Origin of the sequence: Mesorhizobium qingshengii (assembly GCF_900103325.1) — a bacterium.
GTDB classification, from domain to species: Bacteria; Pseudomonadota; Alphaproteobacteria; order Rhizobiales; family Rhizobiaceae; genus Mesorhizobium; species Mesorhizobium qingshengii.
The window spans coordinates 113,904-225,773 of the sequence record NZ_FMXM01000005.1 but is presented as its reverse complement, the minus strand read 5'-3'; the positions used below and the strand labels follow the sequence as shown (position 1 = coordinate 225,773).

The 111,870-nt window shown below is 63.1% G+C and carries 117 protein-coding genes (2 of these 117 running past the window's edge); 48 read left to right on the top strand and 69 right to left on the bottom strand.

Annotated features, from left to right (window positions below; translation table 11 throughout):
• On the top strand, positions 1-967 hold the 3' portion of the coding sequence (locus tag BLS48_RS10100) for a flavin-containing monooxygenase (RefSeq protein ID WP_167365021.1). 221 nt of this gene lie to the left of the window's left edge; 967 of the gene's 1,188 nt are visible here — the last part of the coding sequence; its start codon lies beyond the left edge, outside the window; its stop codon occupies positions 965-967.
• Positions 968-999: 32 nt separating this feature from the next.
• On the opposite strand, the gene BLS48_RS10095 is transcribed toward BLS48_RS10100, so the two are convergent.
• The 6 genes from BLS48_RS10095 to BLS48_RS35625 all read right to left on the bottom strand — a co-directional run bounded on the left by BLS48_RS10095 (position 1,000) and on the right by BLS48_RS35625 (position 7,992).
• Positions 1,000-3,108 carry a molybdopterin-containing oxidoreductase family protein gene (locus BLS48_RS10095; RefSeq protein WP_091577247.1) on the bottom strand — a complete coding sequence of 703 codons (2,109 nt, stop codon included), beginning with the start codon at positions 3,106-3,108 and terminating at the stop codon, positions 1,000-1,002.
• Between the two features lie 241 nt (positions 3,109-3,349).
• Positions 3,350-5,227 carry an ABC-F family ATP-binding cassette domain-containing protein gene (locus tag BLS48_RS10090; RefSeq protein WP_091577245.1) on the bottom strand — a complete coding sequence of 626 codons (1,878 nt, stop codon included), beginning with the start codon at positions 5,225-5,227 and terminating at the stop codon, positions 3,350-3,352.
• Positions 5,228-5,365: 138 nt separating this feature from the next.
• Entirely contained in the window at positions 5,366-5,809 is a 444-nt protein-coding gene (locus tag BLS48_RS10085) for a Ros/MucR family transcriptional regulator (protein ID WP_091577243.1), read from the bottom strand.
• A gap of 160 nt (positions 5,810-5,969) precedes the next feature.
• The gene (locus BLS48_RS10080) at positions 5,970-6,173 is read right to left on the bottom strand and encodes a hypothetical protein (RefSeq protein WP_091577242.1); all 204 of its coding nucleotides are present in this window, start codon (positions 6,171-6,173) and stop codon (positions 5,970-5,972) included.
• The gene (locus BLS48_RS10075) at positions 6,166-7,113 is read right to left on the bottom strand and encodes a DMT family transporter (protein ID WP_091577583.1); all 948 of its coding nucleotides are present in this window, start codon (positions 7,111-7,113) and stop codon (positions 6,166-6,168) included. The genes BLS48_RS10080 and BLS48_RS10075 overlap by 8 nt, the downstream gene beginning before the upstream one ends.
• A 45-nt stretch (positions 7,114-7,158) precedes the next feature.
• Complete coding sequence (locus tag BLS48_RS35625; protein ID WP_167365020.1) at positions 7,159-7,992, bottom strand: hypothetical protein; 834 nt, start codon at positions 7,990-7,992, stop codon at positions 7,159-7,161.
• A 110-nt stretch (positions 7,993-8,102) separates the two neighbouring features.
• On the opposite strand from BLS48_RS35625, the gene BLS48_RS10060 reads away from it, so the two are divergent.
• Positions 8,103-9,044, top strand: a complete 942-nt coding sequence (locus tag BLS48_RS10060; protein ID WP_091577240.1) for a LysR substrate-binding domain-containing protein — start codon at positions 8,103-8,105, stop codon at positions 9,042-9,044.
• 29 nt (positions 9,045-9,073) lie between these two features.
• Here BLS48_RS10060 and BLS48_RS10055 read toward each other — a convergent pair whose 3' ends face one another.
• A complete protein-coding gene (locus BLS48_RS10055; RefSeq protein ID WP_091577239.1) occupies positions 9,074-9,586 on the bottom strand; it encodes a DinB family protein in 513 nt (170 codons plus the stop codon).
• A gap of 59 nt (positions 9,587-9,645) precedes the next feature.
• Between BLS48_RS10055 and BLS48_RS10050 the strand changes: the two genes are divergently transcribed.
• Positions 9,646-10,338 carry a glutathione S-transferase family protein gene (locus tag BLS48_RS10050; RefSeq protein ID WP_091577237.1) on the top strand — a complete coding sequence of 231 codons (693 nt, stop codon included), beginning with the start codon at positions 9,646-9,648 and terminating at the stop codon, positions 10,336-10,338.
• A gap of 84 nt (positions 10,339-10,422) precedes the next feature.
• Here the strand turns inward: BLS48_RS10050 and BLS48_RS10045 are convergent, their stop codons facing one another.
• Positions 10,423-10,683 carry a DUF2934 domain-containing protein gene (locus BLS48_RS10045; RefSeq protein ID WP_091577580.1) on the bottom strand — a complete coding sequence of 87 codons (261 nt, stop codon included), beginning with the start codon at positions 10,681-10,683 and terminating at the stop codon, positions 10,423-10,425.
• A 294-nt stretch (positions 10,684-10,977) separates the two neighbouring features.
• Between BLS48_RS10045 and ndk the strand changes: the two genes are divergently transcribed.
• Positions 10,978-11,400, top strand: coding sequence for a nucleoside-diphosphate kinase (gene ndk, locus BLS48_RS10040; RefSeq protein ID WP_091577236.1), 423 nt, complete (start codon positions 10,978-10,980; stop codon positions 11,398-11,400).
• 219 nt (positions 11,401-11,619) lie between these two features.
• On the opposite strand, the gene BLS48_RS10035 is transcribed toward ndk, so the two are convergent.
• The 6 genes from BLS48_RS10035 to BLS48_RS10010 form a co-directional block, all read right to left on the bottom strand.
• Positions 11,620-12,384 (bottom strand): YbaY family lipoprotein, encoded by a 765-nt coding sequence (locus BLS48_RS10035; protein WP_091577578.1) that lies wholly within the window; start codon positions 12,382-12,384, stop codon positions 11,620-11,622.
• A gap of 97 nt (positions 12,385-12,481) precedes the next feature.
• A complete protein-coding gene (locus BLS48_RS10030) occupies positions 12,482-12,958 on the bottom strand; it encodes a molybdenum cofactor biosynthesis protein MoaE (protein ID WP_091577234.1) in 477 nt (158 codons plus the stop codon).
• 2 nt (positions 12,959-12,960) lie between these two features.
• Positions 12,961-13,218: a molybdopterin converting factor subunit 1 gene (moaD, locus tag BLS48_RS10025; RefSeq protein WP_091577233.1), complete on the bottom strand. Its 258-nt coding sequence runs from the start codon at positions 13,216-13,218 to the stop codon at positions 12,961-12,963.
• A 1-nt stretch (position 13,219) separates the two neighbouring features.
• Positions 13,220-13,816: a CDP-diacylglycerol--glycerol-3-phosphate 3-phosphatidyltransferase gene (pgsA, locus tag BLS48_RS10020; protein WP_091577231.1), complete on the bottom strand. Its 597-nt coding sequence runs from the start codon at positions 13,814-13,816 to the stop codon at positions 13,220-13,222.
• Between the two features lie 220 nt (positions 13,817-14,036).
• Positions 14,037-16,094 (bottom strand): excinuclease ABC subunit UvrC, encoded by a 2,058-nt coding sequence (uvrC, locus tag BLS48_RS10015; RefSeq protein ID WP_091577229.1) that lies wholly within the window; start codon positions 16,092-16,094, stop codon positions 14,037-14,039.
• The gene (locus BLS48_RS10010; RefSeq protein ID WP_091577227.1) at positions 16,091-16,855 is read right to left on the bottom strand and encodes an SDR family oxidoreductase; all 765 of its coding nucleotides are present in this window, start codon (positions 16,853-16,855) and stop codon (positions 16,091-16,093) included. The genes uvrC and BLS48_RS10010 overlap by 4 nt, the downstream gene beginning before the upstream one ends.
• Before the next feature lie 412 nt (positions 16,856-17,267).
• On the opposite strand from BLS48_RS10010, the gene BLS48_RS10005 reads away from it, so the two are divergent.
• Positions 17,268-17,927 carry an outer membrane protein gene (locus tag BLS48_RS10005; protein WP_091577225.1) on the top strand — a complete coding sequence of 220 codons (660 nt, stop codon included), beginning with the start codon at positions 17,268-17,270 and terminating at the stop codon, positions 17,925-17,927.
• A gap of 75 nt (positions 17,928-18,002) precedes the next feature.
• Here the strand turns inward: BLS48_RS10005 and BLS48_RS10000 are convergent, their stop codons facing one another.
• Together BLS48_RS10000 and BLS48_RS09995 are read right to left on the bottom strand one after the other, a co-directional pair.
• Positions 18,003-18,599, bottom strand: coding sequence for a glutathione S-transferase family protein (locus tag BLS48_RS10000; RefSeq protein ID WP_091577224.1), 597 nt, complete (start codon positions 18,597-18,599; stop codon positions 18,003-18,005).
• A gap of 437 nt (positions 18,600-19,036) precedes the next feature.
• The gene (locus BLS48_RS09995; protein WP_208604604.1) at positions 19,037-19,447 is read right to left on the bottom strand and encodes a hypothetical protein; all 411 of its coding nucleotides are present in this window, start codon (positions 19,445-19,447) and stop codon (positions 19,037-19,039) included.
• A 156-nt stretch (positions 19,448-19,603) separates the two neighbouring features.
• Here BLS48_RS09995 and BLS48_RS35930 point away from each other — a divergent pair, with 156 nt between their 5' ends.
• Together BLS48_RS35930 and BLS48_RS09985 are read left to right on the top strand one after the other, a co-directional pair.
• Positions 19,604-19,930 carry a hypothetical protein gene (locus BLS48_RS35930; protein ID WP_091577220.1) on the top strand — a complete coding sequence of 109 codons (327 nt, stop codon included), beginning with the start codon at positions 19,604-19,606 and terminating at the stop codon, positions 19,928-19,930.
• A 157-nt stretch (positions 19,931-20,087) separates the two neighbouring features.
• Entirely contained in the window at positions 20,088-20,399 is a 312-nt protein-coding gene (locus BLS48_RS09985) for a transcriptional regulator (RefSeq protein ID WP_091577219.1), read from the top strand.
• Between the two features lie 118 nt (positions 20,400-20,517).
• On the opposite strand, the gene BLS48_RS09980 is transcribed toward BLS48_RS09985, so the two are convergent.
• The 5 genes from BLS48_RS09980 to BLS48_RS09960 all read right to left on the bottom strand — a co-directional run bounded on the left by BLS48_RS09980 (position 20,518) and on the right by BLS48_RS09960 (position 24,842).
• On the bottom strand, positions 20,518-20,970 hold the full coding sequence (locus tag BLS48_RS09980; protein ID WP_091577218.1) for a hypothetical protein: 453 nt from the start codon (positions 20,968-20,970) through the stop codon (positions 20,518-20,520).
• A gap of 273 nt (positions 20,971-21,243) precedes the next feature.
• Positions 21,244-22,092, bottom strand: a complete 849-nt coding sequence (locus tag BLS48_RS09975; protein ID WP_091577216.1) for a 23S rRNA (adenine(2030)-N(6))-methyltransferase RlmJ — start codon at positions 22,090-22,092, stop codon at positions 21,244-21,246.
• Positions 22,089-22,703, bottom strand: a complete 615-nt coding sequence (locus BLS48_RS09970; RefSeq protein ID WP_091577215.1) for a hypothetical protein — start codon at positions 22,701-22,703, stop codon at positions 22,089-22,091. Before BLS48_RS09970 ends, BLS48_RS09975 begins: the two co-directional genes overlap by 4 nt.
• A 165-nt stretch (positions 22,704-22,868) precedes the next feature.
• Positions 22,869-23,318 carry a DNA polymerase III subunit chi gene (locus tag BLS48_RS09965; RefSeq protein WP_091577213.1) on the bottom strand — a complete coding sequence of 150 codons (450 nt, stop codon included), beginning with the start codon at positions 23,316-23,318 and terminating at the stop codon, positions 22,869-22,871.
• A gap of 27 nt (positions 23,319-23,345) precedes the next feature.
• Positions 23,346-24,842, bottom strand: a complete 1,497-nt coding sequence (locus BLS48_RS09960; protein ID WP_091577577.1) for a leucyl aminopeptidase — start codon at positions 24,840-24,842, stop codon at positions 23,346-23,348.
• A gap of 68 nt (positions 24,843-24,910) precedes the next feature.
• Here BLS48_RS09960 and BLS48_RS34880 point away from each other — a divergent pair, with 68 nt between their 5' ends.
• The 7 genes from BLS48_RS34880 (at position 24,911) to rsmA (ending at position 32,821) form a co-directional block, all read left to right on the top strand.
• Positions 24,911-25,225, top strand: coding sequence for a hypothetical protein (locus tag BLS48_RS34880; RefSeq protein WP_143019404.1), 315 nt, complete (start codon positions 24,911-24,913; stop codon positions 25,223-25,225).
• Positions 25,212-26,414: an LPS export ABC transporter permease LptF gene (lptF, locus tag BLS48_RS09955; RefSeq protein ID WP_091577212.1), complete on the top strand. Its 1,203-nt coding sequence runs from the start codon at positions 25,212-25,214 to the stop codon at positions 26,412-26,414. The genes BLS48_RS34880 and lptF overlap by 14 nt, the downstream gene beginning before the upstream one ends.
• Positions 26,411-27,496, top strand: a complete 1,086-nt coding sequence (gene lptG, locus BLS48_RS09950) for an LPS export ABC transporter permease LptG (protein ID WP_208604609.1) — start codon at positions 26,411-26,413, stop codon at positions 27,494-27,496. The genes lptF and lptG overlap by 4 nt, the downstream gene beginning before the upstream one ends.
• Complete coding sequence (locus BLS48_RS09945) at positions 27,496-29,916, top strand: LPS-assembly protein LptD (RefSeq protein ID WP_167365018.1); 2,421 nt, start codon at positions 27,496-27,498, stop codon at positions 29,914-29,916. The genes lptG and BLS48_RS09945 overlap by 1 nt, the downstream gene beginning before the upstream one ends.
• Positions 29,917-30,014: 98 nt before the next feature.
• Positions 30,015-30,941, top strand: coding sequence for a peptidylprolyl isomerase (locus BLS48_RS09940; protein ID WP_091577208.1), 927 nt, complete (start codon positions 30,015-30,017; stop codon positions 30,939-30,941).
• Position 30,942: 1 nt separating this feature from the next.
• Positions 30,943-31,971, top strand: a complete 1,029-nt coding sequence (gene pdxA / locus BLS48_RS09935) for a 4-hydroxythreonine-4-phosphate dehydrogenase PdxA (protein WP_091577207.1) — start codon at positions 30,943-30,945, stop codon at positions 31,969-31,971.
• Positions 31,972-31,981: 10 nt separating this feature from the next.
• On the top strand, positions 31,982-32,821 hold the full coding sequence (gene rsmA, locus BLS48_RS09930; RefSeq protein ID WP_091577574.1) for a 16S rRNA (adenine(1518)-N(6)/adenine(1519)-N(6))-dimethyltransferase RsmA: 840 nt from the start codon (positions 31,982-31,984) through the stop codon (positions 32,819-32,821).
• A 33-nt stretch (positions 32,822-32,854) separates the two neighbouring features.
• Here rsmA and gmk read toward each other — a convergent pair whose 3' ends face one another.
• The 7 genes from gmk to fabD form a co-directional block, all read right to left on the bottom strand.
• Entirely contained in the window at positions 32,855-33,511 is a 657-nt protein-coding gene (gmk, locus tag BLS48_RS09925; protein ID WP_091577205.1) for a guanylate kinase, read from the bottom strand.
• A 3-nt stretch (positions 33,512-33,514) separates the two neighbouring features.
• The gene (locus tag BLS48_RS09920) at positions 33,515-34,405 is read right to left on the bottom strand and encodes a YicC/YloC family endoribonuclease (RefSeq protein WP_091577572.1); all 891 of its coding nucleotides are present in this window, start codon (positions 34,403-34,405) and stop codon (positions 33,515-33,517) included.
• 156 nt (positions 34,406-34,561) lie between these two features.
• Positions 34,562-35,797 (bottom strand): endolytic transglycosylase MltG, encoded by a 1,236-nt coding sequence (gene mltG / locus BLS48_RS09915; protein ID WP_091577203.1) that lies wholly within the window; start codon positions 35,795-35,797, stop codon positions 34,562-34,564.
• A 102-nt stretch (positions 35,798-35,899) separates the two neighbouring features.
• Positions 35,900-37,162: a beta-ketoacyl-ACP synthase II gene (fabF, locus tag BLS48_RS09910; RefSeq protein ID WP_091577201.1), complete on the bottom strand. Its 1,263-nt coding sequence runs from the start codon at positions 37,160-37,162 to the stop codon at positions 35,900-35,902.
• 34 nt (positions 37,163-37,196) lie between these two features.
• Positions 37,197-37,433, bottom strand: a complete 237-nt coding sequence (locus BLS48_RS09905) for an acyl carrier protein (RefSeq protein ID WP_006203723.1) — start codon at positions 37,431-37,433, stop codon at positions 37,197-37,199.
• 212 nt (positions 37,434-37,645) lie between these two features.
• On the bottom strand, positions 37,646-38,383 hold the full coding sequence (fabG, locus tag BLS48_RS09900) for a 3-oxoacyl-[acyl-carrier-protein] reductase (RefSeq protein ID WP_091577200.1): 738 nt from the start codon (positions 38,381-38,383) through the stop codon (positions 37,646-37,648).
• 59 nt (positions 38,384-38,442) lie between these two features.
• Positions 38,443-39,384 (bottom strand): ACP S-malonyltransferase, encoded by a 942-nt coding sequence (fabD, locus tag BLS48_RS09895; RefSeq protein ID WP_091577198.1) that lies wholly within the window; start codon positions 39,382-39,384, stop codon positions 38,443-38,445.
• A gap of 276 nt (positions 39,385-39,660) precedes the next feature.
• Here fabD and BLS48_RS09890 point away from each other — a divergent pair, with 276 nt between their 5' ends.
• The 14 genes from BLS48_RS09890 (at position 39,661) to BLS48_RS09825 (ending at position 53,845) form a co-directional block, all read left to right on the top strand.
• Entirely contained in the window at positions 39,661-41,589 is a 1,929-nt protein-coding gene (locus BLS48_RS09890) for an LTA synthase family protein (protein WP_091577197.1), read from the top strand.
• Positions 41,590-41,939: 350 nt separating this feature from the next.
• Positions 41,940-42,440, top strand: a complete 501-nt coding sequence (gene rpsF / locus BLS48_RS09885) for a 30S ribosomal protein S6 (protein ID WP_091577195.1) — start codon at positions 41,940-41,942, stop codon at positions 42,438-42,440.
• Positions 42,440-42,688 carry a 30S ribosomal protein S18 gene (gene rpsR / locus BLS48_RS09880; RefSeq protein WP_006203718.1) on the top strand — a complete coding sequence of 83 codons (249 nt, stop codon included), beginning with the start codon at positions 42,440-42,442 and terminating at the stop codon, positions 42,686-42,688. Before rpsF ends, rpsR begins: the two co-directional genes overlap by 1 nt.
• Before the next feature lie 212 nt (positions 42,689-42,900).
• Positions 42,901-43,485 carry a 50S ribosomal protein L9 gene (rplI, locus tag BLS48_RS09875; RefSeq protein WP_091577570.1) on the top strand — a complete coding sequence of 195 codons (585 nt, stop codon included), beginning with the start codon at positions 42,901-42,903 and terminating at the stop codon, positions 43,483-43,485.
• A 188-nt stretch (positions 43,486-43,673) separates the two neighbouring features.
• Complete coding sequence (locus BLS48_RS09870) at positions 43,674-44,978, top strand: cyclopropane fatty acid synthase (RefSeq protein WP_091577193.1); 1,305 nt, start codon at positions 43,674-43,676, stop codon at positions 44,976-44,978.
• A gap of 64 nt (positions 44,979-45,042) precedes the next feature.
• Positions 45,043-45,366 carry a YnfA family protein gene (locus BLS48_RS09865; protein ID WP_091577192.1) on the top strand — a complete coding sequence of 108 codons (324 nt, stop codon included), beginning with the start codon at positions 45,043-45,045 and terminating at the stop codon, positions 45,364-45,366.
• Between the two features lies 1 nt (position 45,367).
• Positions 45,368-46,348, top strand: a complete 981-nt coding sequence (locus BLS48_RS09860) for a small ribosomal subunit Rsm22 family protein (protein WP_091577190.1) — start codon at positions 45,368-45,370, stop codon at positions 46,346-46,348.
• A gap of 263 nt (positions 46,349-46,611) precedes the next feature.
• Positions 46,612-48,102: a replicative DNA helicase gene (locus BLS48_RS09855; protein ID WP_091577188.1), complete on the top strand. Its 1,491-nt coding sequence runs from the start codon at positions 46,612-46,614 to the stop codon at positions 48,100-48,102.
• Between the two features lie 63 nt (positions 48,103-48,165).
• Positions 48,166-49,569 carry a DNA repair protein RadA gene (gene radA / locus BLS48_RS09850; protein WP_091577187.1) on the top strand — a complete coding sequence of 468 codons (1,404 nt, stop codon included), beginning with the start codon at positions 48,166-48,168 and terminating at the stop codon, positions 49,567-49,569.
• Between the two features lie 44 nt (positions 49,570-49,613).
• Positions 49,614-50,285, top strand: coding sequence for a CvpA family protein (locus BLS48_RS09845; RefSeq protein WP_091577185.1), 672 nt, complete (start codon positions 49,614-49,616; stop codon positions 50,283-50,285).
• A 93-nt stretch (positions 50,286-50,378) separates the two neighbouring features.
• Positions 50,379-51,848, top strand: coding sequence for an amidophosphoribosyltransferase (gene purF, locus BLS48_RS09840; RefSeq protein WP_091577183.1), 1,470 nt, complete (start codon positions 50,379-50,381; stop codon positions 51,846-51,848).
• 150 nt (positions 51,849-51,998) lie between these two features.
• Complete coding sequence (locus BLS48_RS09835) at positions 51,999-52,739, top strand: SDR family NAD(P)-dependent oxidoreductase (RefSeq protein ID WP_091577182.1); 741 nt, start codon at positions 51,999-52,001, stop codon at positions 52,737-52,739.
• Between the two features lie 82 nt (positions 52,740-52,821).
• On the top strand, positions 52,822-53,454 hold the full coding sequence (locus BLS48_RS09830; RefSeq protein WP_091577568.1) for a hypothetical protein: 633 nt from the start codon (positions 52,822-52,824) through the stop codon (positions 53,452-53,454).
• 172 nt (positions 53,455-53,626) lie between these two features.
• Positions 53,627-53,845: a hypothetical protein gene (locus tag BLS48_RS09825; RefSeq protein WP_091577180.1), complete on the top strand. Its 219-nt coding sequence runs from the start codon at positions 53,627-53,629 to the stop codon at positions 53,843-53,845.
• Positions 53,846-54,025: 180 nt separating this feature from the next.
• Here BLS48_RS09825 and BLS48_RS09820 read toward each other — a convergent pair whose 3' ends face one another.
• Positions 54,026-54,532, bottom strand: coding sequence for an OsmC family protein (locus BLS48_RS09820; RefSeq protein ID WP_091577179.1), 507 nt, complete (start codon positions 54,530-54,532; stop codon positions 54,026-54,028).
• 239 nt (positions 54,533-54,771) lie between these two features.
• Here BLS48_RS09820 and BLS48_RS09815 point away from each other — a divergent pair, with 239 nt between their 5' ends.
• Both BLS48_RS09815 and BLS48_RS09810 read left to right on the top strand, forming a co-directional pair.
• Positions 54,772-55,659 (top strand): DMT family transporter, encoded by an 888-nt coding sequence (locus BLS48_RS09815; protein ID WP_091577177.1) that lies wholly within the window; start codon positions 54,772-54,774, stop codon positions 55,657-55,659.
• A 60-nt stretch (positions 55,660-55,719) separates the two neighbouring features.
• The gene (locus BLS48_RS09810; RefSeq protein WP_091577175.1) at positions 55,720-56,625 is read left to right on the top strand and encodes a DMT family transporter; all 906 of its coding nucleotides are present in this window, start codon (positions 55,720-55,722) and stop codon (positions 56,623-56,625) included.
• Positions 56,626-56,785: 160 nt separating this feature from the next.
• Here BLS48_RS09810 and BLS48_RS09805 read toward each other — a convergent pair whose 3' ends face one another.
• Entirely contained in the window at positions 56,786-57,649 is an 864-nt protein-coding gene (locus BLS48_RS09805; protein ID WP_091577174.1) for a LysR substrate-binding domain-containing protein, read from the bottom strand.
• A 113-nt stretch (positions 57,650-57,762) separates the two neighbouring features.
• Between BLS48_RS09805 and BLS48_RS09800 the strand changes: the two genes are divergently transcribed.
• Together BLS48_RS09800 and BLS48_RS09795 are read left to right on the top strand one after the other, a co-directional pair.
• Positions 57,763-58,170 (top strand): tautomerase family protein, encoded by a 408-nt coding sequence (locus BLS48_RS09800; RefSeq protein ID WP_091577172.1) that lies wholly within the window; start codon positions 57,763-57,765, stop codon positions 58,168-58,170.
• A gap of 131 nt (positions 58,171-58,301) precedes the next feature.
• Positions 58,302-60,524, top strand: coding sequence for an AMP-binding protein (locus BLS48_RS09795; protein ID WP_091577171.1), 2,223 nt, complete (start codon positions 58,302-58,304; stop codon positions 60,522-60,524).
• Between the two features lie 27 nt (positions 60,525-60,551).
• Here the strand turns inward: BLS48_RS09795 and BLS48_RS09790 are convergent, their stop codons facing one another.
• A complete protein-coding gene (locus BLS48_RS09790) occupies positions 60,552-61,370 on the bottom strand; it encodes a CDP-alcohol phosphatidyltransferase family protein (protein ID WP_091577169.1) in 819 nt (272 codons plus the stop codon).
• Positions 61,371-61,373: 3 nt separating this feature from the next.
• Positions 61,374-62,072 (bottom strand): phosphatidylserine decarboxylase, encoded by a 699-nt coding sequence (locus tag BLS48_RS09785; RefSeq protein WP_091577167.1) that lies wholly within the window; start codon positions 62,070-62,072, stop codon positions 61,374-61,376.
• 337 nt (positions 62,073-62,409) lie between these two features.
• Between BLS48_RS09785 and BLS48_RS09780 the strand changes: the two genes are divergently transcribed.
• The gene (locus BLS48_RS09780; RefSeq protein WP_091577166.1) at positions 62,410-63,276 is read left to right on the top strand and encodes an SMP-30/gluconolactonase/LRE family protein; all 867 of its coding nucleotides are present in this window, start codon (positions 62,410-62,412) and stop codon (positions 63,274-63,276) included.
• On the opposite strand, the gene BLS48_RS09775 is transcribed toward BLS48_RS09780, so the two are convergent.
• From BLS48_RS09775 to BLS48_RS09760, 4 genes are all read right to left on the bottom strand, one after another.
• Positions 63,273-63,620, bottom strand: coding sequence for an antibiotic biosynthesis monooxygenase family protein (locus BLS48_RS09775; RefSeq protein ID WP_091577164.1), 348 nt, complete (start codon positions 63,618-63,620; stop codon positions 63,273-63,275). The genes BLS48_RS09780 and BLS48_RS09775 overlap by 4 nt on opposite strands.
• Positions 63,621-63,729: 109 nt before the next feature.
• Entirely contained in the window at positions 63,730-65,610 is a 1,881-nt protein-coding gene (locus BLS48_RS09770; protein ID WP_091577162.1) for an ABCB family ABC transporter ATP-binding protein/permease, read from the bottom strand.
• Positions 65,611-65,633: 23 nt separating this feature from the next.
• Positions 65,634-65,981, bottom strand: a complete 348-nt coding sequence (locus BLS48_RS09765; RefSeq protein ID WP_091577161.1) for an ArsR/SmtB family transcription factor — start codon at positions 65,979-65,981, stop codon at positions 65,634-65,636.
• Between the two features lie 142 nt (positions 65,982-66,123).
• Entirely contained in the window at positions 66,124-67,653 is a 1,530-nt protein-coding gene (locus BLS48_RS09760) for a LysM peptidoglycan-binding domain-containing protein (protein ID WP_091577159.1), read from the bottom strand.
• 114 nt (positions 67,654-67,767) lie between these two features.
• Here BLS48_RS09760 and BLS48_RS09755 point away from each other — a divergent pair, with 114 nt between their 5' ends.
• Positions 67,768-68,379 (top strand): LOG family protein, encoded by a 612-nt coding sequence (locus BLS48_RS09755; RefSeq protein WP_091577158.1) that lies wholly within the window; start codon positions 67,768-67,770, stop codon positions 68,377-68,379.
• Here the strand turns inward: BLS48_RS09755 and BLS48_RS09750 are convergent.
• Positions 68,376-69,287, bottom strand: a complete 912-nt coding sequence (locus BLS48_RS09750; RefSeq protein WP_091577157.1) for a LysR substrate-binding domain-containing protein — start codon at positions 69,285-69,287, stop codon at positions 68,376-68,378. The two genes, BLS48_RS09755 and BLS48_RS09750, sit on opposite strands and share 4 nt — an antisense overlap.
• Positions 69,288-69,397: 110 nt before the next feature.
• Here BLS48_RS09750 and BLS48_RS09745 point away from each other — a divergent pair, with 110 nt between their 5' ends.
• The gene (locus BLS48_RS09745) at positions 69,398-69,688 is read left to right on the top strand and encodes a hypothetical protein (protein WP_091577156.1); all 291 of its coding nucleotides are present in this window, start codon (positions 69,398-69,400) and stop codon (positions 69,686-69,688) included.
• Positions 69,689-69,861: 173 nt separating this feature from the next.
• A complete protein-coding gene (locus BLS48_RS09740; RefSeq protein WP_091577154.1) occupies positions 69,862-70,857 on the top strand; it encodes a transporter in 996 nt (331 codons plus the stop codon).
• 3 nt (positions 70,858-70,860) lie between these two features.
• On the opposite strand, the gene BLS48_RS09735 is transcribed toward BLS48_RS09740, so the two are convergent.
• The 8 genes from BLS48_RS09735 to cysS all read right to left on the bottom strand — a co-directional run bounded on the left by BLS48_RS09735 (position 70,861) and on the right by cysS (position 77,914).
• Positions 70,861-71,544 (bottom strand): glutathione S-transferase family protein, encoded by a 684-nt coding sequence (locus tag BLS48_RS09735; protein ID WP_091577152.1) that lies wholly within the window; start codon positions 71,542-71,544, stop codon positions 70,861-70,863.
• A 9-nt stretch (positions 71,545-71,553) separates the two neighbouring features.
• On the bottom strand, positions 71,554-72,471 hold the full coding sequence (rarD, locus tag BLS48_RS09730) for an EamA family transporter RarD (RefSeq protein ID WP_091577151.1): 918 nt from the start codon (positions 72,469-72,471) through the stop codon (positions 71,554-71,556).
• 83 nt (positions 72,472-72,554) lie between these two features.
• Positions 72,555-74,177: a citramalate synthase gene (gene cimA / locus BLS48_RS09725; protein WP_208604603.1), complete on the bottom strand. Its 1,623-nt coding sequence runs from the start codon at positions 74,175-74,177 to the stop codon at positions 72,555-72,557.
• Positions 74,174-75,130: a prolyl aminopeptidase gene (gene pip / locus BLS48_RS09720; RefSeq protein ID WP_091577147.1), complete on the bottom strand. Its 957-nt coding sequence runs from the start codon at positions 75,128-75,130 to the stop codon at positions 74,174-74,176. The genes cimA and pip overlap by 4 nt, the downstream gene beginning before the upstream one ends.
• Entirely contained in the window at positions 75,127-75,603 is a 477-nt protein-coding gene (locus BLS48_RS09715) for a GFA family protein (RefSeq protein WP_091577566.1), read from the bottom strand. Before BLS48_RS09715 ends, pip begins: the two co-directional genes overlap by 4 nt.
• Positions 75,600-76,091, bottom strand: a complete 492-nt coding sequence (locus BLS48_RS09710) for a GFA family protein (RefSeq protein ID WP_091577146.1) — start codon at positions 76,089-76,091, stop codon at positions 75,600-75,602. Before BLS48_RS09710 ends, BLS48_RS09715 begins: the two co-directional genes overlap by 4 nt.
• Positions 76,092-76,097: 6 nt before the next feature.
• The gene (locus tag BLS48_RS09705; protein WP_091577144.1) at positions 76,098-76,484 is read right to left on the bottom strand and encodes a VOC family protein; all 387 of its coding nucleotides are present in this window, start codon (positions 76,482-76,484) and stop codon (positions 76,098-76,100) included.
• Positions 76,481-77,914: a cysteine--tRNA ligase gene (gene cysS, locus BLS48_RS09700; protein WP_091577143.1), complete on the bottom strand. Its 1,434-nt coding sequence runs from the start codon at positions 77,912-77,914 to the stop codon at positions 76,481-76,483. The genes BLS48_RS09705 and cysS overlap by 4 nt, the downstream gene beginning before the upstream one ends.
• A gap of 408 nt (positions 77,915-78,322) precedes the next feature.
• Between cysS and BLS48_RS09695 the strand changes: the two genes are divergently transcribed.
• Positions 78,323-78,478, top strand: coding sequence for a hypothetical protein (locus BLS48_RS09695; RefSeq protein ID WP_091577141.1), 156 nt, complete (start codon positions 78,323-78,325; stop codon positions 78,476-78,478).
• A 71-nt stretch (positions 78,479-78,549) separates the two neighbouring features.
• On the opposite strand, the gene BLS48_RS09690 is transcribed toward BLS48_RS09695, so the two are convergent.
• Entirely contained in the window at positions 78,550-79,311 is a 762-nt protein-coding gene (locus BLS48_RS09690; protein WP_091577140.1) for an SOS response-associated peptidase, read from the bottom strand.
• A 130-nt stretch (positions 79,312-79,441) separates the two neighbouring features.
• Here BLS48_RS09690 and BLS48_RS09685 point away from each other — a divergent pair, with 130 nt between their 5' ends.
• From BLS48_RS09685 to BLS48_RS09670, 4 genes are all read left to right on the top strand, one after another.
• Positions 79,442-79,879: an NUDIX hydrolase gene (locus BLS48_RS09685; RefSeq protein WP_091577138.1), complete on the top strand. Its 438-nt coding sequence runs from the start codon at positions 79,442-79,444 to the stop codon at positions 79,877-79,879.
• 91 nt (positions 79,880-79,970) lie between these two features.
• Entirely contained in the window at positions 79,971-80,348 is a 378-nt protein-coding gene (locus BLS48_RS09680; protein WP_091577137.1) for a TIGR02301 family protein, read from the top strand.
• 361 nt (positions 80,349-80,709) lie between these two features.
• Positions 80,710-80,967, top strand: a complete 258-nt coding sequence (locus BLS48_RS09675; protein ID WP_008874920.1) for a hypothetical protein — start codon at positions 80,710-80,712, stop codon at positions 80,965-80,967.
• A 67-nt stretch (positions 80,968-81,034) separates the two neighbouring features.
• Positions 81,035-81,823, top strand: coding sequence for a flagellar basal body L-ring protein FlgH (locus tag BLS48_RS09670; protein ID WP_167365016.1), 789 nt, complete (start codon positions 81,035-81,037; stop codon positions 81,821-81,823).
• Between the two features lie 118 nt (positions 81,824-81,941).
• On the opposite strand, the gene BLS48_RS09665 is transcribed toward BLS48_RS09670, so the two are convergent.
• Positions 81,942-83,273 (bottom strand): dihydroorotase, encoded by a 1,332-nt coding sequence (locus tag BLS48_RS09665; protein WP_091577135.1) that lies wholly within the window; start codon positions 83,271-83,273, stop codon positions 81,942-81,944.
• A gap of 83 nt (positions 83,274-83,356) precedes the next feature.
• Here BLS48_RS09665 and ygfZ point away from each other — a divergent pair, with 83 nt between their 5' ends.
• From ygfZ to BLS48_RS09650, 3 genes are all read left to right on the top strand, one after another.
• Positions 83,357-84,217, top strand: a complete 861-nt coding sequence (gene ygfZ, locus BLS48_RS09660; RefSeq protein WP_091577134.1) for a CAF17-like 4Fe-4S cluster assembly/insertion protein YgfZ — start codon at positions 83,357-83,359, stop codon at positions 84,215-84,217.
• On the top strand, positions 84,217-84,852 hold the full coding sequence (locus BLS48_RS09655; RefSeq protein WP_091577132.1) for an HD domain-containing protein: 636 nt from the start codon (positions 84,217-84,219) through the stop codon (positions 84,850-84,852). The genes ygfZ and BLS48_RS09655 overlap by 1 nt, the downstream gene beginning before the upstream one ends.
• Positions 84,853-84,916: 64 nt before the next feature.
• Positions 84,917-87,058, top strand: a complete 2,142-nt coding sequence (locus BLS48_RS09650) for a putative bifunctional diguanylate cyclase/phosphodiesterase (protein ID WP_091577130.1) — start codon at positions 84,917-84,919, stop codon at positions 87,056-87,058.
• Between the two features lie 11 nt (positions 87,059-87,069).
• On the opposite strand, the gene BLS48_RS09645 is transcribed toward BLS48_RS09650, so the two are convergent.
• Positions 87,070-87,960, bottom strand: coding sequence for a fatty acid desaturase family protein (locus BLS48_RS09645; RefSeq protein ID WP_091577563.1), 891 nt, complete (start codon positions 87,958-87,960; stop codon positions 87,070-87,072).
• Between the two features lie 112 nt (positions 87,961-88,072).
• Here BLS48_RS09645 and BLS48_RS09640 point away from each other — a divergent pair, with 112 nt between their 5' ends.
• A complete protein-coding gene (locus BLS48_RS09640; protein ID WP_091577129.1) occupies positions 88,073-88,984 on the top strand; it encodes a LysR substrate-binding domain-containing protein in 912 nt (303 codons plus the stop codon).
• Positions 88,985-89,004: 20 nt separating this feature from the next.
• On the opposite strand, the gene BLS48_RS09635 is transcribed toward BLS48_RS09640, so the two are convergent.
• The 18 genes from BLS48_RS09635 to rpoZ all read right to left on the bottom strand — a co-directional run bounded on the left by BLS48_RS09635 (position 89,005) and on the right by rpoZ (position 106,895).
• Positions 89,005-89,277: a DUF3303 domain-containing protein gene (locus tag BLS48_RS09635; protein ID WP_091577127.1), complete on the bottom strand. Its 273-nt coding sequence runs from the start codon at positions 89,275-89,277 to the stop codon at positions 89,005-89,007.
• A 22-nt stretch (positions 89,278-89,299) separates the two neighbouring features.
• Complete coding sequence (locus BLS48_RS09630) at positions 89,300-90,763, bottom strand: RimK family protein (protein WP_091577125.1); 1,464 nt, start codon at positions 90,761-90,763, stop codon at positions 89,300-89,302.
• Positions 90,760-91,866, bottom strand: coding sequence for a peptidase C39 family protein (locus BLS48_RS09625; protein ID WP_091577124.1), 1,107 nt, complete (start codon positions 91,864-91,866; stop codon positions 90,760-90,762). Before BLS48_RS09625 ends, BLS48_RS09630 begins: the two co-directional genes overlap by 4 nt.
• Positions 91,867-92,072: 206 nt before the next feature.
• Positions 92,073-92,864, bottom strand: a complete 792-nt coding sequence (locus BLS48_RS09620) for an anti-sigma factor family protein (RefSeq protein ID WP_091577122.1) — start codon at positions 92,862-92,864, stop codon at positions 92,073-92,075.
• The gene (locus tag BLS48_RS09615; RefSeq protein ID WP_091577120.1) at positions 92,861-93,379 is read right to left on the bottom strand and encodes an RNA polymerase sigma factor; all 519 of its coding nucleotides are present in this window, start codon (positions 93,377-93,379) and stop codon (positions 92,861-92,863) included. The genes BLS48_RS09620 and BLS48_RS09615 overlap by 4 nt, the downstream gene beginning before the upstream one ends.
• Before the next feature lie 174 nt (positions 93,380-93,553).
• Positions 93,554-96,295 (bottom strand): DUF2339 domain-containing protein, encoded by a 2,742-nt coding sequence (locus BLS48_RS09610; RefSeq protein WP_091577118.1) that lies wholly within the window; start codon positions 96,293-96,295, stop codon positions 93,554-93,556.
• Positions 96,296-96,452: 157 nt separating this feature from the next.
• Positions 96,453-97,229: a DNA repair protein RecO gene (recO, locus tag BLS48_RS09605; RefSeq protein ID WP_091577117.1), complete on the bottom strand. Its 777-nt coding sequence runs from the start codon at positions 97,227-97,229 to the stop codon at positions 96,453-96,455.
• Positions 97,230-97,366: 137 nt separating this feature from the next.
• Positions 97,367-98,539 (bottom strand): porin, encoded by a 1,173-nt coding sequence (locus tag BLS48_RS09600; protein ID WP_091577114.1) that lies wholly within the window; start codon positions 98,537-98,539, stop codon positions 97,367-97,369.
• Positions 98,540-98,986: 447 nt separating this feature from the next.
• Complete coding sequence (locus BLS48_RS36555) at positions 98,987-99,283, bottom strand: substrate-binding domain-containing protein (RefSeq protein ID WP_280142524.1); 297 nt, start codon at positions 99,281-99,283, stop codon at positions 98,987-98,989.
• A 73-nt stretch (positions 99,284-99,356) separates the two neighbouring features.
• Positions 99,357-100,289, bottom strand: coding sequence for a GTPase Era (gene era, locus BLS48_RS09590; protein WP_091577111.1), 933 nt, complete (start codon positions 100,287-100,289; stop codon positions 99,357-99,359).
• Entirely contained in the window at positions 100,286-101,035 is a 750-nt protein-coding gene (gene rnc / locus BLS48_RS09585) for a ribonuclease III (RefSeq protein WP_091577109.1), read from the bottom strand. The genes era and rnc overlap by 4 nt, the downstream gene beginning before the upstream one ends.
• Positions 101,036-101,037: 2 nt before the next feature.
• Positions 101,038-101,787 carry a signal peptidase I gene (gene lepB / locus BLS48_RS09580; protein ID WP_091577561.1) on the bottom strand — a complete coding sequence of 250 codons (750 nt, stop codon included), beginning with the start codon at positions 101,785-101,787 and terminating at the stop codon, positions 101,038-101,040.
• 78 nt (positions 101,788-101,865) lie between these two features.
• A complete protein-coding gene (gene acpS, locus BLS48_RS09575) occupies positions 101,866-102,279 on the bottom strand; it encodes a holo-ACP synthase (protein ID WP_091577107.1) in 414 nt (137 codons plus the stop codon).
• Positions 102,276-102,875 (bottom strand): DUF2062 domain-containing protein, encoded by a 600-nt coding sequence (locus BLS48_RS09570; protein ID WP_091577106.1) that lies wholly within the window; start codon positions 102,873-102,875, stop codon positions 102,276-102,278. Before BLS48_RS09570 ends, acpS begins: the two co-directional genes overlap by 4 nt.
• Before the next feature lie 252 nt (positions 102,876-103,127).
• Positions 103,128-103,508, bottom strand: coding sequence for a VOC family protein (locus BLS48_RS09565; RefSeq protein WP_091577104.1), 381 nt, complete (start codon positions 103,506-103,508; stop codon positions 103,128-103,130).
• Between the two features lie 13 nt (positions 103,509-103,521).
• Positions 103,522-104,100, bottom strand: a complete 579-nt coding sequence (gene pyrE / locus BLS48_RS09560) for an orotate phosphoribosyltransferase (protein WP_091577103.1) — start codon at positions 104,098-104,100, stop codon at positions 103,522-103,524.
• Between the two features lie 30 nt (positions 104,101-104,130).
• Positions 104,131-106,359, bottom strand: coding sequence for a RelA/SpoT family protein (locus BLS48_RS09555; protein WP_091577101.1), 2,229 nt, complete (start codon positions 106,357-106,359; stop codon positions 104,131-104,133).
• Positions 106,360-106,493: 134 nt separating this feature from the next.
• Complete coding sequence (gene rpoZ / locus BLS48_RS09550) at positions 106,494-106,895, bottom strand: DNA-directed RNA polymerase subunit omega (RefSeq protein ID WP_091577099.1); 402 nt, start codon at positions 106,893-106,895, stop codon at positions 106,494-106,496.
• Positions 106,896-107,224: 329 nt separating this feature from the next.
• Here rpoZ and BLS48_RS09545 point away from each other — a divergent pair, with 329 nt between their 5' ends.
• Positions 107,225-107,806, top strand: a complete 582-nt coding sequence (locus tag BLS48_RS09545) for a LabA-like NYN domain-containing protein (RefSeq protein ID WP_091577098.1) — start codon at positions 107,225-107,227, stop codon at positions 107,804-107,806.
• Between the two features lie 11 nt (positions 107,807-107,817).
• A complete protein-coding gene (locus BLS48_RS09540) occupies positions 107,818-108,474 on the top strand; it encodes a uracil-DNA glycosylase (protein WP_091577096.1) in 657 nt (218 codons plus the stop codon).
• A gap of 21 nt (positions 108,475-108,495) precedes the next feature.
• Here BLS48_RS09540 and BLS48_RS09535 read toward each other — a convergent pair whose 3' ends face one another.
• From BLS48_RS09535 to dapA, 3 genes are read right to left on the bottom strand one after another with little or no spacing between them, the layout of a single operon-like run.
• Positions 108,496-109,185, bottom strand: a complete 690-nt coding sequence (locus tag BLS48_RS09535; protein WP_425284669.1) for a glycoside hydrolase family 25 protein — start codon at positions 109,183-109,185, stop codon at positions 108,496-108,498.
• 36 nt (positions 109,186-109,221) lie between these two features.
• Complete coding sequence (gene smpB, locus BLS48_RS09530; RefSeq protein WP_091577093.1) at positions 109,222-109,701, bottom strand: SsrA-binding protein SmpB; 480 nt, start codon at positions 109,699-109,701, stop codon at positions 109,222-109,224.
• Positions 109,702-109,726: 25 nt separating this feature from the next.
• A complete protein-coding gene (dapA, locus tag BLS48_RS09525) occupies positions 109,727-110,608 on the bottom strand; it encodes a 4-hydroxy-tetrahydrodipicolinate synthase (RefSeq protein WP_091577559.1) in 882 nt (293 codons plus the stop codon).
• A 290-nt stretch (positions 110,609-110,898) separates the two neighbouring features.
• On the opposite strand from dapA, the gene BLS48_RS09520 reads away from it, so the two are divergent.
• Positions 110,899-111,870, top strand: partial view of a lytic transglycosylase domain-containing protein gene (locus BLS48_RS09520; protein WP_091577091.1) — the 5' portion only. 1,059 nt of this gene lie beyond the right edge of the window; the window shows 972 of its 2,031 coding nt (coding positions 1-972); it begins with the start codon at positions 110,899-110,901; the stop codon falls past the right edge of the window.

Genomic DNA, 111,870 nt, shown 5'->3' with positions numbered 1-111,870 from the left:
GTCCCTGCCCTTTGTGCCCTTCCCGAAGCACTATCCACGTTATGTGCCGCGCGATCTCTTCGTCGAATATCTCGATGCCTATGCGCAACGCTTCGACCTCAAGCCCCGCTTCGGAGAAACAGTCAAAGCCGTCACCCGGGACGGTCGCGGCTGGCGTGTGGACGCGACATCCGGGCCGTTGCGGTCCAGGCATGTGGTGATCGCAGCAGGCTACAATGCCGAGCCCTTGCGGCCCGGATTTGCCGGCATAGACACCTTCACCGGCAAGACGCTGCACAGCGCCGACTATCGCAATGCCACGCCTTTTGCCGGTCAGTCGGTGCTGGTCGTCGGCATGGGCAACACCGGCGCGGAGATTGCGCTCGATCTGGCGGAAAACGGCGCAAAGCCGACGCTTTCCGTGCGCGGCGGCGTTCATATCGTGCCGCGCGAACTGTTAGGCGTTCCCATCCAGATGGTCGGCATGGCGGCGCGCCTGGGGCCGCAACGCTTCAATGACGTCCTCTTCCCCATCATCCTCGACCTGGTGCTGGGCAGGCTGGAAAAATATGGGCTTAAACGGCCGAGACAGGGACTGCTGGAACAGATTGCGATTGCATCGCGCATTCCGGTGATCGACGTGGGCACCATCGGCAAGATCCGCGAGGGCGCGATCAAGATTGCCCCCCATATCGCCGAGATCTCGGAACGCGGCGCCCGTTTTGCCAACGGCAAACACAGCGAATTCGACGCGATCATCTTCGCGACCGGTTTCCGGCCGGGCTATGCCAGATTTCTCGAGCCCGGCATCCAGCCGGACCGCAGTGGCGTTACCGCGCAAGCTTCGGATCTCGGCCTCTACCTCGTTGGCTTCCACAATGCAGTCACCGGATTGCTGCGCGAAATCGGGATCGAAGCCCAAGCGATCGCCGACGACATCCGCTACCGGCAGAACAGAAAACGGGCGGCCGAAATCCTGCCGGTATAGTTGGCCCCGGACGGCCGACGCGCTCGCCCAGCTCAACTTGCCTTGCGCAGCCAGACCTTGTTGTCATGGAAGGCTGCGCCGCCATAGGGCGCCGGCGCGTCGGCGCCGGTCAGCACGTTGATGCCCTCGCCGCGCTCATGGGCGCTGTTCGGCCAGATGCCTTCGGCGATCACGACGCCACGCTTGATGCCATCGAACAGCTTTGCGTGCAGCACCACCTCGCCGCGCTGATTGCCGACCTCAACGCGATCGCCGTCGGCGAGCCCGAGCGCCGTGGCATCTTCGGGATGCAGAAGGAGCTCCGGACGGCCCTCCTTGGCCTTCGATACCGGCGTTTCCGAGAAGGTCGAGTTGAGAAAATTGCGCGCCGGCGAGGTCGTCAGCCGGAACGGATGCGCCTCGTCCGCCACTTCGATCAGGTCGACATGATCGGGAAACTCGGGCAGCCGTTCGACCGGTCCGAACAGGCCCATGCTCTTCGGAGGCCGGTTGGGAGCCGCCTGGCCGGTCCAGTCGGCGCGGAATCGGAATTTTCCATCGGCATGGCCAAAGCCCTTGATGAAGTGCGCGGTGTCGAAATCGGGCTGCAGGTCGACCCACTTGTCTTCCTTCAAGCTGTCGAAGCTGCCCAGCCCGCGCTTGCCCAGGATGATGTCGATATGCTGCTGTTCGGTCAGGCCGAAGCCCGGGCGGTCCGCGACGCCAAGGCGCTCGGCCAATTCCTCGATGACGAAATGGTTGGTGCGAGGCCCCTCCGGCGGGTCGATCAGCTTGGGGCCGAGCGTGATGTGCTGGTTGCCACCACCCTTGTAGACGTCGTCATGTTCAAGGAACATCGTTGCCGGCAGCACGACATCGGCGAGTTTTGCCGTGTCGGTCATGAACTGCTCGTGCACGCAGGTGAACAGGTCGTCGCGCAGGAAACCCTGCTTCACAAGCCGCTGTTCCGGCGCGACGTTGGCCGGATTGGTGTTCTGGATCAGCATGGCCGTTACCGGGGGGCCGCCATAGAGCGCGTCAGGGGCGCCGGTCAGCACCGGGCCGATGCGCGAATGGTCGAGATAGCGGATCGAGGGATCGCGCATCTTCGTGCCTTCCAGCACATCCTGGTTGAGCTTGAAGATGCCGGAATTCGAGTGGAAGGCGCCGCCGCCCTCATATTGCCAGCAGCCGGTGACCGCGGCGATGGAGGCCGCCGCGTGCATGTTGACCGAGCCATTGCGCTGGCGCGCAAAACCATAGCCGAGGCGGAAATAGGTTTTCTTGGTCGTGCCGACGAGGCGGGCGAAGGCCTCGATCTCGGCGACGGTGAGCCCTGTGATATCGGCCGCCCACTCCGGTGTGCGCGTCCGCAGATGCTCTTCGAGGCCCTTCGGGTCGTCGGTGTATTTTTCCAGATAGGCGCGGTCGGCTAGGCCTTCCCTGAACAGCACATGCATGACCGCGCAGGCCAGCGCGCCGTCGGTACCGGGCCTGAGCACCAGGCCGAGATCGGCCTGCTTCATCGTCGCGTTTTCGTAAACGTCGATGACGACGATCCTGGCGCCGCGTTCCTTGCGCGCCTTGATGGCGTGAGTCATCACATTGACCTGCGTGACCACGGCATTGGTGCCCCAGATCACCACGCAGTCGGATTTGGCCATCTCGCGCGGGTCCGGCCCACGCAAGGCGCCCGCCCCCATCATCCAGCCGGTCCAAGCCAGATTGGTGCAGATCGAACCGAAGAAGCCAGAATATTTCTTGGCATGGCGCAGCCGGTCAATGCCGTCGCGCTGCACCAGCCCCATCGTGCCGGCATAGTAGTAGGGCCAGACCGTCTCCGAGCCGTATTTTGCCTCGGCATCGATGAATTTTTCGGCGACGAGGTCAAGCGCGGCTTCCCAACTCGCTTCCTTCCAGACGCCGTCGCCCTTGGCGCCCGCCCGCACCAGCGGCTTCAGCAACCGGTCCGGATGATGGACGCGGTCGGCGTAGCGGGCGACCTTGGCGCAGATGACACCGGCCGTGTAGCTGTTGGCCTTGGCGCCATGGACGCGGCCGATGCGGTTCCCATCGAGCAGCTCGACCTCGAGCGCGCAGGTCGACGGGCAATCATGCGGGCAGGCCGAATGGCCGACCCTGAGCTTGGCGTGCTGGTTCATGGCACGTGTCTAACGGCTTTCGGGCGTGACGTGTAGGGCCAGTTATACGCCGTCAGTTCGCGTGAAGAGCGCATTGTAGGCACCGCATTTTGGGCAATGCATATGACGGTCGACATGCGAGGCCCCTGCGCCAGCGTCGACGATAACCAGATTGCCTTCTCCGCATTCAGGACATTTTACGACAGCCCCGGGATTGATCGCCAAAACCTTCGCAGCCCAAGCCAGGATTCCTTCGACGCACTCACTCCGCCGTGCCTTCCTCATATTCGGCCGACATGGTCAGCCATTTTTCCTCATGGCCGGCCAGCGTCTGGGCGAGTTGCGAGCGCTCCTTGGCTAGGCGCGTCGCGGTCGAGGGATCCTTTTCATAGATCGCCGGGTTGGCCAATTCGTCCTCGATGCCGTCGATGCGCTTGCGGATGCGGTCCATCAGCGCTTCGGTGGCGCGGATTTCCTTGGCAAGCGGCTCGAAGGCGGCACGGCGCTGGGCTGCATCGCGGCGGCGATCGGCTTTTGATGCCTTGTCGGCCTCGCGCTTGCCGCGGCGGTCGCCTGACACGCCTGTGACCAGCGTCTTGTAGTCTTCCAGGTCGCCATCATAGGGATTGACCGCGCCATCCTTGACCAGCCACAGCCGGTCGGCCGTCGCCTCGAGCAGATGGCGGTCGTGCGAGATCAGGATGACAGCGCCGGGGAACTCGTTCAGCGCATGGATCAGCGATTCGCGGCTGTCGATGTCGAGATGGTTGGTCGGCTCGTCGAGGATAAACAGGTTTGGGCCCTCGAAGGCCGACAGGCCCATCAGCAGCCTCGCCTTCTCGCCGCCCGACAGATCCTTGGCGGCGGTGTTCATCTTCTCGGTGGTGAGACCAAACTGGGCAACGCGGCCGCGCACCTTCGATTCAGGCGCCTCTGGCATTAGCCGGCGGACATGCTCGTAGGCGTTTTCGTCAGGTCGGAGATCATCAAGCTGGTGCTGGGCGAAGATCGCCACTTTCAGCCCCGGCGCCACTGTCATGGTGCCGCTCTCCGGCTTCAGCCGGCCGGACAGCAATTTGGCGAAGGTCGACTTGCCGTTGCCGTTGGCGCCAAGCAGCGCGATGCGGTCATCGGCGTCGATGCGCAGCGTCATCTTCTTGAGGATCGGCTGCCCCTCGGTATAGCCGACACTGACGTTGTTCAGCGCGATGATCGGCGAAGCCACCGTCTTGACTGGCACCGGGAAGGAGAACGGCCGAACCGTGTCGTTGACGATGGCCGCGATCGGCTTCATCTTCTCCAGCGCCTTGATGCGCGACTGCGCCTGCCTGGCCTTGGAGGCCTTGGCACGGAAGCGCTCGACGAAGGATTCCATGTGCTTGCGAGCGGCTTCCTGCTTGACGCGGCCCTTCTCCTGCAGCTCCTTCTGCTCGGTGTACTGGCGCTCGAACTGATCGTAGCCGCCGCGCCAAAAGGTCAGCTTCTTCTGGTCGAGATGAACGATCGAGTTGACGGCGCGGTTGAGCAGGTCGCGATCGTGCGAAATCAGGAGCACCGTGTGCGGATACTTCGACACATAGTTTTCCAGCCACAGCGTGCCTTCGAGATCGAGATAGTTGGTCGGCTCATCGAGCAGCAGAAGGTCGGGCTCGGAAAACAGCACGGCGGCGAGCGCCACGCGCATGCGCCAACCGCCGGAAAAGGACGAGGCCGGGCGCCGCTGCGCCGCGTCGTCGAAGCCGAGGCCGGCCAGAATGGTTGCCGCGCGTGACTCGGCTGAATGCGCGTCGATATCGGCCAGCCGCATGTGGATGTCGGCGATGCGGTGTGGATCGGTGGCGGTTTTTTCCTCTTCGAGGAGCGCCGTGCGTTCGAGGTCGGCCTTGAGCACGATCTCGATCAGCGGATCCTCGGTGCCCGGCGCTTCCTGCGCCACCTGCCCGATGCGCGTATTCTTGGGCAGGCTGATCGACCCGGTCTCGGAGGGGAAATCGCCGGTAATGGCCTTGAACAGCGTCGTCTTGCCGGTGCCATTGCGGCCGACAAGGCCGGCCTTGGTGCCGGCCGGCAAGGTCAGCGAAGCATGGTCGAGAAGCAGGCGTCCGGCCATGCGGAGCGAAAGGTCTGAGATAACAAGCATGGCGGCGCTTTTGCACCGGACATCAACGCTTCGCAAGGCCTTGCGGGCCAGTTGGCCGCACAAGGCCCGAAAACGACGCCTGCAACAGCGCCGTCAGGGTAGCCGTTCAGTGACTTGCCATACGGCCGAAGCCCCCGCTCAGGCAGTGGTCTTGCGCTTTGCCCTGGTCGCGGCGGGTGGTGCGGCGGGCTTGCGGCCAAGTCCCGTCGATTTTGCCAGCGCCGACCGTGTTGCCGAGTAGCTTGGAGCAACCATCGGATAGTCCGGCGGCAGCCCCCATTTGGCCCGATAATCGTCCGGGCTCAGGCCATAGTCGGTCCTGAGGTGCCGCTTGAGCGACTTGAACTTCTTTCCATCCTCAAGGCAGACGATGTAGTCGGGGAACACCGACTTCTTCGGGTTCACGGCCGGAACCAGGCTAGGGCTTTCCGTGACAGCCACACCGGCCAGCTTCCGAACCGAGGCGCTGACGCTGGCAATCAATTCAGGCAAGCCGGAAGCCGGAAGCGGATTGTTGCCTACATAGGCCGAGACAATATCGGCCGTCAGCTCGATAACGGTCTTATCATCGATATTTGACAAATCTTTCACCCTATCTGCGACAAAGTCATCCACCCCTGCGAAGACTTATGCCGATGTATGTCTCTAACCTCGTCCCCAACGGACCGCCAAGTCTCAACAAGGAATCAAGACTCGCAGAAAATGTTTTCATCGAAAATCGACGTCGTGCAAATTAGAAAATCTAATACTTCGCAGAAGCAGACTTGGCAGTTGGGCTGTCGGCCAATATCTCGAGAATACGCTTCCAGCGGGCGCAACGCCCGAAATCCTTTTGCTCTATCGCCTTTTCGGCCTTCATCGCGGCGTAAAGCGGCGCCTCGGCACCAAACTCCTTGATCAGCCAAAACGCTTCCTGCCTGGCGAGGCGTTCATTTTCGTCAAACATGATTTTCGGCCTCCGAACGTTCCATGCCGACCGCGAGACAACTGCCAATGACGAGGACGGCTCCGGCAATGGCGGTCATCGTCATCCGCTCGCCGGACAGGGTCAGCAGCAGCGTCGAAGCGATCGGCGTGAGATAGGCGACGACCGCGACCTTGCCGCTGCCTTCGAGCTTCAGGGCGCGCGACCAGAAATAGTAGCCCAACCCCATCGGACCGGCGCCCAGATAGAGCCCGAGAGCCAGGTCCGTGCCGGAGGGCCAGGCGACGCCGTCGCGAGCGCTCCACAGAAACGTCAAGGCGACACCGAACAGCGACGACGGCAGCAGCAAGCGATCCGGCGAAGCGGCAACCCGTCCCACCATGACCGAATAGAAAGCCATACACAGCGCAGACCCGAATGCCGCGAGATAGCCGACCAGATCGCCCCGAAGCCAGGACTGGTCGCGCCCTCCCGAAATCACCAGTGCAACGCCGACGAACCCCAGGACCGCGGCAAGACCCAACAATATCGGTCGCCGCGGATTTTCGAGCACGATCACGGCCGCCGCGACCATTAACGGCCAGGTGTATGCCACCAGATTGGCCTCGATCACTGGCACCGAAGCGAAGGCCAGGTATTGCAGCACCATGGTCCCGACGAGGCCGATGATGCCGACGCCGATCGGCGCCAGCCCCATCCAGGCGGCGGGTGCGTCCGGCGCGGCGTTTCTTTGCGGCGCGTCTTCCCGGTTCATCAACCAGATGGCCGCGAAGACAAGGGCGGCTCCCGAAAACTGCAGGAATTGCACCTGCGATACCGGGTGACTTGCCAGCAGGGATTTGCCGACCAATGCATTGGTCGACCACAAAGCCACCGCGCCGGCGGCGAAGACCAGCGCGGATATCGAGCCTGATCCATGCCGAAAGAATCGGTTTGGGGCTCTATCTTCCTGTTTGACCATGATCTTGTCCCAAAACCGGTTCCCACCTTTCGGGATCATGGGTTGTTACCATGATTCCCTGGCTCCGCCCGGAACCGGCGCCTCGGGCGACACCGGAACGGGACGTTCCGCCTCGAACTGGCGATAGGCTGGCAGTTGGTTGGTCCACACATCCTCGGCCAGCTCGTTGACCCATTCGCGGTCGTGGTCGTTGTCGGCGGCAAGATAGAACATCCGGTTGTCGTCGACATAGGGCTTGGCCACGGAGCGCTGGTTGAGCACCAGCGTGACGCGTTCGCCGAACCGGATCGGCGCCGTGCGATGCAGGACACCAAGGAACTGCCCGAGCGTGGCATAGTTCATCTTGTGGTCGATGCGCATGACACGGTTGCGCGGGATCTCGCGGCCGGATTCGAGGATGGCACGGCCGGTTTCAGAGTCGTCGCAGTAGATTTCGAGATGGCCGCCGACCAACGGATTGCTGATCGACAGCGGAATGAGTTCGGTGACGGGAACGCCATCGCAATGCCATTCGACCGCGCCGTCCTTCGGGTTCATGAAGGTGACGGTCGAACCGACGATCGACAGCGGATAGGGCTCCAACTTGGTGCCCATCATGTCGGACAGCCGCTCCAGGCGCATCTTGTCGTGCAGCAATTCCTTGATTTCGGGGATGAAACGGTCGGCGCCGGTGATGAAGGTCAGATCGAGGTGCTTGTGCACGGCATGGCTGGCCTTGAGCTTCAACGCGGCCTCCTCAATAGCGGCAAGCAGTGCCGGGTCATAGCCGTGAAGATACTGCGCGACGCCGAAGCTCGACACTTTCCAGGCGGTTTCGTGGCCGATGATGGCTTCGCGGCTCATCGCATAGCGCAGTTCGGGAATGGTATGGGCGTTCATTGTACTTCTCCAGGTGGGGGCAAACACTTGGTAAACAGTTGATTAAATTAGCAGCCCCTGTAAAATTAGGAATGCTGGTGCTAGTGTAAGCCCAGCTTAAGGTCGAACCCGTGCGTCTGCTCAGTCAGGTCAACCTCAATTCGCTAAAGATCGTGGAGAGTGCTGCGAGGCACAGGAATTTCACGCGTGCCGGCGAAGAACAATTCATCACCGCTTCGGCGGTGAGCCAGCGCGTCAAAAGCCTGGAGGACCAGCTTCGCTTCAAGATCTTCCAGCGCGGCGGCAATGCGGTGTCGCTGACGCCGGAGGGCGAGACCTATGTCTCGCGCGTGCGCGAAGCTCTGGAGCGGATCGTCGCCGCCAGCATGGAAGCGACTGGGCAGTCGCAGGAACATGTGTTGAAGATATCGGTGCTGCCGACTTTTGCCGCGCGCTGGCTGTTTCCGCGCCTGCCGCTCTTCCAGCGGCAATACCCCGACATAGAGATGCGCGTTTCCACCTCCTATGCGACGCACGAATTCGCGACATCCGAATTCGATATCGAGATCCGTTATGGCGACGGTCATTTTCCCGATCTGAAGGCCGACCTTCTGTTCAAGGAGGACCTGACGCCGGTCTGCAGCCGGAAGCTCTTCCACGAGATCCTGGGCGACATGCCGCTATCGAAAGTGACCCCGGAAGACCTGCGCCACTTCACGCTGCTGCATTCCGACACCTGCACCCACAACTGGCAATCATGGCTCGGCTTCGCTGGCGCCGGCTCCGTGCTCAAGGAGGCCAGAAGCATCTATTTCGATTCGTGCATGATGTCCTACGAGGCTGCCAATGCCGGGATGGGATTTGCCGTGGCCAACCGGGCCTATATGGCCAGCGATATTCGCGCCGAAAGACTAGTCGCTCCGTTCGCGGTCCACCATCCGAACGCCGCAGGATGGTATTTCGTCTGCCCCGACAAGACGCCTTCCGCCCGCAAGACATCACTGTTCAAGCAGTGGATCATGGCGGAGGCCGCTTTGACGCAGAGCCAGCTGGACAGCGAGATCAGCGGCTGATCGTCCGCTGCTGAGACCCTCTGGCGGGATCAGGCGAAGGCCCTGCCCTCCTCGGTGCGCTGGAAGAGCATCAAGTCCAACCCCAGGCTTGGCCGGCCGAGGATGGTCAGAATCGCATGCGCCTGGCCGCAGTGGTGGGTCTGGTGGTTGAAGACATGGTCCAGCGCCGGCGCCAGCCTTTGCGAGACGGTGCGCATGTCCGAGACCGTCATGTAGGTGAAGCGGCCCGTCAACGCCTTGTCGCTGAGGCCGCCGACCCAGCCGACGATCCTCTTGTCCTCGGCTTCGCGCGCCATCCTCAGGCCGGGCAAGGCCCGGTACAGGATGGCGTCCAGCGTCGTTGGCGCGTCGCCTTCGCCGGTAAAGCGCTTCATCCAGATGCGGTCGGCTGTCAGCAGGTGATTGAGCGTGCCCATCATCGAGCCGAAAAAAGCCCCGACGTCGCGGTTGAATTCCTCGTCGTCGAGCTCGGCGGCGGCATCATAGATGCGGCTATTGGCCCATTGATTGTAGGCCGCAAACATCATGAAATGCTGTCTCATGGCTTCCCTCGGCTCGCGTCGATACGGGGCCTACCTAACCCGCAGGAACGCCGACGCCAATGACCATTCTGCTCTATGACCTCGTCGGACGCGACACCACGCGCCCGTTCAGCCCGCATTGCTGGAAGGCGACGATGGCGCTGGCCCACAAAGGGCTCGAAGTCAGCACCGTGCCAACGCGCTTCCTCGAAGTGCCTGGTGTCGAGGGCGGCGTCTCGAAACTCGTTCCGGTGATCCGCGACGGCGAGAAGGTCGTCGCCGATTCCTTCGCCATCGCGCTCTATCTCGACGAGGCCTATCCGGATCGGCCGACACTGTTTGGCGGCGACGGCGGCAAGGCGATGGCGCGCTTCGTCGAGCGTTGGTCGCAACTGACTATCCATCCCTATGTCACCACCGCCGCGATCATGGACCTCCATGCCATGCAGGACACGGCAAACGCCGCCTATTTCCGTCAGAACCGGGAGCAGCGGCTCGGCAAGCGACTGGAGGATGTGATGGCCGCCCGGGATGCCGGGCTCGCCAACTTCAGAGCCTCGCTGGAGCCTTTGCGGTCGATGCTCGGCTATCAGCCATTCATCGGTGGCGCATCGCCGCTGTTTGCCGATTACATCGTCTTCGGCGCACTGCAATGGGCACGCATAGCCTCGCCTTACCAGTTGCTCGACGCCGGCGACGTGGTGGCGCAGTGGTTCGCCCGCTGCCTCGATCTGCATGGCGGGCTGGGGCGGAAGGTTGCCGCAGCGGCGTGACGCCGTAACGCCTGCTCTTACCGCAAGGCAGCATGAGAGCCGTCAGTCTCCTGCGAGAAAGATCAGCAGCGAGATGGCCGAGCCTTACTTGGCAGTCGCCTTTTTTGGCTTGCTTGTCTTCGTGGCAGCCATCGCCTCCTTGGGGGCGGCTTTTGCCTTGCCGGCACCAACTGCCTTCCTGGCGGGCTTCTTGGCTGCCGACGTCCCCGCGGCATCTTCCTGGTCGACATCGGCTATCGCCTGATGCCAATGACGCTCATGCTGGCCAGCCGGTTGTCCCTCTTGCAGCCAGATCTGATGCGCGCGGTTGCGAATGCGCTCCTGGCGATCGTTTGTCATGGTCATCCTGTCTCCGTTCGGGTCGACCTCAGCATGGGCGCCCACGACCGACTATAACAAGCAAAGCATTGCTTAACAGCCATCGGATCATACCTGCTGGTCCGCCTCGTTGGCGCCGGCCTGGCAGAGAAACGCGCACCGCACCGGCCCTTTACTATCGCTTCGGGCGTTCGCCACCCGGAAAGCCAAGCAATTGGCTTTCCGTCCGCTTCGCGGACCGTTCCTCACCCCTTGGCAATGGGCCGGGCGGCTTGTATAGACCCCGCCACTCTCAATTCCATTCTCAGACAAGGACGACCCATGGCGCTCGAACGCACCTTTTCCATGATCAAACCGGACGCAACCCGGCGCAACCTCACCGGCGCCATCACCAAGATGCTCGAAGACGCCGGCCTGCGCGTCATCGCCTCGCGCCGCGTTTGGATGAGCCGCCGCGAGGCGGAAGGTTTTTATGCCGTTCACAAGGACCGTCCGTTCTTCGGCGAACTGGTTGAGTTCATGTCCTCGGCCCCGACCGTCGTGCAGGTGCTGGAAGGCGAGAACGCCATTGCCCGCAACCGCGAAGTGATGGGTGCCACCAACCCGGCCAATGCCGCCGAAGGCACCATCCGCAAGGTGCATGCGCTGTCGATCGGCGAGAACTCGGTGCACGGCTCCGATGCGCCCGAGACCGCGGCACAGGAGATCAAATACTGGTTCTCGGACACAGAGATCGTCGGCTGAGCCGATATCAACAAGTCTGATTTGGAAAGGCCGGCGTTTCGCCGGCCTTTTTTATTGGCTGAACGGTCAGGTCTCGCGCCCGAACCGCGGCATGTCGGCATGCAGCCTGTCCATATGCCTTGAGCAGCATCGGCGCCAGCAGGCTAAGTCAGAGCGTCTGTTTCGGTCCGACAGTGTCGATATGCATGGCCAGGCCCAGCGCCCGACCATCAAGACACCTCAGCTTGCGGCGCTGAAGCGCAGGATCTCGCGGCCATCCTTGTCGGCAATGGCGAGCTTGCCGGCATCGACACTGTATGACGCAGCCTTGGCCAAGGCATCGAACAGCGCCTTTTCCTCGGCCATCACCTCCGGCGCGCAGGCCTTGTAGGTCGAGCCGATCTCGCTGATTGTGATCGCTTGGCCGTCGACCTTGGCCGTGGCGAAATAGGTGTTGCAAGGGCCGCTGCCGCCCGCCTTGCCGGCCTCGCTGACCCTGAACGTCGCTTGCGGCGCGGCGATGGCGCCTATGCCGTCGACATAGTCGACCAGCCACAGCTGACCAAAAACGGAAGCCGTCGGCTCGGTGCTCGGCGTGACCATCTTGAGCATGATGGTCTGCGGCACTTCGGTCAGCGGATCGACCTGATGGCGCACATCGGAGATGAACAGCAGCCTGTCGTCGACGGTGATCCGGGCCTGCAGCGCATAGGTCATCTGCGACCGGATGACGGAGGGGTCGAATTTGATCTCGAAGCTGATCGGCACCTGACCGGCAGGCTTGATATTCTGTTCGCCGATGATTTTGACCGGAGCATCCGCCAGCGAGACATCGGCAAGCTGGACGGAGAGCACGGCACTGGGCGGCAACGCGATGCGCTCGCGATAGATCACCTCGCCTTTCACGGCCTTTTCGGCGGCAACAGACAATTCCGGCACGGCCAACACGCCGACGACCAGCGGCACAAAACCGAAGACGAAGAATTCCGCGATCCTGTCCAGCATGACCATCTCCCTTTGCCCGGTCTACCAATGCCCCGGGCTGACCAACCGCGGTCAATTGGCCAAAGGATTGCGGTCAATGCATGGCTGCGGCTGGACTTTATTCGAGCGGTTTCCAGCGCTGTGCGGCCTTGGCGTCGGCCTCGTTGGCATCGACCCAGCCGCCCTCGGAGCCGTCAATGCGATGCTCCTTCTTCCAAAAAGGTGCGCGCGATTTCAAATAGTCCATGAGAAAGTTCGCTGCCTCGAATGCCGCATGGCGATGCGCCGAGGCGGCCACCACCAGCACGATGTTCTCCCCCGGCGCGATCTTGCCGTGGCGATGGATGGCGGTGAGGCCTTGAAGCGGCCAACGCTCGATCGCCTCGGTGGCGATGCGGGCGATCTCGGCCTCCGCCATGCCGGGATAGTGCTCGAGCTCAAGTGCCGAGAGGCTGCCTGCCTCGTCGCGGCAAAGGCCGGAGAAGGTGACCACAGCGCCAATATCGGCGCGGCCTTGCGTCAGCCTGGCAATCTCGGCGGCGACGTCGAAATCCTGCGCCTGGATGCGCACGAAAGGTACGACCGCGCCGGTCATTTTCAGCCCCCGGTCATCGGCGGGAACAGCGCGATCTCGCGCGCGCCCGATATCTTCTCGCCGTGGTCGACATGTTCCTGGTTGATGGCGACGCGGATCACATCGGGATATTGCAGTGCTTGCTCGTAGCCCTCGCCGCGCGATTTCAACCAGCGCAAGAGGTCGCCGACCGTCTCGATGCCATCAGGCAATTCAACGTCTTCCTCAGATGTGCCGATCCGTTCGCGCACCCAGGCGAAATAGATGAGCCGGGTCGCCATCTCATTCATCCATGATGTGCTTGAGGCCGGCGCGGAAATAGTCGTAGCCTGTGTAGAGCGTAACGAGCGCCGCGATCCACAGCAGCACCAGCCCGGTCTGCGTGGTCAGAGGGAAAATCTTGTCGCCGGCCGGACCGGCCAGCAGGAAGGCGATGGCGACCATTTGGATCGCGGTCTTCCACTTGGCAAGCTGCGTCACTGGCACCGAGACCTTGAGCGCCGCCAGATATTCGCGCAGACCCGAGACGAGGATTTCGCGGCACAGGATGATGATGGCGGCCCACAGCGACCAGCCGGCGATGCCTGCATGGCGATCGGTGTCGGCCGCCAGAAGCAAGAGGCAGGTGGCGACCAGCAATTTGTCGGCGATCGGATCAAGCATCTTGCCGATGTTGGAGGTCTGCTGCCAGGCGCGCGCCAGATAGCCATCCAGGTAATCGGTAATCGAAGCGAGCAAGAAGATGATCAGCGCCGACCAGCGGGCGAAGTCGCTCGATTTTAGATGCCCCTCCAGAAAAAAGCACAGCACGACCAACGGCACCGCGATGATGCGGGCATAGGTGAGCATGTTGGGCAGGTTGAACGCGCGCTTGGCCATGTCTTGGGGACTCTTTCTGCCTGCGTACTCAAATCAGATGCGAATGTGGGGGGTCAACAGGCCAAAATCGATTGGTCAGCCGAAAATAGCGATAAACCTCCTTAAAGTGTGATGCATGCCGCTGTCCCAAAACCGCTGCGCACTTTTGGGCCACGTGCATTCTTCCCCTTCATGCATGTCGTTGTCCCAAAACCGCTGCGCACTTTTTGGGCGACATGCATCAGCTCTCGTGGAAGTGATTGTAGACCAGTTTGGCAACCTGTTCGGAAATGCCGTCGACTTTCCTCAGATCCTCGATGGCGGCACGGCTGACCGCCTTGGCGGTGCCGAAATGCAGAAGCAGGGCGCGCTTGCGGCCGGGGCCGATGCCGCTGATCTCGTCGAGCGGGCTCTTGACCATTTCTTTCTTTCGGCGGGCCCGGTGCGAACCGATGGCGAAGCGGTGGACCTCGTCGCGCAGGCGCTGGACGAAATACAGCACCGGATCGCGAACCGGCAGTGAAAACGAGTCCCTGCCCCTCACGAAGAAGCGCTCGCGGCCGGCATCGCGGTCCTGGCCCTTGGCGATCCCGATCGCCACGACGCGGTCCTCGATGCCGAGATCCGAGAGGATCTTGCGCACTGCCGTCATCTGGCCTTGGCCGCCGTCGATCAGGATGACATCGGGCCAGGCAGGGAAGCTGCCGGAGATGTCCTCCTCGATATCATCGGTTGCCACCGCATCGTCGGGTGCAACATCGCCATGTTCCTTGAGCAGCCGCGAAAAACGCCGCTCCATCACCTCGCGCATCATGCCGAAATCGTCACCCGGCGTGATCTCTGTCGAGCGAATGTTGAACTTGCGGTACTGGTTCTTGACGAAGCCTTCCGGCCCGGCGACGACCATGGCGCCGACGGCGTTGGTGCCCATGATGTGCGAATTGTCGTAGACCTCGATGCGCACCGGCGGCTTGGGCAGGCCGAAGGTCTCGGCGAAGCCGGCAAGCAGCCGCCCTTGCGTGGAGGTTTCGGCCAGCCGGCGGCCGAGCGCCTCGCGTGCATTCTGCAAGGCGTTGTCGATCAAATCCTTCTTCTCGCCGCGCTGCGGCACCAGGATCGCGACCTTGCGGCCGGCCCGGGTCGACAGCGCCTCGGCCAGCAGTTCCTGATCCTCGACGCCATGCGACAGGAGGATCGCCCGTGGCGTCGGCTTGTCGTCATAGAACTGCGCCAGGAAGGAGCCCAGCACCTCGGCCGCTTCCAGCGCCGGATCGGCCTTGGGGAAATAGGCACGGTTGCCCCAGTTCTGGCCGGTGCGGAAGAAAAACACCTGGATACAGACCTGGCCGCCTTCCTGATGGATGGCGAAAACATCGGCCTCGTCGACGGTCGCCGGATTGATGCCCTGATGGCTCTGCACATGCGACAGGGCTGCGAGCCGGTCGCGATAGATGGCGGCGCGCTCGAAATCGAGGTCCTCGGAGGCCTGCTGCATGGCGGCGGAAATTTCCGTCTTCACCTTCTGGCTGCGGCCGGAGAGGAAATCCTTCGCCTCGGCGACCAGTTCGGCATAGTCCTGATGCGAGATCTCGCCGGTGCAGGGGCCAGCGCAGCGCTTGATCTGGTACAAAAGGCACGGCCGCGTGCGGTTCTCGTAAAACGAGTTGGTGCAACTCCTGAGCAGAAAGGCGCGCTGCAACGAATTGATGGTGCGGCCGACGGCGCCGGCCGAAGCAAAGGGGCCGAAATAATCGCCTTTGCGCGACCGCGCGCCGCGATGCTTGTAGATACCCGGCGAGACATGGTCGCCGGTCAGAAGGATATAGGGAAACGACTTGTCGTCGCGCATCAGAACATTGAATCGCGGCCGCAAGCGCTTGATAAGATTGGCTTCGAGCAGCAGTGCTTCGATCTCGGTGCGGGTGACGACGAACTCCATCGTCGACGTCTCGCGCACCATGCGGCCGATGCGATTGGTGTGGAAGCGGCCCTGCGCATAGTTGGTCACGCGCTTCTTCAGGCTGCGCGCCTTGCCGACATAGAGCACGTCACCAGCGGCGTTCATCATGCGGTAGACGCCGGGCGCGTTGGGCAGCCGCTTGACCAGCGTCTGGATCACCTCGGCACCGACCATGCCTTCGGCGTCGCCGGCATGCGGCGTCCAGTCGATAGCCGTGAACGCTACGTCCGGACCAGCGGGTTCGACGATCTCCTCCACCGTCTCGTCCTCCAGATCGATATCGGGGGGCAGATCGTCGGCGCCGCCGCGCGGCTTGTTCTTGTGGTCTACAGGACTCATTCCACCATGCCTGTCACATCGGGCGTCCGCCACGCAAGGTGTTGACCGCCATCGAGCGCGATCATCTGGCCGGTGACGGAGCGGGCTTCCCAGAGATAGCGGATGGTGGTACCGAATTCCGACAATTGCGGGCCGCGCTTGAGGATCAAACCCTCGACCTGCGCGTCGAAATCGCTGTCGTCCTGGCGAGCGTTCTTCAAGGTCGGCCCCGGACCGAGGCCGTTGACGCGGATGCACGGACCGAGCGCTTGCGCCATCATCTGCGTGGCCATCCACAGCGTCGACTTCGACAGCGCATAGGAGAAATAGCGTGGCGTCGGGCGCCAGACCCGCTGGTCGATGATGTTGACGATCAGCCCCTCCTGTCCCTCCGGCAACGCCCGTGCGAAGTTTTGCGAAAGCAGCGCCGGCGCCTTCACATGCACGGCAAAATGCCGGTCCCAGGCCCGCCAGTCGAAATCCAGAACCGAATCGTCCTCGAACAGCGACGCATTGTTGACCAGCAGCGAGATCGGTCCGAGTGCGGCTTCCGCCTCGCCGACGAGACCGCCGACGGCGTCCATATCGGTCAGATCGGCGCCGACAACCGCAGCGCGACCGCCGGCCTGGTTGATCTGGGCGGCCAATGCATCTCCCTCGGCGCGCGAGCGATTGCAGTGGATGGCGACGGCAAATCCGTGGGCAGCGAGATCCTCGACGATCGCCCTGCCGATCCGTTTTGCCCCGCCCGTCACCAGCGCCGTGGCGGTGGCTCTACTCATATGCTGTCAATCCTCAATTTGGGGCCGGAAAAACGGCGCCGGCGAAATATGGCCCGGCATGCGTTAAATGGCGTTCGCACCTTGGGCAGCATTGTGGCGAAACCGCCAGTTCGGCGTCTCGACTCGTCTTGGACTCGGAGCCGCCGACCGCAATATAGGGCGCTGGACTCCTTGCACCAAGCGGTGTGCAGCGCAGCATGAAGTGACTCCTGCCATTTCGCTGTTGCGAAGATGCAACGTCAAGGTTCCGCCTCATTCGCGCCGGGGAATGACCCAAGTTCAGGTTCGCTTCAGCCGCATTTTGACACGACATTTGGAACCGACGAACGCCAGATCCGTTTCACCCCCCGGACGGGTCGATGGCGATCGTGAGAAACAAGCCTGTGTCCTGTGGCTTAAGGAGTAAAGAACAATGCAAGCCAATCTTAAATTCGCACGGCCGTTGGCCGTAGCGCTGGGCCTCTTCGCCCTCAGTGGAACCGCTTATGCCGCGGACGTCGTTTCCGAAGAGCCGCCGGCACCCGCGCCGGTTGCTGAACTGCCTGTGGCGTCCTGGGCAGGTCCCTATGCCGGTATCAACCTTGGCTATGGCTTCAGCGGCCGTACCAAGGAGAAGGATTTTGGCGATTCGACCGATACGAAGGGTTTCATCGGCAGTGTCTTCGGCGGCTATCAGTGGCAGCAGGAGAACTTCGTCTACGGCGGTGAAGCCGAGCTCGGCTACAACGGCGTCAAGGGTGACGATAACGGTATCCACTCCAAGGCCGGCTTCGAAGGCTCGCTGCGTGCCCGTCTCGGCTACGCCGTGACCCCGGAAATCCTGCTCTACGGCACCGGCGGTCTCGCCGGCAGAAGCCTGAAGGTGGAGGATACCGACCTCGGCACCAGCGACCGCGCCACGATGATCGGCTGGACCGCCGGTCTCGGCACCGACATCAAGCTGACCGACAATGTCTTCGGCCGTGTCGAGTATCGCTACACCGACTTCGGCAGCAAGAGCTTCGACGGCGGCATTGGCAAGGTCAAGGCCACCGACAACCGCGTCACCTTCGGCGTCGGTATGAAGTTCTAAGTCGTTCAAGCCACGACACGAAAAAGCCGGGCCTCGCGCCCGGCTTTTTTATCTCCGACCACTTCGGGAGATCGGTCACCCGGGAATGCAGGGCTTCAGTTCTGGAAACTTCTCGTCGAAGCGCGCCGCCCACCGCGTCAGTCGGGCGCGACCCTTTTCCCATTTTCCGGCAAAACGCAGCGAGAGATAGCCAAGGCAGGCGCGCAACGCCATCTGGCCGACGGTGATCTTCTTCGGCAGTTTCGGCGGGTTGGCGTTGAGCAGGTCGAGTGCCTGCGTGATCTTCGCCCATTGGCGGTCGAGCCATGGCTGATAGACCATCTCCTCAGGCCGCGTGCGCCGCTCATAGACCATCGACAGCGCGCAATCACAGATGCCGTCGGCCAGCGCCTCCAGCACTTCCGCCTCTAGCCGCTTGTCGGGGTTGCGCGGAAACAGCGCGTTCTTCGACAGACGGTTGAGATGCTGGGTAATGGCGCGGCTGTCATGGATCGAACGGGCGTCATCCAGCACCAGCACCGGGATCTTGCCGAGCGGGTTGGCCTTGATCAGCACTGCCGGTTTGTCGTCGGTCTTGACCGGCACCGCCTCGATAGCAATGCCTGCATAGACCGCGGCCATGCGGACCTTGGAACTGTAGGGTGAAGAAGAGGCGTAGAGAAGTCTGGGCATGATTGGATTCCTGTTTGCCGACCAGCACTGTCAACCGGGAACGGTTGTCCCGGCAATGGCCAGGCGACAGAAAACCAGTTGCCAGAAAACCGCTGGCGGTTTCCCGACATGACCATTGTGACCTGACTACAGACGGATGCGCGATCCGCGCGGAGCGAGAGAAGAACGGAGCATCCGACCTGCTTCTCAATCTCTCGCAGCCCCGGCCTCGCGGCGGGGCATTCGTTTCACGACCAGGCGCGAAAAAACCCAAGCCGTGCGAGCAAGCGAGGCGGCCTGTCCGGCGCCTCGCTTTGCTGCCCTGACTCCCTTCCCCCACGTCCCGCGCATGGCCCGAAAACCGGTCCCGGTTTCCGGAATGATCATGCGCCGCTCGCAAGTGCCGGAGCGTTCTCTGCGCGTCCAGCAGGACACGCGCCGCCCCAGCAAGGCCTGGTCTACTTCTTGGCCGGCGCCTTCGCCTTTGCCGGCGCTGCCTTGGCCTTGGGTGCCGCGGCTTTCTTCACGGCGGGCTTGGTTGCCGCCGCCGCCGCTTTCTTGGCCGGCGCTGCCTTGGCGGCAGGCTTTGCTGCTGCCTTGGCGGCAGGCTTTGCCGCCGCCTTCGCGGGCGCTGCCTTCTTGGCTGCGGGTTTCGCTGCTGCCTTGGCCGCGGGCTTCTTGGCCGGTGCTGCCTTGGCCGCCGGCTTTGCCGCTGCCTTCGCGGGCGCTGCCTTCTTCACCGCCGGTTTTGCCGCGGCCTTGGCTGCAGGCTTCTTGGCCGGTGCGGCCTTCGCCGCCGGCTTCGCCGCAGCCTTCGCAGGCGCTGCTTTTTTCACTGCTACCGCGACCTTCGCCGTCGCTGCTTTCACGGGTGCTTTCTTTGCCGGTGTCTTGGATGCCGGCGCCTTAGACGACTGCTTCGCCATATCATGCCCCTTGCGTTACGCCGACGGCCGTGAATGACCTCGGCGGGCAATGCATATCTGACTCGCGGCTCTCTAGCCAGCGAAGCAATATACTGATTTTTGCAGATTAAGTTTTGGTTACGAAGGGCACCCGATCATGCTGATCGTCGCAAAGATGCGCTGCTGATCTTTGATTATTGCCGGCAGTCCGCCACCGACATTCTCCGCGCCCTGTCAGACCGATCTCTCCGCGAAGCTGCGAAGATCAGCGAGCGGCCTTGCGCCTTGATCTTCGACGGTGAAGATCATGACCTGCAGTTTATCGACACGATCGTCTTATGCAGGTGGGCGATCTACACAGATCACGAGAGCAATGCGATGGCCGATCACGCCACCACCTTGTCAAGCGCGATCCCCTCATCCGCACGTGAGTGGATTGACAGATAACTCTATACCACAGAGTATTCTGTACAAAATGCAGGAGTGCTTCGATGTCGATCGCACAAGAGCAAGCGTTGTCGCTGCCCGAGATCGCCGAGGCGATGCCCCATGGATGCGGCCGCGTAGGCGAGGGTATCCGGCCGCGCCGCGCCGGAGCCAAATGATGGGCGCCGACGAAATCATCCACCAGAGCACGCGGCTCAGGATCATGGCCGCCCTGAACACGCTGGAAAGACGCGAGGCACTGGAGTTCACCCGGCTGAAGGCTATCGTGAACGTCACCGACGGCAATCTCGGCGCACATATCGATATGCTCGCAAGGGTTGGCTATGTCGACGTCGAAAAGCTGTTCGTCGGGCGCCGGCCGCAGACGCGCGTCAAGGCGACGACGGCCGGACGGCGCGCGTTCCGCGGTCACGTTGCCTTTCTGCGCAAGATTCTCGATCAGGCCGAGGCCGCGCCGCGCGGAAAATAGAGCGGTGACCAGCCATACCTCTCAGCGCGTGACGACCACGGCAACGCCGGCGCCGATCATCACACCGCCCGCAGCACGGTTGACCCGGTGAAAAGGGATCGAGAAGGGAAAACCGCGCTCAGCGCAGGACGCGGCAGCGGCCGTTGTAGACCATCCAGCGGTCGAAGCCCGAGACGCAGAATTCGACATTGTCGCCGATCGAGGCAAAGCCCTGCCCTTCCTCGATCAGGTACCAGATGGCGCGGTCGCGGCCGTCGGAGAGGCTGACGGTGGCGCCGCAATAGCGGCGGCCGATCGGCCAGGTCTCGCTGGCCGGTAGATAGCGGTGTTGATGGATGCGGTGAAAATCGGTGATCTGCACGTCCGGCAGGTGCGGCACGTGATGCACCTGGTAAGAGAAGCGGCTGGTGATCTTGTTGAGCACCCAGGTCTGGCCGCAGATGCCGCCATCGTCATCGGAATAGACGCCAAGGTCGGCCGCCTGCACGGACTGGGTGACGCCGAGAGGCGCGGCAAGCGGAGTGCAGAGCGAAATCAGGGCAGCAAGGGCGGATTTGGCGAAGCGAGTCATGGCAGCCTCTCAAGGTCGGTTGCGCGCACTGTGCGGATTCGCTTGGCGGCGGTCAAGCGGTTGCATCGACGATGGTTTCCCAGCCGGAAACTGCTCTTGGCCAAGCGGGGCCTTGCGTGGAACCGAAATGGCTCCCGCACGTTGGTAGCCGGACCCAAGAGAGCGCAAGCCCCTGGGCCGTAAAAGAGCCCGCCTTCCCGCCCCCTCCGGAACGCGGGCTTTTTCGCGCCTACTGGCGTTTCATTGCCTCGCTTCGATGATGCCGCCGCGACCCTACTCGCCGGCCAGCCAGTCGAGAGACCAATGCGCCGGCTTTTCCACGGCAAGCAATCTGTGCAGCGCCGGCAGCACGGTTCGCAGTTCGCCTTCCAGCGTGAATGGCGGGTTGACCACCACCATGCCGCTGCCGTCGAGGCTTGGTTCGGTCGAAGGCGGCCTGATCTCGAATTCTATGTCGAGCAGCTTGGGGATACCGGACTGCCTCAGCGCCTTTCTGAAGGCGATGATCGCCCTGCGGTCCTTGATCGGATACCACAGCGCATAGATGCCGCCGGGCCACCGCTTGTGCGCCCTTTCGAGCCCATCGACGAGGCGGTCGAATTCGCCCGCTTCCTCGAATGGCGGATCGATGAGCACCAGACCGCGCTTTTCCTTCGGCGGCAGATGCGCCCCGAGCGCCAGCCAGCCGTCGAGTTCCATCACCCTCGTCTGGAAATCGCCGCCGAATTCGGCCTTCAGCCTCGCGGCATCCTTGGGATGCAGCTCGATCGCTGACAGCCGGTCCTGCTTGCGCATGAGGTGCCGCGCGATCAGCGGCGAGCCCGGATATCTCTTCACGCCGCCATCAGGGTTGAGCGACCGAACTGCCTCGAGATAGGGCGCGAGCAGCGCCGCCGCCGACGCGTCGAACGAAGCATCGATCAGCCGACCGATGCCGCCTTGCCACTCTCCGGTCTTCTGCGCTTCGACCGACGACAGATCGTAGCGGCCGATGCCGGCATGGGTGTCGATGACGCGAAACGCCTTGTCCTTCTGTTTGAGATATTCAAGCAACCGTGTCAGCACGACATGCTTGACGACGTCAGCAAAATTTCCGGCGTGGTAGGCGTGGCGGTAGTTCAAGCGGAACCCCTGCCCCAGCGCGTCGGCGGCTGCGAGTTCGGGTTTTCCGGCCGGCCGCCGCGGCCACCAAAACGCATGGCCAGCACCAACCCAATCAGACCGACGGCCATCAGCGAATAGCCGACTGGCCGCGCGCGACCGTCGATCTCGCCGAAACCGGAGCGCAGGATGAGGTCGACCGCCCGCATCGGGATGTCTTCGGCGTCGCCCGGGCCGACGGTGAAAGTGTAGGGACCGGGGCTGACCGCCGGTATCAGGCCGGCCTCATCGCGAAAAATCTTGTCGGGCAGTTGTGGGCTGGCCTGGCGCGGATTGTCGGAATGGTTGAACTGCAGCGTCGAGGCGAGCACCGTCCGGCCATTGGTGGCGGCGGTCAGCGTCAGCACCGTGCGCTGCTGCGAAACGATGCGCTCGGCCCTGGCGGTCAGGTCGACCAACACCCGCACCGGCGCGTCGCGGCCGGAGAGCGGCACCGTCAGCGGCTTGAACCGGCCTTGCTCGTAGACCCGCCAAGTGCCGATCTCATGACCGGAGAAATTGGTCATCGCCCAGGGATAGATGACACCGATGCCGGTGCCGGCGAGCAGGATCAGGAGAAACAGAAAGCGCATTCAGAAAGTCACCTTGTAATCGCACCGTGCCGGACAACCAGCCTGTATTGGTCCGTTGCGCAGTTCCATTTCGTCCAGCAACGCGCGGACTCCATCTTGTCCAGCAGTATGTCGAGACCGCCCGAATGTCTTGTCGAATCCCGTGACGTCAAGAAGTGCCGCTGCCTACGCCTTGCGCTCCCAGCGGCGATCCGGCGTCTGCTGCCAGTAAGTCACCGCATGGCCAGCGTCCTTCATCGTCTTCCAGTGCCCCCGGGCTGCTTCGACCTGGGCGGCATCGTGGCCGTCGAACAGGAACACGGCGCGCTCATAGCCGCCAAGCTCGGGCGGCATGGCGCCGTCGACCAGAAACCTTATCTTTGCCTCGTTCGGGTTGCCGTCTCCGGTCGTCAACAGGATCGGTTGTTCATCGGGATAAGCCTCACGATCGGTCGCATGGGCGAGGAACGAATCGTCGCGGAAGGTCCACAGATGCTGGTCGAGCGCGTCGCGGCGCTCCTCGGTGCCGGCCTGCACCACGACACGCCAACCACGGTCGATGCTGCGCTCCAGCAGGCCGGGCAGCGCATCTTCCAGCGTTGATTCGGTCAGATGGTAGAAGAGGACGTCGGCCATGCTTCAGTCTATACCGGTTGACCCCGCTCACTGTTCATAATTGTCACGCACCAGCCGGTCGAGCAGCCTGACGCCGAATCCCGAGCCCCAGGACTGGTTGATCTCGTTCGACGGCGACCCCATCGCCGTGCCGGCTATGTCGAGATGCGCCCATGGCGTATCCTTGACGAAGCGCTGCAGGAATTGCGCCGCGATGATGGCGCCGCCATAGCGACCGCCAATGTTCTTCATGTCGGCGTTCTTGGAATCGATCAGCTTGTCATATTCGGAGCCGAGCGGCATGCGCCACAACCGCTCCTGCGTTGCCTGCCCCGCCGCCGTCAGCTTTTCTGCAAGGTCGTCATTGTTGGAAAACAGGCCGGCATAGTGCTGGCCGAGCGCCACCATGATGGCGCCGGTCAGCGTCGCCAGATTGACCATGAATTTCGGCTGGAAACGGTCGTTGCAGTACCACAGCGCATCGGCCAGAACGAGGCGGCCTTCCGCGTCGGTGTTGAGCACCTCGATAGTCTGGCCCGACATCGACGTGACGATATCGCCGGGGCGCTGGGCATGACCGTCGACAGCGTTTTCGACCAGGCCGATGATGCCGACGACATTGGCCTTCGCCTTGCGAGCAGCCAACGCATGCATCAGGCCGGTGACGGCTGCGGCACCGCCCATGTCGCCCTTCATGTCTTCCATGCCCGAGGCCGGCTTCATCGAATTGCCACCGGTGTCGAATGTGACGCCCTTGCCGACGAAAGCGACCGGGCTGTCCTTCGGCTTGCCGCCGTTCCACTGCATGACCGCAATGCGGGCGCCGCGCGGCGAGCCTTGCGCGACGCCGAGCAGCGAGCCCATGCCGAGCTTCTTCATCTCCTTCTCGGCGAGGATTTCGACCTTGACGCCGAGCGCCTCGAGTTCCTTGGCGCGGGCGGCGAACTCAACCGGCCCCAGCACGTTTGCCGGCTCATTGACGAGGTCGCGCGCCAGAAGCACGCCGTCGATCACTGCCTCCGCATCGGTGAAGGCCTTTTTCGCAGCGGTCGGATCGGCGGTTTGGATGGTTATCTTGGCCGGCTTCTTCGCCTCCGCCTTGCCCTCGTCCTTGTCCTTCCTAGTCTTGTACTTATCGAAGGCATAGCTGCGCAGAAGAATGCCGGCGGCAAGGCTTGCCGCATCCTTGCCGCTCGGCGAGGCGCCAACCAGATCGAGCACCACGGCCACATCCGTCGCCTTGCGCAGCGACGCGGCGATGGTGCCGCCGAGCTTCAGCCAGGCATAGTCGTCGAGCCCCGACACCTTGCCGGCGCCGATGGCGACAAGCCTGTCGATCGAGGTTGCTTCGGGTGCCAGAACTTCCACCACGCCGGCGAACTTGCCCGTGAACTCCGCCACCGGAAAGGCCCGCTCCAGCGTCTTGCCGGGATCGCAAGCCTTGGCGGCGTCGCTCAATCCGCCCTCATCCGCCGACAGCACGAAGACGCTGCCCTTCCTGGGTGCGGAAAATCTGGCGAAGGCAATCGTCGGTCTTTGATTCATCATGTCCTGCTTTCGGGGAATGCGTAGCTTGCCGGGAAGGCTTGGCTTGAGGGAAGTGGTGTGGAGCGATGCGCGACATTTGGTCGTTTTCCGGCATTTGGCAAGACTTTGCCAAATTCGCACCCCATATGACCAACGGAATCGATGGCGATTCGTCGCGGTACGGCCCCGCATCTTGCCGCAACTTGTTGTTAACCATCGATGTTCTCCCTTTCTTATCCATTCCCGCCGACACTCCGGTCTACCGGGGGCGTGATCTGGGACAGGAACCGGATCGACCATCTGATGGAGCCAGTTGTGCAGGCGCCGCCGGACAGCTACCCTTGTGCGGTGGCATGATGCCGTTCGAAAAAATCGAGAAAAGCCTTCATGAAGGTCATTGAACGCTACATCATGCGCCGCGCTTTCGTGGTCTTTATGGCAGCGCTTGTGTGGACGCTGGCCATCGTGTGGACGACACAGGTGCTGGCAAAGATCGACCTGGTCACCGACAGCGGCCAGTCGGCGCTGACCTTCTTCGAGGTCGCCGCCCTCATTCTTCCGTCGATCATCCCGATCGTCGTGCCTTTTGCACTGGTGGTGGCGGTCGCACAGACACTCAGTGCCATGAATTCGGATTCGGAGCTCGCCGTCGTCAACGCTTCAGGTGCCTCGCGCTGGACGATCGTGCGGCCGATCATGCTGCTGGCGCTCGCAGCCAGCGTCTTTTCCTTTGCCGTCGACAACGGCATCGACCCCTACGCGCGTCAGAAAAACCGGGCCCTGGTGGCGTCATCACGCGCGGATCTGTTGTCGCTGATCATACAGGAAGGCACCTTCCGCAAGATCGAGGACGGACTGTTCCTGCAGATCGGCGAACGGCTTCCCGACAATCGTCTGGGCGGTATCTTCGTCGCGGATTCGCGTGAGGAAGGGGTCAACCTCGTCTACTACGCCAAGACCGGCAGCATCGTCGAGCGCGGCGGCGAAAAAGTGTTGATGATGAATGATGGCGTCATCCACCGCAAAACGCTGACCGGGGACCTTTCGGTCATCCGGTTCACCTCCTATGCCTTCGACATGTCGGCCTTTATGGCGGCGGCTTCGGCGGTGACGCTCCTGCCGAAGGACCAGACGACCCAGTACCTGCTCAACCCGAGCGCCAACGACAAGAATTTTCAGCAACGCCCCAACGAGTACCGAGCCGAGATCAACCAGCGGTTTTCGGAATGGACCTATTCCATGGTCTTCGCGCTCATCGCGCTCGCGGTCGCCGGAGACGCCCGCTCGCATCGCGAGGCGCGCGTCAATCCGCTGATCACGGCCATCGCGATTTCGCTGTTCGTGCGCTGGCTGGGCTTCTTTGCCGCCAGCAAGGCCGATGAAATCCCGCAATACGCCTATATGGTCTATGGCGTGCCCATCATGGCGTCCGCGGTGGCGATCTGGTTCATCGTCTCGAACCGGACCATGGAACTGCCGGTGGCCTGGGCGGACTGGATGACAAACTTCGCCACCCGCGTCGGTGATGGCTGGAATGCCATCAAACTGCGTTTGTCCGGGCGTGGCACTTCAGGGCAAGGGGTCAGCTGATGGGCTGGACACTGGGCCGCTATTTCTTCTTCCGCTATGTGACGATCACCATCTGGTTCTTCATCGGTCTGCTGGCGCTGGTGTTCCTGATCGATTTCACCGAGCTTTCCGGCCGCACGACTGGCCTGCCCGGCTTCACCTATGGGACCGCAGTGGCCATTTCAGCGCTCCGGATGCCGATGATCATGCTGCAGACGGTGCCGTTCGTCGGTCTCTTCTCGGCGATGGCGACGCTGGTGTCGCTCAACCGACGGTATGAGCTGGTCATCGCGCGTTCCGCCGGCGTTTCCGCCTGGCAATTCCTGTTGCCATGCTGCATCGGAGCGTTGCTGTTCGGCGTGCTGTCGGTCGGCATCATCAATCCGCTCGCCGCGCACGCCTTTTCATGGTCCGAGCAGATCGAGACCCAGCTGCGCTCCGGCAAATCGAACACGGTTTCGGCCGATGCCGCACCGTGGATCAGGCAGAAAACCAATTCCGGAGACACCATCATCGGCGCGCGGGCCATCCTCAACCAGGGACTGGAGATGGCCGATGCCGTCTTTTTCATTCTCGACCCGCAAGGCAACATCGTCGAGCGCAAGGACGCGGCGCGCGCCTTCCTGCGTGACGGCTATTGGGAACTGCAGGACGTCAAGACCTTCAGGAACGGCACCATCCAGCCATCGGCAAGCGACCGCGTGCCGACCAACCTGAAGCCTGAATTCGTGCAGGAACGGCTGGCGCGCCCCGAAACCATCCCGTTCTATGACCTGCCCGGAAAGATCGAGGTTGCCCGCTCCTTCGGCCTCAAGGCAAATGCCTTTGCCATGCAGTTTGATTCGCTGGTGGCGTTGCCGTTCCTTCTCGTCGCCATGACGCTGATTGCGGCAACAGTTTCAATGCGATTTGCTAGGATGGGGCAGTCAGCAACGATGATTCTGGGTGGCATCATCGCCGGGTTTCTGCTTTATGTCGTTTCGGTGCTGGTGAAGGCATTCGGCGTGGCGGGGTTTGTGCCGACTGTCGTAGCCGCCTGGGTGCCGGTCGTCGTGGCTATGTTCTTCGGGGTGACTTTCCTGCTATACAAGGAAGACGGCTAGTGAGGGAGGCGTTTTTGCCCAGCAACAGGCAGGACGGTTTGGCGCGCCTGTATGCGGCCAGCGCCTTGGCGTGCCTGCTTGCCTGCGGTGTCCCGCTGCCGGCGCTTGCGCAGGACGTTGGCGACATGGCGACCAAGGTTCCGTCCGGCTCGCAGATGCTGCTGGCGGCCGACACGCTGGTCTACAACAACGACAACCAGACCGTGACCGCCGTAGGTGGCGTGCAGATCGACTACGGTGGCAATCGCCTTGTCGCCCAGAGGGTCGAATACAACCGCAACACCAAGCGGATGGTCGCGAGCGGCAATGTCGAAGTTGTTAACAGCGACGGCACCAAGATCAATTCCGAGCATATCGACATCACCGATGATTTTGCCGACGGCTTCGTCAACGCGTTGCGTGTCGAAACCATCGACAAGGCCTATTTCGCCGCCGAAAGCGCCGAGCGCATGGGCGGCGTGCTGACGACGTTCCACAATGGCGTCTACACCGCCTGCGAACCGTGCGAGGACAAGCCCGACAAAGCGCCGACCTGGCGTGTCAAGGCCAGGAAGATCATCTGGAACGGCGAGAAGAAGACGGTTCGCTTCGAGAACGCGAATTTCGAATTCTTCGGCTTCCCGCTCGCCTACCTGCCTGCGTTCGAGATTGCCGACCCGACGGTGAAGCGCAAGAGCGGCTTCCTGATCCCCAGCATCGTCTACAAAAGCGACCTCGGCGTCGGCGTCAAGATTCCCTATTATCTCGCACTTGCGCCGACATACGACCTGACCGTGACGGGCAGTGGCTATACCAAGCAGGGCTTCCTCGGCGAGGCCGAATGGCGCCAGCGTTTCAACAATGGCGAGTACAGTTTGAAGATCGCCGGGATTCAGCAGCAGGATCCCGATGCCTTCATCGACAGCGCCGGTCACAACGTCGATTCGGGCGCGGCGGGCGATCCGAACAAATTCCGCGGCATGATGGGCACCCAGGGCCAGTTCGCGATCAATTCGCGCTGGAATTTCGGCTGGGACGTGCTGCTGCAGACCGACAAGAACTTCTCGAACACCTACAACATCGACAAGTACAACGCCGCGGTCCACCAATCATCGGTCTACCTGACGGGTCTCAACGGCCGCAATTATTTCGACGTGCGCGCAATGCACTTCGAGGTGCAAGAGGATACGCTCAACAACAATCCCGCCGCGAGAAGCGGTCAGCAGCCCTGGGTGCTGCCATCGCTCGACTATGCGTACATCCCCGACGTCTCGGTGGCCGGAGGCCAGCTGTCGCTCAATGTCAATGCGCGGGTCATCCACCGCGATGAGCTCGATCAAACCTATTTCACCCCTTACGTGCCCGCTTCAGGCACGCAGCGCGTGCGCGGTATTGAAGGCGAGTCCGGACGTCTGACTGCCGAGGCTGAATGGAAGCGCACATTTGTCACCGATGACGGGCTGGTGGTGACGCCGTTGCTGGCACTGCAGGGCGACGTCGACTACCTCAACGCTTCATCGGCTTCGCTCGCCGCCATCAACCAGATGGCGACGAATCTGGGCGAGCAGGACGATATGCGCTCGTCGTTTGCCCGTTACATGGCAACAGCCGGCCTCGAGATGCGTTGGCCACTGCTGTTTTCCATGGCCAGCGGGTCCAGCCATGTTATCGAGCCGATGGCGCAGGTCTTTGTGCGCCCGAACGAGCAATATGTCGGCGGTCTTGCCGTGCCGAACGAAGACGCCCAGAGCATGGTCTTCGACGCGACCACCCTGTTCGAACGCGACAAGTTCTCCGGGTACGACCGTGTTGAAGGCGGTTCGCGCGCCAATGTCGGCCTGCGCTATTCGGGCTCGTACATCAATGGCTGGGGCACCAACGCCATTTTCGGCCAGTCCTATCAGCTTGGCGGCGAGAACTCCTTCGCGGCGCCGGATCTGGTCAATGTCGGCGCCTATTCGGGCCTCGAAACCACCAAGTCCGACTATGTCGGCCTGATTGGCGTCAACAGCCCCAACGGGTTCGCGGCCTCGGTCAGCGGCCGTTTCGACGAACAGACCTTCGAGGTTCGCCGCGCCGAAGTGAAGGCCGCCTATTCCGGCCTGCCGGTGTCGCTGAGCGCCAAATACGCCTTCATCCAGGCCCAGCCACTCTACGGTTTCACAACCGACCGTCACGAAGTCACGCTCGGCGCATCCACGCACCTTGCCGAGAACTGGCGCGTCTTCGGGACCGGAACCTATGACCTGCAGGAAAGCCTGCTGGTCAAGGACGGCGTCGGCTTCGCGTACAATGATTCCTGCTTCACCTATCTGATGACGTACTCGCAGTCGCGCGACCTGAACACCAGGGAGGTGACGCAGAGCATCGGCTTCAACCTGTCGTTCCGCACCCTTGGCGACTTCGGCTCGTCGACCAGTGCCGTCGATACGATCCAGTAATCGGCGACATCGTTTCGCCGCATAGGACTGGCACGGAATTCGCGCACCCGGAAAAAGACAAAATTGGGCGGAACCGGGATAAAATTGGGATACCAACGATGAGGAAGTACCTCTTTTCAGCAGGGTTCGCGTTGCTTGTGGCGGCGACATCCGTGTCGATCACAGTGATGACGCCGCCGGCTTTTGCCAGCGAGATCAAGTACGTCGTCAACAACATTCCGGTCACCACCGGCGACATCGCACACCGCGCCGCCTTCTTGAAGCTGCAGCGCAAGAAGGGCGACGCCGCCCAGGAAATGATCGACCAGACGCTGCGTATGGCCGAAGCCAGGCGGCTTGGCATCCGGATCAGCGACGCACAGGTCGAGGCTGCCTACCAGCGCTTTGCCTCGAGCAACAAGATGCAGCTCAGCCAGTTGGACGGTGTCATGGAGAAGTCCGGCGTCAGCAAGGACCACTTCAAGGAATTCATTCGCGCCCAGATGGCTTGGAACCAGGCTTTGAGCGCACGTTACCGGTCCGGCGATGGCACCGGTGCTGTCAGCGAACAGGACCTTGTCAAGAAGATGCTCGAAAAGGGCGGCTCCAAGCCGAGCGCTACCGAGTACATGCTGCAGCAAGTCATCTTCGTCGTGCCGGCCGCTGAACGCAGCGCGACGCTGGCCAAGCGCAAGCGCGAGGCCGACGCCATGCGTGCTCGCTTCAACGGTTGCAACACGACGCGCGAATTCGCCAAGGGCCTGATCGACGTCACCGTCCGCGATCTGGGCCGGGTGCTGGCGCCGCAATTGCCGCCGGACTGGGCCGAGCAAATCAAGGCAACCAAGGTCGGCGGCGCCACCGTCACGCGCGAGACCGAGCGCGGCGTCGAGTTCATCGGCATCTGCTCGTCGCGTGAAGTATCCGACGACAAGGTCGCCCAGATGGTGTTCCAGAGCGAGGGCTCCGGCGACAAGAACGCCGACGAGCTCAGCAAGAAATATGTCGACGAGTTGAAGGCGAAAGCCCGCATCGTCAAGCGCTGACGTGGGCAGCGCGGTGATTGCGCTCGCGTTGAGCGTCGGCGATCCGTCCGGTATCGGGCCGGAGATCGCGATCGCCGCCTTTCTGGCGCGCGGCGCCGCCGGCTTGCCTCCCTTCTATCTGCTCGCCGACCCGGCGCTGATCGCCTCCCGGGCGCGTCACCTCGGCATTTCGCTGCAAGTGGTTGAAACGACACCGGCGCAAGCGGCGCAAGTCTTTGCTCAGGCGCTACCGATCGTTCCGCTGGCCGCCCGCAGCATCGACAGCCCTGGCCGGCCGGACCCGGCCAATGCGGCAGGAACCATCGAGGCCATCGACCGCGCCGTCGCCGACTGCCTTGCCGGCGATGCGGCGGCCGTCGTCACATGCCCCATCGCCAAGAAGCCGCTCTACGATGCCGGCTTCCGCTTTCCCGGCCACACCGAATATCTGGCGCATCTGGCCGCCCGGCACAGCGGCGTCGAGGCGATGCCGGTGATGATGCTGGCAGGCCCGGACCTGCGCACCGTTCCCGTCACCATCCACATCGCGCTGGCCGAGGTGCCGAAGGCGCTGACCACCGAATTGATCGTCGCGACCGCGCGCATCACCGCCGCCGACCTTGCCAGCCGCTTCGGCATCGCCAGACCACGGCTTGCCATCGCCGGCCTCAATCCGCATGCCGGCGAAGGCGGCACCATGGGCCTCGAGGACGAGCGCATTGTCCGCCCGGCAGTCGACATCCTGCGCGCCGAAGGAATCGACGCTTTCGGCCCCCTGCCGGCCGACACATTGTTCCACGCCCGGGCACGAGCAGGCTACGACGTGGCGCTGTGCATGTATCATGACCAGGCGCTGATCCCGGCCAAGGCGCTGGCCTTCGACGAGGCGGTCAACGTCACGCTCGGCCTGCCCTTCATACGCACTTCGCCCGACCACGGCACCGCCTTCGACATAGCCGGCAAGGGCGTGGCGCGGCCCGACAGCCTGATGGCGGCTCTGCGCCTTGCCCGCCAACTGGCCGATACGAACACGAAGGCGGTTGCCGCTTGAGACCGCAGCCATGAGCATGGATGGGCTGCCGCCGCTGCGCGAGGTGATCGAGCGCCATGGGCTGCAGGCAAGGAAGGCGCTTGGCCAGAATTTCCTGTTCGACCTCAACCTCACCGGCAAGATCGCACGCACCGCCGGCGACTTGTCCAATGCGACCGTGATCGAGGTCGGTCCCGGCCCCGGCGGGCTGACGCGCGCATTGCTCTCCAACGGCGCGCGCCGCCTCATCGCCATCGAACGTGACGAACGCTGCCTGGCTGCCCTTGCCGAAGTGTCGGATCATTATCCTGGCCGGCTGGAGGTTGTTTCCGGCGATGCGCTGAAGACGGATTTCGCGGCACTTGCCAGAGGAGCGGCTGGAGACGGCGGCCCGGTGAAGATCATCGCCAACCTGCCCTACAATATCGGCACGGAGCTGCTGGTACGGTGGCTGACGGTCACGGAGTGGCCGCCGTTCTACGCCTCGATGACGTTGATGTTCCAGCGCGAAGTGGCCCAGCGTATCGTCGCCACGCCCGGCAGCGATGCCTATGGCAGGCTTGGCGTGCTGGCCGGCTGGCGCACGCAGGCCAGGATCGCCTTCGACGTGCCGCCGCAGGCGTTCACGCCGCCGCCCAAGGTCACCTCCTCGGTGGTGCATCTGGAGCCGCGCGCGACCCCCCTGCCCACCGATGTGAAAAAACTCGGCCGCGTCACCGAAGCCGCTTTCGGCCAGCGGCGCAAGATGCTGCGGCAGAGCGTGAAAAGCCTCGGCGGCGAGACCTTGCTCGAGCGCGCGGGTATCGATCCGACACGCCGCGCCGAAACGCTCAGCGTCGAGGAGTTCGTGCGGCTGACCAATGCGGTATAGCTTGTTCTCCCGGCTAAAGGGAGAAAGAGCAGATCAGTCCGTCTTCTCGTCCAACAGCCCCGAGACGAAATCAAACAGACCCGGCCGCCGGTCGCGCCTTAGCCGCTCGGCGACAACGATGCCGCGCACTTCTGCGAAGGCGCGGTCGAGATCGTCATTGACGATGACGAAATCATATTCCTTCCAGTGCTCGATCTCGTTGCGGGCGTTCTTCAGCCGCGTCTCGATCACCGCTTCCTGGTCCTCGGCGCGGCGCTTCAGTCGCGCCTTCAATTCCTTCATCGACGGCGGCAGGATGAAGATCGAGACGATGTCGGCGCGCATCTTCTCCTTGAGCTGCTGTGCGCCTTGCCAGTCGATATCGAACAGCATGTCGCGCCCTTGAGCCAGCGCCAGTTCTGCCGGCTCGCGCGGTGTCGCGTAGCAATTGCCATGCACCTCCGCCCATTCGAGCAGGGCGTCGGAATCGCGCAACCGCTCGAAGTCGCGCATCGTGCGGAAATGGTAGTGAACACCCTCGATCTCGCTGCCGCGGCGCGGCCTGGTGGTGACCGAGACCGACAGCTCCAGGCTCGAGTCACTTTCCAAAAGGTTGCGCGCAATCGTCGACTTGCCGGCGCCTGATGGCGACGACAGGACGAGCATCAGGCCCCGGCGCCGAATGCGGGACCCCAAATCCTTGGCAACCATCGGCTACTCCAGATTCTGGACTTGTTCACGAAACTGGTCGACCACGGCCTTCAACTCCAACCCGATCGCGGTGACGGCTGCGGCGTTCGACTTCGAGCACAGCGTATTCGATTCGCGGTTAAATTCCTGTGCCAGAAAATCGAGCTTGCGGCCGACGGCGCCGCCGCCTCCAAGCAATGCCCGGCCAGATATGACATGTGTTTTCAGCCGGTCGATCTCTTCGCGAATATCGGCCTTGGTGGCCAGGAACGCCGCCTCCATGTGCAGCCGGGTTGCGTCCAGATTGGCGGAAGCGTCCATCAGAAGCCTGACCTGCTCGGCGATGCGCTCACGGATCGCCGCCGTCTCGCGTGACGGATCCGCCTCGGCCCGCAGCGTCAGCGCCTCGATCGTGTCGATATGGCCCGACAGAAGCGATGCCAGCGCGGCACCCTCGCCCTGTCGCGCCTGTTCCAGCCCTTTGAGTGCCACCTCGAGTGCGGCCATGATCGCGACATCGAGCGCGGCCCGCACCTCTTCGGTTTCGACAGTTTCGGGAATGTCGAGGACGCCGCGCAACGAAAGCAACCCGTCAGCCGTCGCCGGGGCTGCGCCGAACTGTTCCTGAAGGCGCTTGGCGAGCCCTGCCAGGTCCTTCAGAAAGGCTTCGTTGACGACTGGCTGCGCCTGCGCGCCGGCGGCGCGGCCGATGGTCAGCGTCGCCTGGAAATTGCCGCGCGCAAAACGCTTCTGAAGCGTCTGCCTGACGGCTGGTTCCAGCCGCTCGAAACCCTGCGGCAGCCGCAGCCGAACCTCGACGCTCTTGCCGTTGACGGACTTGACCTCCCAGGCGATCGAGGTGCCGTCATGCTCGGCGACGGCACGTGCGAAACCGGTCATGCTCTGCAAAGTCATTTCGCCTACAAATCCCTGGCGCATCACCCCCGAAACCGGCTTTCCGGAAAGGAGCAAGTGCAGCTTGAAAATCACCGCGCCGCTGGCGCGTCGAAATCAGACGCGCGGCGCTCTTCCAAATGTCAGGACGTCGCCTCCCCGGCAACGCCTTTCTTCTTACTGGGCAGCGCCCGCATCGCCGCCGCTGTCGTCGCCGCCGTCAGCCGGCTTGACGGCGCTGCCGTCGCTGGCGCCGGTGCCGGCGGCTGCCTTGGCGGCGTCATCGGCCTGCTTCTTCTGCAGCGCGCGATAGCGGGCGACGTTCTCATTGTGCTCGTCCAGTGTGGCGGCAAAGACGTGGCCGCCGGTGCCATCGGCAACGAAATAGAGGTCGTCGGTCTTCGACGGATTGGCGACCGCCTCCAGTGCCGCGCGACCCGGATTGGCGATGGGCGTCGGCGGCAGGCCGTTGATCACATAAGTGTTGTAGGGCGTCGGCTTCTGGATATCCGACTGGTAGATCGGCCGGTCCGCGGGTTTGCCCTTGCCGCCGAACAAGCCGTAGATGATGGTTGGATCGGACTGCAGGCGCATGCCCTTGGCCAACCTGTTCAGGAAGACGGCGGCAACCCGTGAGCGCTCGTCACCCTTGCCCGTTTCCTTCTCGACGATCGAGGCCAGCGTAACGAACTCTTCGATGTTGGCCAGCGGCAGATCCGGCGCGCGTCGCTGCCAGACATCCTCGACCAGCTTCTTCTGATCCGCCAGCAGCTTGTCGATCATCTGCTGGCGAGTCGCGCCGCGCGTGAAGCGCAGCGTGTCGGTGGCGAGACTGCCCTCGGGAAGAGTGGTCGCCGGCATGTCGCCGCTCAACGCGGGCTCGTCGGCGATGCGCTGCAGGGCCTGTTCGACCGTCAGCCCTTCTGGAATGGTCAGCGAATACATCACCGACTTGCCGCTCTTCAAAAGCTCCATGATGTCGCGCATGGAAGCCCTGGGCTTGATCTCGTATTCACCGGCCTTCAGCGCCGAATCATTGCCGAAGGCGCGCACGCCAAGGCGGAATACCCTGGCGTCGCTGATCAGTCCGCGGCGTTCGAGCTGGTCGGCAATATCCTGGACCCCGGTGTTCGGCTTGACCAGGAACGTGTCGCCATTGGCCGAGGGGCCGGGCTCGGTGAACGCCTGCTTGCCCAAATAAAGCGCGACGCCCGCAGCCAGAATCATCAGCATCACCGAGGTGATGACGAAGTTCGTGAACACCACGACCTGGCTGCGTGACGCACGCGAGCGCTTCGGCGGCGGCGTGCCTGCCTCCGGCCGCAAGGCCTCGCTGGCCGTCTTCGGCACGATCGGTCCGGCATTTGCCGGCCGTTGCGCAAATTCTCCGTTGCCCACCGGATTTGTGTTCATCTTGCCCTACCGTTTGATTGCTCAACGAATCCCCAGCGGCAGAGTAGGGGCGAATATGGCAAAATTGACGGCACGCCCAAGCGTCGCCCGGTAGTCGGACGGTCAGCCATTGTAGCGCTGGAAGACGAGCGAAGCATTGGTGCCGCCAAAGCCGAAGGAATTGGACAGCGCCACGTCGATCTGGCGGGCCCGCGGCTTGTTCGGCACCAGGTCGATCGCGGTTTCGCGCTCCGGGTTGTCGAGGTTGATGGTCGCTGGTGCGACATTGTCTCTGATAGCGAGGATCGAAAAGATCGCTTCGGCGGCACCCGCCGCCCCCAAGAGATGACCGATTGACGACTTTGTCGACGACATCGAAATCCTGGAAGCGGCATTGCCGACCAGGCGCTCGACGGCGCCGAGTTCTATCGTATCGGCCATGGTCGAGGTGCCATGCGCGTTGATGTAGTCGACATCGGCAGGCGTCAGCTTGGCCCGGTTCAATGCCGCCGTCATGCAGCGGAAGGCGCCGTCGCCGTCTTCGGCTGGCGCGGTGATGTGATAAGCGTCGCCAGTCAGGCCGTAACCGGTGACCTCTGCGTAAATCTTCGCGCCGCGCGCCTTGGCGTGCTCCAATTCCTCCAGCACGACGACACCGGCGCCCTCGCCCATGACGAAGCCGTCGCGGTCACGGTCGTAGGGACGCGACGCTGTTTGCGGCGCATCATTGCGATCGGTCGACAGCGCCCGGCACGCGGCGAAGCCGGCAATCGACAGCCGCGTCACCGGCGCCTCGGCGCCACCTGCGACCATCACGTCGGCATCGCCCCACATGATCAGCCGGGCAGCGTCGCCAATGGCATGCGCGCCGGTCGAGCAGGCGGTGACGACGGCATGGTTCGGGCCTTTCAGCCCGTGCCGGATCGAAACCTGACCGGAGACGAGATTGATGATCTGGCCAGGGATGAAGAAGGGGCTGATGCGGCGCGGGCCGCGTTCCTTGAGGATCATCGCGTTCTCGGCGATGCCCTCTATGCCTCCGATGCCGGAGCCGATCAGGACGCCGGTGGAGCACTGCTCCGCATGCGTCTTGGGTTCCCAGCCGGAATCCGCCAGCGCCTCGTCGGCGGCGGCAATCCCGTACAGGATGAAGTCGCCGATCTTGCGCAATTCCTTCGGCTCAAGCACGGCCTCGGGATTGAAGGTGGCATTGCTACCGTCGCCACGCGGAACGACGTGGGCGATCTTGCAGGCAAGATCCTCCACCTCGAACTCGGTGATGCGCTTGGCGGCGCTGCGGCCGGTCAGAAGTTCCTTCCAGCTGTGCTCGAAGCCCATGCCGAATGGCGACAGCAACCCAAGGCCCGTGACGACGACACGCCTCATCGCAGGTCCTCCCAGGTGACGACTGCGGAAAGCGTCAGGCCGAAGCCTTGTCGATGTACTTAACAGCGTCGCCGACGGTCAGAATGGTCTCGGCCGCGTCGTCGGGAATCTCGACGCCGAATTCTTCTTCGAACGCCATGACGAGTTCGACCGTGTCGAGGCTGTCGGCGCCCAGATCATCGATGAAGCTCGCCTGCTCCGTCACCTTGTCGGCATCGACGCCAAGGTGCTCGATGACGATCTTCTTGACGCGCTCTGCGGTGTCACTCATTTGGGGCATCCTCGTCTTTTGTTTGTCTGTCTTCGTTAGCGGGCAGAATGCCGCTAATCAAGCTGAAAGATGGTCCTGCCGGAAACGCAACGGCTACGGACCGGTTTTTGCCCGAACCGCCGGGTTGCGGGCCGCATTACACGAAAATCGGCTCAGGTCCAAGGCGAAATGGTCTCTTTTCACAACCCGGCAGCGTTGCCGCCGGACCTCGTTCAGATCATCGCCATGCCGCCGTTTACATGGATGGTCTGGCCGGTGACATAGGCGGCTTCGCTGGAGGCCAGATAGGCAACGGCCGATGCAACTTCGGCGCTGGTCCCCATGCGGCGCGTCGGAATCGCCGCCATGATCGCCTCTTTCTGCTTGTCGTTGAGCTTGTCGGTCATCGCCGATTCGATGAAGCCCGGGGCGACGCAGTTGACGGTGATGTTGCGGGTGGCGATCTCCTGCGCCAGTGATTTGGAAAAGCCGATCATGCCGGCCTTTGAGGCGCAATAGTTTGTCTGTCCGGGATTGCCTGTGACGCCGACCACCGAGGTGATGTTGATGATGCGGCCATGGCGGCGGCGCATCATCGGATGGGTGAGTTCACGGGTCAGCCTGAACACGGCAGTCAGGTTGACCTCGAGCACGCTATCCCAGTCTGCATCCGACATGCGCACGAACAGCCCGTCCTTGGTGATGCCGGCATTGTTGACCAGAATGTCGACGCCTTCGAGATCGGCCTCCGCCTTCTGGCCAAGCGCCTTGACCTCGTCGCGGTTCGACAGGTTGGCCGGGAACAGCTTGACCCGGTCGCCAAGCTCGGCGGCGAGCGCTTCCAGTTTTTCGACGCGCGTGCCATGCAGGCCGACGATGGCGCCTTGCGCATGCAGGACCCTGGCGATCGCCTCGCCGATCCCCCCCGATGCGCCGGTGACGAGCGCCTTGCGGCCGTTCAATTCAAACATTTTTGTCTCCTAATTGAGAAGAGAACACCCTCGCACGGGTGAGGTCAAATCGCATCAAACTAGGCAAGCGCTGCCAATGTCGCCTCGACCTCAGCCGCGGTTCCGACCGATGCGGTGGCGATGTCGCGGTTGATGCGCCGCGCCAATCCCGAAAGCACCTTGCCGGCGCCGATTTCGTAAAGCGTGCCGAGGCCGTTTGCGCCGAACCATTCGACAGTCTCGCGCCAGCGCACACGGCCGGTCACTTGGTCGACGAGGCGTCGGGCGATCTCGTCGGGGTCGCTGGAGGGTGTCACCGACACGTTGGAGACGACCGGAACGACGGGCGCATTCTTCGCTACGCCAGCCAGGGCTTCGCGCATCACGTCCGCGGCCGGCGCCATGAGCGCCGAATGGAAGGGCGCCGACACCTGCAGCATCAGCGCGCGCTTGGCACCCTTTTCCGTGCACAGCCTTGCCGCAAGTTCGACCGCGGCCTTGGCGCCGGAAATGACCAGCTGGCCGCCGCCATTGTCGTTGGCGATCTGGCACACCGAGCTCTTGCCGGCCTCGGCGCAGGCGGCTTCGACATCAGCCTGTTCCAGTCCGATGATCGCCGCCATGGCGCCCTCGCCGGCCGGCACGGCCGCCTGCATGGCGTTGCCTCGGATGCGCAGCAGCCGCGCAGCATCGGCAACCGAAACGAAGCCGGCGGCCGCGAGCGCCGAATACTCGCCCAGCGAATGGCCCGCGACATAGGCGACCCTATCCTTCAGCGAGAAGCCGCGCGATTCCAGCGCCCTGATGGCGGCCAGCGACACCGCCATCAGCGCCGGCTGCGCGTTGGCGGTCAGCGTCAAGGTTTCCTCCGGCCCTTCCCAGATCAGCCTGGACAAGCTTTCGCCGAGCGCGTCGTCAACTTCCTGGAAGACCCTGCGCGCCTCGGGAAAGGCGTCGGCGAGATCCTTGCCCATGCCGACAGCCTGGCTGCCTTGTCCAGGAAAGGTGAATGCAACGGCCATGCGAGGGCTCCCAAAGGCTGGTTTTGCTTGCCTGATAGACGAGTTTTTCTTGCCTGTGACGCAAGGCAGGCCGCCAAGTCAAGCCCACTTCGGCCCTGCCCGGCGGCAGCATCGTCGGTCGAGTGCCTGTTCCAAAAGGCTTTTTGGCGATCACTCCTGATGAAAACCGCTCACGAATCGTTTGCTGGCTCTTCTTATTTCCGCCAGAGGCGCTAGCTTTGCGTGACAATTCCATGACAATCGAGTGACGAGTTTGTCGCCGGCGGGGAAGTTAAAGTGGCAAAGAGTTCGAAACGCGCCGGCAGGGCCGCGCCACAGTTCCTGGAAGACGATCCGTCCACCGGCTATCTGCCGGGCCGGACATGGCCGGTTGTGCGCTATGGTCTGATCAGCCTGGCGATCGCGGCCGTGCTGGTGTTCGCCGTAGAATTGATCGTGCGCGGCGATTTTGCCGGCACCGTCTCCTTCTTCCTGCAGCCTCTCAAGCCCGGCTGGACCACCATTGTCGTGTTTGCGCTGATCCTGATCGGCCTCGATGCCGTGCTCGGCCGCAGTCACCAGAGCCTGATGATCGTCGCGCCGCTGACCCTGTCCCTTGCCTTTGTCGGCCACCAGAAGTCGCACTATCTCGGCGATCCGCTCTATCCGACCGATTTCCTCTATGCCCGCCAGATCTTCGCGCTGCTGCCGCTGCTCGTGCGTGACCGGCCGATGACCGCGCTCGCCATGGTCGTCGGTATCGTCGCCGGCCTGTCGCTGCTCGTCTATGGCTGGCGGCTGTGGCGCCGCAAGGTTCCGTCGCTCAGCCACAAGGGCCGCATTGCCCGGCTGACGCTGGCCGTGCCGCTGCTCGCCTTCTTCGTTTCGATCATGGACTATGCCACCTTCTCGTGGACCCGCGACCGGCTGCAGATCATCCCGATCATGTGGGACCAGAAGGAAAACTATGCCTCCAACGGCTTTGCACTGGCCTTCGCGCTGAATGTGCCGATGGCGCATGTCTCGGCACCGGCCGGCTATTCCGACAAGGCAATCGCCGCGATCGGCAGGTCCGACGTGACCGCCTCGGTACCCGACGAGAAGCCCGACATCATCGTCGTAATGAGCGAATCCTTTTGGGATCCGACCAAGCTTCCCGGCGTCACCATCACACCCGACCCGATCCCCAATGTGCGGGCGCTGCGCTCGGGTTCGATGTTCTCGCCCGAATTCGGCGGCATGACGGCCAACATCGAGTTCGAGGCGCTGACCGGCTTTTCCAACGCGTTCCTGCCGGCCGGCAGCATTCCCTATCAGCAATATGTGCGCGCACCGACGCCTTCGCTGGCAACCTTCCTGAAGAGCGAGGGTTACCGGGCGCGCGCCATCCATCCCGGCACAAACTGGTTCTGGAATCGTGGCACGGTCTACGCTGATTTCGGCTTCAACGACTTCAAATCGGAAGAAACGCTGCCGCCGATGGAAAAGCGTGGGCCGCTGGCATCGGACGCGGCGATGACCGATGAGATCATCAGCGAGGCCGACGCCAGCGACGATCCGGTGTTCTTCTTCGCGGTCAGCCTGCAGAACCACGGCCCCTATGAGCCCAACCGCTATTCCAACCCGACGCACACGGTGCAGGCACCGATCAGCCAGTGGGCGCGCGCGTCGCTCCTGTCTTACGCCGAGGGCTCAGCCGACGCGGATCGAGGTCTTGAACGCCTGATCGAATGGGCCAAGAAGCGCGAGCGGCCAACCGTCATCGCCTTCTTCGGCGACCACCTGCCGCCATTGGGACCGGTCTATGTCGAGACTGGCTTCCTCAAGGACAATGTCGCGCCACGCAAGGAACCGACGCCGGAAGCCGCGCTTGAACATCACCAGACACCGCTCATCATCTGGTCGAACCGCTCCGGTCCGGTCGAGAATCTGGGCGCGGTGAGCCCGGCATTCCTGCCATATCATATCCTCACCGCCGCAGGCATCACCCACCCCTACTACACGGGTTTCCTAGGAGAGGTGCGGGAGCGCTACCGCGTTGTCGACCGCAACCTGCTGCTGACCCCGACCGGCGAGGCGACACCCGATTGGTCGCGGCAAAAGGAGATCGACCCGACGATCAACGATTTCCGACTGATCCAGTACGACATGATGTTCGGCAAGCGCGGTGCGGCGCCCGACTTCTTCCCCGAAACGGTCGACAAGGTTGTCGCCCACACGAGTTGAGCCGATCTGGCCCTTCAGTTGCGGACTGCAAAAGTCTCCTGCCTTGATGCCGCTCGATTTTTCCATTCCTGCGACATAGGAGAGTGCCGCTTGCCCTTGCGTTGCGGCCGGATTGCTGTATAGAGGCCCGCAATCTGCCGGTCCCAGCTGGGGGCTGAACGGAGGGCCGGAGGTTTTTTCGAAAGCCTTCGCGTGAAGCCAGAAGTGCTTCCGCCTCCCGTGTCTCCGCTCTCGACCGTCTCGTCATGCTCCTTTCTTCCCCGCCCCTTCGGGATCGGCGGGTCAGAGAAGTTGCAGAGGCTTTTGCCGCCGGGAACCGGGAGAGAAACGAAGAAAGGCACTGATACACCATGGCTCTATACGAACATGTGTTTCTTGCCCGGCAGGACCTCTCGCAGCAGCAGGTCGATGCGCTTGTCGAACAGTACAAGGGCGTCATCTCCGCGAATGGCGGGTCCGTCGGCCGGGTCGAGAACTGGGGACTGAAGTCCCTCACCTACCGGGTCAACAAGAACCGGAAGGCTTACTACACGTTGATGGATCTTACCTGCCCACCGGCCGCGCTCAACGAAATGGAGCGCCAGATGGGCCTGTCCGAGGACGTGCTGCGTTTCCTGACCATCAAGGTCGACGCGCATGAGGAAGGCCCCTCGGCGATGATGCAGAAGCGCGAAGAGCGTTCGGAACGCGGCGGCTTCGGCGACCGCGACCGTGGCGATCGTGGCCCGCGCTCGTTCGGCGACCGTGATCGCGGCGACCGTGGCGATCGTCCGCCGCGCTCGTTTGGCGACGCCGGCGCCGACCGTGGCCCGCGCCGTCCGCGCGAAGGCTTTGAAGGGGGTGTAGAATAATGGTCGACATCAATCAGATCCCGACCCGGCGCCCGTTCCACCGCCGCCGCAAGACCTGCCCGTTCTCTGGCGCCAACGCGCCCAAGATCGACTACAAGGACGTGCGTCTCTTGCAGCGCTACATTTCCGAGCGTGGCAAGATCGTGCCGTCGCGCATCACGGCCGTCAGCCAGAAGAAGCAGCGCGAGCTCGCCAAGGCGATCAAGCGCGCCCGCTTCCTCGGCCTGCTGCCCTACGTGGTCCGCTAAGACTTTCGAGCGGGCGGCTTGCTGCCCGCTCCCTTTCCCACGGCGACGGGCGCCGCAGGGTCGTTTCAAATCCCGAGTTGAGGTCAAGCCTCTAACTGCCCGGACAGGCAGGACAGCGACACCGGCGCCAGGGCGTCCAAGCTTCCTGACCTGTTCCAGAGACAATTCGGCGCCGATCCCGACGGTTGGCGCTCAACCAAAGGAACAAAACCATGGAAGTCATTCTTCTCGAACGTGTTTCCCGCCTCGGCCAGATGGGCGATACCGTCAAGGTCAAGGACGGATTTGCCCGCAACTTCCTGCTGCCGCAGGGCAAGGCGCTGCGCGCCAACGAAGCCAACAAAAAGAAGTTCGAAGGCCAGCGCGCGCAGCTCGAAGCCCGCAACCTCGAGCGCAAGTCGGAAGCCGCCCAGGTCGCCGAAAAGCTCGACGGCAAGAGCTTCATCGCCGTGCGTTCGGCCGGTGAAACTGGCCAGCTCTACGGCTCGGTTTCGACCCGCGACATCGCCGATCTGTTGACGGCCGAAGGCTTTTCGGTCAACCGCAACCAGATCCTGCTCAACCAGCCGATCAAGACCATCGGTCTCACCAATGTGGCGATCGCCCTGCATCCGGAAGTCGAGGTCACCATCACGCTCAACATCGCGCGCACGGCCGACGAAGCCGAACGCCAGGCCAAGGGCGAGACGCTGACCACCGCCGAAGCCATCTATGGCGACGACATCAACGACAACGCCCGGCCGGAAAACTTCTTCGACCCGAATTCCGAGTTCGAAGGCGGCGAAGAGAACGCCTGACTATGTGAAAAGTGGTGCGCGTCCGGCTGGACGCACACCGCTTTCATCGACATCCAGATCGTCCAGTCATTCTGGACTAATGCCCGGGCCCCTCGCCCGGGCATTTTTGTGCCAAAAGGAACTTTTCGAACCCCTATATATTGATGCAGAGTAGGACAGCCTGTCTGACCGAGAGGGGACATTTGGTCATGAATATTCTGTTGAAGCGCGTTCTCGACCGCCTGGTGCGCACCGGCAATCTCAAGGTAACCGGCCCCAGGGGCTCGACAGTGGTTTTCGGCGACGGCAGCGGCGAGCCGGTGCACATGCACATCAAGACCGCGCATGCCGAGCGCGCCATCACGTTCGATCCGATGCTGGCTGTTCCGGAATCCTACATGGACGGCGAACTCGACATTCTCGAAGGCGGCGTGCTGGGTGTGATGCGCATCGCCTTCCAGAACATGGGCAGCGGCGGTATCGACGCAACCTGGTCCAAGGCGATCGAGGGCCTTCGGCACGCCTTCCGCCGCCTGCAGCAGATCAACACCGCATCGCGCTCGCGCCGCAACGTACAGCGCCATTACGACCTGTCGGGCGACCTCTACAGGCTCTTCCTCGACGAGGACATGCAGTATTCCTGCGCCTATTTCGAACAGCCGGACATGACGCTCGATGAGGCGCAGGCCGCCAAGAAACGCCACATCGCCGCCAAGCTCAGGCTGAAGGCCGGGCAGACGGTGCTCGACATCGGTTCCGGCTGGGGCGGACTCGGCCTCTATCTCGCCAAGGCGTTCGACGTCGACGTGCAAGGGGTGACGCTGTCGACCGAACAGCATGGCGTCGCCACCGATCGCGCCCACGCGCAAGGCCTGGAAAGCCGCGTTCATTTCGAGCTCAAGGACTACCGCGAACTCAACGAACGCTTCGACCGCATCGTTTCGGTCGGCATGTTCGAACATGTCGGCGTCAATCATTTCCGCACCTTCTTCGACAAGAGCGCGACACTGCTCAAGCCCGATGGCGTCATGCTCCTGCACACGATCGGACGCTCCGGCGTGCCGTGGGCGACCAGCGCCTTCATCCGCAAGTACATTTTCCCGGGCGGCTACATCCCCTCGCTCTCCGAAGTCATGCCGGCGATCGAGAAGTCGGGCCTGGTCGTCACCGACATCGAAATCCTGAGGCTCCACTATGCCGACACGCTGAAGCACTGGGGCGAGCGCTTCGCCGTCAATCGCGACAAGGCCAAGGCAATCTATGACGAGCGCTTCTGCCGGATGTGGGAGTTCTATCTGGCCGCCTCGGAAGCCGCCTTCCGCTGGCAGGACCTGGTCATCTTCCAGATCCAGATCGCCAAGAAGAATGACACGCTGCCTGTGTCGCGCGACTACATAGCCAAATGCGAGAAGGCGCTTGAGATGCGCGATATGGGGCACCGTGAAGCGGCCCCCATCAAAAAAGGTCCTGCCGCCAAGCCAGCTCGCCGCCGCAAGGTCGCGGGCCAGGAGTAGCATTGCCGCTTGCCATTGCTGGCAGCTGCCCTGAAAAGGGTTTCGTGATCGCGAGACCTTTTTCATGACCTACAACTTCTATGCCGCCGCCGCTCTGGCCGAGATCGCCGGCTGCTTCTCGTTCTGGGCCTGGTGGCGGCTGGAAAAGTCGCCGTTATGGCTGTTTCCCGGCCTCGCCTCGCTCGCCTTGTTCGGCTTCCTGCTGGCACTGGTCGACGCAAACGCCGCCGGCCGCGCCTATGCCGCCTATGGCGGCATCTACATCGCGGCGTCGCTGGGCTGGCTGTGGCTGGTGGAAGGCGTGCGCCCCGACCGCTGGGATTTTGCCGGTGCCGCCCTCTGCATTGTCGGCGCTTCGGTGATCCTCCTCGCGCCAAGGGGCGCGTGAGATGGAACTGCCGGCGCCACTTCGCCAAGGAGTCGAGCGCCTGCTCGAAAACGTTCCGCTGGCGGCACTCAAGCAAGCGGCAAAAACGCTGTCCGACCGCTACCGTGCCGAGCTGCGCGATGGCCGCCTGCATATGGCGCAGGATGCCGCCGTGAGGGCCTATCTGGCGACTCGGCTGCCGGCGACCTATGCCGCGGTCCGCGCCAGCCTCGACGCGCTGAGCGACGCCAGGCCGGGCTTTACGCCAAAGAGCCTGCTCGACGTTGGCGCCGGCCCTGGCACGGTGCTTTGGGCCACGACTGACCTGTGGCCCGATCTCGAACAGGCTGTGCTGCTCGAAGCCAGTGCCGCGGTGCGCAAGGTCGGCGAGACGCTCGCCGGCGATGCAATTACCGCCCAAACCATATGGCTGGCCGGCGACGCCACGGTCGACCTTGCCGACCTCAAGCCAGCCGATCTGGTGACGTGCGCCTATGTGCTGGACGAAATCGTTCCGGCCTCATTGCCGAAGCTCATCGACCGGCTGTGGCAACTCACTGGCGATACGCTGCTGGTTGTCGAGCCGGGCACGCCGGCCGGCTGGCAGCGTGTCCTTGCGGTTCGCGGGCAACTGATGGAGGCGGGTGCGCATGTGCTTGCGCCTTGCCCGCATCAGGCACCCTGCCCGCTCGCCCCACCCGACTGGTGCCATTTTTCCCGCCGCGTCGCCCGCTCGCGCCTGCACAGGCTAGCCAAGGACGCCGATGTGCCATGGGAGGACGAGAAATTCATCTATGTCGCCGCCTCGCGACAACCCGCCCCTTTCCACCTCGCGCGCGTGATCGCGCCGCCGAAGTCCGGTTCCGGCAAGGTCTTGCTCAAGCTCTGTGAAAACGACGGCCGTGCCGGCGAAAAACTGTTCACCAAACGCGACGGCGATGTCTTCAAGGCCGCGCGGCGGTTGGACTGGGGCGACACGTTGCCAAGCACACCACGGCGGTGAAACCTTCGGCAATCATTTGAGCGCCACAGGAATTCACAGCCCTTTCTATGTGACCGCAGCATCCACACTTTTCCTGTTTTGTTCTCTTCCGAGAGGCGCTAAGCTCCCAGCTTCGATTCGAGTCAACCGGGATTCTTTCCACTGAATTCTTGCGCTGTGAAAAGCGGGCATCAAAGACGGTTGGACGGGCACTGATGCATATAAGTCAGCATCAAATTGTCCGGTTCTGATATCGAGAAGCCGGGATTGAAATCGGGGACATCATGGCAGAGGCAGCGCGGAAATTAGGCGTCGCGGAAACACCGCTTTATCGTGAAGCGCCAAACAACATCGAGGCCGAGCAAGCGCTGCTCGGCGCCATCCTCGTCAACAACGACGCCTTCTACCGCGTCTCGGACTTCCTGAAGGCCAGCCATTTCTACGAGCCGCTGCACCGCAAGATCTATGAGGTGGCTTCCGAGTTCATACGCATGGGCAAGGTGGCGACGCCGATCACGCTGAAGACCTTCCTGCCGGCCGACGAGAAGGTCGGCGACATGACGATGGCGCAATACGTCGTGCGGCTGGCAGTGGAGGCCGTTACCGTCGTCAACGCGACCGATTATGGCCGCGCCATCTATGACCTTGCCACCCGCCGGGCGCTAATCACCGTCGGCGAGGACATGGTCAACATCGCCTATGACGCGCCTGTCGACATGGCGCCCACCGAGCAGATCGAGGACGCCGAGCGGCGGCTGTTCGAGCTGGCCGAAAACGGCCGCTACGATGGCGGTTTCGAAAGTTTTTCCGATGCGTTGAAGAACGCCGTCGACATGGCCAGCGCCGCCTATATGCGCGACGGCCACCTGTCGGGAATTGCCACCGGCCTGCGCGATCTCGACAACCGCATGGGCGGCTTGCAGCCGTCGGATTTGATCATCATCGCCGGCCGCCCGGGCATGGGCAAGACGTCGCTGGCCACCAACATCGCCTATAATATCGCCGCCGCCTATGAGCCCGCCCAGCAGGCCGACGGCTCCGTCAAGGCTGCCAATGGCGGCGTCGTCGGCTTCTTCTCGCTCGAAATGTCGTCAGAGCAGTTGGCCACCCGCATCATCTCCGAGCAGACCGAGATCCCATCGTCCAAAATCAGGCGTGGCGACTTGACGGAAGCCGATTTCGGCAAGCTTGTCGCGTACACGCAGGAGAACCACAAGCGCCCGCTCTACATCGACCAGACGGGCGGCATTTCGATTGCGCAGCTCGCGGCGCGCGCCCGCCGCCTCAAGCGCCAACGCGGGCTGGATTTGATGGTCATCGACTATATCCAGCTGATGCAGGGTTCGTCCGCCAAGGCGTCGCAGAACCGCGTCCAGGAAATCACCGAGATCACCACCGGACTGAAGGCGCTCGGTAAGGAACTCGGCGTGCCGATCATCGCACTCTCGCAGCTTTCGCGTCAGGTCGAAAGCCGCGACGACAAGCATCCGCAGCTGTCCGACTTGCGCGAATCGGGCTCGATCGAGCAGGACGCCGACGTGGTGCTATTTGTGTACCGCGAGGAATACTACATCAAGAACAAGGAGCCGGAGAAAGGCACGCCCGAGCACCTTGCCTGGGAAACGAAGATGATCGAGGTACAAGGCAAGGCCGAAGTGATCATTGCCAAGCAGCGCCATGGGCCGACCGGCACTGTCAGCCTTGCCTTCCAGGGCGAGTTCACCCGCTTCTCCGACCTTGCCGAGGAACATCACCTGCCGGAGAGGTTCGAGTAATTTCTTGACCTGCCCTCGCCCTCTGTCCCACCCCCCAGGCCATTTTCAAGCGGCATCCACCTGATGGCCAAATCGCGTGTTCAGTTCATCTGCCAGAATTGCGGATCGGTGCATCAGCGCTGGGCCGGCAAATGCGATGCCTGCGGCGAATGGAACACGCTGGTCGAGGAAGGCACGTCCGGTGGCATCGGCTCGGGTCCGGCCAATACGCGCAACGCCCGCAAGGGACGTGCCGTCGTGCTGACAACGCTGTCCGGCGACATCGAGGACGCGCCGCGCATCATCTCGGGCATCGGCGAACTCGATCGCGCCACTGGCGGCGGTTTCGTGCGTGGCTCGGCGCTGCTGGTCGGCGGCGACCCCGGCATCGGCAAATCGACGCTGCTCACCCAGGCGGCCGCGGCGCTCGCGTCAAAAGGCCACCGCATCGTCTATGTCTCGGGCGAAGAGGCCGTCGCCCAGATCAGGCTGCGCGCGCAGCGGCTTGGCGTCGCATCGGCACCGGTGGAACTGGCCGCGGAGACCAATGTCGAGGACATCCTGGCGACGATCGCCGACGGCAAGCGGCCGGACCTCGTCATCTTGGATTCGATCCAGACGCTGTGGACCGACCTCGCCGATTCGGCGCCAGGCACCGTCACCCAGGTGCGCGCCGCCGCGCAGGCGATGATCCGCTATGCGAAATCAACGGGTGCGGCGATCGTGCTGGTCGGCCATGTCACCAAGGAGGGCCAGATCGCCGGACCACGCGTCGTCGAGCACATGGTCGACGCCGTGCTCTACTTCGAGGGCGAAGGCGGCCATCACTACCGCATCCTGCGCACGGTGAAGAACCGCTTTGGTCCCACCGACGAGATCGGCGTCTTCGAGATGTCGGACAAGGGCTTGCGCGAAGTCGCCAATCCGTCCGAGCTCTTCCTCGGCGAGCGTCATGCGAAATCGCCGGGTGCCGCGGTTTTCGCCGGCATGGAAGGGACGAGGCCGGTTCTGGTCGAGATTCAGGCGCTGGTCGCGCCATCTTCGCTCGGCACGCCGCGCCGCGCCGTCGTCGGCTGGGACGGCGCCCGGCTGTCGATGATCCTGGCGGTCCTCGAAGCCCATTGCGGCGTACGTTTCGGCACCCATGACGTCTATCTCAACGTCGCCGGCGGCTATCGGATCTCTGAGCCCGCCGCGGATCTAGCGGTGGCGGCCGCCCTGGTTTCCTCGCTCACCGGTCTTGCCCTTCCCGCCGATTGCGTCTATTTCGGCGAAATCAGCCTTTCGGGCGCCGTGAGGCCGGTTGCGCATGCGCAACAGCGCCTCAAGGAAGCCGAAAAGCTGGGTTTTGGAAGCGCGGTTCTGCCCATGGGCAGTGGGGAACTTGCCGGGGGGATCGGGGCCGGTGCTTTCCAGCCGACCGAGCTTGCCGACCTCGTGGCGCGTATAGCCGGCTCACGCCGCAGCCGCGCCGACGAGGAAGAGTGACGCGGCTCGTCGACTGGTGAAAGACATGGAGTGGGGCGAAAGACATGCCGATTACGCTGCTTGACGGAATTCTTGTCGGCTTCACCCTGGTCTCGGCGATGCTCGCCATGGTCCGTGGCTTCTCGCGCGAAATCCTGTCTGTCGTTTCCTGGGCGGCGGCAGCGGCGGCGGCTTTCTTCTTCTACAAGCCAGTTCTGCCTTATCTCAAGCCTTACATCGACAATGACAAGATCGCCATGGCGGCCGCCGCCGGCGTCGTCTTCATCATTGCGCTGATCGTCGTCTCGGTCATCACCATGAAGCTCGCCGACTGGATCATCGATTCCAGGATCGGCGCACTCGACCGCACGCTGGGTTTCCTCTACGGCGCCGCGCGCGGCATTCTGGTCGTCGCGGTGGCGCTGTTGTTCTTCAACTGGCTGGCTGGCGCCAAGGCACCGGCCTGGGTCACGGATGCCAAGTCGCGGCCGTTGCTCGAATCGATCGGTGCCAAGCTTGAAAGCCTGCTGCCCGAGGATCCGGAAAACGCCATCCTCAAGAAGCTCAATCCGAATCAGCCGGCTACCGAGACGCCCGCCGCTCCCGACGCACCGGCGGCGGATGCGCCGGCTGGCGGCGACGATGCCAATGCGCCGGCTCCCGACGACAGTGACGCCGGAACGCCGCCGGCGGACAACGCCCCGGCCAATCCAGCACCGGCAGCGCCGGCGAACTGACGTCGGAAAACCGACGATCATGTGAACGGCTGCACGGTGCGCGTTGCTTTCGGCGCGCACCCGCCTTATATGGCGATTTTAGCGGAGCTTAAGATGGCAGACGCAGACAACGGGCTTTCCGCCGAGGCCGACGACCATTTCCACGATGAATGCGGCGTGTTCGGCATTTTCGGCCGGCAGGACGCGGCAGCCATTGTCACCCTCGGCCTGCATGCGCTGCAGCATCGCGGCCAGGAGGCTGCCGGCATCGTTTCCTATGACGGCACCCAGTTTCATGTCGAACGCCATGTCGGCCTGATCGGCGACACCTTCACCAAGCAGCGCGTCATCGACAGCCTGCAAGGCAACCGCGCCATTGGCCACACACGCTACGCCACGACCGGCGGCGCCGGTATGCGTAACATCCAGCCCTTCTTCGCCGAGTTGGCCGATGGCGGCTTTGCCGTTGCCCACAATGGCAATCTCACCAATGCCATGACCGTGCAACGCGCGCTGCAGAAGCAGGGCGCGATCTTCTCGTCCACCTCCGACACCGAGACGATTTTGCACCTTGTCGCCACCAGCAAGGAGCGCGACTTGAACTCGCGTTTCATCGATGCGGTGCGGCAGGTCGAGGGCGCCTTCTCGCTGGTGGCGATGACAGCCAAGAAGATGATCGGCTGCCGCGATCCGCTCGGTATCCGGCCGCTGGTGCTGGGTGATCTTGACGGCGCCTGGATCCTGGCCTCCGAGACCTGTGCGCTCGACATCATCGGCGCGCGTTTCGTGCGCGACCTGAAGCCCGGCGAGATGGTTGTGGTCACGTCCAAGGGCATTGAGAGCCTGTTCCCCTTCGAGCCGCAGAAAACCCGCTTCTGCATCTTCGAGTATGTCTATTTCGCGCGACCGGATTCGTCGGTCGAAGGCCGCAACGTCTATGAGGTGCGCAAGCGCATCGGCGCCGAGCTGGCGCAGGAAAACCCGGTCGAGGCCGACATTGTCGTGCCAGTGCCGGATTCGGGCACGCCGGCGGCGATCGGCTTCAGCCAAGCGGCGGGCATTCCCTTCGAACTCGGCATCATCCGCAACCACTATGTCGGCCGCACCTTCATCCAGCCCGGCGATTCGATCCGCCACATGGGCGTCAAGCTGAAGCACAACGCCAACCGCCGCATGATCGAGGGCAAGCGCGTGGTGCTGGTCGACGATTCGATCGTACGCGGCACCACCAGCCAGAAGATCGTACAGATGGTGCGCGACGCCGGTGCCAAGGAAGTGCACATGCGCATCGCCTCGCCACCGACCAGCGCGTCCTGCTTCTACGGCGTGGACACGCCGGAGAAGTCGAAGCTTCTGGCATCGCGCATGTCGGTGGAAGAGATGGCCGAGTTCATCCGTGTCGATTCGCTTGGCTTCCTCTCGATCGACGGGCTCTACCGCGCCGTCGGCGAGGCGGGCCGCGACAACGACCAGCCGCAATTCTGCGACGCCTGCTTCACCGGCCAGTATCCGACCCGCCTGCTCGACTTCGAAGGCCACGACAATGTGCGCACGCTGTCGCTCCTGGCGACGAGCGGGACGTAGGATTGTCGGACCGTCATCAGAGCGGTTCGTCGTTTCACGGAAACGCAGAACCGCTCTATCTCTTTGTTTCGACGCAATTCCAGACGGAAAACCGTTTCACACTTTTCCTGGAATTGCTTTAGCCTTAGCCAGATTTCCGGAATCCATCGCATGACCCTCGACCTTACCGGCCGCGTTGCGGTCGTCACCGGCGCTTCGCGCGGCATCGGCTATTTCATCGCCAAGGAACTGGCCGCCGCCGGCGCGCATGTCATTGCGGTTGCGCGCACTGTCGGCGGCCTGGAGGAACTCGACGATCAGATAAAGGCGGCAGGCGGCCAGGCGACGCTGGTGCCGCTCGATCTCGCCGACATGGCCGGCATTGACCGGCTGGGCGGCGCCATCCACGAACGCTGGGGCAAGCTCGACATTCTCGTCGCCAATGCCGGCGTGCTCGGCGTGATCTCACCGATCGGCCATGTCGAGGCGAAGACCTTCGAGAAGGTGATGACCATCAACGTCACCTCGACATGGCGGCTGATCCGCTCGGTCGACCCGCTGCTGCGGCTCTCCGACGCCGGCCGGGCCATTCTGCTTTCCTCCAACGCGGCTCATTCGGCGCGCGCCTTCTGGGCGCCCTACGCGGCGTCCAAGGCTGCGGTCGAGACGATGATGCGCTCCTGGGCGCAGGAGACGCAAAGCCTGCCGCTGCGCGTCAACGCGGCCGACCCTGGCGCCACCCGCACCGCCATGCGTGCCCAGGCCGTACCCGGCGAGGATCCGGCAACGCTGCCGCACCCCTCGGAAATCGCCAGGCGCATCGTGCCGCTGGCCAGCCCGCACCTGAAAGAGACCGGGCTGATCTTCCAGGCCAAACACAACCGATTTGTCGCGTACAGGCAGCCGGAATAAAACTTGAGCGCGAAGCGGATTAAATAGGCCTCCGGCAACGTTTCTTCGAATGCAACCATTCGAAGCCAACCGGAGGACCGACATGCGCAGAAATCTTCTCGTTGCCGCCACCGCCATCACGGCCGTCACTGCCGGCACAGCCCTCTCGCAAGACGCAAAGATGAGTTTCTTCGTCACCAGTGTCGGTTCGGGCAAGGGCGCCGATCTCGGTGGCCTCAAGGGCGCGGACGCGCATTGCGCGTCGCTGGCGGAATCCGCCGGCGTCACCGGCAGGACCTGGCATGCGTATCTTTCGACAAGCGACACCGATGCGCGCGACCGCATCGGCAAGGGACCATGGGTGAATGCCAAGGGTGTCAAGATAGCCGACGACGTCGCTTCGCTGCACAGCGACACCAACGGCATCACCAAGCAGACAGCGCTGAACGAGGAGGGCGAATTGGTCAACGGCCGCGGCGACACGCCAAATCGGCACGACATGCTCACCGGCTCCAAGCCTGACGGCACGAAGATAGCCGACCAGACCTGCGGCGACTGGACGATGAGTGGCGCGGAAGGGGCCGCGATGATGGGTCATCACGATCGCACCGGCCTTGACGATTCGGCCGCCGCCAAGTCCTGGAATTCCTCGCACGCCTCGCGCGGCGGCTGCAGCCAGGAGGCGCTGAAGGGCACCGGTGGCGATGGCCTGTTCTATTGTTTTGCAACCGACTGAGCCGGCTGGCCTTTAAAAATTCGGCCTCCAAAACCGCGTTGTCATCACGCGGCTGTGATTTGAGGGTGGAAGGCCGCGCAGCGGTCATGCTTTCGTCATTTCCGTGGAGTTGGTAGGATCATAACGACTCCCGCAACAAGCGCCCTGGCTGGGCAGAACAAGGAAAATCCCCATGGCTTCGACTGTAGCGTTGGTCTGGTATCTGGTAATAGCCGGTCCGCAAGGCGGCATGGTCGTGCTGCCCAGCACCTTCGACAAGCGCGAACAGTGCACCGCCGCCATCACCGAATATCAAAAGCAGCCGACACCAGCCGGCTGGTCGGTGCAATGCGTGCCGAGCGCCTCGCCCTTCACCGACGAGGGCGACGCCGAAACGCCGTCAGCGCAGTAAGCACCAGCTGGAGCGGTTCATCGTTTCACGGATACGCCGAACCGCTCTATCTCTTTGTTTTGACGCAATTCCCAAGGGAAAGCGCTGTGCGCTTTTCCCGGGAAAACCGTTTCACACTTTTCCTGGAGCTCCAGCGAAAGCCGGAAAGATGGCCAATCTCACCCATGGGAGATTGCAACTTCAACGCCGCGCGCTCACTGTCAGCTCCGGCTTCTGGTTGATGGTCTGGAACACCACGCAGTAGCGCTCGGTCAGTTTCAGCAGCGAATCTATCCGCTCCTGCGGTTCATTCGTGTCGAGACTGAAATTCAGTCGGATGGCGCGAAAGCCAACCGGCGCATCCTTGGCGACACCGAGCGTGCCGCGAAAATCAAGGTCGCCTTCGGCCTCCACCGTGGCGGCGCCGAGCTTGAATTCAAGCGCCGTCGCCACAGCCTTCAGCGTCACCCCGGCGCAAGCCACCAACGCCTCCAGCAGCATGTCGCCCGAGCAGAGTTCGAGCCCTGAGCCGCCGGTTGCCGGATGCAGGCCGGCGATTGCAATCGCCCTGCCCGTCTCTACCTTGCAGGCAACCGATTGGTCGTCGACCGACCCTTTGGCGCGCAGCGTGATCAGCGCGCGCGAAGCATCGTCGCGATAAGCCTGCTTCAGCGGCGCCTGCATGGCCTTAAGTTCGGTTGCGTCCATGTGCGCTCCTTTTTTCGCTTTTGTGGCCGACCGGGGGCGTAGCTTTGTCAGATATAAGGGCCGATCGCCTCCAGGAAGCAAGATCGCCAGTCCCTGCCCTAACGCAAGCATGGGGCTGGCGTAGCGCTGCACCTACTTTCACCCGTATAGAGGACGGCACCGTGGCCTGACTTTACAGTGTCCTCGCGTCGCTCCACACAGCATTTCCGTCACCTTCCGCAACGTTGGTCCCGCGCCTTATGGCCGATATCGCCATTCTCGAAACACGCGAAAGGGTTCTCGCCGGAATCCTGCTGACCGGCGGGGCCTATTTCCTGTTTTCGACGCAAGACGCCTCGATCAAGCTGCTGGTTGCCGGAATGAGCGTCTGGCAGATCATGTTCTTCCGCAGCATCACCATCCTCGGCGCCTGCGCGGCGATCGGCGGACGACGGCTGTTTGCCGATACAGTTCGGTCGCCGATCGTGCGGCCGATGCTGGTGCGCAGCGCCTTCACGCTCGCCGCCTGGCTCTGCTACTACAACGCCGCCCGCAGCCTGCAGCTCGCCGAACTGACCACCGTCTATTACGCGGCTCCGATCATCGTTACCGTGCTTTCGGTGGCGATGCTCGGCGAAAAGGTGCCCTTGCTGCGCTGGTTTGCCGTGCTAATCGGTTTTGCCGGCGTCTTCGTCGCTTGCGATCCCACCCATCTCGGCCTGTCCGTGCCGGTGCTTCAGGTTTTGGCTGCCGCTGTTTTGTGGGGCATTGCCGTCGTGCTGCTGCGCAAGACCGCCCTTGCCGAGCGCTCGCTGATCCAGTTGCTCCTCAACAATTTCTACTTCCTGGTGTTTTCGGCGGTGCCGGGGCTGCTGTGGTGGCACACACCGGACGGGACCCAGTTGCTGCTCCTTGCAAGCGTCGGCGCGCTCGGCGGCCTCGCGCAATATCTTCTCTTCGAAGGCATGAAGCGAACGCCGGCATCGATCCTCGCCCCCCTCGAATACACCTCACTATTGTGGGCGTTCGCGCTCGGCTTTGCGATCTGGGGCGACGTGCCACGCCGCGAAGTGTTCTTCGGCGCCGCCCTTATCGTCGCCGCCGGCCTGCTGATCGTGGGCGGCGAGCATTTCCGTAAACGGCTTTGATGTGCACGGCCATCACAGCTGACACTACGATGTCAGGACCGAGCGGCGTAGGCTGGCTTTATGACTGACATCGCAGCCACCACCGAAACCGCAGAACGCACGCTCGGCATCATCCTGGTGTCCTCATCGGCGGCTGTGTTCGGCCTGACTGGCGTGCTGACCAAATCGATCCACGCCGACCCGCTGACCATCATCTGCTGGCGAGGCTTTGTCGGCTCGATCCTGATCAGCCTCTATGTGCTGTGGCGACGCCGCCGCTCCGGCGGGCGCGAGAGCCTGCGGCTTGGCTGGCGCGGCTGCCTGCTGGCGGTAGAGGGCGCGCTGGCCAGCATTGCCTTCATCTCCGCGTTCAAGTTCACCTTCGTCGCCAATGTTGCAGTCATCTACGCGACCGCGCCTTTCGTCACCGCGCTGCTCGCCTGGGCCCTGACACGTGAACCCTTCCGCCTGCAGACGATGGTCGCGGCCGCCGTGTCGCTGTGCGGCGTGGCGATCATGGTCTGGTCCGGCTTCGGCACCGGCAATCTCTTCGGCGACGGGCTGGCGCTGCTGATGACCATTGGCAGCGCCCTCTACATGATCATGGTGCGCGCCTTCCGCGACACACCCGTGGTGTGGGCTGGTGCGGTGTCGGCCTTCCTGCTGTTCGTTCTCGGCTGGTTCGTCACCGATCCGCTGGCGGTTTCACCAAGGGATGCCGTTTTGCTCGTCACCTTCGGCGCGTCCTTCGCGCTGTCCTCGATCCTGTGGACGGAAGGCGCGCGGCTGATCCCGGCGGCCGAATCCGGACTGCTCGGCTCAGCCGAAGTGCCGTTCGCGATTCTGTTTGCCTTCCTGTTTCTGGGCGAGCTTGCGCCAGCAGCCAGCATGATCGGCGGCGCCATTGTGCTCGCCGCCGTGTTTGCCCATGCCGGTCGCGACTGGCTGGCGGCCCGCTCGCAACGCATGGCGTCAAATATCTCTTAAAAAAATGGCGCAGTCACGGAACCATCATCGGGGTCAGGCATTGTTGATGCGACGGGCCACCCCAAGTCCCCCCAAACCCCTCGGCCCGTCCTACTTTCAAGCCGACCGCAAGGTCGGCTTTTTCTTTGCCGATGAATCCCGCCGCACGACTTGCACCGTTTCAACCAAGGAGCCCAGGCAGCGCCAGGGTGCCGCTGAGCAGTGCCGCCAGATCGCGGGCGGGACCCTCGGCACCGCCGCGCAGCCGAATGGCGAACTCAGCCATCGGCACCTGTGGCAGGCCAAGCTCGCTCGGGGCCTCGACAATGCCGGAATGGGCAAAGCGTGCCGTGCGCAGCGTCAGCGCAACACCGGCATTCACGGCTGTGCGCAGGCCGGCCAGGCTGGCGCTGCCGGCGGCGATACGGTAACGGCGACCGGCCGCATCGAGCGCGGCGATCGCCGCTTCGCGAAAGCCGCAATGCGGATCGAGCAGCGCCAGCGGCAATTCTTCCTGCCGCGAGGCCAGCCCCTTTTGTGAACACAGCCATATCATCGCCTCGCGCAGGACGCCGATTTCGTCGGGCATCGCGGCCTGGCGCATGACGATCGCCAGATCGAGGCTGCCAGACCGCAGTGCCTGTGCCAGCTCAGTGGAGCGGCCTACACGCAACTCGATCCCGACGCGCGGATGACTGACGGCGAAGGCGCGCAACAGGTCGGGCAAGCCACTGTCGGCGAAGTCCTGCGTTGTGCCGATGGCAACGCGCCCCGCAGCCCGCGCACCCTTCATGGCCAGCCACGCCTCGCGATGCGCCGCCAGGATGCGCCTGGCATGACCGACAAGGTCCTCGCCGGCGGGCGTCAGGCCGCGTCCCCTGCCTTGCGGCGCCAGAAGCGGCTCGCCGACGATCTCCTCGAGCCGCTGCATCTGTGCGGTCACCGCCGAGGGAGAACGGCCGACGCTCGATGCCGCCTGCGCCAGCGAGCCGCTGTCGACGAAGGCGAGGAAGGTCCTGAGCAGGTCGGGATCGAGCGTCTCCATAATTCGATATTATCGAATCTTCTGTTTAAAACAATTCGTTTTTTTTGACTCCTTGATGATGGCAGGGTTCTCCCGCCGGCGATCGGACGCCGCTTGAGCGAAGGAGAAGAAAAATGCCCATCATCAACGTCAATGTCACCGGCAAGCCCGACGCCGCGTTGTCCGCCAGGATTGCCAGGGAGGTGACCGAGATCACCGCCACGCGGCTGCGCAAGGATCCGACGATCACCGCGGTTGCCATATCCTACATCGATCCACAGCACTGGTTCGCCGGCGGCAGATCGCTGGCCGAGCACGGGACCAATACGTTCTGGCTGGACATCAAGGTGGTCGACGGCACCAACACCAAGCTCGAGCTGGAGGCCTATCTCAAGGAGATCTTCGCCGCCTTCGGCCGCCTGCTGGGCAGCGTGCACGAGGAGAGCTATGCCTTCGTGCATGAAGTGCCGGCCGCCGCCTACGGCTATGGCGGTAAGACACAGGAGTTTCGTTTTATCAGCGGACGGTTGAAGACGGCGTGAGCTGCGGTTTTCCTCCTCCCTCATGGGAGAAGGAAAAAGCTTCGCATTGACCTTGCTCCCACATCGTCTAGGTTCTGGCCGAAGCGGCCGCGAAAGAGCCGCGATGCTAAGATCGTTGGGAGAGATGCGGCATGATCCTGACACTGGCGCTGCTCGCGGGTCTCGTTTTGGCCTGGCTGCTGATCGGCGTGGTGGAAAAGCTCCGCCTCGGCCTGCGCTTCACCCAGGCGCTGCTCTATGTGCCGTTCAAGCTCGCCTACCGGATCGCCGACGACCGCATCGGGATCGCCCGCAAGGCGCAGGTCCCTGTGATCTACGTCATCTCGCATCAATCGCGCTTCGAGCCGGCGCTGATGCTGTCGCTGCTGCCGGACGACACGCTGCACATCCTCGATGAGGTCTCGGCGCGGTCGCCTTGGCTCGAACCCTGGCGCGAGCTTGGCCGCACTATCGCCTTCAATGCCGAACATGTCTTCGTCAGCCGCCGCCTGGTGCGGGTACTGAAGGGCAAGGGCCGGCTCGCCGTCTACCTGCCGGATGCGGTCGAGCCTGACGTCAAGACATTCCGGCTATTTCGCGCGGTCACCCGCATCGCCATGCAGGCCGACGCACGCATCGTGCCGATCTTCGTCGCCGGCGCGCGCAGCCTGCCGGTTTCGCTGACGCCGGCGGACAAGGCACCGCGGCACTGGTTTCCGCGGCTGTCGATCAGCGTGCTCGAGCCAATGACCATCGCCGAACTGGCGGCACGCAACCCGGACCAGACTTCGAACACCAACGCGCTGTTCGACCGTATCGCCGAGGCCCGGCTTTTCGGCACTGACCTCGATCGTGGCCTGTTTCTGGCCATGCGCGATGCCGCCGACCGTGTGGGCGCCTCACATCCGATCATCGAGGACATCATCTCGGGCGTGCTGAGCTACCGCAAGATGTTCATCGGCGCACGGGTGCTGGGCAAACGCTTCGAGGCGGTCACGGCGGCAGGCGAAGCGGTCGGGCTGATGCTGCCCAACGCCAATGGCGTCGTGCTGTCGCTTACCGGCCTTCTGTCGGCAGGCCGGTTGGCGGCGATGATCAATTACACGGCCGGACCGGCCAGCGTCACCGCCGCCGTGCGCACAACGATGATCCGTACCGTCATCTCCTCCCGTGCCTTCGTCGAGAAGGCAGGCCTCGCCGATATCGTCGCGGCGGCCGAAAAGGGTGGCGCCACATTCGTATGGCTGGAGGATGTGCGCAAAAGCGTCACCGCGCTGGACAAGCTTGCAGCCGCTTTGCTGTGGCGCAGGCCGCTGCAGCGGCAGGATGCGGCCAAGCCGGCGCTGATCCTGTTCACATCCGGGTCAGAAGGCACACCGAAAGCGGTGGTGCTGTCGCACAGGAACCTGCTCGCGAACGCCATGCAGGCCGAGGCCCGCATCACCATCTCGCCGTCCGACATCCTGCTCAACGTGCTGCCGGTGTTCCACTCTTTCGGCATGACGGGTGGCACCATCCTGCCTTTGGTCACCGGCGTAAAACTGTTCCTCTACCCTTCGCCGCTGCACTACAAGATCATCCCCGAGATCGCACGCAAGGTGAAACCGACCATCATGTTCGGCACCGACACCTTCCTCGCCAACTACGCGCGCACCGCCAAGGACGGCGACTTTTCCAGCCTGCGTTTCATCGTCGCCGGCGCCGAAGCGGTGAAGCCGGAAACCCGCCGCGTCTATCGCGAGCGCTTCCAGGCCGAGATCATCGAAGGTTTCGGGCTGACCGAAGCCGCACCCGTGGTTGCCGTCAACACCGCGATCCATGGCCGCGACGGCACGGTCGGGCGGCTGTTGCCCGCCATGCGCATGAAGCTGGAGCCTGTCGAAGGCATCAGCGACGCCGGCCAATTGTGGCTCGACGGACCGAACCTGATGATGGGTTACATGACCGCGAACCGCGCCGGTGAGTTGCAGCCATTGACCGGCTGGCTTGACACCGGCGACATCGTAGCCGTCGACCGCGAGGGCTTCATCACCATTCGCGGCCGGGCCAAACGCTTCGCCAAGATCGCTGGCGAGATGGTGTCGCTGGGTGCGGTCGAGATGCTGGTACAGTCGCTGTGGCCGGAGGAGCGCCATGCGGCGGTGGCGGTGCCGGACAAGAGGCGCGGCGAGCGCATTGTGCTGGTCACCACCGCCGACGATGCCAATCCAGACGAGTTGCGCAAGTTCGGCAAACAGGCGGGTGCCGCCGAACTGATGGTGCCGAACGACATCATCAAGGTGGAGGAAATCCCGGTGCTGGGATCCGGCAAGACTGACTATGTCTCGACCCGCAAGCTGGCGATCGACAGGCTGGGGCTGAGCGCGGCAGCCTGAATCCAGTCAAATACTTCGCCGCCGTTCTTAACCTATGTCCGAAGGCGGCACCTTCTCGCCCTCCAGCTTGGCGCGCTTCGAATAGGCGCGCACACTGAACGGCAGGAAGATCAGGTATCCGGCGACCGAGGCGGTCAGCGTGTACCAGGGATAGGTCATCAGAAGCAGGATGTAGAGGACGACACCAAGGATGATCGGCAACACCCTGTCGCCCGGGATTCTCAGGCTCTTGCCGGAATAGACCGGCAGTCGGCTGACCAGCAGGAAGGCGACCAGGATGGTGAAGCCGGTGGCGACGAAGGCCGCTGGACGACTGGGCTCCAGCCCTGTGCGCAGGAAATAGAGATAGAGCGGCAGCATCACCAGCACGGCGCCCGCCGGCGCCGGCACCCCGACGAAATATTCCGACTGCCATAGAGGGCGATCGGCCTTCTCGTCGTCGAGCACGTTGAAACGGGCGAGCCGCAGCCCGCAAGCGATCGCAAACAAAAGCGCCGCAATCCACCCCGGCGAGCCGGCGCGGTCGAGTAGGAAGGCATAGAGCACCAGAGCCGGCGCAACGCCGAAATTGACGATGTCGGCCAGCGAATCCATCTGAGCGCCGAATTTGGAGGTCGCTTTCAGCATCCGCGCCAGGCGGCCGTCAATGCCGTCGAGGAAGGCAGCCAGCAGCACCATCACCACCGCCGGCTCGAAGCGGCCTTCGAAGCCGAAGCGGATGCCGGACAGGCCGGCGCAGATGGCAAGCACGGTGACGAGGTTGGGCAACACCATGCGCATCGGAATCTCGCGGATGCGCGGACCGCCGCTGGCATGGGCCTCGAACTTCTTGTATTGCGTGCCCACGGCTCAAGAAATCCGCACGAGGGGGGTGCCGGCGACACCGCCGAATTCGGCCAGCACGGTTTCGCCGCCGACGGCCGTCTGGCCAACGGCGACGCGCGGCGTAGCGGCCAAGGGCAGGAACACGTCGACGCGCGAGCCGAAGCGGATCAGGCCGAAACGCTCGCCGATGGCGATCGTGCCGCCGGCCTCTGCCCAGCAGACGATGCGGCGCGCCACCAGGCCGGCGATCTGAACCGCGGCGACCGTGCCGTTGGGGCTCTCGATGACCAGGCCGTTGCGCTCGTTCTCGGTGCTCGCCTTGTCGAGTTCGGCGTTCAGGAACTTTCCCGGCCGATGCTCGATCTTGGCGATGCGGCCGCGCACCGGGGCGCGGTTCACATGGCAGGAAAAGACGTTCATGAACACCGAGATACGGGTCATCTCGACATTGCCGAGGCCGAGTTCGCGCGGCGGCACGGCCGGTCCGACCGCCGAGATGATGCCATCGGCGGGGCTGACCACCAGGCGGTCATCGACCGGGGTGACGCGCTCGGGATCGCGGAAGAAATAGACGCACCAGGCCGTCAGGATAAGGCCGATCCAGAACAGGACCGAGGAGAAATAGCCGAGGAAAAGCGTTGCCGCGCCAAAGGCCGCGATGAAGGGATAGCCTTCGCGATGGATCGGTACGAACGCGTTCTTGACCGTATCGACAAGGCTCATCGGGTATAAACGGGCTCCGTTTCAAGTCCGGCCTCAATAGCCCAAAGCCCCCTTCGCCGCAACGCAACAATGGGCAAGGCCGCATTGGCCGCAACTGGCAGGAGCAGTTATGTGCTGCGGCACGTACGATATTGGCGGTACGGTCACGACCCGCAGGACCCGCGACTTGTCGATACCGACTACAACGAACAAGCCAACGTCATGCTGGCCGACGCCTCCTGAACGAAAAGCTACAAAGCGGCTGTCGGAACGAAGACCCCTCGTCCGTCCTTGGTGAGACAGCGTCTTTCATGGACCTTTCGGCCACCGTGACGCGCGCAACAAGGAGTTCCCGTAAATGCAGACACAATCGGCCACCCCACCGCGTCTCGTTACTGCCGGCCTCGCCTTCGGGGAATCGCCGCGCTGGCATGACGGGCGCCTGTGGGTCTGCAACTGGGGCACCGGCGAGATCGTCGCTGTCGATGCCCGAGGCAAGAGCGAGGTCATGCTCACCGTGCCGGCTGTCCTGCCCTATTCCATCGACTGGCTGCCGGATGGCCGCCTGCTCGTCGTATCAGGCCGCGAAGGCTTGCTGCTGCGGCAGGAAGCCGATGGAAGGCTCGTCACCCACGCTGATTTGCGTCCTCTGTCGAAAAGCCCGTGGAATGAGATCGTCGTCGACGGACGCGGCAACATCTATGTCAATGGCGGCGGGCCGGCACCGGCGCCCGGGCAGCATTTCGGCCCCGGCACCATCGTGCTGATTGCGCCCGACGGCGCGATCCGGCAAGTGGCCGAGGACATCGCTTTTGCCAATGGCATGGCGGTGACCCCGGACAACAAGACGCTGATCGTCGCCGAATCCCATGCCAGCCGGCTGACCGCCTTCGACATCGTCGCCGACGGCAGCCTCGCCAACCGGCGGATCTGGGCCGATCTCGACGGCTTTCCTGATGGCATCTGCCTCGATGCCGAGGGCGCAGCCTGGTATGCGGATGTGCCCAACAAGCACTGCTTGAGGGTGCGCGAAGGCGGTAAGGTGCTGCATGCGGTCGGTGTCGATCGCGGTTGCTTTGCCTGCATGCTGGGTGGCACCGACAGGCAAACGCTGTTCATCGTCGCCGCCGAATGGCGTGGCTTCGAGCACATGATCAGCGATGCCCGCACCGGCCAGGTGCTCAGCGCAGACGCGCCGGCCCCTGGCGTTGGCTGGCCCGGTTAGAGCCCTGGAATCCGCTGATAGTTGGCAATGTCGGCCCGCACTCCGAGCCGGGCGATCGTCTCCTGCGGGTTGAAGGCGACGCGCTCGTGCGCGGCCTTGACGATCGGCACCACCTTGTCGACGGCCGCCTGGCTTTCCCATTCGACGATCGTCACAAGGTTGAACTCGCCCGGGCCAGAGAATTGCTCGAGCAGGAAATCCTGCACGAACCCTTGCTGCACGCGCAGCAATTCATGCGTTGCCCTGACCTTGGCGAGTATCTCTTCGCGGGCGGCGGCGGGCACGACGAACTTGTCCACCCTGAACACGCTGCCGCCGTCAACGTTCTGATTTATCTTGCTCATATCGATTGTTCCGTTCTTGAACTGTGCTTCTTGCCGGGCTCCAAGAACGACCTACAATCTCAACTTAAGTTGAGGTCAAGCGGAAAAATCAGTTTGCCACGCTGAGCCTTCAATTCACCTCGGACGTGCGGCGACGAACGATGACGCCAAGCTCGTCGCCCTCGCGGGCGATGCGCAGCCGCTCCTCGGCCTCGGTCGCCTCGCGCTGGCGGTCCCACATCGAGGCATAGAGACCATGCCTGCGCATCAGCTCGGCATGGGTGCCGCGCTCGGCAATCTGGCCATCCTGCAGCACGATGATCTCGTCGGCGGAAATCACCGTCGACAGCCGGTGGGCGATGACGATGGTGGTGCGACCGCGGCTGACCAGATCGAGCGCGGCCTGGATCTCCTGCTCGGTGTGGCTGTCCAGGGCCGACGTCGCTTCGTCGAGCATCAGGATCGGTGGCGCCTTCAGGATGGTGCGGGCGATTGCCACGCGCTGTTTCTCGCCGCCAGAGAGCTTCAACCCACGTTCGCCGACCATCGACTTGTAGCCATCAGGCAGCCGCTCGATGAACGGGCCGATCTGGGCGAGTTCGGCCGCCTTGCGCATATCCTCCTCGCTGGCGCCGATGCGGCCATAGCGGATGTTGTAGGCGATGGTGTCATTGAACAGCACGGTGTCCTGCGGCACCATGCCGATCGCTCCGCGCAGGCTTTCCTGCGTCACGTCCCTGATATCCTGACCGTCGATCAGCACCTGGCCGCCCTGGACGTCGTAGAAGCGGAACAGAAGCCGCGAGATGGTCGACTTGCCGGCGCCCGACGGCCCGACAATGGCGACCGTCTTGCCGGCCGGCACCTTGAAGCTGATGCCCTTCAGGATCTTGCGGTTCGGGTCATAGGAGAAATGCACGTCGCGGAACTCGACCGTGCCGGCGCTGACGGCCAATGGTTTGGCATCCGGTCTGTCGACGATCTCCTGCGGCACATCGAGCAGGTCGAACATCTGTTCGATGTCGGTCAACCCCTGGCGGATTTCGCGATAGATGAAGCCGATGAAGTTGAGCGGCACCGACAGCTGCATCAGCATGGCGTTGATGAAGACGAAGTCGCCGACCGTCTGGGTGCCGGCCTGCACCTCCAGCGCCGACATGCACATGACGATGACGGTGCCGGCGCCGAAGATGATGCCCTGGCCGAAGTTCAGCCAGCCGAGCGAGGTCCAGATCCTGGTCGCGGCAATCTCGTAGCGCGCCATCGAGCGGTCGAAGCGCTCGGCTTCCATGCCTTCGTTGTTGAAGTATTTGACCGTCTCGTAGTTGAGCAACGAGTCGATCGCCTTGGTGTTGGCGTCGGTGTCGCTGTCGTTCATGTCGCGGCGGATCGAGATGCGCCAGTCGCTGGCGCGCACCGTGAACCAGACATAGACCCAGACGGTGACTGCGACCACGACGACATATTTCCAGCCATAGGTGTAGGCGAAGATGCCGGTGGTCAGCGCGAATTCGAGGATGGTCGGCGCCGTGTTGAGCATGATGAAGCGCACGATCGTCTCGATGCCCTTGGTGCCGCGCTCGATGATGCGCGACAGGCCACCGGTGCGGCGCTCCAGGTGAAAGCGCAGCGACAGTTGATGCATGTGGACGAAGGTGCGGAAGGCGAGCTGGCGCACCGCGTACTGGCCGACGCGGGCAAATAGCGCGTCACGCAGCTGGTTGAAGCCAAGCTGCACCAGGCGCACGACATTGTAGGCGACGACCAGCATCACCGGCGCCAGCAGGAAGGAAGGCAGCGGCGGCACCGATTTGGCATCGCCGGCAAGCGCGTCGGTCGCCCATTTGAAGAAGTAGGGGCCGGCGACGAGCGTCAGCTTGGCGACGACCAGCAACAGCGTCGCCCAGGTCACCCGCGCCCTCAGATCGGCGCGGTCCGCCGGCCACATGTAAGGCCACAGGTTGAGCAGCGTCTTGAAGGTCGAGGAGTCGGAGACGGTTTTTTCGGCCATTTCTTGTGCCTTCTTCTTATCTTTTAGCGGCCGGAGCAGCAGGACGTGACGAGCGCGCTCAGCGATGAGGACACATCGGCGAGCGCGACGCGGTCGACCGCGTAGCGCGAGCGCTGGCGGTCGGGCTCGAAGCGGACCAAGCCGGCCTCGACAAGGATTTTCAGATGCTGGGAAACCGTGGACTGAGCCAGGTCGAGACGGTCGACGACCTCGCGACAGCAGCAGGAGTTGCTGGCCGACAGATGTTTGAGGATCTCGATGCGTGCCGGGTGCGAAAGTGCTGCCAGCCGGGTGGCGATAGCGCGGCTATCCACGGCGGGGCTTTCCGGCGCGTGGCAGCTACCGCCTGCTTCAACGAGGGATTCGGTCATCGTCCATCGGCGATAAACGATGACTAGTCCCACGGCAAGCTGCCCGTATGGGCAGCGGCCGAGGAGATTGGTACACCGCATGTGGTTGCGGCAAGAACCGCAGCCCCTCGGAGCGAGCCCGAGAAGCTACTTGCTCAATGCATCAGTTTGTCTTGGCTGGCGCGGTCGTTGCCTGCTCGCCCATCGCCTTGAGGTCGGCGGCTTCGCCTTCCTTCGACTTTTCCGGCACCTTGAACACCTGCCCCGGCCAGATGCGGTCGGGATTGCTGATCTGGTCCTGGTTGGCGAGGTAGATGGTCGAGTAGCGCACGCCATGGCCGTAGACGCGTCGCGAAATCCGCCACAGCGTGTCGTGGCGGCGGATGATGACGGCGCCGTCGGCATGTTCGAGCTTGGGCGCCACGGTCTCGGGTACGTCGCTTGGCGGCGTGGCCGCCGCGACGACGGCAGGCGCTTCGGCGGCGGGAGCCGGCGTTGCTGGTGCGGGCTCGGCCGGAGCAGCCGCGACAACAGCAGGCGCTGCACCGGCCGGCGCGGCAGGCGCTTCGGCGGCAGCTGGAGCCGCCGGCGTTGCTTCGGCGGGCTTGGGCTCCGCAGGCGCCACGGCGGCGATCGCTTCACCCGGCTCGCGCTCGAACGGTACGGCGGCGCGAGCTACCACCTTCACGCCGTCGGCGTCGAGACCGTCGACATGGATGGTGTAGCTGCCGACCGGAATGTCGCGCGTCGCCTCGACGAGGAAGTGACCGTCCGGCGACGTCTGCGCATCACCGAGCAGGATATCGTTGGCATAGGCCCGCACCTTGCGACCGGCATCCGCGAGACCGGCAACAAAGATCTTGTTGCCGTCGATCTCGACCGCCTCGACGACGATCTTGGGCTCGGCAACCGGTGCGGCAGGCGGCGTTGCCGGTGCCGCCGGAGCAGGTGCTGCGTCCACGACGGCCGGCGTCGCCGGGCCGGCAGGTGCCGGGGCTGCAGCCGCTGGCGCTTCGGTTGCCGGAGCGGCAGCCTGGTCGCCGGCGGCTGGTGCGGCCGGCTTTGTCTCGGGCGCCGGAACCGTGAGCAGTTCGGCCGGCTTGCCCGGCTCCTCGACCATGGCCAACACCTGGCCGGCCGCATTCGCGGGAACCGAGACGACAGCGGTCTGCGCCGAGGCGGTCACGACATCGCCAGTGGTCGAACGCAGCGCAATTGTGTAGTCGCCGGGCTTCAGCGGATCGTCGAGCACGATGACAAAGGCGCCATCGGGACCGGCGAGCGTCGAACCGAGCACGGTCGTGCCGTTGAGGATCTCGACCTTTGAGTTGGGCGCCGCATTGCCGGCGACGACGATCGAGCCGTTGCTCTCGACACGCACGACATCGAACGTCGGTGCGACCGGACCAGTCGTGGCGGGCGCAGCTGGGGCCGCCGCCTCCGTTGCCGGTGCGGCCGGAGCCGTCGCCTGGGGCGCCGCGGCGGGAGCGGCCGGCACCGACGCTGGCGGCAGCCGCGCTTCCGTGCCGGGATCAGCCGGTTTCGGCGCCGCGGGCGGCGTCAGCGCCGCCACTTCGGCCGGCGGCGTGCGATTGAGATACGGGTCGAGTGCGCCCGATACATAGGCGGTTCCTACGGCCGCGACGGTCCCACCCGCCGCGAACAAGAACGCCTTCAATGGATTAATTGCCATATTTCCCTACCCCTTAGCCACCTAATGCCGGTCTAACCTGTTTTGCATAGGCCGACAAGAAAAAGCCCGCCCTGGGCTTGACCACGCTTTCAGACACAATCACCAATCATCGGCATGAACACGATTCGATCCGTCTGCGTCTACTGCGGCTCGTCTCCGGGCCGCGATGAAATCTACGCCAAGGCCGGACACCTGCTCGGGCGCTCGATTGCGCGAGCCGGCCTCAGGCTGATCTATGGCGGCGGCACCAAAGGCATCATGGGCGCCGTCGCCGAAGGCGCGCTCAAGGCCGGCGGCAAGGTGACGGGCATCATTCCGCGCTTCCTGATCAACAGGGAAGCAACCGAAAGCGCGCTTGATCGGCTCGATGAACTCGTGATCACCGACAACATGCACCAGCGCAAACACAGAATGTTCGAGAAATCCGACGCCTTTGTGGCGCTGCCGGGCGGCATCGGCACGGTCGAGGAGATCGTCGAGATCATGACTTGGGCGCAGCTTGGCCATCATCGCAAACCGATCGTCTTCGGCAATGTCGGGGGATTCTGGGATCCGATGCTGGCTTTGCTCGACCACATGACTTCCGAGGGCTTTATCCATACCGCACAGCGGGTCAAGCCGCTGGTGGTCGATGACCCCGAGGCGATCGTCGCCGCCATCATGGTGGCCGGCTCGTCTGTCGACGCGCCGACCGAGGGCATGCAGTCGGTGATCGACAAGCTCTAAGCCGGATCTGGCTGCGGGGCTCGATTGTCTGCTGCTTGCCGCCGCAAGCCGGCGATCGCCGCGCGGCGGTCATGGCGCCGCCAGGCGAGATGGATCGAAACCGTGCGTTCGAACCATGGCAGGTCGCGAAACACGATCCGTGGCGGTGCGGCGGCACGCAGGCTGGACTGCACCGTTGCCAGGCCAAGGCCGGCGCTGACCAGGCCGAGCGAAGTCAGCGGGTCCGCTGTCTCATAGGCGATGTCGGGGAGAAAGCCGGCCTTGGCGCAGGCTGCGAGGAACTGGCCACGGTTGGTATCGTCGGGCTGGCGCACGACGGTGATCCAGGTGCGGCCGTCGAGGTGGTGCGGCCTGATGTCCGACAACAAGGCAAGCGGATCATCCTCGGGGATGGCCAGCACCAGCGGCTCACGCCGCAGGGCCATGGCCGTGATATCCGGATCATCGTCAGCGGGCGGCGAGTAGACAAAGCCCAGGTCCAGCGACCGCTGCCGCAGCCCCTCCAACTGCGCCGCCGAACGCAGGCTGCGCAGCTGGAGATGAAAATCCGGCCGGTCGCGACGGAACTGGCGCAGCATCCCGGCGACAAGCCCGGCATGCACGGCCCCTTCGACATAGCCGATGGCGAGACGGCCGACGGCGCCGCTGGCCAGGTCGCGACCGAACTCCTCCAGCCGTCGCGCATTGGACAAGAGCGCGCGGGCCTCAGCGAGGAAGGCGCGGCCCTCGGCGTTGAGATGGACCCGTTGCTTCGCCCTTTCAAACAGAGCGACGCCGAGCTGCTCCTCGAGCTGCATGATCTGCCGGCTGAGCGGCGATTGCGAAATATGGAGGATTTCAGCGGCGCGACCGACATTGCCGGTTTCGGCGACGGTGACGAAATAGCGGAGCTGCCGCAAGTCGAACATTTTCTCTCCGAGGGTTCAGCCCTGTGAGGTCTCAATTTTATCCTAATCAGTCTTGGACAGTCTGACCAGCCAAAAGCGATAGTCGGCCACCTCAACAAAAGGAGACCGCCATGCAGTTCTTTGCCCTTCTCACCCGCAACACCGACAAGTACAGCGACGCCGATTTCGCACCGCTCCTGCCTGGCGAAGCCGAACAGCGTCGCACGCTCTACGCCGAAGGCGCGGTGCGCCAGGTGTGGAATCGCGGCGACATTCCCGGCAGCGGCATGATGTTCGAGGCCGGCAGCGATGCCGACGTGCGCGGCCACCTCGGCACTCTGCCGCTGGTCAAGGCCGGCATGATGGACATTGCCGCGATCGTGCCGCTCAACCCCTATCCAGGCTTCGGCCCGAAGCGCTGAGCGACAAAAAGGCGAGTGGCGGCGCATGGCGGCGCCACTCGCATGCTGTTCGACTGACTGTGATCGGCTGTCAAGAAACCGTCACACGAAACCGGCTTCACCCGTGCTAGAAATCGCGGTCAGGCGGTCGCCATGCGGCGCCATGTTCGAAACCTGCATCTGGCACGGCGCCCATGAACATTGCTCTCGCCCCGGAAGGCACCGACCTTTCGCCTTACCTGCCCGACGAGCATGGGTTGTTCTTCATCTACCATTTCACCGCCGAAGGCGTGCGAACCAAGGACCCCGCGCAGGCGCGATGGACATGGCGCAGTTATCAGATCACCGACTTGCACGCCCGTCAGGAGATCGGCGCCGAAAAGGCTATGCCGAGGCCGGTGCGCGAGGCAATCCTTGCCCCCAGTCATGGCTGCCACATCGACTACGAGGACGGCTGGCTCTATGGCGATCTGCCGGACCTCAGGCACGATTTTTCGGAGGCGCGCGGGCTCGTTCATTTCCGCTTCGCCTTCAACGGTACGATGCTGATCGGCGCCCGCAAACAGCCGCTGGAGTCGGTCGACGCCGTCCGCAAGGCGGTGGAGAATGGGTCGCGGAAATTCCGCTCGCCGGCGGAACTGATCGAGGCGGTCACGGGCCAGTCGCTTGACGGCATGTCGAGCGAGCTCGGCAAGCTCGGCGACATGCTCGACGGCATCGAGGACCGCGTCGTGCGCGATGCATGGCACAATGAGCGGCAAGCGCTGGTCGAGGCACGCCGACAGTTGGTGGTGATCCATCGGCAGATGGCGACACTCACGAACCTGTTTCGCCATCTCGACCATTCGCATCGCGACGAGTTGCCTGACCTGATCAGCGACATGGCGGCCAGGCTCTCGCACCGGGCGCATACTCTCTATCATGACGGCGAGCAGTTGCAGGCGCGCACAAGGCTGTTGCAGGACGAGCTGATGGCCAAGCTGACCATGCAGTCGAACCAGTTGCTCTATGTTCTCTCTGTCATGACTGCCGTGCTGCTGCCGATGACCATCATTTCCGGCCTGTTCGGCATGAATGTCGGCGGGTTGCCGCTTGTCGATACGCCAATGGGTTTCTGGGTGGTGACGGCAATATCACTTGTTATCGCTGCCATGACCTACCTGTTCGTCCGGCGCCTCGGCCGGCTGTAGCAGTCAAACCGCGCGAAGGTCCTCGACGATGGTGCCCGCCGCCGCGACTTCCGCTTCGTGGTCGGGCTCACGCCAAGTCTCTGCAAGGCCTGCAGCGTACCATTCGCGCATCGCCGGCAAGGCAAGCAATCGCTCCGGATAGGCGGCGGCAGCTCCCTCGAAAGAGAGCCCATAGGACTGGGCCCGAAACGCCACCGGGGCAAAGAAGGCATCGACGGCGGTGAAATGAGCGCCAGCGAGAAACGGTCCACCGAAACGGCCAAGCCCGTCGTTCCACAAATCGCCGAGGCGAAAGAGGTCCTGCTTCAGCGCATCGGACATCGGGAACGGTTTGACGCGCAGGCCGCAACTCATCGGACAGGCGCCGCGCAACACGGTGAAACTCGAATGCATTTCGGCGGCGGCCGAGCGCGCCCAGGCGCGCGCCTTGGCCTCGACGGGCCACACACCATGATGGCGCTCCGCCAGATATTCGGCGATGGCAAGCGAATCCCAGACCGCCCAGCCATCGTCGATCAGGCACGGCACCCGGCCGCTGGGCGAGAAAGCCCGGTAGAGATCCCAGCTCGATCCGGTCGGAAACGGCACCAGCCGCTCCTCGAACGGAATATCGAGCTCTCGCATCAAGACCCAGGGCCGCAGCGACCACGAGGAATAATTCTTGTTCGCGATATGCAGGAGGTACATCGAAAATCCTTACCGGGCAGCCGCCCTGCGCGCTGTCGTCATCATCGACCAGGAATAGATCGCCAGTGCCGCCCAGATCAGCGAAAAGGCGACGGCCTGGGTGGTGCCGAACGGCTCATCGAAGATCAGCACGGCAATCAGGAACACCATGGTTGGTGCGATGTATTGCATGATGCCGATGGTCGAGAGGCGCAGCAGCTTGGCGCCGAAGGCGAACAACAACAGTGGTATCGACGTGACCGGGCCACAGCCGATCAGCAGGGCGGTATCGGTGCCGTTGCTGGAGACGAAATGATCCTGCCCGGAGGCGATCAGGTACCCGATATAGCCAAGTGCCGGTACCGAAAGCAAAAGCACTTCGAGCAGAAAACCCTGGCTCGGGCCGATCGGCAGCGTCTTGCGGAAGAAGCCGTAGGCGGCAAAGGAAAACGCCAGCGCCAGCGACACCCAAGGCAGCTTGCCGCCCTCGATCGTCAGCACCGTGACTGCGACCGCCGCAAGCGCGACTGCCGCGATTTGCAACCGGTTGAGCCGTTCGCCCAGCAGCACAGCTCCGACCACGACCACCACCAGCGGGTTGATATAGTAGCCGAGCGCGGTCTCGACGGTGCGGTCGACGGAGATCGCCCAGACATAGATGCCCCAGTTGACCGAGATCAGCGCCGCGGTCAGCGCCGCCATCGCAATGGTGCGCGGTGAGCGAATTGCCGCCTTGAAGTCCGCCGTGCGCCCAGCCCAGACCAGAACGGCAGCAGCGATCGGCACTGACCAGACGATGCGATGGGCGATCACTTCGATAAGTGGCAGGTGCGCCACCGCCTTCATGTAGAAGGGCAGCGTGCCCCACAGGAGATAGGCGCCCAGCGCCAGCAGGAAGCCGCGATGGGCCTTGGCGTCCGCGTCGAGGTGAGCTGTTTCGGTGACCATGGCCCAAGGCTATGGCCCAGCCGCCTTGGCAAGACCATCGCAAACTTCTGATGGATCAATGGACTTTCGCTGATGGTTCAACCCTACTCCGCCGCCACCAACCCAGCCATTTCGCGGTTCTTCATCAGTTTGTAGACGATGGAGTCCATCAGCGCCTGGAACGAGGCGTCGATGATGTTCTCGGAAACGCCGACCGTCCACCAGCGCGCGCCGGTGCCGTCATGCGATTCGATCAGCACGCGGGTGATCGCCTCGGTGCCGCCATTGAGGATACGCACCTTGAAGTCGGCGAGTTCGAGATCGGCGATCTCGCTCTGGTACTTGCCGAGGTCCTTGCGCAGTGCGATGTCGAGTGCGTTGACCGGGCCATGCCCCTCGGCAACCGACATCTTCTCCTCGCCCTCGACCAGCACTTTCACGATCGCTTCTGACACCGTCTTCAGCTGGCCGTTGGCGTCGAAGCGGCGCTCGACCATGCAGCGGAATGACGTGACATGGAAGAATTCCGGCAGGCCGTGCAGCATCTTGCGCGCCAGGAGTTCGAAGGAAGCATCCGCACCCTCATAGGCATAGCCTTCGGCCTCGCGCTCCTTGACGACCGCGATCAATGCGTCAAGCCGATGATCGTCCCTCGGCACGTCGATGCCGCGCCGCTTCAGCTCGGCGAGAAAATTGGCCTTGCCGCCCTGGTCGGAGACCATGACGCGGCGGCGATTGCCAACCGTTTCCGGGGGCACGTGCTCATAGGTCGCCGGCTCCTTGGCCAGCGCCGAGGCATGGATGCCGGCCTTGGTGGCGAAGGCCGAGGCGCCGACATAGGGGGCCTGCGCCTCAGGGGCGCGGTTCAGCAGTTCATCGAAGGCGCGCGACAGGCGCGAAACGCCGGTCAGCGCCTCGGCCGAAATGCCCGTCTCGAAACGATCCGCAAAAGCCGGCTTCAGCGCCAGTGTCGGTACGATCGAGATCAGATTGGCATTGCCGCAGCGCTCGCCGATGCCGTTCAGCGTGCCCTGGATCTGGCGCACACCGGCCTCGACCGCAGCCAGCGAATTTGCGACTGCCTGGCCGGTGTCGTCATGGGCATGAATGCCGAGATTGCGGCCGGGAATGCCGGACGCGATGACCCTCTCGACGATGGCGCGGACTTCCGACGGCTGCGTACCGCCATTGGTGTCGCAAAGCACCACCCAACGCGCGCCGGCATCATAGGCGGTCTTGGCGCAGGCCAGCGCGTAGTCTGGATTGGCCTTGAAGCCGTCGAAGAAATGCTCGCAGTCGACCAATGCCTCCTTGCCGGAAGCAATCGCTGCTTCGACGGAGGCCTTGATGGCGTCTAGGTTTTCCTCGTTGGTGCAACCGAGCGCGACGCGGACATGGTAGTCCCAGCTCTTGGCGACGAAGCAAATGGCATCCGACTTCGACTGCACGAGCGCTGCCAGGCCGGGATCGTTGGAGGCCGACACCCCTGCCCGCTTGGTCATGCCGAAGGCAACGAACTTGGCGCGCGCCGTGCGCTTCTGCTGGAAGAAGGCGGTATCGGTCGGGTTGGCGCCGGGATAGCCGCCCTCGACATAGTCGATGCCGAATTCGTCGAGCAGCCTGGCGATGGCGATCTTGTCCTCGACTGAAAAATCGATGCCCGGCGTCTGCTGGCCATCGCGCAAAGTCGTGTCGAAGAGATAAAGGCGCTCGCGGGTCATGGTCATTTGCCCGCAAACTTGTCCGTCGCCCGGATCAGCCGGTCGAGGATGCCCGGCTCCGAATAGGCGTGACCGGCACCTTCGATCAGGTGGAAGTCAGCCTTCGGCCAGGCCTTGTGCAGCGCCCAGGCATAGCGCGCCGGACATGGCATGTCGTAGCGGCCATGGACGATGGTGCCGGGAATATCCCCAAGCTTGTGTGCATCGCGCAGCAGCTGCCCTTCTTCCAGCCAGCCGGCATGGACGAAATAATGGTTCTCGATGCGGGCAAAGGCGATGGCATAGTCGTCCTCACCGAACGGACCGCTGGTTTCAGGCTCCGGCAACAGCGTGATCGTCTCGCCTTCCCACAAGCTCCAGGCGCGGGCAGCCTCGATCTGCGCCTTGCGATCTGTGCCGACCAGCCGCTTGCGGTAGGCGGCCATCATGTCGCCGCGCTCGGCTTGCGGGATCGGTGCCAGAAACCGCTCCCATTTGTCCGGGAACATTTCCGAGACGCCGAACTGATAATACCACTCGAGTTCGGCACGCGTCAGCGTGTAGATGCCGCGCACCACCAGTTCGCTGACGCGATCTGGGTGGGTTTCGGCATAGGCCAGCGCCAGCGTCGAGCCCCAGGAGCCGCCGAACACCAGCCATTTGTCGAAGCCGGCCATCTCGCGCAAGCGCTCGATGTCGGCGACGAGATGCCAGGTCGTATTGGCCTCGAGCGATGCATTGGGCGTCGATTTCCCGCAGCCGCGCTGGTCGAACAGGATGACGTCGTAGAGCTTCGGGTCGAACAGCCGCCGGTGTTTTGGCGAAATGGTGCCGCCCGGCCCGCCATGCAGGAACACCGCCGGCTTGGCGCCCTTGGTGCCGGAACGCTCCCAGTAGACCTGATGGCCGTCGCCGACATCGAGCATGCCGGAATCGAAGGCCTCGATCTCGGGATAGAGAGTACGCAATCGACTGCTCATAGTTGCAAACCCTTGGTCGGCCAGTCCGCGGTTTCATGGTCGGGGTGCTGGAAGGAGATGATCTGCTCCTGCCGGGCGTAATAATCAGGATCCTGGTGGACGGGCTGATCGAAGATCGTCTCCACCCAAGGCAGTCGCGCGGCGTAGTTGACCTGGATCCGTGGAGCGAGATCGGAGCGGTCATCGAACGCGCCGATGGCGATCTCGAGCCCGCCGGGCTGCCGGTAGGTCAGCGGCGTACCGCAGCGGGCGCAGAAGCCACGATCAATGTTGACCGAGGACTGGAAATAGCTCGGCTCTTCATGGGTCCATTCGACGCCATCCTTGGGCACGGTCACCAGCGCACCGAAGAACGAGCCGAACTGCTTCTGGCACATGCGGCAATGGCAGATCGAGGGACGGCCTAGCGCCCCGCGAATGCGGAAACGCACGGCACCGCACTGGCAGCCGCCGGTTCGAGCTTGATCGGTCATGGTCTTTCCTCCGGCGGCCATTGGTCGGTGTCGTAGTCGGGATGCTGGTATGAGACGAGTTCGGCGAGGTACGGCGCCGATCCGATATCGGCCATCGTGTCCTCGGACGGCAGTTTGGGAATGCCGTCGACGTAAGGAAGCTTGGCCTCGACGCCCCACTGGATCGTCGGCGCGATGCCTGACGGATCGTCAAAGGCTGCAATCGCAAGCGCCATGCCGTCCGGCGCCTCGAAGGTCAGCGGCGTGCCGCATTCGGCGCAGAAGCCGCGCCAGACGGCATTGGAGGAGCGGAAGCGTTTTGGCTCGCCACGCGTCCAGTCGAGCGTGGCGCCGCGCACCGAAACCAGCGGCAGATAGAAATTACCGCTCGCCTTCTGGCACATGCGGCAATGGCAGATCGAAGCATCGCCAAGCGCGCCCTCGACGCGGAAGCGCACCGCACCACACTGGCAGCCACCCGTGTAGACCGGCCGGTTGTCGAGGCTCATGACCGCTTACTCCGGCACATGGCAGACCGCCTCGACATTGTTGCCATCGGGATCGAAGACGAAGGCGCCGTAGTAGTTGGGGTGATAGTGGGGGCGCAGGCCCGGCCCGCCATTGTCCTTGCCGCCGGCGGCGAGTGCGGCTGCGTGGAAAGCATCGACCTCGGCGCGGCTGCGCGCCGTGAACGCGACGTGCTGGTGATCCCTGGGCTTGTCCTTGCCGGCGTGCAGCCAGAACACCGGCCGGTCGCGGCCATAGCCGCCAACCTTGGCGCCGCCGGTGTATTCCTGCGGCACCATGTAGAGGAGTGCTGCCCCCAGCGGCGCCATCGCCTTGTCGTAGAAAGCCTTCGAAGCGTCGAAATCGGCCACGGTGATGCCGAGATGGTCGATCATCTTTTTACCTCCCAGGTGGTGATGCGTTCGCCGGTGGCGGGGTCCTTGCCGTCCTTCAACTGTACACCTTGCGCCAAGAGTTCGTCGCGGATGCGGTCGGCCTCGGCCCAGTTCTTCACGGCGATGAGCGCGAGGCGATTGGCGATCATTCTGGCGACCTTGTCCTCATCCACCTCTGCCGAGGCGACATCGAAGCCAAGGAACAGCAGCGACGCCTTCAGCGCGGCAGCGGCTTCGTTGCTGTCCGCGGCCTCGCCGGCCAACTGCGTCAGGACCTGGAAAGCGGCATAGGTGGCGAGATCGTCCGACAAGGCATCGACGACCTCCGACGGTAACTGGCCCGCCGCCGGCGCCAGGTCCGCCGCCCTTTTCCATTTGCGTAGCGTATTCTCCGCCTCTTCCAGCTTGCGCACGGAAAAATCGATCGGCTCGCGATAATGCGTCATCAGCATTGCCAGCCGCAGCACCTCGCCCGGCCATTTGCGGCCCCCAAAAGTCTCGGTCTCCAGCAGTTCGTTGATCGAATAGAAATTGCCGAGGCTCTTCGACATCTTCTGCCCCTCGACCTGCAGGAAGCCGTTGTGCATCCAGATGTTGGCCATGACATCGGTGCCGTGCGCGCAGCGCGACTGGGCGATCTCGTTCTCATGGTGCGGGAAGATCAGGTCGAGCCCGCCGCCATGGATGTCGAACACCTCGCCGAGATAGGCGGCCGACATCGCCGAGCACTCGATGTGCCAGCCCGGCCGGCCCCTGCCCCAAGGAGAATTCCAGCCCGGCTCCTCCGGCGACGAGAGCTTCCACAGCACGAAATCGCCGGGGTTCTTCTTGTGCGCGTCGACGGCGATGCGAGCGCCGGCCTGCTGCTCGTCGAGATTGCGCTTCGACAATTGTCCATAGTCCGGCATCGACGCCGTGTCGAACAGCACTTCGCCTGCCGCGACATAGGCATGGCCGCGTTCGACCAGGCTTTGAATCAAGGTGATCATGTCGGCCTTGCCGTCAGCGCGGGGTTCGACAAATTCGGTGGCGCGCGGCTCGAATGTCGGCTCCAGGCAGCCGAGCGTCGCCACATCTCTGTGGAACTGGTGGGCGGTCTTTTCGGTGACCCGCCGGATTGCCTCGTTGAGCGAAAGTGCCCCGGAAGCGATCTCGCCGCCGAAATCACGCAGGGCGCGCGCGTTAATCTTGTCGTCGACATCTGTGATGTTGCGCACATACGTGACGTGCGCTTCGCCGTAGACATGGCGCAGCAAACGGAACAGCACATCGAAGACGATCACCGGCCGCGCATTGCCGATATGGGCAAAGTCGTAGACCGTCGGGCCGCAGACATACATGCGCACATTGCGCGGATCGATCGGGACGAAATCCTCCTTGCTCCGCGTTAGCGTGTTGTAGAGGCGCAGGCCCTTCGATGCGTCAGACATTCGTGCCTTCCCGGTCCGTTGATAATGAAGCCCTGCCTGCGCCGAGGGCGCAAATCGGGCTCCAGCCTGCTGGCCGGGGCGTTTGTCCAATCTAGGGGAAGATGAGGCGAAAACGTCCGGACCAGCGCGAGGCTAGCCAATAATGCAAATGCCACAAATGGCGAAAGACGTTTTCATGGGCGGCTTTATCGCCTTGGCCGGTGTTGCCGTCAAGTCGCTGGTTCTGAGAAAAACGTCACGAAGACTGGCAAACGCGTGGTTCGATCACGCGGAATCAGGCAGTGAAACATTTTATTAAACATGTCGGCACAGTCATGAAACATTCGCCGGTTAGATCACCACACGTCACGATTTGGTCGGATTCGGCCAGCAAACGCAGACACTGAAATGTTACCTGGGAAGAGAGACATGGCTCGCAGCAAGCAGGAATCCAACCGCGCCAAGCAACCGGCGCTGGCCAACCACTATCGCGCAATCGGCCCGGCGGCGATCGTCGCCGCCCTTCTCCACACCGCGAAGAAGAAAAAGCCGGCGCAGAAGATCGTCTCCCCCCGCGCTGCCTGAAGCAGTATTCGGCCGGCGCCAAAGGCGCCGGGCATGATGGCGCTGGATGCGCCTCAAAATAGCAGCCTCTGCTAAAACAGCGTCATCTGACTGTCGTCCGCGCCGGGCTTCTGGCGCTTGACCTTCTCGGGCTCCGGCCCGATCTCGCCCCTCTCCTGTATCTCCAGTCCGGTGTTGGCGACCTTGTTGACAAGGTCGGAGACCGGAATTGCCTCGAAGAAACCTGTTGGCGCCGGCCGCAACAGGTCGGCGACATCGCGCGGCTCGAGCGTGCGGCAATCCAGCCAGCGGGCGAAATCCCTGGGATCGATCACCACCGGCATGCGGTCGTGGATGTGGGCGATGTCGGCATTGGCGTTGGCGGTCAAGATGGCGCCAGTATCCATTTCCGAACCACCAGGCTCGGCATAGGTCTCGACAAGGCCGGCAAAGGCGACCAACCCGCCATGCCTGGGTCGAACCCAATAGGGCTGTCCCTTCTTGCCGCCGGTCTGCCGCCACTCGTAGAAACCTGACGCCGGCACCAGAGCGCGGCGATGGCGCATGGCGGCCTTGAACGAGGCCTTTTCGGCTGCCCCTTCGGCACGCGCGTTGAACAGCAGCGGAAACTCCCTGGTGTCCTTGACCCAGGTTGGGATGAGCCCCCAGCGCACCAGCACCGACTGCCGGTCCGGCAGATTCGAGCCCGGTGCCCGCGGGGCGCCGGCGGTCGCCATCAGGATCGGCTGTGTCGGGGCAATGTTGTAGCGCGCCGGGAAATCCTCCAGTTCCGCCAAGCCCAGAAAGGCGGCGGTCTGGTCCGGCGTCGCGGTCAAGGCAAAGCGTCCGCACATGGTCGGTTGGTGCCCTTAAAACGGTTCGGTTTGAAAGTGGCGATGGAACCGGCGTTGCGCAACCGCTAAAGCTTCCCCATGCTGGGCGGTCCACAACAGTCCTGCCCTCAATGAGCCCGATCGGAAATCCATGAACGAAGCGCGCAGGACACTTCCGGCAGTCTCGGTGGCCGTCGTGCGTGGCCAAACCGTGCTTCTGGTCAAGCGGGCGCGGCAACCGTCACAAGGGCTCTATGCCTTTCCGGGCGGCAAGGTCGAGGCCGGCGAAACGCTGGAGGATGCGGCACAGCGCGAACTGCTGGAGGAGACCGGCTTGCGGGCCACCAATTACCGCCCGCTTCGGGAAATCCATATCGATGGCAGGGAAGACAACCACGCGGTCGACTATCTCCTGACGGTGTTCGGTGCCGCCTATGCCGGCGGCGAGGCGGTGGCCAGCGACGATGCCGAGACAGCGGCCTTCTATACACTCAACGAGATGACGGCGCTGCCGCTCGCCGGCTCGGTGTTCGCGGTCGCCGAGGAACTGCTGGATCCTGACGGAAACGCTGGGCTGCTGCAGCCGTGAAAATCGCCTTGCGGGCGACAAATTGTTTCGTCACAAAGGCTTATGCTGTTTGGCGGCCACAACGGCTTACGCCGCTCGGCAGGGAAGGCTCATGAACCGTCCATCCGTGTACCTCGCCATATGTCTTGCCGTCAGTGCGGCTGTCTCGACGCGGCCGGCGCTCAGCGCCGAGTCGCCGTTCGAGCCGGGGCTGATGCGGCTGGCCGAGGTTCTGGGATCGCTGCATTTCCTGCGCAATTTGTGCGGAGAGAAAGGCGATCAGTGGCGCGTCGAAATGCAGAAGCTGCTCGATTCGGAAAATCCGGACGCCGAGCGACGCGCCCGCTTCATCGCCAGCTTCAATCGCGGCTACCGCTCCTTCGGTGGCACCTATACGCAGTGCACGGCCTCGGCAACCGAAGCCATCAGCCGCTACATGAAGGAAGGCGAGACGCTGTCACGCGACATCGCTTCGCGTTACGGAAACTAGGCATTCCGAACTGCTCATCAACAAATATCCGAGCCACCGCCGGCTCTAGCGGACATATACGGCTTGTGCCGGACGATATGTTGGTGCAATCCTGATGTTGCACTTCTGCAACAGTATTAACGAAACGTTACCGCACAAATGTGAAATTAACTCAAACTGAAGGTTTTCGCCCCGCAGGCCTCCCTAATCGGCTAAGTTTGACCCGAGCTGAATGCAGCTTCGCACAAGGCAATCGGGCTCTGTAAAAGACGATCAAAAAAATGTCGTATTTACAGATACTTACTTGACCCTGCGTGTGAAATGAACAGATCAGGCCCGATCCACATCGACGGATTGCTGCTTGAAAGGGTGGACGTCGCATATGGAACATGGTGTCAACGACATCGACGCGCTGGTCAGGGAAGAAAAACGCCTGACCGCCGTGGAAAGCCACAGCGAAGCCTGGGCGGAAGGTCTCTCCGCCGGCATAGAGCCCGAAATCATTGCCGAAGCAGCGCTTGAGACGGCGTTCGGAGAGATGCTGCGTGCCAATGGCGAGACCTCGGCTCTTGCCCTGCTCGACCGTATGCGTGAAAAGGTGATTGCTGGCGCCTTCGAACCTGAACGGCTGCGGCACTGAACCGACGTCCGGTTCTTTGACGATATGCCGCTCGGGCATGATGCCCGGAATCAAGGAGAATCGGGCAGTGACTTTTTCGATGTCAGGCAAGCCGCGTGGCTTGGTCCTTTGCATCTGCTTCGCCGCTTGCTGTGCCGCGATTCCCTTGGTTGCATGCCTCGCGAGCAGCCCCGCCTATGCGCTGAGCGAGATAAAGCGCGAAGAGCTCCCCTCCCCGGTCCAGCCTTCGGCCGACGACGACATGTCGCCGCCCGGAAGCGCCGTGCCGATGCCTGACCCGGTCGGTACGCCGCCTTCGACCAGCCAACCGGCTGCGCCGAACGAGGCCGAGCCCGACAGCCGACCCGACGGTGGCGTGACCAGACCCCGCGTCGATCCGGACACGCCGATACCCGAGGTCGTCTACGATCTCGACAAACTGCCCGAGCCGGTGCGGCGCATGCACAACCTGATCGTCGAAGCCTGCAAGAGCGGCGACATCGAAAAGCTGCGACCTTTGATCGGCAAGGGCGACAGCATGACGCAATTGTCGCTGACCGACATAGACGGCGACGCCATTGCCTTCCTCAAGGGCCTCTCCGGCGACCAGGATGGCCAGGAAATCCTGGCCATCCTGGAGGAAGTGCTCGATGCCGGCTACGTCCACCTCGATGCCGGCACGCCGGAAGAGCTCTATGTGTGGCCGTATTTCTTCGCGCTGCCGTTGGACAAGCTCGACGCCAAGCAGCGCGTTGAGCTGTTCAAGATCGTCACCGCGGGCGACTTCGATGACATGAAGCAGTTCGGTGCCTACATCTTCTACCGCGTCGGCATCACACCCGCCGGGCAATGGACCTTCTTCGTCGCCGGGGACTGATTCTTCCGCAATAGTCGGCGGCGTGGTCGAAACAGCGCCCACCCGCTCGTGTCTGGAGCCGAATGCCCTTTGGTCGACGGCGATTTTGCCGATCGCCTTTCCAGCGCCGTCGAAACAGCTAACCCGCCAGTGCCTCGGAGAACTCCACCGCCCTGCCCTGGCTTGGCGTGACGATTTCGCCGTCCCACATGACGCAGCGGCCGCGAATGACGGCGCCGACCGGCCAACCGGTGACTTGCTTGCCATCATAGGGTGTCCAACCGGCTTTCGAGCCTGCCTGTGCATTGGTGATGGTCTCGCGCCGCTTCATGTCGACAATAGTGAAGTCGGCATCGTAACCGGCGGCGATGCGGCCTTTTCTTGCCATGCCGAAGATACGTTGCGGGCCGTGGCTGGACAGGTCGACGAAGCGCTGCAGGGTCAACCGGCCGGCATTGACGTGGTCGAGCATGATCGGCACCAGCGTCTGCACGCCGGTCATCCCCGAGGGCGACGCCGGGTACAGCTTCGCCTTCTCGGCCAGCGTGTGCGGCGCGTGGTCGGAGCCGAGCACGTCGACAATGCCTTGCACAATGCCATGCCAGACGCCGTCGCGATGGCGCGCGGCGCGCACCGGCGGGTTCATCTGAATGAGCGTGCCCAGCCGCGCGTAATCGTCTGTCGACAGCGTCAGATGATGCGGCGTCGCCTCACAGGTCGCGACATCCTTGTGCTGTTCGAGAAACACAATTTCCTCGGCCGTCGAGATATGCAGCACGTGGATGCGGGCGCGAACGTTTCGCGCGATGCGCACCAGCCGTTCGGTGCAGCGCAAGGCGGCGATCTCGTCGCGCCAGACCGGGTGCGATGAAGGATCACCTTCGATGCGTTCGCCAAGACGCTCGCGCAGCCGGAACTCATCCTCCGAATGAAAGGCGGCGCGGCGGCGCGTGTTCCTCAGGATCGAAGCGACGCCATCGTCGTCCTCGACCAGCAGATCGCCGGTGGACGAACCCATGAAAACCTTGATCCCCGCAGCGCCCGGCAGCCGCTCAAGCTCACCGACATCCCTGGCGTTCTCGCGGGTGCCGCCGACCCAGAAGGCGAAATCGCAATGCATGCGACCATTGCCACGCCGGACCTTGTCGGCAAGCGCTGCCTCGCTGGTGGTCAGCGGATTGGTGTTGGGCATCTCGAACACGGTGGTGACGCCGCCAAGCACCGCAGCGCGCGAGCCCGTTTCCAGGTCTTCCTTGTGCTCCAATCCCGGCTCGCGAAAGTGCACCTGGCTGTCGATGACACCTGGCAGGATATGCAGGCCGCGGCAGTCGATCGTCTCGCCGGCCGACGCTTGTGAGAGATCGCCTAGTGTGGCGATGCGCCCGCCCCGAACGCCGATGTCGCGAAAACCTTCGCCATCATGGTTGACCACGATGCCGCCTGTCAGGATGAGGTCGTAAGTCGTGGCCATATGGGTCCAGTCTCTTGCAGGGGGAGTGCCAGCGGCTTACGTAAAGGCCGACCGTTTTGCAAGATCAGGTTCAATTCCCGCCGATGCCCTTTGCCCTGCTGAAAGACCGCGCCCTCATTTCCGTGTCCGGCCCGGATGCCGAGCATTTTCTGCAGAATATAGTGACCACCGATCTCGATACACTCGGCGACGGCGAAGCAAAGCCGGGTGCCCTGCTTTCGCCGCAAGGCAAGATCCTGTTCGATTTCCTTATCTCGCGCGCCGGCGAGAATACCTTCCGGCTCGAATGCCGCGCCGACATGGCAGGCGATTTCGTGCGCCGGCTGACGCTCTACAAACTGCGCGCCAAGGCCGAGATCTCGTTGGCCGATCAGGCGCTTGTCACCGTTGCGTGGGGAAATGAGTCAACGACCTCGCACGTTGATTCAGCGGCGGTGGTCGACCGACGCTTTTCCGGCGATGTCGTTAACCGCTCCTATGGCAATGCCGCGGCGAGCGGCGACGCCACCGCGTGGCAGGCCTTTCGTATCGCCCACGGCATTGCCGAAAGTGGGACCGACTACGCGCTCGGCGATGCATTCCCGCATGACGTGCTGCTCGATGAAACGGGCGGTGTCGGCTTCAAGAAGGGCTGCTACATCGGCCAGGAGGTCGTTTCGCGAATGCAGCATCGCGGCACCGCCAGGCGGCGCGTGCTGATCGTCCAGGCCGGGCTTCCCTTGCCCGCCGCGGGCATCGAACTCACAGTCGACGGACGGACGGTCGGCTTGCTCGGCTCGAATGCCGGCACGACCGGGCTTGCCATTGCCCGCATCGACAGGGTCAAGGCGGCGCTCGACGCCGGCCTGCCGATCATGGCGGGAGATGTCCCGGTTACGGCGGCCATCCCCGGCTGGGCGAAGTTCACCTTCCCGCAAGAAGCCGTCAGCGCGGAGGAGGCCTGATGGCGGCCGATCGCGTCGGCGCGCCGCCGCGCGCCTGGCAGCGCATGCTGTCCGGTCGCCGGCTCGACCTGCTCGACCCCTCGCCGCTCGACATCGAAATCTCCGACATTGCGCATGGGCTCGCCCGCGTCGCCCGCTGGAACGGCCAGACCAGTGGTGAGCATGCGTTTTCGGTTGCTCAGCACTCGCTACTGGTCGAAGCGCTGTTCTGCGACCTGGTGCCTGGCGCTTCGGCCGACGCCCGGATGGCGGCGCTGCTGCACGACGCACCCGAATATGTCATCGGCGACATGATCTCGCCGTTCAAATCGGTGATGGGCGGCAGCTACAAGGACTGCGAGTTGCGATTGCAGCGCGCCATTCATTTGCGCTTCTCGCTGCCGCCAGAACCAGCTGCGACCTTGCGCAAGGAAATCAAGCGCGCCGACCAGATCGCCGCCTATTTCGAGGCAACGCTGCTTGCCGGTTTTTCGACCGCCGAGGCGACCGAGTTCTTCGGCCGCCCGCGCGGATTCAACGCCGACCGCTTCGATTTCACGCCACGCTCCGTCACTTGGGCACAGAATGCGTTCCTGAAGCGCTTTTCCGCGATCGAGAAGTCACGCGGTCAGGTTCCAGCACCCTCGATCGGCTGAAAACGCTAAATTAACCGCCGGCGACCACAGTATCCCGTTCAATCACGAACCGCAGGCGCGCTTCATGCCCGTCGTTGATGCCAAGGATGGTTCGGCCGTCCCGAAACGGGGAGCCGAAGGCGTGGATCGTTCGCGCCACATGGAAGACGAACTGCGCGAACAGAACGAACGTTTTTCGGCCGCGGTCGAGAACATGTCGCATGGGCTGTGCATGTTCGACGCCGACGAGCGCATGATCATCTGCAACCGCAACTACCTCGACATCTTCTGCCTCGACGCCAGCGTGATCCGACCCGGCATCCGGTTCCTCGACATCCTGCGGCACAGCGCCGACATCGGGATTGCCTCGCAAAGCGCCGATGAACTCTACGCCATCCGCAAGCCCTATATCGACCAGGCCAGACCCTCGACCTACGAGGAGACGCTGTCCGATGGTCGCATCATCAACATCTCGCATCGCCCGCTGGCTTCGGGCGGCTGGGTCTCGATCTACGAGGACATCACCGAGCAGCGACGCGCCCAACAGGATCTCAAGGAACAGCACCGCCGCTTCGACGCGGCGCTCGCCAACATGTCGCAAGGGCTGCTGATGTACGACGCCGACGGCAGGCTGATCGTGCGCAACGGGCGCTTTCTGGAACTCTACAACGTCACCGCGGCTGACTTCCCGCTCGGAACGACGCACCGCGACGCGCTCGAACGATTGTTGGAACTCGGCATCTATACGAAGATCGATGTCGACAGCGAAGTCGCCAAAACCGAAGCCTGCCTGGTGGCGGCAAAAATGCATTCGACGTATCGGCATCTTACCGACGGCAGAACGGTTCTGGTCACGCGCCAGCCAATGAGCGGCGGCGGCTGGGTGGCGACCTTCGACGATGTCACCGAACGCCGCCGAACTGAAGAGCGCATGACCCACCTTGCGCATCACGACACGCTGACCGGACTGCCCAACCGCTCGATGTTTCGCGAACGGCTCTACCTTGCGCTGGAGGATGCCGCGGCCACGCCACTGGCGATCTTCTCGCTCGATCTCGACCGCTTCAAGGCCGTCAACGACACCTGGGGACATCCGGCCGGCGACTGGCTGTTAAAAAGCGTGGCCGAGAGGCTGCAGCGTTGCCTAAACAATGAAACAGACATCGTGGCTCGGTTCGGCGGCGACGAATTCGTCATCGTCCAGTTCAATTTCAAGGGCATCGCCCATGCTGAAAAACTGGCGAAACGCATCGTCGAGGCAATCGCAAAGCCGTTTCGCGACAAGAACCGGGACATGCATGTCGGCATCAGCCTGGGCATCTCCGTTTTCCCCAACGACGGCAGTGACGCCGATACTCTGCTGAAAAACGCCGATACGGCGCTCTATCGGGCGAAGAGCGAAGGGCGCAACCTGTATCGCTTCTTCGAGTCCGGAATGGACGCCATGGTGCAGGCCCGCCGGGCGCTCGAGGTCGACCTCGAGACAGCGCTGCCGCGCCAGGAATTCGATCTCGATTTCCAGCCCCTCATGAACATAGAATCCGGCGAGATCATCGGCGCGGAGGCTCTGATGCGCTGGCATTCGCCAGCGCGCGGCACGGTGGCGCCGGACGAATTCATTCCGGTCGCCGAGGAAACCGGACTGATCGTGCCACTTGGCGAGTGGGCACTGAGGAAGGCCTGCGCGGCGGCGGCAAGCTGGCCTGCTGGCGTGCGCATCGCAGTCAATGTTTCCGCCGTGCAGCTCAAAAGCGGCGGTTTCGCCCGCAGCGTCATCTCGGCGCTGGCCTTTTCCGGCGTGCCGGCCAATCAGCTGGAACTGGAGATCACCGAAACCGTGCTGATGGACGAGAGCGAAACCGTGCTGAAGACGCTGCGTCAATTGCGCGAGCTCGGCATCCGCATCGCGCTGGACGATTTCGGCACCGGCTATTCCTCGCTTGGTTATCTCAGGCGTTTTCCCGTCGACAAGATCAAGATCGATCGTTCTTTCATCCACGACCTGGGCAATCGCGATACCGCGGCGATCGTTCGCACCATCATCGGGCTGGGTGCCGAACTCGGCATCACTGTCACCGCCGAGGGTGTGGAGACCGAGGCGCAGCTCGACTTCCTGCGCGCCAATGGCTGTGTCGAGGCGCAGGGCTATCTGATTGGCGTACCGTCAAAGGCGGCGGACATTCAGCGCCTGCTGAAATCGCGCGTCTTGCACAGCCAGATCGGCTGAGACCGACCTCGTCAGCGCAGTGTCTCGATATACTTGCCGTGGAAGCTCACATAGCCCGGTTCGACGACCTTCAGATGCCGGTCTATCAACGCATGAAACGCCGGCAGTTGATGAAAAGGCACGCCGGGATAGGCATGGTGCTCGGCATGGAAAGGCATGTTCCACGCCAGCTTGCGCACAAACCAGTTCGTCAGCGTGGTTCGTGTGTTCTCCAGCATGTTGGCGACGAACGGACAACTGCCGTGCTCGGCGAGCAGATAGAGCCGCAGAAACGGCTGCCCGAGCAAGGCCGGCACGATCCAGACATAGAGAAGCACGCTGAGCCGGAAATACACGGCGAGCAAGATGACGACCGCGTAGAAGGCAATCATGGCGCGCGCCTCGACGCGCACCTTGGCGTGGCCTTTTGGCGGAACGTAGCTTTGCCGGCCTCGATCCATCGCATTGGCATAAAGCGTCTTCAGGTGCCCCCACCATAACGGGATGCCTGATATGTGGATCAGATATTGCCGCAGGGTTTCCGGTTTGGGGAAGGCCAGTTCCGGGTCGTTCCGTGGGTCCTGCGTGTGTCGATGGTGGGCGAAATGGAAGTAGCGGAACCAGTCCGCCGGCAGCGCGATCGCCAGGCTGCACACCCGCGCCACGGCATCATTCAGCCATTGCGTCTCAAAAGCCGTGCGATGAACCGTCTCGTGCAGCAGCGTGAACAGGAACACGATCAGGATGCCTTGCGGCAGCATCAGCAACGGCCAGAACGGCACCTTCGCGGCGATCAGCGATCCAATGATCACGATCGCCCCCCAATGAGTGCCTAGTTGGACGAGACCCGCAACGTCGGACTTGGCGGTCAGGCGATTGCGCTCTTCCGGCGTCAATGATGCAATGATGTCGCGATGGTCCAACGGCTTCGATCCTGGCTGGGATTCGACGAAGCGCACCGTAGCCGATGAAAAAACTTTCCAAAAACGACGATTTCTGCAATTTGGATAAGTTGAGCTTATCTATCTGGCAATCATGGTCGCACTTCCATCCCTAAAAGGACTTCAGGCCTTCGAGGCGGCGGCACGGACAGGCAGTTTTGCCACGGCGGCGGAAGAGCTTTCGGTCTCGGCCGCCGCCGTCAGCCAACTCATCCGCACGGTGGAGGAGCAGATCGGCCGCAAGCTGTTCCACCGCGTCAACCGTCGTGTCGTCCTTACAGAGGCCGGCGTCGAGATGCTGCCCAGGTTGACCACGGCCTTCCAGGAGATTGGCAGCGTCTCACGCGAACTGGGCAGCGATGCGTTCCGCCCGCGCCTGGTGGTCTCGGTGCCGCCATCGATGGCCATGGGCTGGCTTTCCCGGCGTCTCACCGGCTTTGTCGCAAGCCACGGCGCCGTCGACATATCGCTCAGAGGTGATGACGATCCGGTATCGTTCGACCGTGAGCTGATCGACATCAGGCTCTCCTACGGCCCGCATTATCGCGAACACCCGACCGAGGACATTGTCCGTGACGCCGTCTATCCCGTCTGCGCGCCCAGGCTCACCCATGCGACCGAACCCGACAGCCTCGGCAGCCTGCCGCTCATCCATACCGACTGGGGACCGACCGGTGCATCGTTTCCGTCCTGGCGCAACTGGTTCGAGGCGGCAGGCATCGAGCCGGGCCGGGCAGTGCAGCAGGGCCTCTCGGCCAACTCATCGCGGGCAGCACTCGACCTTGCCATTTCAGGGTTGGGCGTAGCGTTGGCGCAAGGCGTCTATTGTGCCGAGGCGATGGAGGACGGCAGGCTGGTCCGGCCCCTCGCCCGGGCGCTGGAGCTGCGCCAGCCTTATTGCCTGACGATCCCGGAGCGGAGCGCGAGGCGCGACGTCGTCGCGGCCTTCCGTGATTGGCTGATCAACGAATGCCGGCGCGCAGTGGGCTCGCCAGCGCTCCGTTGATCCGACGAGCGGCGAGATGGTCAGAGGTGCCCGCTCAATGCTCCCACCATGTCCTTGCTCGTCGCCACGGGGACGATCTCGAATTCCACCAGATCCGCCCATTCGATGACCCAGCGCTGCAGCAGCGTGACGTCATCGGCCTCCACCAGCATGAAGCAGCGGCTCATATCCGCCGCGATCCAGCTGTGGTGCACGACAAGCTCGTCCGGCTTCAGGCGACCCCGATCGCGAAAGCGGCGATAGATATCCTTGCGATCGCAGCCGGTGAAATCCTCGATCACGATGAACTGCATGTTTCCCCCTCGGTTGAAACTGTTACCGCCCCGGCCGGTCCAGCCGCTCCAGGAACCACTGCGTCAGCCGCACCCAGACCTCGTCCTTTTCGCCGGAATCCTCCCAGCCATGATCGAGGTTCGGATTGTCGTTGACCTCGATGACGAAAACGCCGTCCTTGGTCTCCTTGAGGTCGACGCCGTATAGGCCATCGCCGATGCAGCGCGCCGCCTTCACCGCAGTCTCGACGACATGCGCCGGCGTTTCCTTCAGCGTGAAGGTCTTGATGCCGCCCTGGTCGGGCTTGCCGTTGGCCTTGTGATTGACGATCTGCCAGTGCTTCTTGGCCATCAGATAGTGGACGGCAAACAGCGGCTGGCCGCCGAGCACCCCGACGCGCCAGTCATATTCGGTCGGAATGAATTTCTGCGCGATCAGGAGATCGGAATCCTCCAGCCATTCGGTGGCGAGTGTCTTAAGTTCCTCGAAGTTGGCGCATTTCTTGACGCCACGTGAGAACGACGAATCCGGGATTTTCAGCACCAGCGGAAAGCCGAGCGTCTGCGCTGCTACCTCGAGATCCGACGTGCCGGCAATCATCACCGTCGGCGGCACCGGCACCTTGTTGTAGGCCATCAACTCGTTGAGATAGACCTTGTTGGTGCAGCGGATCATCGACAGGGGGTCGTCGATGACCGGCATGCCTTCCTGCTGGGCGCGGCGGGCGAAACGATAGGTGTGGTTGGAGATCGACGTGGTCTCGCGGATGAACAGCGCGTCGTAATTGGCGAGCTTGGCCAGGTCCTTCTTGGTGATCGGCTCGATCTCGACCCCCATCTTTTCGGCGATCTTGGCCCAATAGCGCAGCGACGAGATCTCCGACGGCGGCAATTCCTCATGCGGATCGACCAGCGTGGCGAAGGTGTAGCGCGCCGGCGTGCGGCCCTTGGTGTCGCGCCACTCGCGGTTGGTGTAGGTCTCCAGGCACTGGATGAAGCTTTTTTCTTCGTCCTCGGTCATCCGCGCCAGAGGGTGGAAGCCGATCTTGCGGATCGAGGCCCATTCAGCGCTGTCCTTGATGTGGACTTCGAGCGCCGGCGCCCGGAACCAGTCGAACAAAAGCTTGGAGAAACGGTCCCAGACCTTGGACGGGCCGATGCCGAAGAAGATGCAGACTTTTTGCGGAAAGGCGCCGCCGAGATCCTTGCGGCATTTGTTGAGCGCCAGCTCCAGTTCCGGCAATGCATGCTCGTAGAGCTTGCGTTCCGACAGGTCGATCATCGTCTCGACGGTCGGAATGACCTTGTGGCCGCGCGAGCCCGCCAGCAACGAGGCATAGTAGCCGCGGCTCTGATAGGCGTAATTGTTTGACAGGTTGATGACCTTCGGCCGCTGGCCGCGAAACAGCGACGGATGCGCGAGATAGTCACGGTTGGTGATGATCTTGTGCGGTGTTGCCACCTGGTCGAGGTCGCTTTGCCGGCCGGTAAGGATGACCCAGGTCATTGTCTGTCGCGCTTCCCCAGAGTTATGGCCGCACGCAGCCCGTCGCGGCCGAACTGCGCCATGTTCATGAAGATGCCGTAGGGCACCGGAATGTTGGCGGCATCAAGGATGGTTTCTTGCCTTTCGTCCTCGACCCAGGGATCGTGGATCAAGATATGGTCGCCGTCGTCGCCGATGGCCAGCACCCAGTGTGGCACCTTCTTGCCGAACATAAGGAAGCCGCTGATCAGCACCAGCACCAGTTTTCCCCCAGCGATCGCATCACGAATGTCGTCGATGGTGAACGGACGGTAATTCACCGGGATGCCGTATTGTTCCGCGCGACGGCGAAAGTCGACCTGGGCAAGTTCCATCACCCGGCGCTTGTCCTCGCTGCGCACCGATTGCAGGAACAGCGCGCCGTAGAACGAAACGTAGATCTCCGCCGCGAGCCCGCTTTCATAACCCGAGACAGCGAGGCCGAACGGCTCGCAACCACCAGGTCCCGACATCATGAACACGGTGGTTGCCTCGCGCCACAGGCGGATTTCCATGACCGGATCCGGCACGAAGTCGCGGTCGAAATTGGCCATGGCCATCATCAGGCAGCATGGGCCGCAGGTGAATTCGCAGGTCTGCTGGTAGAACGGCACCTTGGTGGCTATCGGAACATCGCCGCGCAAGGTCTTTTCATAGCGAAGCGCCGTCTGGCCGTCCTCGTAATAGCCAGGTTCACGGCCGATCTTGCGATAGCCGCCCTGCTCGTAGATGCGGATGGCACGGCTGTTGTCCTCGCGCACCTCCAGACGCAACATCATGCGGCCATGTTCGAAGGCGGCGTCTTCCGCGGCCCCGAGCAACTGGCGGCCGACACCGAGCCCGCCGAAGAAGGGGCCGGTGGCGATGGAATAGAGCCGTGCCACACCGCTGCCCTTGCGAAACAGCACGATCGCATAGCCGGCAACGCGTCCATCGACTTCGGCGACCAGCGTCTCGGCGGTCTCGCGCTCGATGAACAGGCGGAAGGAGCGGCGGGAAATGCGATCGCTCGAGAAAACAGCTTTCTCGATGGCGGCGAGATCATCGACGTCAGACGCGCGGGCCGTGCGGATCTCGGCAGGCATGCGGCTTAAGAAATCCCGATTTCGTTGCCGAAACGGCCCCGGCCAAAGACGTCGTAAACACCGGCCGAAGCGCCGGTATTCATCAAGCGCTATCGCACCTTGATTAGGGCCGAATTGTGACAGGTTCCGTGGCGGTAAGGAAGCGCGCGGGCTTTGAACGGGATTGCCGTTTTGAGGGCTGCCGGCTGCGGAAAATCGCAGCCAACTCAGCTCGCGAGACCTGCCAAAAGCTGGCCATAGGCGCTCTTGGCCACGACCGTCAATTGCTCGTGCGGCAGCGAGCCGACGACGGCGCAGCCATAGCCCTTGTCCAGCCAGTAGACGGCCTGCGGGCCGTCCTGCGCCGCCATGTAGGTGCCCTTGGCATTCTCGGTCGATTCCGTGGTAACGAAGAGCGATATGCGCTCGCCTTTGTCGTCCTCGTAGAGCAGCATCGCGGCCTTGCTCTCGCCGGCCGGCAGCAACCGGCCGCCGACCAGTTGAAAACCGTTCGCGGTCAGATCCGGCGCGACCAGCTTCAACCCAACCCGGTTGGACAGCCAGGTCTGCAGATGATCCTTGTCGCTGGCCGGCACTTCCACCGCATGGCGCTTTTCGGCGGCATAAATGACATGGGCGGCAATCGCCTGTTCGGCGAGCCGATCCTCCGCCGGGTCCTCCTGTCCGATGCCGCCGATGCCGGCAAGATAGCCACTGAGCCCGCCGGCGGCCAGCAGCACGGCCGCAGCGGCAGAAAGCCACCAGCGCGAGCGCGGTGCCGCAGCCTTGACCGGCGTCTCGCCAAGCACGACCTTGCGCAACCGCACTGGGACGGTCTCGTCCAGCACGCTGGCGAAGGCGGCCTGCAATGCCGCCCGGTCGGCGGTGAAGCGCGTGCTCCTGGCCTTCATTTCGGGATTGGCGTCGAGCCAGGCATCGTAAGCGGTGCGCTCATCGGCTGGCAGCTCGCCGTCGAGCGCCATGTGGATGTCACGTTCGGAAAAATCGCGACGGATCATTTCTCGACGATCCTTATTGCGCGGCGGCGTGCCGTGTCGTCCAGCAGCCCGCGCAGTTCCTCACGCCCGCGCGCAATGCGCGACATCAGCGTGCCCGCGGGCACGCCGAGAATATTGGCGGCTTCGGCGTAGGAAAAACCTTCGATGGCGACCATGACGAGAGCCGCCCGGCGGTCGGGGCTGATCGCCTGCAATGCGTCGATGATCTCGCGCGAGGCGATGCTCTCCATCTGCTCGGCCGGCTGGGCAACTGCCTCGCCAGCCTCCAGCGGCAGCATCGCCGCTTCACCGCGACGGTTCACCTTTCGCATCTGGTCGATGAACAAATGATGCATGATCGTAAACAGCCACCTCCTGGGGCTTTCTCCCGTCTGCCAGTTGTCAAGCCGCACAAGCGCCCGTTCGAGGCAATCCTGGACGAGGTCGTCGGCAGAATCGCGGTCGCGCAAAAGCGAGCGCGCATAGCGGCGCAGACGCGGTATTTCGCCAAGGATCGCTGCCTTCTTTTCGTCCATGACCGCTGGTTCTGAGGTCGCCTTTGTTAAACCCAATTGAACGCGCCTTCCCGGCGCGGCGCAAGCGGCCAGCGCGAAGCGGTCCGCCGCTCCGGTCACCCAAGCAATCAGATAACGAGCCCATTGGCCGATTTATTCCCGGCCGGACTGAAATTTTATTGTTCTTGCTTGCCTTTATCCGTTTTCCTTCGCCGCCCGCGTCAGCAGCCGCTGATAAAACAGGCCAATGCCGATCAGCACCGCGCCGAGACCAATGAAGGACAGCGCCCTCAGCACGCCTTCCAATTCCGACATGTCGAAGATGAACACTTTCAGCACGGCGATCGAGATGAGCGCCGCCGAGGCGATGCGCAGCACCTGCGACTTCAACCAGACGCCGGCGGTGAGCAGAGCCACGCCTATGACCAGCCAAAGCGCCGAATAGGTGTAGGTCTCCAACTGGCCGAGGCCGCTCCACAGGCCGATGAACTCACCCTTGAACAGCCGCCTGACCGACAGCGTGGCATAGGCCAGGGCAAGCACGGCCGCCACCACGGCCAGCATCTGCGCATACCATTTCGGCCGCTTGTCCCTGGCGTAGAGCGCCAGTCCCCCGGCGGCGACCGCCGGCAGGAGATAGGCGAGGAACAACAGGTTGAACACCGGGATCCGGCCTGTCGATTCGTCGGTGAACAGCGGATTCAGCACCACGAAATGCCGGATGACGATGAAGGCGGCCGAGACCACGCCGGCGGCCATCGAACCATGGCGCAGCACCGAGCTTGGCGAACGCATGTCGATGGCGACCAGGATGGCGCCGGCGCCGATGGCGATCAGCGTGTAGATCGCCTGCTCGGCGAGCGTCATGGCACCCGTGTCGATGACGCCGCCATGCATGGCATGGCGCACCAGCATGGCAAGGGTGAGCAGCGCAAACAGTGCCGCCCCCGCTTCCATGGCGAGGCGCGGCCGGCCATTGGTGGTGCGGGCGAGTTGCCAGGCGGCGAAGCCGAAGGCGAGCGCCGGTATGCCGTAGCCCGGCAGCAGCCAGTTGAAGACCGGTGTCATGGAGAGGAATTCAGCGCCGACGATGGTCGGGTCGAAGGCGACGCGGCCAACCACCGAGATCACCGCACCGACCGAAATCCAGCCGAGCGCCGGATAGGAGCGCCAGCGCGTGGCCAGCGCCGGCACGACGGCAGCGACACCCAGCAGGATGGTGGTCCAGCCGGAATCGAAAGCCATGTGCAGCATCAAGAGACCGGCTATCGCAGCACCGCCCAAGGCAAACGACACCGCTGCGCCGCCCTTGAGCGGCGGCTCTTCGCCGCGCGCGATCCACTCGGCGCCGGCGGCAAAAATCACGACCAGCAATGCCGCGACCGCTCCGTAGACAAGATCACGGTCGAGGTTGCCGAAGGTGAACCAGAGCGCGAGCAGAATGACCAGTGGCACGATGACGCCCCACGCCCCCCATGAGGCGGCGCGGATCTGTACCGAGGTAGCGAAGCGGCGCGCGGCCCAGAAGCCGGCGCCGATGAAAATCAGGCTGAGCGCAATGCCGATGCGCAACGTCAAGGCATCGGACACCACCACCGGCTGGCCGTCGACACCCAGAGCATCACTGGAAAAACCCGATGCCACGGACGTTGGTGGGATGATGCCGAGATAGATCAGCACTGTCACCAGTCCGGCCGCGTAAAGCAGCGGCAGCGCCAATGGGCGATAGAGCGCAACAGCCACCATTGCGGCCAGGATCACGGCGCCCGGCAAGGCATCGCCGGCGGCGGCAAAGGCCGGGTCGACCGACAGGCCCAGCGCCGAGAATGCGACGAACAGGCCAGGCGCGATGGACGGCCAGTCGAAGGCCCTGGCTGGTCCGGTTTCGTCGTCACGGCGGCCGAGCCAGACAAGAGCGAGCACGGCCAGCGTGACGGCATCAATGAACAGGATGGCGGAGAGGTTCGCGCCTGGCGCATCCGTCATGTAGAGGATGGTCCAGACACCGGTGCCGACAAAGGCCGCCGCCATCAACAATTTCCAGTCGCGCATGCGGGCGATGACGCCCGTAGCAACAAGCACGATCGAGAGATAGCCGAACAGCGCCCAGGGATTGGGCGCCTGCGAGGCGACCAGCATCGGTGTCACCATGGCGCCGATGAGGCCGATGCCGGCCAGCGCCTGGCCGTGGACAAGGGCCGCCGCGATCGTCGCCACGCCGATGGCGCCAAGCAGGGTGAAGGCAAGCGCCGGGCCGATGAAGCCGTAAATGCCGTGCGCGGCATAGACGGTGCCGAACAGGATGAAAGCGCCAGCCGCCGTCAGGATCGCCGGAATATAGGCGCCGGCGGCACCTTGCACCGGCACCTGGAAGCCGGTGCGGCGAATGAACTCGCCGCCGGCGACCAGCACCAGTCCGAGAACCGCGGCCATGGTCAGCCGCACGCCGGGGCCGAAAATGCCGGCTTCGATCGTGTAGCGGATCAGAAACAGGCCACCCAACGCCAGCGCGATTCCGCCGACCCAGACCGCCCAGCGGGTGCCAAGCGCGGTTTCGATGTCCGGTTTGCCGGTCGCCTTCGCCGCAGCTGGCTCGGCAGGTTCGGCTGCCTTGGGCTCGCCTGCGGCCCACGGCCCCGGCACGGCCTCGCCGAATGGAGCTTCCGATTCTAGAGCCGGCGCCTGTGCGGCAACCGGCTCGCTCACCGCTGGCGAGGCGATTTCGACCGCTGCCGCGACTGCTGTGGTCGCGTCGGCCGGCCTGCTGTCGATCACTGATTGTTCAGACGGCTTGGCCACGGGCGGCACGGCGCCGGAAAGGACCAGGCTGCGTAACGCGCCAAGCTCGCGCTCGATCAGGCCAATGCGGCTCTGCTGGCGCGAAATGATGACGAACAACGCGATGATGGCGACAAGGCCGATCAGGCTTTCAAACATGGCGGTTCCCCCAAACCAGGCCCGTTTTCACTGACGTTCCAGTCTCACTGACATTCAAATGCGGCGGCCAGACGGCCAGAAAACTCACCGTGCCGCCAGATTGGCGTCGCGCCGAGGCCAAGCGGCGAGACCCGGCCCGGATAAGGTTCTACTTCTCTCATGTGATGATTTCTCTGGCCGCGTTGTCTTCGGCCAAGGTCCTGCCGCGCGCATGGTGCTTGCGCAGCGCGGCAAGGAAGCCGGAGCGGGCGTCGGGCGGCTCGATGCCGCGTGGCTCATAGACGTGGCGCGTGAAGAAGAAGCCGGTCAGCCGGAAGGCGTCTTCCACCGCCGCCGGATCCGCCCGCAGGCCGGAGCCGCGCTGCAGGAAGGCCGGCAGCGCCAGCATCTTGTCACGCCATGGCGCGCCGGCTTCGCGCGATACCGCGCGGCCCGATTTCGGCGAGACATAGGCAAGGTCCTGCCGCGTACCGGTGGCGGCACACTGGCTGAGATCGAGGCCGAAGCCGAGTTCATCGAGGATCAGAAGCTCGAAGCGCGCCACCAGTTCGCCGGCGGCGTCGGCATCGCCGAGATGGACAATCATCACGGTGAGCGCCTCGTAGAGGCCGCCATGGGCGTCACGCTCGGGCAACAGGCGCAGATGCTGGGCCATGGTCTGCAACCCGTAGACGGCAACGGCGCTGTCCATCAGCCGGGCGGCGTTCATCTCGATCGCCTCGGCCTGGAACGTGCCAAGATGTTCGTCGAGCCGCGCCCGCCACAACAGGTCGACGCGATTGCCTGGCTGGAGAACGGGCTGCTGCTTGCGCGAGCGACCGCCACGGACAAGGCCGAGATGGCGGCCATGCGCGCGTGTCATCACCTCGAGTATGGCGCTGGTTTCGCCATGCTTGCGGGTGCCGAGAATGATTCCCTCGTCGCGCCATTCCATGCCTGGAGCATTTCACCGGTTGGATGGCGAAATCAAGGTATGGGTTTTGGCACCTGACAGACCGGCGCCGGGACAGTGCATAAAAAAAACCGCCCGCAGCATATCGCTGCGGGCGGCCTGGTAAGGTCAGTCGATCGTTAGAACGAGCGCTGGAAGCGGAGGATGCCGCCGACGCTGCTCTTCTTGTTGGCCTTGGTCCAGTTGTTGAAGTCGGCGTCGCCGAACTTTCCAGCATTGAGGTAATCGACTTCAGCCGTGACCGTAAAGCCGGGCACAACGGTGTAGGCAACGTTGGCGGCGATGCCGAGGTTCTTCCAGTCGTCATAGGAGACCTGGGCATTGAACGCAGTCTTGGCGTTGAACTTGTAGGTACCGCCGCCCCAGACTGCCCAGTTGCCGCCCCACTGCTTGTAGAAGCCGCGACCTTTGGCATTGATGGCGTTGGTCGGATCGTTGAGGTTGTTGTCCGAACCGTAACCGCCCATGATGAACAGCGAAAATTCCTTGCTGACATTCACGTCCAAACGGACCTTGCCGGCGACTTCTTCATAGTTGCTGTCATAGGCGACGACGCCGGTGATCGCACCCCAGTCGCCCTTGTATTTCAAGCCGCCGACGACATGCGGAACATAGCTGTCGATGGTGCCGACCTTGCCGGCGCCTTCTTCGAGAGAGACCAACGCCGAGAGGCCGTTGCCCGCATCGAAGTAGTACTGAACGACGTTGCTCTCCTGCCCGCCATACGGAACCAGCGTATCCTGGATGACGTTGCCGGCATAGCCGATGAATGTATCGAAAGCCGTATCGTCCTTGCCGACTCGCAGGCCGCCGAGCTGAATCCAGGCGTAACGCAGCGAGAGAGACTTGTTACGGCCTTGCCAGTCATCCCTACTGGAATTGGAGTCGCCTTGATCGAGATAGTCGCCGCTGCTGTTGCCGTAGTTGAAGCGGGTCTCGGTGTAGGTCTTGAGGGTACCGAGTTCGGTTTCCTGACCGGTCCAGGTCTTCAGCGTGAAGCGGGTGTTCTTGTAGTAGGTCGAATGCGTGCCACCATCCTGATGATCAGGGACATGGTTGACACCATCGAGCGAGCCGGCATCGCCGACGCCGATGTCATAACGGACATAGCCGCCGATGCGCAGGCAGGTCTCGGTGCCGGGAATGTAGAAGTAGCCGGCGCCGTAGACGTCGCAGATCTTGACGTATTCGGCCGGCTCCGGTTCGGCGACGACGACAGCGTCGGCGGCGCGCGCGCCGGACACCGCGATCAGTGCCGCGGCTGAGCCGAGAAGGAGGCTCTTGATGTTCATTTTCTGACCTCTCCAGTCATAGTTTTAAATTGGCTTCGGATTTGTGGCTGGCGGCACTGTTTTCCCGCCTCACCCCCACAACGAAAAAGGCTCGCACCGCTCCCCCTTTTCGCGGCGAACATACCCATCGATCGTCCGCCTTCAATGACAATTCCGTAAATCCGCCGGATTCTCGCCACAGATTAAATCCGTGTTGCACAAATAACACTAATTCAATCCATTTGATTTTCCGACTTGTACAAATGGCACAACGTCATATTTGTGTAATAATCTCGTTTAATTTCACGGCTAAATTCATATTTATCGTACTTATTCTTTGCATTTCAGTGATGCATGCTGAGTCGTCTAAAAAAATCTGGATATAGCCTTACCATGTCATTGAATCGTTGGAAGCCGCCGGCACATTCACCCGGATGCCCTCGCGAAGCGGAAAGCAGAGCGTAGCGATCAGCGAGGCTTGAGCGGCGTCGAGGTGCCGATCCTGATGGCGGGATCGAGCAGTTGGTCGACGAAAGTGCCCGTCGTGACATTGGCAGCGCGGCGAACTGCCGCCGCCATCGTGTTGCGCGCAAAAACTACCGGCGAGCCGGACAGACCAAGCTCGGCAAGGCGTGCCAGATGGGCGAAATTGGCGGGCAAGAACAGGTCAGGTCGGTCGCCCTGTTCGATACGGCTGGGCCGTGGCGGCTTTCGACCGCAACGCCCGTCGCCTCTAAAAACGCTGAACCAGCGCTGGCAGCACATGACGCAAGCCGCCTGCCGCATAGATATCGATCGCTGACGAATCAGACGGCGTCGCCATGGCTGTCATTGGATATTAATGCGGGAATTCGAGACCCATCTCGCGGTAGCGCTCGGGATCGTCGCCCCAGTTCTCGCGCACCTTCACGAACAGGAACAGGTGCACTTTCTGTTCGAGGATGCCTGCTATCTCCATACGCGCTGCCTGGCCAATGGCGCGGATGGTCTCGCCCTTGTGGCCGAGGACGATCTTCTTCTGGCTGTCGCGCTCGACGTAGATGGTCTGGTCGATGCGCACCGAGCCGTCCTTCTTCTCTTCCCATTTCTCGGTCTCGATATGCGAGGAATAGGGCAATTCCTGATGCAGCCGCAGATAGAGCTTTTCGCGGGTGATCTCGGCAGCCAGCTGGCGCATCGGCAGGTCCGAGATCTGGTCCTCCGGATAGTACCAGGGGCCGGCAGGCAGCGTTTCGGCGAGATAGTCGAGCAGGTCCTTGCAACCGGAACCGGTCAGCGCGGAGACCATGAAGGTGCGCTTGAACGGCACCCTTTCGTTCGCTGCCGCGGACAAGGCCAGAAGCGTCTCATGCTTGACCCGATCGACCTTGTTGAGGATCAGCACCATCGGCTGGCGAACGTCCTTCAGCCTTTCGAGGATGGCGTCGGCGTCGCCCCTGATGCCGCGCTCGGCGTCGATCAGCAGCAACACGATATCGGCATCCTTGGCGCCGCCCCAGGCGGTGGTCACCATCGCCGTATCAAGCCGCCGCTTGGGCTTGAAGATGCCAGGCGTGTCGACAAAGACGATCTGTGCATTGTCATGCGTGGCGATGCCGCGCACGATGGCGCGCGTCGTCTGCACCTTGTGGGTAACGATCGACACCTTGGCGCCGACAAGCTGGTTGACCAGGGTCGATTTGCCCGCATTGGGCGCGCCGATGAGTGCGACGAAGCCGGAGTGCGTGGCGGCGGCTTCTGGTGCCGCAGAGGTCTCTTCGGTGGCGGTCATGCCGCGCTCCCTTCATTAACGCGCCGCGCGTCCGATACGTTGTTCCAGACGCCTTCGCGAACGAGCATTGCTGCCGCGGCGGCCTGCTCGGCCTCGCGCTTTGAACGACCGCTGCCGCTCGCGGGCTGAAATGCACCAACCCGGACGCTGATCGTGAAGAGCGGATCGTGATCCGGCCCCTCACGGCTGTCGATGCTGTAGGCGGGGACAGCACTTGCCGCCTGGTGCGCCCATTCCTGCAATTCGGTCTTGGCATCGCGGCGTGCGGCGCCCGAAGCCTGCGAGCGCGGCTGCCAGTATTTATGGATGAAAGCGCGCGCCGCCTCCAGCCCGCCATCGAGATAAAGCACCGCGATCAGCGATTCCAACGCGTCGGCGCGCAAATTGACACGCTTGCGGCCCTCGAGCCCGCGCATGTCCGATCCGGCGCGGATCAGATCCGGCAGGCCGATATCCTCGGCGATTTCCGCGAGCGCCTCGGCGTTGACCAGCGCATTGAGCCGCAGCGACAGTTCACCTTCCGCAGCATCCGGAAATGCGGCCAGCAGCATGTCGGCGACCACCAGGCCGAGAACCCGGTCGCCAAGAAACTCGAAGCGCTCATAGTCGGTGCCGGCATTGGCGCCGCGCGCACTGGCATGGGTCAATGCACGCTGCAGGCGCTTGCGGTCGGCAAAGGCGTGGCCCGTGCGTTCCACAAGCGCTTCGGCGAGCGCGTCGGCGGTAAGCCGTTTTGCCGCTGCCATCCCTAATTTACAAAATGGAACAGGCGCGAAGCGCGCATCAAGGACGGCCATTTCCAGATTTCAAGCGGGCTTGCCTTGCCGGCGATCGAGAAGAAAATCAGATTGGCGCGGCCAACCAGATTCTCCGCGGGAACGTAGCCGACGGTGAACCGGCTATCACTGGAATTGTCCCTGTTGTCGCCCATCATGAAATAATGGCCGGGCGGCACGTCGAATTCGCGGGTATTGTCGCCGATCGAATCCGGTGACAAATCAAGCGTGTCGTAGCTGACACCGTTCGGCAGCGTCTCGCGATAGACGTCGATGGGACGATCCGTCTCGGTGATGTCGGGATTGTCGATCTGGCCGGCCTTCACGCGCGGCACGCCGACCCCGTTGATGAACAGCTGGCCGTCCTTCATCTGGATCTTGTCGCCGGGCAGGCCGATCACGCGCTTGATGTAATCAACGGAAGGGTCCGGTGGGAATTTGAACACCACCACGTCGCCGCGCTTCGGCGCGGAACCCCAGATGCGGCCCGAGAAAATGTCGGGGCCGAAAGGCAGCGAATAACGCGAATAGCCGTAGGACCACTTGGTGACGAACAGATAGTCGCCTTCCAGAAGCGTCGGCCGCATCGATCCAGACGGAATCGAAAAGGGTTGGAACAGCAGCGTGCGGATGACCAGGGCGAGCAAAAGCGCCTGGACGATGACGCTGACGGTTTCGCCAAGCCCGCCGGATTTCTTCTCGGATTTTTCAGCCACGCTCATGTCGTCCTCGATTGTGCGTTGGATGGTATAGAGTCTCGGCGCGCGCTGGGCAACGTCAATGCCGGTCGTCAGATGCAATCAATGTGGCGCTTCTTCGACGGGCAACGCCTCAATGATCACAAAGGCTTGAGCGAGCGGGAAATCATCCGTGATGGTGAGGTGGATTGCGGCCCGATACCCGCTTGGCAGGATTTTGTCCAGCCGCGCCAAGGCCCCGCCGGTCAGCGCCATGGTCGGCGCACCGCTGGGCAGGTTGATGACACCCATGTCGCGCCAGAACACGCCCCGCGCGAGACCGGTGCCCAGTGCCTTGGCGCAAGCCTCCTTGGCGGCGAAGCGCTTGGCGTAAGAGGCCGCGCGGGCGCGTCTCCCCTCCGAACGTGCCTGCTCGACCTCAGTGTAGATTCTCTGGATGAAGCGCTGGCCGTGGCGCTCAAGCGACTTCTCGATGCGTCTGATATCGATCAGGTCGCTGCCGATGCCGATGATCATCGTGCCGTGGTACCGATGCTTTCGGCGGGATGAGACGATTGCGCATGCCGGGCGGACCGCTCGGCCAGGCGCTTGCGCCGCTGCTCGCGGAAAGCGTTCATACCCCAGCGTGTGATGCCATAGAACAGGAGCCCGAAGACCAACCCGAGCGGTACCGCGCCAATCAGCATCGGCTCAAGCACGGGCTTCCACAATTGCGCGAAGGAAAGCTTGTGCAGCATCTCGCCCAGATGCGCCGGCGGGCCGTGCACCGGCAGGCGATCGTGCAGGATGAGCTTGCCGGTCTCCCAGGAAGCGCCCCATAGCAACGGGAAGGTCAGCGGATTGCCGAAGAACACCGCGCCGAGTGCCGCTGCCACCAGGTTGCCGGCGATCACCCAGCACACAACGGCGGCGATGGCAAAGTGGAAACCGACAGGAAAGAACGAAGCGAAGACGCCGGCGGCGACACCGGCCGCCACCGCATGCGGAGTGGCCTTCAGCCGCAAGATGCGCTTGGAGAAATACTGAAGCGAGCGCGAAAAAGAGCGGCGCGGCCACAGATAGGTACGCACCCGTTCGAAAAGACCATCAGGCTTGCGACGTCGAAAAAGCACTCTGTTTCCGTTCCACGGCTCCCGCACCGGCAACTTCAGCCGGGCGCGACAGCCACATCTTGCGTTTGACGATCACCCAATGGCAATCGCAACCTTGATATAGCCATGCGCAACCCCAACAACAACCGAAGGCCGTCAGCACAGCAGCCCCGTGGCCATAATTTTTGGTAAGGTTCGCCCGTCCAACGCCGGACAATCGCGGCGAATTTAAGAAGCCGCTTGGATTTATTGTCGCAGACGAATGCTTGGGTGTTAGGATTGGTATTCGCTGACCTCGACCAGATTGCCGTCCGGGTCGCGGAAATAGACCGACATCATCAGCCCTCGCGCACCAACACGTTCGACCGGACCGAGTTCGACCACCACACCGCTGGCCGCGAGACGGGCACGGACCTCACCCAGCGGCCGGTCAGTGATCAGGCAGAAATCACCGGATCCGGGCGTCGGCGACTTCGCCTTCGGCTCGAAGATGCGGCCGACCTCGTGCACATTGATCTTCTGATTGCCGAAGGCCAGCGCTGTCGGTCGGCCCGGCGTATCGATGCGTTCAAAGCCCAGTACACGCTGATAAAACGCGCAAGTCACTTCCAGCGAAGCGACCGTCAGCACGAAATGATCGATGCCTGCGATCATTTCGGCCTCCTCGTCAGATGTTGCGGCTGCCGGGCTTGGTTGCCGGTATGGCGGCAAGCTCCGGCGGCAGGCGATCGGCCGGGTAGGCTGGAACCTCATATTCGGCAAGTGCGATCAGCGGCACGCCGACATGGGTCTTGCCGGCCGAACGGTCGATGATGCAGGCAGCGGCCACCACCTCGGCGCCCAGTTCGCGCAGGCACTCGATGGTTTCGCGGATCGACAGGCCGGTGGTGACGATGTCCTCGACGATGACGACGCGCGCACCGGCGGCGATCTCGAAGCGGCGCAAGCGGAACTCGCCCCCTTCCCGCTCGACCCAGATCGCCGGCACGCCGAGATGGCGCGAGGTTTCGTAGGCCGGGATCAGCCCGCCGATCGCCGGACCGACGACATAATCGATCTTGCCTGGCACCGCCGCACGGATCTTTTCGGCCAACGCCTTGCACAGCCGCTCGGTCTTGTCGGCATGCATGAACACCCGCGCCTTCTGCAGGAAGACCGGGCTTCTCAGGCCCGAGGTCAAAATGAAATGCCCTTCCAGAACAGCACCCGCCTCACGGAAAATGCCCAGCACTTCATCGGTATTCATCTGCGCCTATCCCCACATAGATCAGCCGTGTCAGCCATTCACACGCCTTGCATCACTGACACTCGAATTGTCCTTGAGCTGCGACAGCAGCCGGTTGAGGTGCTTCAGATCCCAGACTTCGAGATCGATCAGCATTTCGGTGAAATCGGGCGCGGTGCGCACCATCGACAGCGTATGGATGTTGGCGTCGTTCGACGCAACGACCTGGGCGATATCGGCGAGCGAACCAGGCGCATTGATGGCGGTAACCGATACGCGCGCCGGAAAGCGCTCCTTGGTGCGCTCGTCAATGTCCCAGCGCACATCGATCCAGCGTTCGGGCTGGTCGTCGAAGGCCTGCAGCGCCGGCGACTGTATCGGATAGATGGTGATGCCGGTGCCCGGCTGAACGATGCCGACGATGCGGTCGCCAGGCACGGCCCCTTCCGGCGCGAAACGCACCGGCAGGTCACCGCGCACGCCGCGGATCGGCACGGCGCCGTCCTTGGGCTGGTCCTTGTCCTTGCGCGCGGCGCGGCCCGGAATCTGGAACAGCATGCCGGCGGCATTGCGGATCTTCGACCAGCCCTCCTCGCGCTGCTTGGGCGCGGCCGTGGTGACGCGCTCGTCCTTGTAGTCGGGGAACACCGCCTTCATGACATCGGTGGAGGCAAGCTCGCCACGGCCGACCGAGGCCAGCACGTCCTCGATGTCCTTGCGCGCCAGCCGGTGCAGCACCTGCTTGAGACTCTCCTTGGTAAAGGTCTTGCCAGCCCGCTCGAAGGCGCGTTCCAGGATGCGAATGCCGAGGCCCGAATACTGCTTGCGGATGGCGTTCTTGGTGGCGCGGCGGATGGCCGAGCGCGCCTTGCCGGTGACGACGACCGATTCCCACGCAGCCGGCGGCACCTGCGCCTTGGAGCGGATGATCTCGACCTCGTCGCCGTTCTTCAGTTCCGTCATCAGCGGCATGATGCGGCCGTTGACCTTGGCGCCGACGCAGGTGTCGCCGACATCGGTATGCACCGCATAGGCAAAATCGATGGGCGTCGCACCACGTGGCAAGGCGATCAGCATGCCTTTCGGCGTGAAGCAGAACACCTGGTCCTGGAACAGTTCCAGCTTTGTGTTTTCGAGGAAATCCTCGGGATTGTCGCCTTCGGCAAGCTGCTCGATGGTGCGCCGCAGCCAGGCATAGGCGTTGGTCTCCTTCGAGATCGCATGCGCGGTTCCGTTGGTCTTGCCGCCAGTGTCCTTGTAGATCGAGTGGGCGGCGACGCCATATTCGGCGATCTTGTTCATCTCGCGGGTGCGGATCTGCAGCTCGACGCGCTGGCGCGACGGCCCGACGATGGTGGTATGGATCGAGCGGTAGTCGTTCTGCTTCGGCGTCGAGATGTAATCCTTGAACCGTCCCGGCACCATCGACCATGTGGTGTGGATGGCGCCCAGCGCCCGGTAGCAGTCCTCGAGCGTGTCGACGACGACGCGGAAGCCGAAGATGTCGGAGAGTTGCTCGAAGGAAAGCGCCTTGGCTTCCATCTTGCGGAACACCGACCACGGCTTCTTCTGCCGGCTCTTCACGCTGGCTTTGATCGCATGTTTCTCGAAGAGGCCGGAGAGCGCCTTCTCGATTTCGGTCAGCACGTCCTTGTTGCGCTCGAATATCTCGGCGAGCCGTGCTGTGACGGCGCGATAGGCTTCCGGGTTGATATAACGGAAGGCTATCTCCTCCAGCTCCTCGCGCATGCCTTGCATGCCCATGCGCCCGGCCAGCGGCGCATAGATGTCCATGGTCTCCTCGGCGATACGCAGGCGCTTGGCCTCCGGCATATGGTCGAGGGTGCGCATGTTGTGCAGGCGGTCGGCGAGCTTGACCAGAAGGACGCGGACGTCTTCGGAGATCGCCAGCAGAAGCTTGCGCAGGTTTTCCGCCTGCTCGGCCTTCTTCGACACGAGGTCGAGCTTCTTCAGCTTGGTCAGACCCTCGACCAGCTTGCCCATTTCCGGCCCGAACAGCTCGTCGATCTCGGCCCGTGTCGCGGTGGTGTCCTCGATGGTGTCGTGCAGCAGGGCGACCGCGATCGTTGCCTCGTCCATGTGCATTTCGGTGAGGATCGCGGCGACTTCGAGCGGATGCGAGAAATAGGGATCGCCGGAAGCGCGCTTCTGGTGGCCATGCTTCTGCATGGCATAGACATAGGCCTTGTTAAGCAACGCCTCGTTGACGTCAGGCTTGTAGCGCTGGACGCGCTCGACAAGCTCATACTGACGCATCATGGGCGGGATCTCACAGCGGTGAAATGAATCATGCGCCGCACTGGCGTACGGCGCATGTCATAGATAGCCACGAAACTGCCGATACGGAAGTGCCGGACGATTAATCCAGCGACCTTCGCAACAGTGGTTCGTTCTTAGTAATCGTCGCTCTTTTCCGGGGGAACCAGACCCTCGATGCCGGCCAGCAGATCTTCCTCGGTCATCCGGTCGAAAGTGACATTCTCCTCGGCGTCGTCGGCGTTGGTGGCCGCGACAGCGCCGCCGGTCTGGTCGGCGATCGCCTCGCCATCAGCTTCGGGCTCGTCGACCTCGACATGCTTCTGCAGCGAATGGATCAGATCTTCTTTGAGGTCGTCGGGCGACAACGTCTCGTCGGCGATCTCGCGCAGCGCGACGACCGGGTTCTTGTCGTTGTCACGCGGCACGGTGATCGGCGCACCCTGGCTGATCTGACGGGCGCGGTGGCCGGCAAGGAGCACCAGCTCGAAGCGGTTATCGACCTTGTCGATGCAATCTTCAACGGTTACGCGGGCCATGGATTGCCCCTTTCATGCGATGGATTTGATGGAAAACAGGCGCGGTCCTTAACCTGAACGCCGTCAAAATACAAGCATCATGGCAATGGCGGGGCCACCAGGCGCTCAATCCCTCCTTCAAACACCTGATTTTTGCAAAATCAGGCAGCATCCATGCGCTCAGTGTCTCGATCACAATTGCTTGCAGTGCGGCAACGCGCCCTTGGATTGCCGTGAAACTGGCGTTATCTCGGATGGTGTCAAGGTCAGCCGGATTATTATGAGCCTGACCGATAGTCGCTATCGCATTTCGTTTAGACGGCCGCTTATTTCGAAAAGGACTATTTTCCATGTTCGACCCCCGTGAAAAAATCGCCCTGTTCATCGACGGCGCCAATCTCTACGCCACGTCGCGCGCGCTTGGCTTCGACATCGACTATCGCAAGCTTCTGTCGAGTTTCCAGAAGCGCGGTTATCTGCTGCGCGCCTATTACTACACGGCGCTGGTCGAGGATCAGGAATACTCCTCGATCCGTCCCTTGATTGACTGGCTCGACTACAACGGCTTCAAGGTCGTCACCAAGCCGGCCAAGGAATTCACCGACTCGACCGGCCGCCGCAAGATCAAGGGCAATATGGACATCGAGCTGACGGTCGACGCGCTGGAGCTCGCCGATGTCGTCGACCACTATGTCATCTTTTCCGGCGACGGCGACTTCCGCACGCTGGTCGAGGCGCTCCAGCGGCGCGGCCGCAAGGTATCGATCGTCTCGACCATGGCCTCGCAGCCGCCGATGATCTCCGATGATCTGCGCCGCCAGGCCGATCATTTCATCGACCTGACGACGCTGAAGAACGAGGTCGGCCGCGATCCGTCCGAGCGGCCGGTGCGGCGGCCCGAGCCGGCCGAAGTCGATGAGGACGATTTCTGAGGCCGGTCGCCTTGACCGCCATCTCATCCCCCGAACCCGGCCGCGACTGCCCGCTTTGTCGAAGGCTGCACGATTTCATCGCGGAATGGCGGCAGCGCGAACCATCCTGGTTCAATGCACCGGTGCCGACCTTCCTGCCGCCGGAAGGTGAAGCCGCGGTCCAGTTGCTGATCGTCGGGCTGGCGCCCGGCCTGCGCGGAGCCAACCGCACCGGACGGCCCTTCACCGGCGACTTTGCCGGTGACCTGCTCTACTCGACGCTGATTTCGCATGGTTTCGCGCGCGGCGCGTTCAAGGCAAGGCCCGATGACGGGCTTGAGCTTGTCGGCGCGGCCATAACCAATGCGGTGCGTTGCGTGCCGCCGGAGAACAAGCCGGCGGGCGCCGAGATCGCCACCTGCCGGACTTTCCTGGTGCCGACGATCGCCCGGTTTCCAAACCTGCGCGCGGTTCTGGCGCTGGGATCGATCGCGCACCAGTCGACCGTGCGCGCGCTTGGTGGGCGTGTCGCCGCCTACCCGTTCAAGCATGGCGGGCGGCAACCGGCCGGCGGCATCACCCTGTTTTCGAGCTACCATTGCTCGCGCTACAATACCAATACCGGTGTCTTGACCGAAGCAATGTTCGTCAGTGTTTTCAGCGAGATCGCGGCGTTCCTGCAGAAATAGAGTCTGGCGGCTGCGGGCTCATCAGCGTGGCGGCGCAACCAGCGCGGCCAACACCGCCGAGCCACCCTGCAGCACATTCAGATCGACATCGCCGTTGATGCCGTCGACACGTCCCCTGTTGTGGTACTGCCAGTAGACCCAGTCGTCGCGGACTGGCTGCAACAGCAATGAGCGAAGCCACAGCGGCCGGGCAGCGATGCGCCCGGCAAAGGCATCCGCGGCCTCGTCGGTCAGATAGACGATCGCCGGCTTGCCGAACGCTGCCTCGACTGGAGCGAGGAACGCGGCCAGTTCGGCACTCAGTTGCTCGGGCGTCGGCCTCCGCGGGCAATTGCCGCCGAACTCGATGTCGACAACCGGCGGCAGCAAAGGCTGATCGTGCGGCACCACCGAGATGAAATTGCGCGCCTGATCGCTGCCCGGCCGGCAGAAGGTGAAGAAATGATAGGCGCCGACGGCAAGACCGGCGGCGCGGGCCTCACGCAGATTGGTGGCGAAGGCGTCGTCGACATGATCACCGCCTTCGGTCGCCTTGATGACGGCGAAAGCGACATCGTCGGCGGCAACGCGCCGCCAGTCAATTGGGCCCTGATGGTGAGAGACGTCGATGCCCCTGACCGGATATTTGCCGCGGTCCGGCGAGAATGCCCTGAAATAGAGATATCCGCCCGCGGCGACGAAACATGCCAGAACCAGGCTGGCCAAGCTCAACAGGATAATCCGGCTCTTCAAACGAATGGCCCCAGCCTATCCGCGCTCCTTCAGGAGCCTGCCCTTCTCACGCGACCAGTCGCGCTGCTTCTCGCTTTCGCGCTTGTCGTGCAGCTTCTTGCCGCGCCCGACGGCGAGCAGCAGCTTGGCGCGGCCCTGGTCGTTGAAATAGATCTTAAGTGGCACCAGCGTCATGCCTTCGCGGTCGACGCTCTGCGACAATTTCGCCATCTCGCGTTTTTTGAGCAGCAGTTTGCGTCGGCGGCGCGGCTCATGATTGAAACGGTTGGCCTGCAGATATTCCGGCAGATAGGAGTTGATCAACCAGATCTCGCCGCCTTCGACCGAGGCATAGCTGTCCTGGATGTTGGCCTGACCCTGGCGCAGCGACTTGACCTCGGTGCCGGTCAGCACCAGGCCGGTCTCGACCGTGTCCAGGATCTCATAGGAAAACCGCGCCTTGCGGTTTTCCGCAACGGTCTTGTTGTTGGGATCGGCTTTTCTGACTTGATTCATGATGTGGAGAGGTGGCGCCTCATCCCTAGTTTATCAAGCCGGCGTGCTTCATGGCCGCATCGATCTTTTCGGCCGTCGACTGCTCGACGGTGACCAGCGGCAAACGCAGCACGTTCTCGACCTTGCCCAGCTTCGACAGCGCGTATTTCGCGCCGGAAACGCCAGGATCCATGAAGATCGCCTTGTGCAGCGGCAGCAAACGGTCCTGCAGTTCCAGCGCCTTGGCGCTGTCGCCGGAAAGCGTCGCTTCCTGGAACTCGGCGCAGAGCCGCGGCGCGACGTTCGACGTCACCGAAATGCAGCCGACGCCGCCATGCGCGTTGAAACCGAGCGCGGAAGCGTCCTCGCCCGAAAGCTGGATGAACTCCCTGCCGCAGGTCGCGCGCTGCTCGGAAACCCGTTCGACCTTGCCGGTGGCATCCTTGACGCCGACGATGTTCTTGAAGTCGTGCGCCAGCCGGCCCATCGTCTCCGGCGTCATGTCAATGACCGAGCGCGGCGGGATGTTGTAGATTATGATCGGCAGCTTGGTCGCCCTGGCGACGGCAGCGAAGTGCTCGTAGAGGCCCCGCTGGGTCGGCTTGTTGTAGTAGGGTGTAACGACCAGGGCGGCATCGGCGCCTGCCTTTTCGGCATATTGCACGAGCCCAACCGCTTCCTCGGTGTTGTTGGAACCGGCGCCGGCGACCACCGGGGCGCGGCCCCTGGCCACCTCGATGCAGACCTTGACGACATGGCGATGCTCGTCGTGCGACAGTGTCGGCGACTCGCCGGTGGTGCCGACCGGGACCAGGCCTGTCGTGCCTTCGGCGAGTTGCCACTCGACGAGCGCGCGAAAGGCTTTCTCGTCGAAACGCCCGCTCTTTTCGAACGGTGTCACGAGCGCGGTAAGCGAGCCTCTCAGCATGTCGTCCAACTCCTTGGGACTTCTTTGTTTATGCATGTCGTTTCCCCAAAACCGGTATCCACTTTTGGGCGACATGCATCGGTGCTTTGTCGTGCGCGCCTTCTAGCCGAAAGCGAAGCGGCGCACCATAGTCTCGACATTGTTGCGCGGCAAGCATTGCCATGGTGCCAGCAAGCGCAATTCGGGCGACCTCGATAACCCAGTGTTTACGGGCTCTTCACGACCTAAGTCTAGGCTTCGAGGCATCTCGGCTGCTGGTAGAATGCCAGGACAAGGAAAGACATAGGATCATGCCGGCCAGTCGGTCTCACCTTTTCGCGCTGCTTGGCGCCACGCTCGCGCTGATGCCGGGCATGGCGATCGGCGGCAGCGTCGATGTGCAGGTCACCTCGGCGATCCCGCTGCCGGGGCTGCAGGCCCGGGCGCAACCGGATGCCTCGCCCAGCGTCGCCCAGTTGAAGAGCGGGCTGGATGCGCTGGCGGCTGGCGACATTCCCGGCGCCCGGACCGTGCGTGATGCTCTTCCCGCCAACTCGCTAGACCAGCACATCCTTGCCTGGGCGATTGCGCTGTACGGTGGCGACAAGGTTCCGAGCGGCGACATCGCGGCCGCGGCAAGGATATTGCCCAACTGGCCGGGCACCGTTGCCTTGCGCAAGAACAGCGAGCGCGCGCTTTATCGTGAGAACCCTGCCCCGGACATCGTCATTCGGGCATTCGACGGCAGCCAGCCGTCGACATTCGAAGGCGTGATGGTTCTCGCCCGCGCCTATGTCTCGTCCGGCAACGCCAAGGCGGCGCGTTCGGTGCTGTCACCGTTCTGGCGCACCGCGATCCTGGAAGCCAAGGACGAAACGGCGCTGATCAAGGAATTCGGCGGCCTGATCCCGGCGGCCGACCACCGTTTTCGCATGGAGCGCATGTTATATGCCGACCGGGCGAATTCCGCCTTGCGCGTCGCCAGCCTCGCCGGCGCCCAACAGCTGGCGGACGCCTGGGCGGCGGCTGACAGAGGCGACAAGAACACCGCCAAACTGCTGAAGGCAGTGCCGGTGGCGCAGCGTTCGGCCGGCTATTTCTTCGCGCAGGCCGAATATCTGCGCAAGCAGGAGAATTTCGCCGGCGCAGCCGCTGTCGTGATGCAGGCGCCGACTGATCGCGAAGCGCTGGTCGATCCGGACGCCTGGTGGGTCGAGCGCCGGGTGTTGTCGCGCGAACTTGTCGACCAGGGCGACATGAAGACGGCGTACCGGATTGTCGCC

Bases quoted from the DNA above. Each gene is read 5' to 3' on its own strand.
- BLS48_RS10095 (WP_091577247.1), bottom strand. From the start codon at position 3,108: ATGAACCAGCACGCCAAGCTCAGGGTCGGCCATTCGGCCTGCCCGCAT.
- BLS48_RS10090 (WP_091577245.1), bottom strand. From the start codon at position 5,227: ATGCTTGTTATCTCAGACCTTTCGCTCCGCATGGCCGGACGCCTGCTT.
- BLS48_RS10080 (WP_091577242.1), bottom strand. From the start codon at position 6,173: ATGTTTGACGAAAATGAACGCCTCGCCAGGCAGGAAGCGTTTTGGCTG.
- BLS48_RS10075 (WP_091577583.1), bottom strand. From the start codon at position 7,113: ATGGTCAAACAGGAAGATAGAGCCCCAAACCGATTCTTTCGGCATGGA.
- BLS48_RS35625 (WP_167365020.1), bottom strand. From the start codon at position 7,992: ATGAACGCCCATACCATTCCCGAACTGCGCTATGCGATGAGCCGCGAA.
- BLS48_RS10055 (WP_091577239.1), bottom strand. From the start codon at position 9,586: ATGAGACAGCATTTCATGATGTTTGCGGCCTACAATCAATGGGCCAAT.
- BLS48_RS10050 (WP_091577237.1), top strand. From the start codon at position 9,646: ATGACCATTCTGCTCTATGACCTCGTCGGACGCGACACCACGCGCCCG.
- BLS48_RS10045 (WP_091577580.1), bottom strand. From the start codon at position 10,683: ATGACCATGACAAACGATCGCCAGGAGCGCATTCGCAACCGCGCGCAT.
- ndk (WP_091577236.1), top strand. From the start codon at position 10,978: ATGGCGCTCGAACGCACCTTTTCCATGATCAAACCGGACGCAACCCGG.
- BLS48_RS10035 (WP_091577578.1), bottom strand. From the start codon at position 12,384: ATGCTGGACAGGATCGCGGAATTCTTCGTCTTCGGTTTTGTGCCGCTG.
- BLS48_RS10030 (WP_091577234.1), bottom strand. From the start codon at position 12,958: ATGACCGGCGCGGTCGTACCTTTCGTGCGCATCCAGGCGCAGGATTTC.
- moaD (WP_091577233.1), bottom strand. From the start codon at position 13,218: ATGGCGACCCGGCTCATCTATTTCGCCTGGGTGCGCGAACGGATCGGC.
- pgsA (WP_091577231.1), bottom strand. From the start codon at position 13,816: ATGGCCAAGCGCGCGTTCAACCTGCCCAACATGCTCACCTATGCCCGC.
- uvrC (WP_091577229.1), bottom strand. From the start codon at position 16,094: ATGAGTCCTGTAGACCACAAGAACAAGCCGCGCGGCGGCGCCGACGAT.
- BLS48_RS10010 (WP_091577227.1), bottom strand. From the start codon at position 16,855: ATGAGTAGAGCCACCGCCACGGCGCTGGTGACGGGCGGGGCAAAACGG.
- BLS48_RS10005 (WP_091577225.1), top strand. From the start codon at position 17,268: ATGCAAGCCAATCTTAAATTCGCACGGCCGTTGGCCGTAGCGCTGGGC.
- BLS48_RS10000 (WP_091577224.1), bottom strand. From the start codon at position 18,599: ATGCCCAGACTTCTCTACGCCTCTTCTTCACCCTACAGTTCCAAGGTC.
- BLS48_RS09985 (WP_091577219.1), top strand. From the start codon at position 20,088: ATGGGCGCCGACGAAATCATCCACCAGAGCACGCGGCTCAGGATCATG.
- BLS48_RS09980 (WP_091577218.1), bottom strand. From the start codon at position 20,970: ATGACTCGCTTCGCCAAATCCGCCCTTGCTGCCCTGATTTCGCTCTGC.
- BLS48_RS09970 (WP_091577215.1), bottom strand. From the start codon at position 22,703: ATGCGCTTTCTGTTTCTCCTGATCCTGCTCGCCGGCACCGGCATCGGT.
- BLS48_RS09965 (WP_091577213.1), bottom strand. From the start codon at position 23,318: ATGGCCGACGTCCTCTTCTACCATCTGACCGAATCAACGCTGGAAGAT.
- BLS48_RS09960 (WP_091577577.1), bottom strand. From the start codon at position 24,842: ATGAATCAAAGACCGACGATTGCCTTCGCCAGATTTTCCGCACCCAGG.
- BLS48_RS34880 (WP_143019404.1), top strand. From the start codon at position 24,911: ATGCGCGACATTTGGTCGTTTTCCGGCATTTGGCAAGACTTTGCCAAA.
- lptF (WP_091577212.1), top strand. From the start codon at position 25,212: ATGAAGGTCATTGAACGCTACATCATGCGCCGCGCTTTCGTGGTCTTT.
- BLS48_RS09940 (WP_091577208.1), top strand. From the start codon at position 30,015: ATGAGGAAGTACCTCTTTTCAGCAGGGTTCGCGTTGCTTGTGGCGGCG.
- rsmA (WP_091577574.1), top strand. From the start codon at position 31,982: ATGAGCATGGATGGGCTGCCGCCGCTGCGCGAGGTGATCGAGCGCCAT.
- gmk (WP_091577205.1), bottom strand. From the start codon at position 33,511: ATGGTTGCCAAGGATTTGGGGTCCCGCATTCGGCGCCGGGGCCTGATG.
- BLS48_RS09920 (WP_091577572.1), bottom strand. From the start codon at position 34,405: ATGACTTTGCAGAGCATGACCGGTTTCGCACGTGCCGTCGCCGAGCAT.
- mltG (WP_091577203.1), bottom strand. From the start codon at position 35,797: ATGAACACAAATCCGGTGGGCAACGGAGAATTTGCGCAACGGCCGGCA.
- fabF (WP_091577201.1), bottom strand. From the start codon at position 37,162: ATGAGGCGTGTCGTCGTCACGGGCCTTGGGTTGCTGTCGCCATTCGGC.
- BLS48_RS09905 (WP_006203723.1), bottom strand. From the start codon at position 37,433: ATGAGTGACACCGCAGAGCGCGTCAAGAAGATCGTCATCGAGCACCTT.
- fabG (WP_091577200.1), bottom strand. From the start codon at position 38,383: ATGTTTGAATTGAACGGCCGCAAGGCGCTCGTCACCGGCGCATCGGGG.
- fabD (WP_091577198.1), bottom strand. From the start codon at position 39,384: ATGGCCGTTGCATTCACCTTTCCTGGACAAGGCAGCCAGGCTGTCGGC.
- rpsF (WP_091577195.1), top strand. From the start codon at position 41,940: ATGGCTCTATACGAACATGTGTTTCTTGCCCGGCAGGACCTCTCGCAG.
- rpsR (WP_006203718.1), top strand. From the start codon at position 42,440: ATGGTCGACATCAATCAGATCCCGACCCGGCGCCCGTTCCACCGCCGC.
- rplI (WP_091577570.1), top strand. From the start codon at position 42,901: ATGGAAGTCATTCTTCTCGAACGTGTTTCCCGCCTCGGCCAGATGGGC.
- BLS48_RS09870 (WP_091577193.1), top strand. From the start codon at position 43,674: ATGAATATTCTGTTGAAGCGCGTTCTCGACCGCCTGGTGCGCACCGGC.
- BLS48_RS09865 (WP_091577192.1), top strand. From the start codon at position 45,043: ATGACCTACAACTTCTATGCCGCCGCCGCTCTGGCCGAGATCGCCGGC.
- BLS48_RS09860 (WP_091577190.1), top strand. From the start codon at position 45,368: ATGGAACTGCCGGCGCCACTTCGCCAAGGAGTCGAGCGCCTGCTCGAA.
- BLS48_RS09855 (WP_091577188.1), top strand. From the start codon at position 46,612: ATGGCAGAGGCAGCGCGGAAATTAGGCGTCGCGGAAACACCGCTTTAT.
- radA (WP_091577187.1), top strand. From the start codon at position 48,166: ATGGCCAAATCGCGTGTTCAGTTCATCTGCCAGAATTGCGGATCGGTG.
- BLS48_RS09845 (WP_091577185.1), top strand. From the start codon at position 49,614: ATGCCGATTACGCTGCTTGACGGAATTCTTGTCGGCTTCACCCTGGTC.
- purF (WP_091577183.1), top strand. From the start codon at position 50,379: ATGGCAGACGCAGACAACGGGCTTTCCGCCGAGGCCGACGACCATTTC.
- BLS48_RS09835 (WP_091577182.1), top strand. From the start codon at position 51,999: ATGACCCTCGACCTTACCGGCCGCGTTGCGGTCGTCACCGGCGCTTCG.
- BLS48_RS09830 (WP_091577568.1), top strand. From the start codon at position 52,822: ATGCGCAGAAATCTTCTCGTTGCCGCCACCGCCATCACGGCCGTCACT.
- BLS48_RS09825 (WP_091577180.1), top strand. From the start codon at position 53,627: ATGGCTTCGACTGTAGCGTTGGTCTGGTATCTGGTAATAGCCGGTCCG.
- BLS48_RS09820 (WP_091577179.1), bottom strand. From the start codon at position 54,532: ATGGACGCAACCGAACTTAAGGCCATGCAGGCGCCGCTGAAGCAGGCT.
- BLS48_RS09815 (WP_091577177.1), top strand. From the start codon at position 54,772: ATGGCCGATATCGCCATTCTCGAAACACGCGAAAGGGTTCTCGCCGGA.
- BLS48_RS09810 (WP_091577175.1), top strand. From the start codon at position 55,720: ATGACTGACATCGCAGCCACCACCGAAACCGCAGAACGCACGCTCGGC.
- BLS48_RS09805 (WP_091577174.1), bottom strand. From the start codon at position 57,649: ATGGAGACGCTCGATCCCGACCTGCTCAGGACCTTCCTCGCCTTCGTC.
- BLS48_RS09800 (WP_091577172.1), top strand. From the start codon at position 57,763: ATGCCCATCATCAACGTCAATGTCACCGGCAAGCCCGACGCCGCGTTG.
- BLS48_RS09795 (WP_091577171.1), top strand. From the start codon at position 58,302: ATGATCCTGACACTGGCGCTGCTCGCGGGTCTCGTTTTGGCCTGGCTG.
- BLS48_RS09785 (WP_091577167.1), bottom strand. From the start codon at position 62,072: ATGAGCCTTGTCGATACGGTCAAGAACGCGTTCGTACCGATCCATCGC.
- BLS48_RS09780 (WP_091577166.1), top strand. From the start codon at position 62,410: ATGCAGACACAATCGGCCACCCCACCGCGTCTCGTTACTGCCGGCCTC.
- BLS48_RS09775 (WP_091577164.1), bottom strand. From the start codon at position 63,620: ATGAGCAAGATAAATCAGAACGTTGACGGCGGCAGCGTGTTCAGGGTG.
- BLS48_RS09770 (WP_091577162.1), bottom strand. From the start codon at position 65,610: ATGGCCGAAAAAACCGTCTCCGACTCCTCGACCTTCAAGACGCTGCTC.
- BLS48_RS09765 (WP_091577161.1), bottom strand. From the start codon at position 65,981: ATGACCGAATCCCTCGTTGAAGCAGGCGGTAGCTGCCACGCGCCGGAA.
- BLS48_RS09760 (WP_091577159.1), bottom strand. From the start codon at position 67,653: ATGGCAATTAATCCATTGAAGGCGTTCTTGTTCGCGGCGGGTGGGACC.
- BLS48_RS09755 (WP_091577158.1), top strand. From the start codon at position 67,768: ATGAACACGATTCGATCCGTCTGCGTCTACTGCGGCTCGTCTCCGGGC.
- BLS48_RS09750 (WP_091577157.1), bottom strand. From the start codon at position 69,287: ATGTTCGACTTGCGGCAGCTCCGCTATTTCGTCACCGTCGCCGAAACC.
- BLS48_RS09745 (WP_091577156.1), top strand. From the start codon at position 69,398: ATGCAGTTCTTTGCCCTTCTCACCCGCAACACCGACAAGTACAGCGAC.
- BLS48_RS09740 (WP_091577154.1), top strand. From the start codon at position 69,862: ATGAACATTGCTCTCGCCCCGGAAGGCACCGACCTTTCGCCTTACCTG.
- BLS48_RS09735 (WP_091577152.1), bottom strand. From the start codon at position 71,544: ATGTACCTCCTGCATATCGCGAACAAGAATTATTCCTCGTGGTCGCTG.
- rarD (WP_091577151.1), bottom strand. From the start codon at position 72,471: ATGGTCACCGAAACAGCTCACCTCGACGCGGACGCCAAGGCCCATCGC.
- cimA (WP_208604603.1), bottom strand. From the start codon at position 74,177: ATGACCATGACCCGCGAGCGCCTTTATCTCTTCGACACGACTTTGCGC.
- pip (WP_091577147.1), bottom strand. From the start codon at position 75,130: ATGAGCAGTCGATTGCGTACTCTCTATCCCGAGATCGAGGCCTTCGAT.
- BLS48_RS09715 (WP_091577566.1), bottom strand. From the start codon at position 75,603: ATGACCGATCAAGCTCGAACCGGCGGCTGCCAGTGCGGTGCCGTGCGT.
- BLS48_RS09710 (WP_091577146.1), bottom strand. From the start codon at position 76,091: ATGAGCCTCGACAACCGGCCGGTCTACACGGGTGGCTGCCAGTGTGGT.
- BLS48_RS09705 (WP_091577144.1), bottom strand. From the start codon at position 76,484: ATGATCGACCATCTCGGCATCACCGTGGCCGATTTCGACGCTTCGAAG.
- cysS (WP_091577143.1), bottom strand. From the start codon at position 77,914: ATGTCTGACGCATCGAAGGGCCTGCGCCTCTACAACACGCTAACGCGG.
- BLS48_RS09695 (WP_091577141.1), top strand. From the start codon at position 78,323: ATGGCTCGCAGCAAGCAGGAATCCAACCGCGCCAAGCAACCGGCGCTG.
- BLS48_RS09690 (WP_091577140.1), bottom strand. From the start codon at position 79,311: ATGTGCGGACGCTTTGCCTTGACCGCGACGCCGGACCAGACCGCCGCC.
- BLS48_RS09685 (WP_091577138.1), top strand. From the start codon at position 79,442: ATGAACGAAGCGCGCAGGACACTTCCGGCAGTCTCGGTGGCCGTCGTG.
- BLS48_RS09680 (WP_091577137.1), top strand. From the start codon at position 79,971: ATGAACCGTCCATCCGTGTACCTCGCCATATGTCTTGCCGTCAGTGCG.
- BLS48_RS09675 (WP_008874920.1), top strand. From the start codon at position 80,710: ATGGAACATGGTGTCAACGACATCGACGCGCTGGTCAGGGAAGAAAAA.
- BLS48_RS09665 (WP_091577135.1), bottom strand. From the start codon at position 83,273: ATGGCCACGACTTACGACCTCATCCTGACAGGCGGCATCGTGGTCAAC.
- ygfZ (WP_091577134.1), top strand. From the start codon at position 83,357: ATGCCCTTTGCCCTGCTGAAAGACCGCGCCCTCATTTCCGTGTCCGGC.
- BLS48_RS09655 (WP_091577132.1), top strand. From the start codon at position 84,217: ATGGCGGCCGATCGCGTCGGCGCGCCGCCGCGCGCCTGGCAGCGCATG.
- BLS48_RS09650 (WP_091577130.1), top strand. From the start codon at position 84,917: ATGCCCGTCGTTGATGCCAAGGATGGTTCGGCCGTCCCGAAACGGGGA.
- BLS48_RS09640 (WP_091577129.1), top strand. From the start codon at position 88,073: ATGGTCGCACTTCCATCCCTAAAAGGACTTCAGGCCTTCGAGGCGGCG.
- BLS48_RS09635 (WP_091577127.1), bottom strand. From the start codon at position 89,277: ATGCAGTTCATCGTGATCGAGGATTTCACCGGCTGCGATCGCAAGGAT.
- BLS48_RS09630 (WP_091577125.1), bottom strand. From the start codon at position 90,763: ATGACCTGGGTCATCCTTACCGGCCGGCAAAGCGACCTCGACCAGGTG.
- BLS48_RS09625 (WP_091577124.1), bottom strand. From the start codon at position 91,866: ATGCCTGCCGAGATCCGCACGGCCCGCGCGTCTGACGTCGATGATCTC.
- BLS48_RS09620 (WP_091577122.1), bottom strand. From the start codon at position 92,864: ATGATCCGTCGCGATTTTTCCGAACGTGACATCCACATGGCGCTCGAC.
- BLS48_RS09615 (WP_091577120.1), bottom strand. From the start codon at position 93,379: ATGGACGAAAAGAAGGCAGCGATCCTTGGCGAAATACCGCGTCTGCGC.
- BLS48_RS09610 (WP_091577118.1), bottom strand. From the start codon at position 96,295: ATGTTTGAAAGCCTGATCGGCCTTGTCGCCATCATCGCGTTGTTCGTC.
- recO (WP_091577117.1), bottom strand. From the start codon at position 97,229: ATGGAATGGCGCGACGAGGGAATCATTCTCGGCACCCGCAAGCATGGC.
- BLS48_RS09600 (WP_091577114.1), bottom strand. From the start codon at position 98,539: ATGAACATCAAGAGCCTCCTTCTCGGCTCAGCCGCGGCACTGATCGCG.
- BLS48_RS36555 (WP_280142524.1), bottom strand. From the start codon at position 99,283: ATGTGCTGCCAGCGCTGGTTCAGCGTTTTTAGAGGCGACGGGCGTTGC.
- era (WP_091577111.1), bottom strand. From the start codon at position 100,289: ATGACCGCCACCGAAGAGACCTCTGCGGCACCAGAAGCCGCCGCCACG.
- rnc (WP_091577109.1), bottom strand. From the start codon at position 101,035: ATGGCAGCGGCAAAACGGCTTACCGCCGACGCGCTCGCCGAAGCGCTT.
- lepB (WP_091577561.1), bottom strand. From the start codon at position 101,787: ATGAGCGTGGCTGAAAAATCCGAGAAGAAATCCGGCGGGCTTGGCGAA.
- acpS (WP_091577107.1), bottom strand. From the start codon at position 102,279: ATGATCATCGGCATCGGCAGCGACCTGATCGATATCAGACGCATCGAG.
- BLS48_RS09565 (WP_091577104.1), bottom strand. From the start codon at position 103,508: ATGATCGCAGGCATCGATCATTTCGTGCTGACGGTCGCTTCGCTGGAA.
- pyrE (WP_091577103.1), bottom strand. From the start codon at position 104,100: ATGAATACCGATGAAGTGCTGGGCATTTTCCGTGAGGCGGGTGCTGTT.
- BLS48_RS09555 (WP_091577101.1), bottom strand. From the start codon at position 106,359: ATGATGCGTCAGTATGAGCTTGTCGAGCGCGTCCAGCGCTACAAGCCT.
- rpoZ (WP_091577099.1), bottom strand. From the start codon at position 106,895: ATGGCCCGCGTAACCGTTGAAGATTGCATCGACAAGGTCGATAACCGC.
- BLS48_RS09545 (WP_091577098.1), top strand. From the start codon at position 107,225: ATGTTCGACCCCCGTGAAAAAATCGCCCTGTTCATCGACGGCGCCAAT.
- smpB (WP_091577093.1), bottom strand. From the start codon at position 109,701: ATGAATCAAGTCAGAAAAGCCGATCCCAACAACAAGACCGTTGCGGAA.
- dapA (WP_091577559.1), bottom strand. From the start codon at position 110,608: ATGCTGAGAGGCTCGCTTACCGCGCTCGTGACACCGTTCGAAAAGAGC.